Below are 90,961 nucleotides of genomic sequence, written 5' to 3'. Positions count from 1 at the left end.
CATCAGTTGGGTAGGGTTTGCGTGCATTCATCCCCAACATTGACTGAACGCTACTTCCTTAGTTCATAACACGCTCTAGATATCTCGTCAAGTGAAGAGCGAGCTTGCAACGCAAACTTTTTCGCGGCTTCTCCTTGAAGCAGCGCGCCTTTAGCTAAAGCTGCTGCGCGTTCTGGACTCATTCCTGCATTAGTGAGATCTCTATATACGCTTTCTGGAGTACGCATTTTCATATCATATCCCCGTCCTAACGTCACACCTGAGTTTCCTCCAGGCCAATGTGGATGCCTACTGAAATATGGTGACTTAGGATCGTCGTTTCCTTCCGCATCAAAGGTAAGTTGCCCACGGTCGACTTTGAGTGAGTCAAGTTCCGAGGCCCCATTGATATATGCTGCCTTGTGAATATTGGCTCGATTAAAAGTCTGTGTCATTGACGCGGTATCATCTTTATGAAGGACGCTCTCAGTCAAAGCTTCTCCCACATTAGGAGATAAGACATGCTTTTCATTCGTATTTAAATCAATCCGGTCAGTCCCGATCACATCCACATGCAGCCCCTGTATCGTGATCTTCCCATCCGCCTCCATCCGTATCCGGCTTGCCCCCACCTCCAGCACGATCTCCGTCGCCGCCTTCAGCTGGATCAACTCCGTCTGCGACTCCAGCTCAACCCGCTTCTTCACCTTCGTCACCTGAAAGCCGTTCGTCACCGTCGTGCTCTGGTGCGGCCCGTTCACCACCGTAGCCTGCGTGTGCTGCACGGTAGTGACCATGTCCTTCTGCGAATGGATGTTGATCAGCTCCTGACCCTTCTTGTCATGGATCACCATCTCGCAATAGCCGCCCCCGCCCGGCGTCGAGCGGCTCTTGAAGCCCATCACGTGCGCCGCGCCCGGCAATGCATACGGCAGCGGCTGCGCGCTGTTGTACAGTCGCCCGGTGCAGATCGGCCGGTCCGGATCCCCTTCGAGATAATCGATGATCACTTCCTGGCCGATGCGTGGTATCGCAACCGTCCCCCAGCCGGCACCGGCCCATGGCTGTNGCGCCCGGCAATGCATACGGCAGCGGCTGCGCGCTGTTGTACAGCCGTCCGGTGCAGATCGGCCGGTCCGGATCCCCTTCGAGATAATCGATGATCACTTCCTGGCCGATGCGTGGTATCGCAACCGTCCCCCAGCCGGCACCGGCCCATGGCTGTGACACACGGATCCAGCACGAGCTGCGCTCGTCATGCCGGCCATAGCGGTCCCAGGGGAACTGCACCTTGATGCGGCCATACGCATCGGTATGGATTAGGGGCGGTACGGGATCTTGCGGCGGATGCAGCTGAAGCTGTTGGCATATACCGGCGCGCTGCCGCGGTCGGCGAAGGTGTTCCTGGCGTCGATGCTCACCGACACGACGAGAAAGTCGGCATCGGTGTCGTCGTGGGCGTCGAACCAGTGGTGTTCGCTCAGCTTGAAGCTGCGCCCCGGGCTCAGGCTGCGGCAGTCCGAGGCGCCGCCGAACAGCTTGGCCTGCCATTCCAACACTTCCAGCCGCTGCTTCGCTTCGCGTGCGCCCTCGCTTGCATTGCGGTAGGCGAAGGCCGGGTTGCCGTCGAAGATTTCCAGTTGCGGCACGTCACCCTGTCTGGCCAGCGTGGGCTGCTCGACATACTGCGGCGTGGACGGCGCCTTGAAGTCGAAGGTGTTGAGCGCCACGCGCGAGGGCTGCAGGCTGCGCTGGGCCGCGAACTGAGTGATGCCGCCGCGCTGGTGGGTGCGATGGCCGCCGTTGAACTCGACCGTTGCATGATGCTCGTGCGGCGGGCAGAAGGCGGCGTTGCAGGAGTCGTCGCTGATGATCAGGGTATGACCATCGGCGCGGTGCTCGTAGAAATAAAACAGGCCGTAGCGCTCCATCAGGCGGGCGAGGAACTGGGCGTCGGACTCGTGGTACTGGACGATGTAATTCTCCGGCTCGTACTGGCCGCCGAGGCGGAACTGGACATCGGCGATGCCCTGGTAGTCCTCGCGCAGGACGCGGTCGATGACTTGCTCGACAGTCTGATCCTGGAAGATGCGGCAGTTGACACGGGGCGCGAGAAACGACAACCAGGGCAGGACGACGGCGTGGTAGCAGGCGAAGCCGCCGACGGCATGGGAGAAGGCGAAGTGATGGATGTAGCAGTTGAGGTAGATCTCGCTGCCGTCGACCTGCTCGATGCCGATGGTGACGTTCTTGCCGATGAGTTCCTTGAGTTCGATGCCGGCATGGGTGGAGAGCAGCTGCAGGCGGATATGGAAGGCTTCGGACAGCGCGGCATGGGCATGGAGCGTGTCGATGAGGAGCGTCTTGTCGGGCGGCAGCGGGGAATAGAAGCGCAGCAGGCGGTTGGTGTCGGTGAACTGGGGGATGTTGGCGAAGGCGGCCAGGCTTTGCTCGGCGGAGTCGGCCTGTTCGGTAGAGGCGAGGGTGGGGAAGAACGGCGTGGCCGGGGTGGCGAAGTCGCGGATGGCGTGGCCGTGCAGCGGGTGGCCGGCGATGTGCGGGACTTCGGCGGCTTGCTGCGCGAGGCTGGCAGCCTGGGCGGCCTTGGCGAGTTTTGGATTGAGCGGGCCTGCGCTGGCGGCGAGCGCGGACAGTGTGGAAAAGGAAGATGGCGATGACGATGGAACGAATTCCTTGATCGGGTCCTGCGTGGGGTCATCGAATGGTTTGAGCGACATGGGGGTTCTCCTGCGATGTTGCGGTTCTACAGCTGGGCTTGCATGAACATTAAGCAGAACTTGATTAAATTGCAACGAATAAATTGCATAAATGTAAATGCGTTGCTAAACGAAATATGACAATCCCAAGATGGAAAAATGATTGCGGTGCTAGAGCGGTTCCAGCCTGACAGGCTTAATCAAGGCCGGGGCGGACTGTATCTGGGACAAGGCGAGGCGTCTCGACATGGCGACCCGGCGTCCCACGGCAATGGCAAGAAGCCGCAACGCGGTACTAGGGGCAATCTGTCCGGGATCGGCAAGCAGGTCAGGCTGAACCCGCCCTAGTGGATACGCCATGGCAAGGCAGACACGCTGGCCAATGAGGTTGTCGCAGACTACAACGTTGAAGCGGAAGAGGTCGGTGACGCTGCCGAGTGTGTTTGCAGCATGACACCGAACTAAGATATACAGGCGCTCTGTCTTAGTCCCAACTGTGCCAGTTAAGATGAAACAGTTCTAGTGAGGTGAGCAGCAGGTATCAAGCTGCTCTCGCAGCTTGATACCTGCTGGCGCGCCTCAGAGGTCATGCCGCAAGCCGGCTCGCCATCGACATCTTGCATCCATCCAGCAGGAAGGCCAGGCTGATGACCAGCACCAGTTCGCCTTCGGCGGAGCGGGCAGTGCCGTTGACGCCCGGCACCGCCAGTGCGGTCAGGGGCTTGATCACCAGGTCGGCGGTGCCGTCGACCGCGTCGACCGCGAGGATGTAAGGCTGGGGTGCGGCGATGACGATGCCCACCTTTTCGCGGCCCTGCTCATACCCGAGGATGGCGGCCAGGGAACGGACCGCCAAAGGACGGCCCTGGTCGCGCAGCACCGGCGCGCCGCCGACTTCATCGAACGTCTCGGGCAACTCGACCACGCGCTGCACCACGGCCATCGGCATGGCAAGCGCCGCGCCGGATGTGCGCACCAGCATGGTGGGCACGATCGATAGCTCGATCGGCAGGCGGATGGTGAAGCGGGTGCCTTCGCCGAGCACGGAATCGATGCGGATCGCGCCGCGGTGCTTTTCCACCGCCGTCTTCACCACATCCATGCCGACGCCGCGGCCGGACACGCTGGATGCCACTTCCTTGGTCGAAAAACCGGGCAGGAAGATCAGCTGCAAGGCTTCTTCGTTACTCTGCGCCGCGTTTTCGCCGATGAGACCCTTGGCCATGGCCTTGTCGCGCAGCCTTGCCGGGTCCATGCCCTTGCCGTCGTCCGAAATCTCGATCATGACGCTGCTGCCTTCCTGCCAGGCTTTCAGCAGGATGGTGGCCTTGGCAGGCTTGGCGGTCGCCGCGCGTTCGCCGGCTGCTTCGATGCCGTGGTCGAGCGCATTGCGCAGCATGTGCACCAGCGGGTCGTACAGGCTGTCGACCACTACGCGGTCGACTTCGGTTTCGGCGCCCTCGATCACGAGGTCGACATCCTTGCCGAGATCCTTGGCCAGTTCGCGCACAAGGCGCGGGAATTTCTGGAACAGGCGCCCGACCGGCTGCATGCGGGTCGACAGCGTGGCGCGCTGCAGTTCGGTGGAATAGCGCGAGGCGCGGCTCAGGGTTTCCTGCAGCGTCGACATCAGCGCGGCGGCCTGGCCTTCGAACTTGAACTGCGTCAGTTTTTCCAGCAGCACGCTGGCCTGGTTGGCGGCCTGCACCGATTCGCCAGCGACTTCCAGCAGCGCGTCGAGCTTGACGGCATCGATACGGATGGTGTCTTCCTTGACCTGGCTCGTGATGGGCCGCTGATTGTCATCGGCGGCCGGCTTGGCGAGCGGCTTGTCGTCGGCGGGCTTGGCCAGCGGCGTCACGTTGGGCGGCGCGCTTGCGGCCAGCACGGCGGCGGTCGGCGCGTCGGGCAGGGTGCCGGCAGGCACGACGGCGCGATACAGCGCTTCCCAGTCGAGGCCATCCGCGGAGACCACGAACTCTCCCGGGTCTGAGGATGCGGCGGAAACGGCCATTGCCGCTACCGGTTCATCGGCAGCCACGGCGGCGGCCGCAACCGGAGCTGTCGCAGGCGCGGCGGACTTGCCCTCGATCGCGGCGGTCAGGATGTCTTCCAGCGCCGCCGGCATGGCAGGCAGCGAATCGGGCGCCGCGCCGTTGGCCAGCTGCTTGAGCTGATCGCCGACGAAGCCGCTGGCCTGCAGGCCGGCTTCGATCGCCGTCGGCGTCACCGGCACCTGGCCGGTGCGCAGGCCGTCGAACAGGTTCTCCGTCAGGTGGCAGGCCGACACGATGGCCGGCAGATTCATGAAGCCCGCGCCGCCCTTGATGGTATGGAAAGAGCGGAACAGGGCATTGAGCGTATCGGTATCGTCGGGTCTGCGCTCCAGAGAGAGCAGGTGCTCCTCGACGTTCGTCGCGAGGTCGAGCGCCTCGACGACGAATTCCTTGAGCATATCGTCCATTAGAACCCCAGGTCGGCAAGCAAGCTGTCAACATCGTCCTGCGCCATGGCAACGCCAGGCGCGGCGGGACCCTGCATCAGGTCCACCGGCGGCTTGGATTCCGCCATGGCGGCCTTGACTTCGGGCGGCGCGTTATCCCGCAGGAGCTGCGCCAGCTCCTTCTCGGCGGTGCTGGTGATGAGCACGATCTTCTTGATCAGCTGGCCGGTGATGTCCTGGAAGTCCTGGGCCATCATGATGTCAAGCAGGCGCGCCTTCTCCGATTCGGTGGCTTCCTGCACCACGGCCGCGAACTGCTTCGAGTCGCCGGCCAGGGCCTTGAATTCCTCGATGCCGAGCTTGCCTTCGAACAGCTGCGCCCAGCGGTCTTCCATGTCCTTTGCCTGCTTCTGCAGGGCTTCCTGTTCGGGAATGCAGGTGTCGACGGTATTGAGCACCTTGTTGGCGGCTTGTTCGGTCAGCGAGGCGACGTGCTCAAGGCGGCCCTGGGCATCGGTGATCTGGCTGGCGACGTCGGACAGCGAGCGGTCGTAGCCGAGCTGGCGCAGGGAATCGTGCAGCATGCGCACGATGCCGCCGAGGCGCTCGTACATGGACTGGTCTTCCGGATCGGCATGTTCCTCATGCACGGCTTCGGCCGGCTCTGCGCCGGCGGCCGCGAATTCGTTGTCCAGGCTGACGGTTTCCTGCTCCGCCGCAGGTGCGGCGACCGTTTCCGTGCGCTGCGAGGCTACTTCGTCAAACAGGGCTTCAAGATCATCTGCGGCGTCGGTCATGTCGGTGCATCCTTCATTCGTTGTCAGCTTGTGTTGTCAGCTTTTCCATTATGGTCTTGCGGACGGTCGCGGCGCAGCGCGGTCATGGGTCGCATGACCGCGCTGCGACAGAGGCCGTCAGGGTCGAAGCGCATCCGGCCCATTTACTTGGATTATCAGCCACGAATTTCTTCTGCGCAACATGAAGATGAAAGCGCTGGGCGGGACCGGGTGAAAGTGTTGCCCCGCTCGGTGCAAAGTTGCCACTTCGTCTATCAAATTTCCCTGATCAGGGCGACCGCCGCCTGGCAGAGCGCGTGTCCGGGATCGGCGAAGGCATCGCAGATGGTGAGGTGGTTCAGACCGGGCAGCGGCACGTCGGCGCGATGGCCGGCGTTCCATGCTCGCGCGATGAGTTCGGTCTGGCGCCGGAATTCCTCGGATTCGAGCGCGCCGTAGGCGGTGATGAAAGGAACGGGATGGCCCTGCGGCATGAGCGCAGGCGACAGCGGCGCGATATCGGCTTCGGTCAGCTTGAGGTCGGCATTGACAAAATCGGCATGCCGCACCGGTTCCAGGTCATAGAGGCCGGACAGTAGGATGCCGCCCTTGACCAGGTCGGCCGGCAGGTCGGCGCCGAACACCGGCCAATGAGCGGCCATCATCATCGCCGCCAGGTGTGCGCCCGCGGAGTGGCCGGCGACGACGATGCGTTTCGGGTCGAAGTCATAGCGTTCCGCGTTGCGGTACAGCCAGGCAAGGGCATGCACCTGCTGCATCACGATCTCGTTGATGCTGGCATGCGGCGCCAGCGTGTAATTGGTGAGCGCCACGTTGAAGCCGGCGCGGGTGTAGGCAGGCGCGACGAAGGAAAAATCCGACTTGTCCAGCGAGCGCCACCAGCCGCCGTGGATGAAGACCAGCAGCGGCGCATCGCTGCGGCTGGCCGGGAAGAAGTCCAGGCGTTCGGCGGCGGCTTCGCCATAGGCGAGATCGAACAGCGCTGCCTGGGAGCGCCGCACCTGCATCGACTCCTTCAGCCAGCGCGTGAAGATGTAGGGATGGTCGGGAATGGAAGCGCGGGCATTGTATTGCTGGCTGTAGTAGTCGGCTTGGTTCGTCATGGAGCGTGTCTGAGATAACGGGATGGTCGTGGCCGGATGGCTGGAGCGACAGTTTACCGGGCTTGTCCGCAAATGGCTCGGCGATTTGACGGGCCGGGACGGTCGCCGTACACTGCCTGCGTTCTGGTGCCTGCGGATGCGTTCGCGTCCGCGGTTAAACGGGAAGCACAAGGCTTTATCAAGCCCGATGTGCGCTGCCCCCGCAACGGTAAGCAAGCGTCGCTGAAATAGTCCGCCAGTGACAGACGGTCCCCTCGAGCCACTGTGCATGTTCCGCATGGGAAGGCCGGCCGTTCCATCTTGCCAGCCCGGATACCGGCCGGAATGCTCGATCGGCGCAGGCTTGTCCGCGCCGATCGCGTCACGCCATGCGGACGGGGTTTTTCGCATGCCTTTCCGCCAGTTCGTTCCGGATGCATCCGATGTCCCAGCCACGCCATAGCCACACGCACGATCCCATGTCCATTCCCGTCGTCGACTCCACCGCCGATGCCGAACTGTCGGCGCGGCTTGAAGCCGCCGTCAACAACAAGACCAAGCCGCTCGGCAGCCTAGGCATGCTCGAGACGCTGGCCCGCCAGGTCGGCCTAGTCCAGCGCACCGTGCAGCCGCGCATTGTCGCGCCCGCCATTCTTGTATTCGCCGGCGACCATGGCGTGGTCGCGGAAAAGGTGTCGCCCTATCCGCAGGACGTGACATGGCAGATGGTCGAGAACTTTCTCGGCGGCGGCGCGGCGATCAATGTGTTCGCCCGCCAGAACGCTTGCGCGCTGAGGGTGGTCGATGCCGGCGTCAATCATGATTTCGGCGTCCGCGCCGGCCTGCTGGACCGCAAGGTCGCGCATGGCACCCGCAACTTCATGCGCGAAGCGGCAATGACGCGGGAGCAGTGCCTGCTTGCGATTCGATACGGCGTCGAGCTGGTTGATAGCCTGGAAGGGAATGTGCTTGGCTTCGGCGAGATGGGCATCGGCAATACCAGCGCCGCCGCCGCGCTCATGCGCAAGCTCACCGGCGCGCCGCTGGAGGACTGCGTAGGCGCCGGCGCCGGCCTGTCGGAGGAGGGCGTCGCCCACAAGCTGGCGGTGCTTCGGCGGGCTGTCGAATTGCATGCGCAGGCGAGCGAACCGCTGGACATTCTTGCCGCGCTGGGCGGATTCGAAATCGCGATGATGGCCGGCGCGATGCTGGCGGCGGCACGGCGCCGCATGGTGCTGCTGATCGACGGCTTCATCGTCACCAGCGCCTTGCTGGTTGCGGCCAGGCTGCGGCCGGCCGTTCTCGACTACTGCGTGTTCTCGCACTGCTCGGACGAGCGCGGCCACACCGGCATGCTCGCCCATCTCGGCGCGCGCCCCTTGCTTCAGCTCGGACTGCGCCTGGGCGAGGGCAGCGGCTGTGCGCTGGCCCTGCCGCTGCTGCACGCCGCAGTCAACTTCCTCAACGACATGGCCACCTTCGAGTCGGCGCAGGTCAGCGGCAAGGACGGCTGAGCGATGCAGTCTTCCGGTCAGCGACCCGATCCGATCGCAATGCGCTGCGTGCATCAGCTGCGGCTGTTCTTCATCGCGCTGCAATTCTTCACGCGCTTGCCGATACCCCGCTGGGTCGGTTTCGAGCCGGACTGGCTGCAACAAGCGAGCCGTTATTTTCCCGCCGTGGGCATCGTGGTCGGCGCCGCCGCCGCCGCCGTCTACGCTCTGGCGGCATGGATATGGCCGCATCCGGTGGCGGTGCTGCTGTCGACTATTGCCGGCATCTATCTGACTGGCGCCTTCCACGAGGACGGGTTCGCCGATACCTGCGACGGCCTGGGCGGCGGCATGACGCACGAGCGCGTGCTGCAGATCATGAGCGATTCCCGCATCGGCGCCTACGGCGCGATCGGCATCGGCTTGCTGCTGGCACTGAAGTGCGCGACGCTGGCCTTCCTGCCGTTCCATACCCTGATCGCGGGGCTGCTGCTGGCCCATCCGGTGTCGCGCCTGATGGCTGCCGCGTTGATCTGGCGGCTCGACTATGTGAAGGGAGAAGGCAAGGCCAAGCCGCTCGCGCAGCGCATGTCGCATCCCGAATTCCTGATGGCGGCGATGCTGGCACTGCTGCCGGCCATCGTCCTGCTGTGGATGGAATGGCTGACATGGCCGGTTTTGCTTGCCGCGCTGCTGGCAATGGCGCTCTGCGCGCTCTGGCTGGCGCGAAAGTTCGTGCGGCGCATCGGCGGCTATACCGGCGACTGCCTCGGCGCCGTGCAGCAGGCATGTGAAGTCGCCTGCTATCTTGCCTTGCTGGCGGCGGCCGGACGCTTGGCATAGATGGAATAGCGGCATGCGCCTTTACCTGCTCCGCCACGGCAAACCTTCCATCGAGCCCGGGCATTGCTACGGCAGCACCGATCTTGCGGTGCCGATCGGAGAGCAGGAGCGCGTCATCGATGCGATCCTGCCTTTGCTGTCCCGGCTGCCGCCGGGCGTGCCGATCTACACCAGCCCGCTGCGGCGCTGCCGCGAGCTGGCCGCGGCGCTGGCCGGCCGCCTCATGCTGAGGAAGCCGGTCATCGATGCACGACTCGCCGAAATGCACTTCGGCGCATGGGAAATGCAGCCATGGGACCGTATTCCCCGCGCCGAGGTCGACGCCTGGGCGGCCGACTTGACCGGCTATCGGCCCGGCGGTGGCGAACGGGTGCTCGATGTGGCCGCAAGGGTCGGTGCTTTTCTCGCTGATCTGCCGCCCGCCGACGCGGATGGCGATGCGGCCGTCATCGTTGCCCATGCAGGCACGATGCGCTTGCTGAAGGAATGCGTGCGCGGCGGACCGACACGCGACATCGGCTTGCGTGCCGCGCAAAGCCGCCATGACATTGCTTATGGAGAACTGCTCATCCTGGAATGCCGGCCGGGGAGTTCCGCCGGCTGAATTCAGCGCCCTAAGCGTCTTTCGTGTTGTCGCGGGTTACTGCAAGCCTTACAATACGCGGGTTATGGTGCCCGCCTGCATGTTCATGCAGGCAGTTAAACGGGAAACACGAGGCTTCATCAGGCCCAACGTGTGCTGCCCCCGCAACGGTAAGCAAGCGTCGCTGAAATAATTCGTCAGTGACAGACGGCCCCCTCAAGCCACTGTGCATGTTCTGCATGGGAAGGCTGGCCGCTCGACCTTGCCAGCCCGGATACCGGCCAGAACAGGTGGAAGCCCCGGACAGGAAAATTCATCCGTCCGGCGCTTTCGTTCAATCCGGCGTGCGGGGAAGCAGGCCGGTTGTCAATCACTGGACTTTCACATGATCTACTCCGACTCCCTGGGCCGCCCGGCCGCAGGCAAACCGCTCGCCATGGCACTCGCCATCGGTTCCGTCTTCACCATGTCCGCCGCCTTCGCACAAGATAAAAAACTGGAGTCGGTAGTGGTGACCGCCAACCGCACGCCCCAGATTGCCACCGAGGTGCTGAACGACAACGTCGTCATCACTTCCGAGGAAATCGCCAGGTCGGGGCGCAGGTCGCTGGTCGACCTGCTGCAGCGCCAGCGCGGCGTCGAAATCACCCGCACCGGCGGGCCGGGCACCAATTCCTCGGTGTTCCTGCGGGGAACGGACAACAAGCAGAATGTCGTGCTGATCGATGGCGTGCGCGTCGGCTCGGCCACCAGCGGCGGCGCCAACTGGGCGGGCATTCCGCTGTCGCAGATCGACCGCGTCGAGATCGTCTATGGTCCGCTGAGCACCATGTACGGCGCGGATGCAGTCGGCGGCGTGATCCAGATCTTCACCAAGAAAGGCGACGGGCCTGCCGCGCCGACGGTATCGGCGGGCATCGGCACCTACCGCACCTACAACCTGGAAGCCGGCGTCTCCGGTTCCAGCAACGGCTTCCGCTACGCATTGCGGGCGGCCCATGACGAATCCGACGGCTTTTCCGCTACCCGCCGCGGCGCCACCGGCTTCAATGCCGACCGCGACGGCTACGACAACGACAGCGCCAGCGGGCAGTTCAGCCTGGAGCTGGCCAAGGGCCATGAGATTGGGGTCAATTTCCTGCACAGCGACCTGAAATCGCAATTCGACAACAGCGCGACCTTCGACGACCGCATCAAGCAGAAGTTGTCGACCATCGGCGCCTACAGCAAGAACCAGCTCCTGCCCAACTGGACCAGCCAGCTGCAGGTATCGCAGTCGCAGGACGAGGCTGTCACCGACACGCGGACCGGCCGCACGCTGTTCGACACAACGCAGCAGCAAGTCAGCTGGCAGAACAGCTTCACCGTCGCCGGCACCGATGTGCTGCAGCTGATCGCCGAGCACCGCCGCGAGGAAGTTGAATCCACCACCTCGGCGCTCAACCGGTCGCGCTCCACCGATTCGATTGCGGCTGCCTACCAGCTCAAGCGCGGCGCACATCTGGCGGCGGCCAGCATCCGCAATGACGACAATTCGCAGTTCGGCTCCCACACCACCGGCAGCCTGTCCTACGGTTATCGGCTCAGCAGCGCCTTGCGCGCCAGCGCCAGCATCGGCACCAGCTATCGGGCGCCGACCTTCAACGATTTGTATTTCCCAGGCTTCGGCATTGCCAGCAACCAACCGGAGAAGGGCCGCAATGCCGAGGCGGGACTGTATTATGAGGACGGCAGGTCGACCTACAGCGCGGTCTATTACCGCAACCGGCTGAGCGATTTGCTGGTCAGCGCGCCGGTCTGCCCGGTCAATCCGGCAGCCTTTCGGTTCGGCTGCGCGTACAACGTCAATGAAGCGCTGATTTCCGGTCTGACGCTCGGCGCCAGCACCGCCTTCGGCAATTACAATCTGCGCGCCACACTGGATCTGCAGGACCCGAAGGACGAAACCACCGGCCGCCAGCTGGCACGCCGCGCCAAGCGGCACGGCACGCTGGCGCTCGACCGCAGCGCCGGCAAGCTGACCGCCGGCGGCGAAGTCATCTTCTCCGGCGAGCGCTTCGACGACACCAACAATCGCAACCGGCTTGGCGGCTACGGCATCGTCAATCTCTACGCGAGCTACGATGTCGCGACCAACTGGTCGATCTTCGGACGCTGGAACAATGTGCTGGACAAGGATTACGAATTGGCGAGGAATTACAATAACGCCGGGTCCAATCTCTTCGTCGGCATCCGCTACGGCATCCGATGATCCACTGAAAGCCAGGCAACGTGCATAGCACCGTCCTCACACTGCCGTCCTTCCGCGAGCGCCGCCGCGCGCTCGCCGTTTTGTCCATGCTGGGGGCTGCGGGCTGCGCAGCCATCCTGTTCGCCTGTGCGATCGGCTCGGTGCCGCTGTCGGCGGGCGAACTGTTCGGCGCGCTTGGCGAACTGCTGCGCGGCAAGCCGGAATCGCTGGCGGCGACGCTGCTGGAACTGCGCCTCGGCCGCGCGCTGTCGGCTTTCGTCACAGGCGCCACGCTGGCGCTGGCCGGCGTGATGATGCAGGCGCTGCTGCGCAATCCGCTGGCCGATCCCTATGTGCTCGGCGTGTCCGGCGGCGCGGCGGTCGGCGCGCTGGCCGCCATCCTGTTCATGGCGGCCGCATGGGTGGTCGACGTGGCGGCCTTCAGCGGCGCCATCGCTGTGGCCCTGCTCCTGCTGCTGCTGGCCCGGCGCGACTTGCGCGGCAGCGGCGGCGACGGGAATGCCCCGATGCTGCTGCTGACCGGCGTGATCGTAGCCGCAGGCTGCAGCGCGCTGATCACCCTGATGCTGTCGATCGCGCCCGACAACCGCCTGCGCGGCATGGTGTTCTGGCTGATCGGCGACCTGTCGGCCACGCAGTTGCGCTGGCTGCCCTGGATCATCTGGTCCGGCGTGCTGATCTTCGCGATCCGCGTTGCGCGGGCGATCAACGTCATGGCGCTTCATGCCGAAGCCGCGGCCACGCTCGGCATCTCGGTGGCCCGCCTGCGCCAGGGGCTGTTCCTGTGTTCGGCGCTGCTGACCGCCAGCGCCGTCAGCAGCGCCGGCAGCATCGGCTTCGTTGGCCTGATCGTGCCCCATGCCTGCCGCTTCGCATGGGGGCCGGACCACCGGTTGCTGCTGCCGGCGGCGACGCTGGCCGGCGGCAGCTTCCTGGTGCTGGCCGATACTTTGGCGCGCACCGTGATAGCGCCGCAGCAGCTGCCGGTGGGCGTGATCACCGCGCTTATCGGGGTGCCGGTATTCCTGGTGCAGCTGCATCAGCTGCACAGGAGATAAGCGATGCAGACCATCGATCTTTCCCTCGACATCGGCAGCCGCAATCTGGTGCGAAACCTGAACTGGCAGGTCGAAGCCGGGCAGTGCTGGTGCGTGATCGGCCGCAACGGCGCCGGCAAAAGCACGCTGCTGCGCGCGCTGGTCGGACTGCGCCGGCCCGACGGCGGCGAAATCCGCATGCAGGGCAAGGCCCTGTCCGACTGGCCGCTGACCGCGCTCGCCCGCGAACGCGCCTACCTGCCGCAGGGCCGCAACGATGCCTTCGGCTATCGCGCCATCGAAACGGTGCTGGCCGCGCGCCATCCCTACCAGGACGACCGTTACTGGGACGCCGAATCCGATTACCAGGTCGCGCGCGCCTCGCTGCGTGCGCTCGACGTCGAAGCGCTCGCGGAGCGCGACGTGCGAACCCTGTCCGGGGGCGAACGCCAGCGAGTGGCGATTGCAGCGGCACTCGCCCAGGAAGCGCCGCTGCTGCTGCTCGACGAGCCCGCCAGCGCGCTCGACCTGGCGCACCAGGTCAGCGTGATGGAACTACTGGCACGCCTGTGCCGCACACAACGGAAATCCGTGGTGCTGGTCAGCCACGACCTCAACCTTGCGCACGGCGTCGCCACCCATGCGCTGCTGCTGATGGGCGACGGACAATGGCAGGCGGGACCGGTGGACGAAGTGATGAACGCCGGATCGCTGAGCGCCTGCCTCGGTTACCCGATCGATATCGTGCAGCATGGCAGGCGGCGCATCTATCTACCCGCAGAGGACATGAACCATGAGTGAAGAAAACAGCAACGCCGGCAGTGACAATGACGCCGGCAGTGAAGGCATCAATGAACGCCACCGCGCGCGCATGCAGCGCAAGAAGGAAGTGGTGGACCAGAAAATCGAAGCCGCCAAGCGCGACGCCGGCGTGCTGCTGGTCAACACCGGCAACGGCAAGGGCAAGAGCTCCAGCGCCTTCGGCATGGCGATCCGCGCGCTCGGCCACGGCATGAAGGTTGGCGTGGTGCAGTTCATCAAGGGCGCCAAGTCCACCGGCGAGGAATTGTTCCTGCAGCGCTTTCCGGATGAAGTCAGCTTCCATGCGATGGGGGAAGGCTACACCTGGGAAACGCAGAGCCGGGAACGCGACATCGCAGCCGCCGAGCGTGCCTGGGAAAAGGCGAGAAGCTTTCTCGCCGATCCCGCAATCGGCTTCGTCGTGCTCGATGAACTCAACATTGCGTTGAAGTACAAGTATCTCGACGTGAACCGCGTCATCGCGGACCTGCAGTCGCGGCCGGCCATGCAGCATGTGGTGGTCACCGGACGAGCCGCGCCGCCGGAGCTGATCGAGGTGGCCGATACCGTCACCGAGATGCAGCTGGTCAAGCATGCGTTCAAGGCGGGCATCGCGGCCCAGCCGGGCGTGGAGTGGTAGGGCGATGAATGGTTTCGCGCAGGGCGCGCGCATTGTCCTTGTATCGGCGATCGCTTCCGGGCAGGGCAAGACCACCGTCACGGCGGCGCTGGCCCGCAAGCTGGCGCGGCAGGGCAAGCGGGTACGTGTGTTCAAGACCGGCCCGGACTTTCTCGACCCGATGCTGCTCGAGCGCGCCTGCGGCTCTCCCGTGCATTCGCTGGACCTATGGATGGTCGGACTGGAGCGCAGCCGTCGCCTGCTGGCCGAGGCAGCGGCGCAGGCCGACGCAATACTTATCGAAGGCGTAATGGGTTTATACGACGGCACGCCGTCCTCCGCCGATCTCGCCCGTGAATTCGGGGTGCCGGTCCTTGCGGTGCTGGATGCCTCCGCCATGGCGCAGACCGCCGGTGCGGTGGTGCGCGGCCTGCGCGATTACGGCCCGGTGCAGCTGGCGGGCGTGATTGCCAACCGCATCGGCAGCGAGCGCCATGCGCAGATGATCGCTGAAGCGATGCGCGACATTCCCCTGCTCGGCACCTTGCCGCGCCAGGAACGCTCGCTGCCGGAACGGCATCTCGGGCTGGTGCAGCCGGAAGAAGTCGGGGAAATCGACGGCATGCTCGATGCACTGGCCGAACAGCTGAGCTTCAGTGCCGATACATGGAATGCCCTGCCTGCAGCCGCGCTGGGTGAAGCAGCGCAGGAGTCCGCTTTGCCTGCACTGCTGCAACGAAAAACCATCGCCATCTCCCGCGACGCGGCGTTCGCCTTTCTCTATCCCGCAAACCTGGAGTGCCTGCGCGCGCTGGGTGCCGCAATCGTGCATTTCTCGCCGCTGGCCGACGAACCGGTGCCTGCGCAGGCCGATGCCGTCTACCTGCCGGGCGGCTACCCGGAACTGCATGCGGCGGCGCTTGCCGGCGCCGCGCGATGGAAACAATCGATCAGGACGGCGCATGCATCCGGAATGCCGATCTACGCGGAATGCGGCGGCATGATGGCGCTTGCCGACAGTCTCACCGCGATGAACGGGGAAACCCATGCGATGGCCGGACTGTTGCCGGGACGGGTGATCATGCAGAAGCGGCTCGCCGCCCTCGGCGCGCATGCTTGGCGGCGGGAGGACAGCGAACTGCGCGGCCATGCATTCCATTACTCGCGCATGGAGACGGACCTGGAACCGCTGGCCCGCACCGTCAAGCATCCCACCGGACAGGCGGGTGAGGCGATCTACGGCAGAGGTTCGCTCACCGCATCCTATTTCCATGCCTACTTCCCATCCTGTCCGCATGCCGTGGCCAGGCTTTTCCTTGAGGAGGGCGCCGCATGACGATCAGCCTGATTCTCGGAGGCGCGCGATCCGGCAAGAGCGCCCATGCGGAAAAGCTCGCCGCCGACAGTTCGCAAGACGGCGCCAGGGACGTGGTCTATATCGCCACGGCGCAGTCCCGCGATGCCGAAATGGCGGAGCGCATCGGCATCCACCGGCAGCGGCGCGATGCGCGCTGGAGCACCGTGGAAGAGCCGTTGGCCTTGGGCCGGGAGATCCGCCGCTGGAGCGCGCCGGATCGCGTCGTGCTGGTCGACTGCCTGACAGTGTGGCTGTCGAACCTGCTGTTTTCCGAGCAGCGCGACTATCCGGAAGTTGGAAAGATAGTGCCGCCGGAAAGCTATGGACGTGAGAGGCAATCGCTGCTCGACGCGCTGCGCGATGCTGCCGGCGACATCATTCTCGTGTCCAATGAAGTCGGCATGGGCATCGTGCCGCAGGGCGCCATCTCGCGCTGGTTCGTTGACGAGGCCGGCCGTTTGAACCAAGCGGTGGCCGCCTGCAGCGACCGCGCGGTGTTCGTCGTCGCCGGATTGCCGATGATGCTGAAAGGCCAGCCATGCTGAGCGGCCTGACGCTGTCCGCCGTGGCGCTGCTGATGCTGGCGGGCGTGGTGCTCGACTGGCTGCTCGGCGAGCCGCGGCGCTTTCACCCGCTGGTGGGCTTCGGCCGCATTGCCGGCCTGATTGAACAACAATGCAACCGGGGTGGCGCTGGCGTTTCGAGTTATCTGCGTGGCGTCATCGGCTGGGTGCTGGCGGTGCTGCCGCTGGTGGTGCTGACCGGAGCCGCGCTGCATGCCGCAACGCAGGCGCATTCCTTGCTCGGCATGGCGCTGCATGCATTGCTGCTGTACTTCTGCATCGGGCTGCGCAGCCTGCGCGACCACATGCTGCCGATCGCGGCTGCACTCGCCGCCGGACAGCTGGGGCTGGCGCGGGAACTGACTTCGCGCATCGTCAGCCGCGATACCGCGCGCGCCAACGACAGCGACCTCGCCAAGGCGGCGGTGGAATCGACGCTGGAAAACGGCAACGACGCGGTGTTCGGCACGCTGTTCTGGTTCGCCGTCGCCGGCGGCCCGGGCGCCTTGCTGTTCCGCCTCGCCAACACGCTCGATGCAATGTGGGGTTACCGCAATGCGCGCTTCCTGCGGTACGGCTGGATGGCGGCGCGCACCGACGATGCGCTCAACTGGATTCCGGCGCGCCTGACAGCCTTGTCCTACATGCTGCTAGGCGACGGCCGGCGAGCTCGCCAGTGCTGGCGCACGCAGGCCGCCGCCTGGCCCAGCCCGAATGCCGGACCGGTGATGTCTTCCGGCGCCGGCGCTCTCGGCCTGGCGCTCGGCGGCACGGCGGAATACGATGGGGCCGTCGAAACGCGGCCGCCGCTCGGTACAGGCAGGCCGGCCGAAGCGGACGACATCGGACGCGCTTGGCGGCTGGTCGGCCGCACCACGCTGCTGTGGATCGCGGTACTCGGATGCCTCGCCATACTTAACGAAAGGATGCCCCATGCTTGAACACGGCGGCAATCTGCGCGAGGCCGCGTTGCGGCACGGCCGCCCGCTGGCGGACTGGCTGGACCTGTCGACTGGTATCAACCCCGATTTTTACCCGGTGCCGGCCCTCCAGGCAAATGCCTGGCATCGCTTGCCGGAGCCTCATCCCGGTTTCATCGAAGCGGCGCAAGCCTATTACGGCGCGCCGCGCATGATGCCGGTGGCCGGCACGCAAGCCGCGATCCAGGGTTTGCCGCGCCTGCGTCCCGCCGGGCGGGTGGTGGTGTCGGCGCCGTCGTATGCCGAGCATGCCCATTGCTGGCGCCAGGCCGGGCACCAGGTGGAAGAAGTCGCCTACGACGCACTGGGCCGGTATGCGGACGATGCCGACGTGATGGTGGTGTGCAATCCCAACAACCCGACCGGCGCGCTGATCGCGCCCGAACAGCTGCTCGCCTGGGCCGGGCGACTTGCCGCACGCGGCGGCTGGCTGGTGGTGGATGAAGCCTTTGGCGATACCGTGCCGCAGGCCAGCGTCGCCCGCTGGAGCGATAGGCCGGGGCTGATCGTGCTGCGTTCGGTGGGCAAGTTTTTCGGTTTGGCGGGGCTGCGGCTCGGCTTTGTGGCGGCGGAGCAGGGGCTGCTGGATCGGTTGGCGGAATGGCTGGGGCCGTGGTCGGTGAGCGGTCCGGCGCAGGAGATCGGCCTTGCCGCATTGTCCGACAAGACCTGGCAAGAGGAAACCCTCGCCTGGCTGCTGCAGTCGGGCGATCGCCTGCATCGCCTGCTTGCCCATTTCGATATCGAGGCGAGCGGCACGGCGCTGTTCCAGTGGTGGCCCGAACGCCGCCCCGAAGAGTTTGCGCAGCACATGGCGGCGCACGGCATCTGGGTCCGATTGTTTCCGGTGAAGGCGCGCGGCATACGCCTTGGCTTGCCCGGGAATGAAGCAGGGTGGACGCGCTTGCAGGATGCGCTCGGCGCATGGAAGATCAAGGAGAAGCGATGAAGCGGTTTCGTTGGATGATGCTCGGCGCCGCGCTGCTCGGCGGCACTGCCCAGGTGCAGGCTGCAATCACGGTGCAGGACGACGCGGGCGATACGATCACCCTGGAGCAGCCGGCGCGGCGCGTTGTGTCGCTGTCTCCGCATGTGACGGAAATGCTGTTCGCCGCCGGAGGCGGTGACCGCATCGTCGGCACCGTGACGTATAGCGAACACCCGCCGGCGGCGAAAAACATTCCCCGCATCGGCGACAACCGCTCGGTTGACGTGGAGCGGCTGCTCGCGCTCAAGCCCGATCTGCTGGTGGTGTGGCGCCACAATGCCTCGTCGCGGCAGATGGAACAGCTGCGCAAGCTCGGCATTCCACTGTTCTACAGCGAGCCGCACAAGCTTCAGGATATCCCCGAAGCAGTGCTGCGCATGGGCCAACTGTTGGGCACCGAGCAGCAGGCCAGGCAAAGCGCCGGCGACCTGCAGCGCCAGCTCGACCAACTGACGGCGCGCTATCGCAACCGTGCTCCGGTGCGGGTGTTCTACCAGGTCTGGGACCGTCCGCTGTACACCCTGAACGAGCGCCACATCATCAGTGACGCGATCCGCGTCTGCGGCGGTGAAAACATCTTTGCCAAGCTGCCGATGGCCGCGCCCAGCATCACCCAGGAAGCGGTGCTCAAGGAAAACCCGGATGCCATCGTCAGCGGCGACCGGCGCGACCAGAAGGTCAGCGGCATCGAAATCTGGAAGCAGTATCCGTCGATGACGGCGGTCAGGCGCGGCAATCTGTTCGCCATCGACGGCGACCTCATCAACCGCGCCGGTCCTCGCATCATCGCCGGCGCCACCGAACTCTGCGCACGGCTCGACGAGGCGCGCAATCGCAGGAGCGACAAGTGAGGTCTGCAGCGAGAAAGGCCTGGAAACGACACGCATGAACTTTCCCTATCGAACCCTGATGGTGCAGGGCACCACCTCCGATGCCGGCAAGAGCACCGTGGTCGCCGCACTGTGCCGGCTGCTGGCGCGCGACGGCATCCGCGTGGCGCCGTTCAAGCCGCAGAACATGGCGCTCAACAGCGCGGTCACCGTGGACGGCGGCGAGATCGGCAGGGCGCAGGCGCTGCAGGCGCAGGCCGCCGGCGTGCAGCCGCACACCGACATGAATCCCGTTCTGCTCAAGCCGTCGAGCGACACCGGGGCGCAGGTCATCATCCAGGGCCAGGTGCGCGCCGACATGAACGCGCGCGACTACCACCAGTACAAAACGGTGGCGATGGCGGCGGTGCTCGATTCCTACCGCCGGCTGGCTTCGCAGTACGACGCGGTGATCGTCGAAGGCGCCGGCAGCCCGGCCGAGATCAACCTGCGCGAGCGCGACATCGCCAACATGGGTTTCGCCGAGGCGGTCGACTGCCCGGTGATCCTGGTGGCCGACATCGATCGCGGCGGCGTGTTCGCCCACATCGTCGGCACGCTGGCCTGCCTGTCGGATAGCGAGCGCAAGCGCATCGTTGGCTTCGTGATCAACCGTTTCCGCGGCGACATCGCGCTGCTCGAGCCGGGACTGGAGTGGCTGGAAAAGCAGACCGGCAAGCCGGTGCTGGCGGTGCTGCCTTACCTGCAGGGACTCTTTCTCGATGCCGAGGATGCCGTCAAGCCGGAGCAGAACGAGAAAGGCATCTTCCGGGTCGTCGTGCCGGTCATACCGCGCATCAGCAACCACACCGATTTCGATGCATTGCGCGCCCAGCCGGAAGTCGACCTGCGCTTCGTCGGTCCCGGCCAGCCGATACCTGCGGCCGACCTCATCATTCTTCCCGGGAGCAAGAACACGCGCAACGATCTCGCCTGGCTGGAGCAGAACGGCTGGCATGAAGCGGTGCGCCGACATGTGCGCTACGGCGGCAAGGTAATCGGCATCTGCGGCGGCTACCAGATGCTGGGACGCAGCGTCGCCGATCCCCATGGCGTCGAAGGCAAGCCTGGGATTTCGCGCGGCCTCGGCCTGCTCGACATCGATACCGAAATGACCCGGGCCAAGCGGCTGGAACAGGTGAGCGGACGCTGCGCGTTCGCCGACGCCACGGTCAGCGGCTATGAGATCCACATGGGCACGTCCCACGGGCCGGCGATGGAGCGGCCGGCTTTCCACATCGACGGCCGCGCCGAAGGCGCCCGCTCGGAAGACGGATGCATCCTCGGCACCTACCTGCATGGTATCTTTGATACTCCCGACGCCATGGGCGCGCTGCTGCACTGGGCGGGCCTGCGCAATTCCGAACCGGTCGATCTACGGCGCCTGCGGGAGCAGAGCATCGACAGGATGGCGGATGCCACGCAAGGACTGTACCGGGCATTGATGAAGGTGAATGACTGAGCGCCTTTCGCTACCAGACCAATCCTCGGTCCAAGACCCTGCATGGAGGAAAATTCATGACCAAGCTGGTGTTGTACACGAACCCCCAATCCCGCGGCCGCATGGCGCACTGGATGATGGAAGAAATCGGTCTTCCGTATGAAACGGTGTGGCTGGATTTCAAGACGAGCATGAAGAGCCCCGAATACCTGGCGATCAACCCCATGGGCAAGGTGCCTGCGATGAAGCACAACGAAGTGGTCGTGACAGAAACGCCCGCCATCTGCGCTTACCTCGCGGATGCTTTCCCGGAAAAGAATCTCGCGCCGTCGCCTGGCAGTCCGGCGCGCGCCGCCTACTACCGCTGGATGTTCTTCGCCGCCGGTCCGCTGGAAATGGCCGTCACCGGCAAGATGTTCAACTGGCAGGTGCCGGAAGGCAAAAATATCTCGGCCGGCTTCGGCAGCTATGCCGATACCATGGCCGCCTTGGAAAAGGCAGTCGAATCCGGGCCGTACCTCTGCGGCGAGCAATTCACGGCGGCCGACGTCTATTTCGGATCGGCGGTAGGCTGGGGCATGATGTTCGGCAGCGTGGAAAAGCGGCCGGCGCTGGAGGCGTATTTCGGTCGTTTGGCGGCGCGGCCTGCTTTTCAGAATGCGCAGCGGATCAATGAGGAGCGCATAAAGGCCGGGAACGCATAAAGTAGAGTAGGGCTGCGATCCAAGGCTGTTTAGCTAAGGTGAACCGCAACTGACCAAGCTAGCGCATAGAGGCTGTTCTAACCCCTTTTGCCTACGCCAAAAGAGTGCGACGCCAAGCGGATAAAGAAGCGCGGACTGTCTGAGCCGAAGGCGAGTTTCCGCGCTTCCCGCTTGGCGTCGCACTCTTTTGGGAACCCCGAAGGGGCGATGGCATCGGGGTCGTTTTCTTGCCTACTTCTTTGTCGAGACAAAGAAGTAGGTGGCCCGCCGGGGCCAGTCCCGGCTAGAGGACGTCTCTACGGAGAGACCAAGGTATAGGGTAGGCGAAAGCTTTCAGACATTTTTTCATCGATGGAGTTTGACTTCGAAGTTGAATCAGTGTGAGCGCGATGAAGAAAGGAGTAAGGAAGATGGCACGACCCGCTGCGATTTGGCTATCTCCCTCACCCCTGCCCCTCTCCACGAGTTGGCTTGCAAGCCAACTCGGTTACGGCAGCGCAAACCATGGTTTGCGCAACCCTGCCTTCACCCCACCTGCGGGAGAGGGGTTCTGCTCTTCGCATTGACGAAGCCGGATTTCTTTTGGCTAGTCCTTGCGCAGCAGCCGTTCGTGCAGACACGCAAGCCAGTACCGCCCAAGCACCTAGGCCGCCTTTGCAGCCCGCCGCTGCAGCACGAAAATCGGCTGCGCCCACTGCGTGTCCTTCTTCTTCTTGCTGGTAATCAGCGTCAGCTCAGAAGGATCGTAAACATCCGTGTTGTGCGTCAGCGGCGTCGTCATCAGGTACTGCGCATCGGTATTCTTCAGGAACTCGCCGACCAGCTGGATATTGCGAATATCCAGGTGAGCAAACGGCTCGTCGATGAACACGAAGCCGCCCGACCCGTCATCCGACTTCAGCAGTCCGATCAACAGGATCAGCGACTTCATCACCTGCTGCCCGCCGGAAGCCTCGCCGTCGTTCAAGCCTATCGGCCCCTTGCCGTCGAACTTGAAGCGCACCTGCAGGCCGGCCTGCGCCAGCTGCACGTCGTCGTTCTCCAGCCGTACCGGATCGGTGTGCACCTCGATGTTGGCCAGCTCGCCGAGTTCCTTGATGTTGCGGCTGTAGGTCTTGATCGTATAGCGCAGGCGGTCGATGTAGGCGCCGCGCGCATTGTTGGTCGCTTCGATGGCGCGGTTGTTCTGGTAGCGCCGCTCCTCGGTTTCCGCCTGCCGTCCCTGCAGCAGCGCGCTCAGCCGTACATGCTGGTCGACCACGGTGGAATCGGTTTCCCAGTCTTCGCGCGCGAGGTCGCTGGCCAGGTGGCCGATGCGCAGGTTCACCTGGTGCGCGTTCTGGTGCAGCACCGCCAGTTCGAGGCGGCGCGCCGGACGCCGCCAGCCATGCGGCAGGTGGCGCCAGTTCCGGCGCAGTTCGGAAAGCGCCTTCGCATGTGCGGCGCGCTCTTCCTGGTGGCGCTTCTGCGCCAGCTTCAGACCCGACTCGCCGTCGACCAGCGCGCGCTTCGCGTATTGCCAGGCATTGTCGGCCAGCGTGCGTTCCTCGGTGGCTTTCTTGATGAGCGGGAACAGTTCGCCGAGCCGCGTGCCGACTTCGGTGCGCGCCGCCTTCAACGGTGCGGCGCCATGGCCGGCTTCATCGAATTCCGCCTGGCGCGCCACCAGTTCCTTGGCCGCATCGACACCGGCGATGCGTGCCTTCAGGGCGCTCGCTTCGCCAGCCAGCTTGTTGATCCTGATGGTGAGCTGATCTTCCTGCGCTTCCAGTTTCGGCAGCGACTGCTGCAGGGCTGCGATGCGCTGCGCGCGGCCGGCCTGGCCGAAACGGTAGCGGGAAGCCTCGACGAACACCGAACGCCCGCCGCGCCGTTCACGGTGATACGCCTCCGGCGTGATCCATTCCTCGCCGCCGGAAAGCTTCATGCCGGCTTCGGCGGAATCGACCCGTGTCACGCGGCCAAGCTGATCGATCAGCCAGGGCGGGACCTTGGCGCTGAAGCGCACCACCGACAGCAGGCTGCGGTCCTGCACTTCCGGCGCGGTGACGCGCTCGGGCACGATGAAGTGGCCGTAGCGCTCCTTTTCGCCGATGCGGTAAGCGGCGGCCGCATCGCGCGCATGCTCGAGCAGGATCACCGAGGTATAGCCGCGCAGCATGCCTTCCACCGCGCCTTGCCAGCGCGGATCGGTGACTTCGACGATCTCGGGCAGCATGCTGTGCGCAATCCCGGCCTCGCTCAATGCACGGCGCATGGCGCGTACGTTTTCCGGGTCCGGCAGGCCGGTCTTGCTTTCCAGCGCCGCGATCGCCGAGCGGTCGGCGGCGATGCGTGCCGCCAGCTCGTCGCGTGCCTGCCGCTGTCGCAGGTATTCGCTTTCCTTCTGCTCGAGTTCCGCGGCGACATCGGCAATGTCGGCGCCGGCGTCGGCCGCCAGCTTCTGCAGGCGGGATTTCTGTTCGAGCAGGCTCTCCAGCGGCTTGAGCCTGGTATTGATGTCGCCCAGGCGCTTTTCCAGCACCGATTTTTCGTCTTCCAGAGCGGCTTCCTGCCGGTGCGCCGCGCTCAATGCCGATGCGCGCTCGGCGAGGTCGTTGCGCCTGTCGGCGAGCTGCGCATCCTGCACCGCGAGTGACCTCCGCGCATCGCGCAGCGAGTCGCTGGCGAGCTTGGCCTTTTCGCGCAGCTCGTGATACTGCAGCGTAGGCAGCACTTCTTCCTGCAGGTCGCGCTGTTCCTTGTTCAGGCCTTCCCACTGGTGATAATTGGCCGCGCGCAGCCGCAGCCGCTCCTGGTTGGTCTGGGCCGATTCGAGTTCGGCCTCGAAGCGCTGCAGCTCGGTTTCGGTATCGCGCTGGTGGCGCTTGGCTTCATCGTAGGCATCGAGTACTTCCTTGTCGCCGAACACCTGGAACACCAGGTCGAGCAATTGCCGCGGCGCGTACTCGCAGAGCTTGTCGGTCTCGCCCTGTTCGAGCGCCAGCACCTTGGCCATGGCGGGCGACAGGCCGGCATTGGCGAGACGCTTGCGGTAGTTCTCCAGTCCGAGCCAGTCGTTCGCCTCCTGCACCTCCTCGATCTCGACCGCGCCGGGGCGCATCAGGTACTGGCGCTTCCAGTCGCCGCCGTTCTTCTGGATCTGGCAGAACAGCGTGACCTCATCCTCGCTGAAGAAACCTGATGAGCGGAACGGGCGGTTCGACAGCTGGCGTCCGGTGGCGCGGTTGTCGACCACGGCGCGCAGCCACGATGTCTGCTGGCCCGCATGGCGCGCATAGTGCTTGTACGAGCGGCCCATCGAGCAGTCGAGTCCGAACAGCGTGCGCAGCGCATCGAGCAGGGTGGTCTTGCCCGAGCCGTTCTGCCCGGCGATCGTGATGATCTTGGCATCGAGCGGAATGTTCTTGACGCGTTGCCAGTAGTCCCAATGGACCATTTCCAGCGATTTGATATGAAACATGCGAATCCTGTTGCTTATTGTTCCGGGAGCGGCTCGCTCAGTGCATCCGCCTGTGCATCGGCCTGTGCTTCGCCTTGCGCATCGGCCTGCGGAAACGGAATGATTGCGGCTTCCCTCGGCGCGGGACGGTGGAAGATGTCGGCCAGCGCGCCGTTGATGATGCGGTCGCGCAGTGTGTCGGTATCCATCATCAGGTCGAGCAGCGGGCCTTCCAGGATCATGTCGCCGCGCCGCTCGATGAAGCCAAGCTTGTTGAGCTGGCCGAGGTTGATGTCCATGCGGGTCTTGCGGCCGAGCTTGTCGCCGAAGTCGGCGAGCAGGGCGCGGTAGGAAATGCCCATCGATGCGTCTTCCGCACGCGGAAGCGGCTTGTCCTTTCCGAACATGTCTTCCTGGTCTTCCAGCGCATGCTGGTGCGCCTCCTGCCGTTCGCGCTTGGGCAGGATGATCATTGCCCACAGCACTACCAGCAGGGCGACGCCGTCGCGCGCGAGGCCGAGGTTGTTGTTCTGCCAGACTTCGCGCGAACCGAAGATCTTCGGTTCGATTTCCCGCGCCAGCGCCAGCGTCACGTTGTCGGCGTAGACATTGTCGAGGAACTTCAGGCCGCAGGCGGCCAGGCGGGTGTCGATGTCGAGGCGGAAGGCTTCATCGGTCAGCGCGCGCTTGACCAGCTTGTTCTCGCGCGACAGGGTCTGGTGCGTCATCAGTTGCGCGATCAGGATTTGTGCATCGTCAGTCATGCTGTGGTTCCGGTTTGTTGTCCGATGCCGGGGCGAGCGCGAGCGTTGCGTTCGACATCGCCGCCACGTGCGGGTCTTTCAGTTTCACCATGCCTTCCTGCGGCGTGAATTCCAGCGGCAGGCGGGCCATGGTGGCCGTGCCGCCCTGCAGCGAGGCTTCGCTCTCGTCGCCCAGCAGCGGCAGCAGGGAGGCGCGATAGGATGCGACGGCGAAGTTCGCGGGCAGCAGGGTGTCCTGCACCCTGTTGCCGGCGGTCTTGCCGGCATTGTCCGCGGAAGCGGAGGCGGCAAATGCGCCGAGGCGGTTGAGCCAGGCGTCGAGCTCCACCGGCGTGGCGGGAGTGCCGTTGCTTACGATGGATGCATCCTCGCCTTTCGGCAATTCGGCCGGCAGCGTAGTGTTCCTGTCGGCGAACAGCTCGGCCTCGGCGACGTCGATCATTTCCGACGGCGTGATGAACATCGGCGTCACCGGTATCGCGACGGCATTGCTGGCCAGTCCGGCCAGGTCTTCATGCTGCATCAGCCAGGTCTTGATGTCGGTCGTCGACAGGCCGGACTGGCCGAGGTGGACCCGCTGGCGCTCGATCTGATTCAGCGCCCGCGAGAACATGCCCTGCATGTTGAGCAGCGCGCTCTGCGCCCGGCCGATCGCCTGCGCCGCGCGGTGAGTGGCGGCGTCGGCATCCGGATCGTTGGTGATCGCCTGCAGGATCTGAGATCCTTTTTCCACCCAGTCGCAGGCGGTATGCCATTTTTCCTGGGCGGCGCGCAGCCGGAATTCCGAGCCGGAGGCGATGGCATCGCGGAATTCCTCGGTCAGGTCGACCATGCGGCCGAGCAGGTGCTGCAGCTGCTCCACCGTGACGCCGCCGACCGCCTGCGAGCCGGCGACCTGCGACAGCAGGAAACCCATCTCCGCCTCATCGTCGTCCCGTGCCAGCGCCATCAGGCTGTCGATCGCCGACAGGATGTTGCGGGCGAGCGGCGTGACGCGGTAGACGCCTTGACCCGCATCCCAGTTGAGCAACTGGTGCGAACGCAGCCGGTAGAGCACCGTCTCCAGGCTTTCCGCTTCCAGGTAGCCGAGCCTGGCGTTGATGTCGGCGCGGGTCAGGGTCGATGTATCGGGGACGGACGCCAGCTCGTGCAGGACCAGCAGCCGGACCAAGATGGAGTCCGAGCCGCCGTAGAACAGCGCGGTGAAGCCCTGCAGCAGCGGCTGCGCCCGCCGGAGGCGATGGACCTGCTCGATGTCGTCCGGGGAGAGGCCGGGCCTGAAGTACGCTTGAAGGGAAGGCTGCGCCCCTTCGTCCGGCAGCGCGGCCGCAATCGGTGAAGAATTCTGCATGGGCGGTATTTTAAGGCACCGGGGTTCCGTGCAGAAACGGAAAAGGCAGCCTGACTGTAACAGTGTGAAAAAGCCGCATGCTATCCTTGCAACAATGTTGTCCCAAAGGAATGCCAAAATCGGGGACGCCTATCGCCAGGGAGAATGCCATGCCAGTCATCGCCGTCGTCAATCCCAAGGGTGGAGTCGGCAAGAGCACGATCGCCACCAACCTCGCAGGTTATTTCGCCAAGCAGGGACACAAGGTCATGCTCGGCGACATCGATGCGCAGCAAAGCTCGCGCGCCTGGCTGGCCCTGCGGCCCGGCGGGCTCCCGCCCATCCTGCCGTGGGAAACCGACGGCCGCGCGGTGCGGCCGCCGAAGGGCACCACCCATGTCGTGCTCGATACGCCGGCGGGGCTGGCCGGCGCCCGCCTCGACGAGGTGATGCGCCTGGCCGACCGCGTCGTGGTACCGCTGCAGGCTTCCATGTTCGACATCCTGGCAACGCAGACTTTCCTGCAATGGCTGGCCGCCAACCACGGCAAGGCAAGAGTCGGCGTGGTCGGCATGCGTGTCAATGTGCGCACCCGGGCCTTCGACCAGCTGATGCACTACGCCGGCCAGATCGGCCTGCCGGTGCTTGGCTATCTGCGTGATACGCAAAACTATGTGCAGCTGGCGGCGCACGGCGCATGCCTGTGGGATGTGGCGCCTTCGCGGGTAGAGCGTGACATCGAGCAGTGGCAGGCGCTGGTGAAGTGGGTACAGTGAAATGAACAGCAAATGGACTACTGGATCATGACCATTCTCATGGGATAGATTGAGAATCCGTTTGCATTTAGTTTTCAAAATGATAACATCGTCGCCTTTGATTGTTATATTGTTAACTTTGGCGGCGTCATGTATCCCTGCTCTGTCCCCTTTGTCTCGTTCTTCAGCCTTCCGAAATGCGTCGATGAAGTAAAAACCTTCAAGCTACAAGCCCGGCACACTCTGTCGTTAATCACTGCTTCGTTCCAAACACTTGCTATTCGCCTTGCGGCAAGCATTGCAATCTGTATCCCGTTCTCGGGCGCGCAGGCAAGATCGTATATTCCGTCGGAGTGCGGCACCTATGTGCAGTGCCAGCCCGCCCTCCATTCCGATGCACCTCTGAATGGGCAGCAGCAGTGCGTGAATTATGACAAGCCGCATATCAAGGTCATGATCGCCACCTGGAAGAATGATCTCCTGGACGGGTATTTCTGGTGCGGCAATGATGAAGGCGTCAAGCGCATCGAGACAAACTTTCGCCGCGGTGCCATCCATGGCCTGTTCAAGGCCAACTACGGTACTTCGGCAGGGTGGACGTATCAGCAGATGCATAAGGACGGCAAGCCGGAAGGCCTCGGCCGCAGGCAGATGAACAATGACTTTTCGGCGGTGGTCTTTTACAGGGACGGGCAACGCCATGGGTACGAATTGCATCTCGACCCGCAGAACCGCATCCATAAGCTGGGCGACTGTCATGTTGACGAGGGGCAGTCCGCTGGAAGCGTGTGCAGAGATTCCGTTTCCCGGATACGAGGAGGCGTTGCAGGCCTACAAGACAGGCGCAGCGAAAGCCAGGGCACTGGAGCGGAACAGGTCGGTTGAAACCCGACATGCCAATGGGCAGGTCCATCAGCGTTATCGGCTCGTTGATGGCCGGTACGAAGGGCGATATGAGACCTTTTACAGCAATGGCAATCCGGCGGCGCTCGTCCTCTATGACAGGGGACTCAAGCAGGAAGAAACCTTGTATTTTGAGGAAGGACAGGTCAAGCAGGTCAGCCGGTTCAACCAGAAAATCGAATCGAGCCGGATTCAGTTTTACCAGAACGGAAAAACGAAACTGGAATGGAATCGTGTCGAAGCCGACGGCGTGTATCAGAAATACCGGTTCAAGAAATATTTCAGCAATGGTCAGCTGGCGACAGAAGGCGCGACTTACAAACCAGGTTGGGATTCTTCTTACCAGGATTATCTAGATGGGGAGGTGAGGCGCTATCGGGACAACGGAGAATTGCTCGCTCTGGAGTTCTATGAAAAGGGCAAGCGGGCAGGAACGTGGAAATACGTTTCCGATTCATTCGATGTGGAAGATACCTATCGGCAGGGAAAGCTGGCGGCAAGGGTCGTGCTGGATGGGCAATCGAAAAGGAAGCTCAAGCGCTACGAATATATGCCGGACGGTTCCGTCAAATCGGAACACGGATATTAAAGTGTGTTCGGCCTGAATGTACTGACAGGCCGAAAGCTCTCTAACGCAAATCCGTATCAGGACGCCGTCGATTCATCGTCGCGCACCGGATTGCATTCTGATCGCATCCAGCTTGCGGCACAGCATCTCGACGCCGTCGAGAATGCGCGGCCCGGCGCGGTTCAGGAGTTCGCTGTCGATAACGAGCAGATTGTCATTCGCCACCGCCTTCATCCGTGGAAACCGCTTCCAAACGGCCAGCACGTCATCCTCTTCTCCGCTGCTGGCCACGATCACGTCGGGATTCGCCTTGAGCACCGCTTCGATGGTAACGGTCGGCGCCAGCTGCTTCAGGTCGCTGAACACATTGTCGGCCCCGCAGGTGCGCAGGGCGGCCGACACCAGGTGCGACCCGCCCAACGTCATGAGCGGCGTGCGCCATATCTGGTAGAACACGCCTAGCCGGCGGCGCTGGCGATAGGTTTCCCGCAATTGTCCCAGTCGCTCGCGGAATGCGGCGGCGGCGGCGCGGCCTGCCGGTTCCGTGGCGGACAGCCGGGCCAGCCGCTCGAGTGACGAGGCAATGGTCGCGAAATCATAGGGTTCGCTCCTGAACACCGGGATTCCGAGCGATTGCAGCTTGTCGAGCTGCACGCCGGCGTAGCCATTGTTCCAGCCGACGATCAGGTCCGGCTTCATCTGCAGGATGCGTTCCAGGTCAAGGGAGACGCCGCTGCCGACCGAGGGAATGGCCCTTGCCGGCGGAGGATGGTCGCTGAATTCGGTGACGCCTACAATGTAAGGCCCCGCGCCGGCGGCAAACAGCATTTCCGTGGTGTGCGGCGCGAGGCTGACAATGCGGCGCGCCGGCGAGGCAAGCGTGATGGCCTGCCCCGTATCATCTGGCACCGATACGGATGCGAAGCAGGGCACCGAGACCAGCAGGCAGACAAGCCGCATCGAACGGCGCAGGATGCCTGCTTGCATGGCCGGCGTCGTCAGATTTCGAGATTGTCGATCAGGCGGGTGGTGCCGAGCTTCGCCGCGGCGAGCACCACCAGTTGCTCGCCGGTGGCAAGGTCGCCGGCCGATGGCGGCTGCAGGTCGGCGCGCTTGCGGATGGAGATGTAATCCGGTTTCCAGCCGCGCTCCGCGAGCCTTGCCACCGCATTGCGCTCCAGTTCGAAGATGTCCAGGTGTCCGGAACGGACTTCATTGGCAACGTCATTGAGCAGCTGGTACAGCTTCGGCGCCTCGGCGCGTTCTGCCCCCGACAGGTAGCCGTTGCGCGAGGAGAGCGCGAGGCCGTCTTCTGCGCGGTAGGTTTCGGCGGCGATGATCTCGGTCGGCAGTGCGAACTGCTTGGACATGTTGCGGATGATCATCAGCTGCTGGTAGTCCTTCTTGCCAAAGACGGCCACGCGCGGCTGCACGCACGAGAACAGCTTGAGGACCACGGTGGTCACGCCGGTGAAGAAGCCGGGGCGGAATTCGCCTTCCAGTATATTGCCGAGATCGTCGGGAGGACGGACCCGGTATTCCTGCGGCTCGGGGTACAGGTCCTTCTCGGTCGGCGCGAACAGCACATACACGCCTTCCTTTTCCAGTTTCTCGACGTCAGCCTGGAAGGTGCGCGGGTACTTGTCGAAATCTTCGTTCGGTCCGAACTGCAGGCGGTTGACGAAGATGGAGGCGACCACCGGATCGCCATGCTTGCGTGCAAGGCGCATCAGGGACAGATGCCCTTCATGCAGATTGCCCATGGTCGGCACGAACGCGGTCCGTAACTGCCCGCGCAGCTGATCGCGCAATTCATCGATGGAGGAAATGATTTTCATGGTTTTCCGGATGGACTAGAAATGGGTTGCGGCCAATTATGCCGCCTTGCCAACATATCTGCCTCAGGCCCGTGCATACAGGCGCGCCAGGGCGCCGTATCGGCTTATCGGCTTATCGGCGCATAGGTAAAGGCTCAGCTCGGCGAATAGGCCAGCCGCACATAGATCGGCGCGAATGCCTCGGCCTGGGTAATCTCGATCAGGGTTTCCTTGGCCAGCTCAAGCAGCGCGATAAAGTTCACAATCACGACGGGTACGCCCCGGGAAGGATCGAACAAATCGGCGAATTCGACGAACTTCGCCGACTGCAGGCGGCGCAGGATGCCGGTCATGTGCTCGCGCACCGACAGTTCTTCGCGGCTGATCGTGTGATGAGCGGTCAGCTTGGCGCGCTTGAGGATGTCGGCCCAGACGGCTTGCAGTTCAGGCATGCTGACTTCCGGCCAGCGGGTCACGATGCTCTGCTCGATATGGATCTGGGCACGCACGTAGTCGCGGCCGAGCTGAGGCACGGCATCGAGCTGCTGCGCCGCCAGCTTGATCTGTTCATACTCCAGCAGGCGCCTTACCAGTTCGGCGCGCGGATCCTCGGCATCCTCGCCGGTGTCCGCCTTCTTGACGGGCAGCAGCATGCGCGACTTGATTTCAATGAGCATGGCCGCCATCAGCAGGTATTCCGCCGCAAGTTCGAGGTTGCGGACGCGGATCTGGTCGACGTAATCGAGATACTGGCGCGTGACCTGCGCCATCGGAATGTCGAGGATATTGAAGTTCTGCTTGCGGATCAGGTAGAGCAGGAGGTCGAGCGGGCCCTGGAATGCTTCCAGGAACACTTCGAGCGCATCTGGCGGAATGTACAGGTCGGTCGGCAGCTTGAACAGCGGCTCGCCGTACAGTTTCGCGTAAGCCATCCCGTCGACGACATTGGGCGTCGAATCCGGCTGCCCGGCGAGGGCCTGCTCGGGGGCATCGGTCGGCAAATGCGCCAGCAGCGCGTCCTGCTGCGTAGACATCAGGACTTGTTCTGATAGACGTAAGGCTGCTGCCTGACCCGGGACTCCTCCGCGCGCTTGCGCGCATCGAGATCGATAGGCGCCTTGTCCCAGAAGATCGCCCGTCCGGCGCGCTGCTTCTGTTCCAGTTCGGGATCCTTCTGCTTCAGATCCTTGAGGAATTTGGTGAAATCGGATTCGTATTGCTTGAATTTCATGATGGTCGTATCGCAAGATAAAGGCTGGCGCTATTCTAACCTGTCTTCCGTGCAAAACCCTTGTTTCAGCAGGGGGCTGCGCAGAATGAAACATCGGTTTCCAGTTTGCCCGCCAAGCCTGGAGCAAGTTGCGGGAAACCGGCGACTCAGTGCCCGAGCAGGCAGCGCATTACCGTCGGCGACGGTTCGAGCGGATTGGCATGGCTGTATTCAAGCTCAGGCGCAAGTTCGAAGCCAAAGGCTGCGTACAGGTCCAGGAGGCGCTCCTGGTCCGCCCGCACGCCGAGCCGGAGTTCGGTCACGTCGGCCGCCCGCGCCTGATGGATGACCGCTTCGAGCAGATGCTGCGACAGGTGTTCGCCGCGGAACTGCGGCAGAACGCCCATGCGCCGGATTTCCCAGACATCCGGCTCGCTGTCCAAGGGCACCCAGCGCACCGAACCGATCGGCTTGTCTTCCCGCAGGAGGATGAAGGCGCCGCCGTCCTGAAGATCCTGGCGCACGCGCACGGCGGTTTCCCGGTGTCCGCTGGACGTCACGGCGACCTTGCCAGCCCACGCCGCGCGCGTGAGGTCGGCGATCAATTGCGCATCATCCAGCGTTGCTTCGCGAACAACAACGTTCATAGCGGTATTGGTTAAAGGAGCTTGCACTCCGCCTGATAAGATTGGATTTGCCCGGTTTTTCAGTTTAGCCTAGCTCACCCGCATGCCAGGCTCGGCGCCCGGCCACGGATTGAGCACGTAAATGCCGGGATTAGCCTTTTCATCCACTGACGAGGCGGCCAGCACCATGCCTTCCGAAATGCCGAATTTCATTTTTCTCGGAGCAAGATTGGCCACCATGACTGTCAGTTTTCCAATCAGGTCTTCCGGTTGATACGACGACTTGATCCCGGAAAAAACGTTGCGCATGCGTCCTTCGCCTACATCGAGCGTCAGGCGCAGCAGCTTGTCCGATCCTTCCACATGCTCGCAATTGACGATTTTCGCGATGCGCAGATCTATCTTTGCAAAATCGTCGATCTTGATTTCAGGAGCAATTGCTTCAATGCCGCCTTGATCGGCTGCCTTTACCTCCGGCGCCGGCGAACTTGGCGCGGCGGCTGCAGGTGCCGGCATCTCGAACAGAGCATCCAGCATCTTTGGATCGACACGCTGCATCAAATGTTCAAAAGTTCCGATCGCGGACGGGCTGTTCTGCAGGTCGGCCCAGGTCAGATCGCGTTCGATGCCGTACAGCGTGGCCACCTTGCGCGCGAGTGACGGCAGGATCGGCGCCAGGTAGATGGACAGGTTGAAGAAGGCGCGCAGCAAATTGCTGCAGACTTCCTGCAGTTCCTGGTTGTTGGCCGCATCCTTTGCCAGCTCCCACGGCTTCTTGGTATCGACATACTGGTTGACTTCATCGGCCAGTCCCATGACGAGGCGGATGGCCTTGCCGTATTCGCGCGATTCGAAGGCCTCGCGGATCGAGGGTTCCTCGGCGGCAAAGCGCGGGCTCCAGGTGATCTGCGGGCTCAGTTCGCCGCCGAAGCGCTTGGTGATGAAGCCGGCCGCGCGGCTGGCGATGTTGACATACTTGCCGATCAGGTCGGAATTGACGCGGGCGACGAAATCGTCCGGATTAAAATCCACGTCTTCCACCTTGGCATTGAGCTTGGCCGCAATGTAGTAACGCAGCCATTCCGGGTTCATGCCAATATCCAAGTAGCGCAGCGGAGAAATGCCGGTGCCGCGCGACTTCGACATCTTTTCGCCGCTGACAGTGATGAAGCCGTGTACGAAGACATTGGTCGGTACCTTCAGGCCCGAGAACTTCAGCATTGCAGGCCAGAACAGGGTGTGGAAATAGATGATGTCCTTGCCGATGAAGTGGTACTGCTCGGTCGTCGGATCATTCATGAAGGCCACATAATCCCGGCCGGTCTTGTCGAAGTAATTCTTGAGAGAGGCAAGATAGCCGACCGGCGCATCCAGCCAGACATAGAAATACTTGCCCGGGGCATCCGGGATTTCAATGCCGAAGTAGGGCGCATCGCGGCTGATGTCCCAGTCGCCCAGGCCTTCGTCGCCTTCCAGCCATTCCTTGGCCTTGTTGATGACTTCCGGCTGCAGGCGGTTCGGCTCCTGGGTCCATTCGCGCAGGAAATTCACGCATTTCGGGTCCGACAGCTGGAAGAAATAATGCTCCGAGGATTTCAGGATCGGGGTGGCGCCCGACAGCGTGGAATAGGGATTCTTCAGATCGGTCGGCGCATAGACCGCGCTGCATACCTCGCAGGAGTCGCCGTACTGGTCCTTGGCCCCGCATTTCGGGCATTCGCCCTTGATATAGCGGTCCGGCAGGAACATGGTCTTGACCGGGTCGAAGAACTGTTCGATGGTCTTGGTGGTGATCAGCTTGGCATCGTCGCGCAGGCGGCGATAGATGTCCTGAGACAGCTCGTGATTTTCCTTCGCATCGGTGGAGTGCCAGTTGTCGAAGCTGATATGGAAGCCGTCGAGGTACTGCTTGCGGCCGGCCGCGATATTGGCGACGAATTCCTGCGGCGTCACGCCTGCCTTCTCCGCCGCGATCATGATCGGCGCACCGTGCGCATCGTCGGCGCCGACGAAGTGCACCTCGTTGCCTTGCATGCGCTGAAACCTGACCCAGATGTCGGCCTGGATATATTCCATGATGTGGCCGATGTGGAACGCGCCGTTGGCGTACGGCAGGGCGGTGGTGACAAACAGCTTGCGGGGCGGTGTGGTGCTCATTTGGCAATGCTTATCGAAGTAAAACTGGCATTTTAACAGTGCGGAGGCGCTTGCCGCAGCGCGATGGCGCAAAGGAAGGCGGTCCCGGATTGGAAGCCCGTTGTCGACAAGGTAAAATAGCGCATCTTTCATCCATCACGGCTTTGGCGATCCAAGGCCGTTTTTATTTGCCATGACCGTCCGCACCCCTGTCCGCACCCGATTCGCACCCAGCCCGACCGGCTATCTTCACCTTGGCGGCGCGCGCACCGCGCTGTTTTCCTGGGCGTATGCCCGCCATTTCGGCGGCACCTTCATCCTCCGGATCGAAGATACCGACCTTGAGCGCTCAACGCCGGAGGCGGTGCAGGCCATTCTGGACGGCATGAACTGGCTGGGGCTGCATCATGACGAAGGCCCGTTCTACCAGATGAAGCGCATGGACCGCTACCGCGAAGCCGTGGCGCAAATGCTGGAAGCCGGTACTGCCTATCACTGCTATTGCACGCCGGAAGAGGTCGAGGCGATGCGCGAACGCCAGCGGGCGATTGGCGAGAAGCCGCGCTACGATGGCACCTGGCGTCCCGAACCGGGCAAGACCCTGCCGGCCATTCCGGAGGGACGCAAGCCGGTGGTGCGATTCAAGAATCCGCTGGACGGCGAGGTGACCTGGAACGATGTGGTCAAGGGCCCGATCACGATTTCGAACCGCGAGCTGGACGACCTGGTGATCGCGCGGCCGGACGGAACGCCGACCTACAATTTCTGCGTGGCGATCGACGACTGGGACATGAAAATCACCCACGTCATCCGCGGAGACGACCATGTCAACAATACGCCTCGCCAGATCAACATCCTGCGGGCGCTCGGGGCTCCGCTGCCGGAATATGGGCATGTGCCGATGATTCTCGGCGCCGACGGCGAAAAGCTTTCCAAGCGTCACGGGGCGGTGAGCGTGATGGAATATCCCGCCCAGGGTTATCTGCCGGAGGCCATGCTTAATTACCTCGCCCGCCTCGGCTGGAGCCATGGCGACGATGAAATCTTTTCAATGGAGCAGTTCCGCGAGTGGTTCGACCTCGATCATTTGTCGAAATCGCCGGCGCAATTCAATCCGGAAAAGCTGGCATGGCTGAACAACCACTATATCAAGCAGGCGGACAATGCTTGCCTCGAAGGATTGGTGCGGCCGCTGCTGGAAAAGGATGGCGCGAAGTTCGAAGGCAATCCTCCCATGCAATCCGTCATTGCCCTGATGAAGGAGCGCGCCAATACGGTCAACGAAATCGCCGATGCCGCCATGCTGTTCTATCGCGAACCGCAGCCGGATCCTGCGCTCTTAACCCAGCATGTCACCGATGCAGTTAAGCCGGCGCTGGCCCAGTTTGCGGAACAATGCAAGTCTGTCGAATGGAGCAAGGCGGCGCTTGCGGCGGCGATGAAGGAAGTGCTTGCCGCAAACAAGCTCAAGATGCCCCAGCTGGCGATGCCCTTGCGCCTCATCATCACCGGGCAGCTGCAAACACCGGCCATTGATGCGGTCCTCGAATTGTTCGGCCGCGAAGTTGTGCTGTCGCGCTTGCAGAAATTCATCGGCTGATTTCACAAAATTCGCAAAAGGACTTACGGCTGAGAAAAAACTTTGCTATACTCTCGTTTCTTCGCAAGGGGGGTATAGCTCAGCTGGGAGAGCGCTTGCATGGCATGCAAGAGGTCAGCGGTTCGATCCCGCTTACCTCCACCACGCGACACAGTAGTAAAGCGAAGTAAAATAGGCTGCAGTTCGACAGGTTTCTGTCTCCATCGTCTAGAGGCCTAGGACATCACCCTTTCACGGTGAGTACCGGGGTTCGAATCCCCGTGGAGACGCCAGTTAAAACGCCACGCAATTGCGTGGCGTTTTTCTTTCCGCTCGCTGTTTCGGTGTTTGTCCCGAATCCGGTGCCATGATGGCGAATGCGAGCGCACATGGGCTCCCTGATAAGCAAGTCGATTTTTCTCATGGGATTCATGAGTACGGTCAAAACAGCGGCATCGGAATCACCCCATGCAAAAGCCTTTCGATAATACAAATCCTGCATCTCTTGCCTTGTTCTGCAAGGTGGTCGACAACTTCGGCGACATTGGAATCTGCTGGCGTCTTGCCCGGCAGCTGATGCAGGAGTGCGGCATTGCCGTCACTTTATGGGTGGATGACCTCCACAGCTTTCATCGCATTTGCCCCGCCGTGATCATCGATGCCCGGCTCCAGCGGATTGACGGCGTCACGATCCGCCGATGGGATGCGCAGGACGGTGCATTTTCAAAAGACGAGATCGCAGATATCGTCATCGAATTTTTCGCATGCGACATCCCTCCCGGTTACATCGCCGCAATGGCCGAATGCGATCCGCGTCCGGTCTGGATCAACCTGGAAGGCTTGAGCGCCGAAGAATGGGTGGAGGGCTGCCATACGCTGCCGTCGCCGCATCCGCGCCTGCCGTTGACAAAATACTTCTTCTTCCCGGGCTTTACGGGCAAGACTGGCGGACTGCTGCATGAATCCGCATTGGAGGAGCAGCGCCAGCGTTTCCAGACCAATCCGGCCATCACGTCCGATTTTCTCGCAAGGCTTGGACTTGCATCGGAGGAGATCGGTGCGTTGAAGGCAACCCTGTTCTGCTATCCGCATGCGCCGGTGCCGCAACTGTTCGATGCTTGGCGAAGCGGTGATGCACCCATTACCTGCCTGGTGCCCGAAGGTGTTGCGATCGAAGCCGTCGAGAACTTCCTTGGCGGCCCGGCCAAGCCCGGAACTGCATCCACGCGCGATGCGCTCACCATACGCATCCTGCCTTTCCTTCCCCAGTCCGATTACGACAAGCTGTTGTGGGCCTGCGATCTCAACTTCGTACGCGGAGAAGATTCCTTCGTGCGCGCGCAATGGGCGGGCAGGCCGTTTGTATGGCACATCTATCCCCAGGACAAAAATTTGCATCACAAGAAGCTGCGCGCCTTCCTGCAGCGGTATGAGCCTGGTATCGGCGCCGACAGTCTGTCCGAATTCGCATTGCGCTGGAACGACGCGTGGATTGCGGACGGCGGCGGCACGGAAGACTGGTCCCGATTGTGGCAAAGATTCAAGGATGACATGCCGGCGATTGTTCGCAACGCCGGTGACTGGCGGCAGGCCATGCTTGCGCATGGAGATCTCGCATCAAACCTGATGAAGTTCGTGCGCTCCATTAAGTCGGTCGCAGAACAAAAGAAGGTATAATGCGCGGTTGATTTAGGGCCTGTCGGAACGTTTGTTTTTTAATGTGCGTCTGACACGCTTGCTGAAGCTGAAGGAAGGTGCCGTTGGCCCCATGAGGCCGCAGATGGTTTTTATGCAATTTATTTTTTACGTATATTCTCTATGAAACCTGCAAAAGAAGTTCGTGTTGGCAATATCATCATGGTGGACGGCAAGCCTTTCATCGTACTGCGTTCCGACGTCAATGGTTCGAGCCGCACAGGCTTCACCTACAAGTGGAAGATGAAGAATCTTCTGACCAATGCACCGCTGGAAAACGTCTTCCGCGGCGACGACAAGTTCGACGTCGTCGTCCTCGACAAGAAGCCGGTCACCTATTCGTATTTCGCCGATCCCCTGTATGTCTTCATGGATGAAGAGTACAACCAGTACGAGATCGAAGAGGAAAACCTGGGCGACGCACTGAACTACCTGAAAGACGGCATGGAATGCGAAGCCGTGTTCTATGACGGCAAGGCGATCTCGGTTGAACTGCCGATCACCATCGCACGCGAAATCGTGTATTCGGAGCCGGCGGTCAAGGGCAACACATCGGGCAACGTGCTGAAGGATGCACAGATCGAAAACGCGATCGAAGCCAAGCGCTTCACCATCCAGGTGCCGCTGTTCGTCAGCCAGGGTGACGTGATCGAGATCGACACCCGCACCAACGAGTACAAGCGCGTGGTCCGCAACTAAGCTGATGCGACCGCAGCCGGCTTGACTTTGCGTCCGGAGCACAAAACGCCGCACGATCTAGTGCGGCGTTTTTTTTTGCCCGGGCAGCGCTTTACCCATGTCGGACTTCGAGGTATAAACAGTCGTTTCCAATCAACGAGATGCATCCATGAAGCATTCCTTGCCGATCCTGTCTCTGGTTGCCGCAGTCGCACTGACCGGCTTGACCGGTTGCTCTTCCTTTTCCTCTTCTTCCGTGAAGGACGCGTCTCAGACGGCATCAGAGCCATCGGCAAAGTCCAGCAGCCGGCATGCGGGCCAGGCCGCCAATGGAAACCGGGTACAGGTGCAGGATGATGCCGGCACGGTCGTGGTGGAAAAGGTTGAATTCAAGTCGGGTATTTCTTCCGCAACGGTAGAGCGGCTCGCGAGAGAGCACGGCTGTGTCGGCAGCGGAGGCGCGGGCCTGATGACTGAAAAAGGCCCGGTCGAGGTCTATCGCATGCAGTGCGAGAACGGCAAGGCTTTCCTGGCCAGATGCGAACTGCGCCAGTGCCGTCCAATGCGCTGACCCCATGAAAAAAGCCCTTCCAGTTGACGAAAGGGCTTCTTCGAAACAGGAAACGAAGGAACGGACTGATTGAATGGGCCGATTATTCCTCGTCGGCGACCTGCAGAATGAGTTTCCCGAAGTTTTTGCCTTCGAACAGCATCAGCAGGGCCTCAGGAAATTTGTCGAGTCCTGTCACGATGTCCTCGCGCGTCTTGAACGTGCCTTCCTTCATCCATTTGCCCATCTCCGCAACCGCGAGATGATAGCGGTCCGCATAGTCGAAGACCACCATGCCTTCCATGCGAGCGCGATTCACCAGCAGCGACATATAGTTGGCGGGGCCCTTGACCGGCGTCGTGTTGTTGTATTGGGAAATCGCTCCGCAGATGACGATGCGGGCCCGCATTGCAAGCTTGGCCAGCACATGGTCGAGGATTTCGCCGCCGACATTGTCGAAATAGACGTCGACGCCGGATGGGCAATGGGCTTTCAGGCCTTCGCGAACCGAGTCGTTCTTGTAGTCGATGCAGGCGTCGAAGCCCAGTTCGTTGACGACGAAGTCGCATTTGTCCTTGCCGCCCGCGATGCCGACGACACGGCAGCCCTTGTGCTTAGCGACCTGTCCCACTGTCTGGCCGACCGCGCCGGCTGCACCTGACACAACGACGGTCTGACCGGACTTCGGCTGCCCGACGTCGAGCAGGCCGAAGTAGGCGGTCATGCCCGGCATGCCGAGTGCATTCAGATACTTGGGCAGCGGCGCCATGGCCGGATCGACCTTGTGAAAGGCGCCAGCCTTGTCGTCCGCCGCGCCGATCCAGTACTGCTGCACGCCGACCGTGCCGGAGACGTAATCGCCCACCGAGAATTTCGGGGACTTGGATGCAATGACCTTGCCAATGCCGCCCGCGCGCATCACTTCATCGATGGCCACCGGTCGGATATACGATTTGCCTTCGTTCATCCAGCCTCGCATCGCAGGGTCGAGCGATAGGTAGATGTTTTTAACGAGGATCTCGCCGTCTGCAAGCTCGCGCACGGGTTCCGAAACGGATTTCCAGTCGGTCGGTTTCGGCATGCCCACAGGACGGGCGGCAAGGCGGATCTGCTGGTTGACGAGGGCAGTCGTGGTCATGATGTCTCCTTTGATTGACAGGGTGGCAGTACTATAACTCGAAATGAACGGTCGTTCTTTTTTATAAAGTGTAACAGACGAAATTGGTTTTGAACTTTCCCGTTAGCATGAGGACCAAGTGAGGAGCCGCAACATTGCTGCGGTTCAAGAGGTGGGGAGGTGGAGTCAAGGGCTCTTTTTCCTTAGCGCCTACGCAAGATTAGTGTTGCCTCATTCACGACGCGATGGGAATGCCATGGCGTTCCCCGAGATCGCAACCCTCACGTTCTAACCATACAGATTTTTTAGGAGTTCACATGCTTCGTTCCGAAACGCTCTTTGGCAAACGCGATGCCAACACTGGAAACTCTCCCCTGAACACGGCCAGTGGCATCGTCCCGACCGGCACATCGGGCCTCAGCAAGACCGTTTCCACCGTCAGCGGCACCTCGGCTTCCACCACGTCCGAAGTCGACAACGTTTCCAGCAGCACCAATGAAGGCGGTAGCAAACTGATCGTCGGCCCGAATATCAAGCTCAAGGGCGTTGAAATCACCGATTGCGACACGCTCGTCGTCGAAGGCCGCGTTGAAGCCACCATCGATTCCCGCGTGATCCAGATCGCCGAGCGCGGCGCGTTCAAAGGTTCGGCCGAGATCGATATCGCTGAAATCCACGGCGAATTCGACGGCGACCTGACCGTGCGCCAGAAGCTGGTGATCTACGCGACAGGCAAGGTGACCGGCAAGGTCCGTTACGGCAAGGTTGTCATCGAAGAAGGCGGCCAGCTGTCGGGCGACATCCAGGTTGGCGCTGCCGCTGCAGCCAAGAACCTGAGCGTTGCCAAGGTAGGCTAAGAGAAGCATCGCAAGAGCGCTTTCGACTGTAGGCCGGCAGGCCGGCAGATGAAGGGCAAGCCGCCACTGCTAGGAGTACCCGCGCTGGCGAATCAGTTTGCCCAACCAGATTGAACGCAGCAACGACCGGCATGCCACAGGTATCCGGTTGCAGTGACGAAGCCGACAGGCTTCAATCAGACATGACCCGGATACGCAGCGCGTTCCGGGTTTTTGTTTTTGCGTCACCGCCGGAATTGCCGTGACTTTTTGCCTCTCGTCTATTCCGGTACGCAGCACATTCTCTGCGCCACCCGGCACGGTGCCGCATTGCATTTCGCAAAGCCGTGCGACAATAGCGGACTTCGTTTGTCCGCATTATCAAAACTCCATCATGACGCATCCGGAATACATTCTTACCTTGTCCTGCCCGGACCATCGCGGCATCGTGCACCGCGTATCCGGCTTTCTGGCCGAGCATGGCTGCAACATCATCGACTCCGCACAGTTCGGCGATGCGCAGTCGCGGTTGTTCTTCATGCGCGTTCATTTCGCCGCTGAGGATGCGTCGGTCGGCGATGCCAAGCTGCGCGCCGACTTTGCCGTCGTGGCGGAAGAACTGAACATGAATGCCCAGCTTCATGACGCCCGCAAGAAGCCGCGCATGATGCTGATGGTATCGAAGATCGGACATTGCCTGAACGATCTGCTGTTCCGCTACAAGAGCGGCCTGCTGCCGGTGGAAATCCCGGCGATCGTCTCCAATCACACCGACTTCTACCAGCTTTCCGCCAGCTACAACATTCCATTTCACCACCTGCCGCTGGCAGCCGGCGCATCTCCCGACGCCAAGCGGGCGCAGGAAGAAAAAATTCTGGACATCGTCCGCGCCAACGACATCGACCTGGTCGTCCTGGCGCGGTACATGCAGATCCTGTCGCCGCAAATGTGCGAAGCATTGCGGGGCAGGGCGATCAATATCCATCACTCGTTCCTGCCCAGCTTCAAGGGCGCAAAGCCCTATTACCAGGCGCACGAGCGAGGCGTGAAGCTGATCGGCGCAACCGCGCATTTTGTCACCAGCGACCTCGATGAAGGCCCGATCATCGAGCAGGATGTCGAGCGCGTCGACCACTCAATGGAGCCGGACACGCTGACCGCAATTGGAAGGGATGTCGAGTGCGTCGTGCTGGCGCGCGCGGTGAAATGTTTCGTCGAGCACCGCATCCTGCTGAACGGACACAAGACGGTCGTGTTCAAATAAACACGCGAACCGGCGCCGCGGTTCCTTGATCGGCGGCACGCAATGACGGCGGACCCGCATGCCATGCGGGTCCGCCGTTTTTACATGCAAGGCATCAGCCGAGTATGCGCTTGAACCATGCGCTGATATCGTCTATCTCTTCCTGGCATACCGAGTGCGGCATCATGTAGTCGTGCCATTCCACGTTATAGCCTAGCGATATAAGAATATCGCGCGACTTTTGCGCGAGGGCGATCGGAATCACCGGATCGCTGCGGCCGTGGACCAGGAAAATGGGCGTGTCATGGTTGGTGCTGTGGCGCTCGTCGGGTACCGATTGATGCAGGGGCAGGTATCCCGACAGGCATAGCAGGCCGGCAAGCTTCTCCGGATGACGCAGCCCGGTTTGCAGGGTCATTGCGCAGCCCTGCGAAAATCCGGCAAGGATAATGCGGTGGGCAGGAATGCCGCGCGCCTTTTCATTTGCAATCAGTGCCTCGACCAGCGCCTGGGACTTGCGCAGGCCGGCCATGTCTTCTCGCTGACCGAGATCGAGCCCGAGGATGTCATACCAGGCGCGCATCACATAACCGTTGTTGATCGTGACCGGCATGGTCGGCGCATGCGGAAAGACGAACCGGATCGCCGGGCAGCCGTCCAGGTCGAGTTCGCGGACGATGGGCACGAAGTCGTTGCCGTCCGCACCCAGGCCATGCAGCCAGATCACGGAAACGGAAGGGTTTGGCGCTGTTTCAATTTCTATGGTTTCGAGTCGGGGATCACTCATGCGCTTGCCTTGATGATTTTACGGTTGCGGCTGCCGTTCTCGACGGCGGCTGCATTCATTTCTGCCGGATTGCGGATTTCGGGCGGAATGCCTTGCAGACGCCCTCGTCGGTCTCGATGTACGGGCCGCCGATGAGGTCGATGCAATAAGGAACCGCGGCAAAGATGCCCGGCACGATTTGCTTGCCGTCAGCGTCCTTGAGGCCTTCCAGTGTCTCCCTGATGGACTTCGGCTGTCCTGGTAGGTTCATGATGAGCGCCGCATGGTCCGCCGTTTCTCGAATCACGGCCACCTGCCTGGAAAGGATGGCCGTCGGCACGAAGCGCAGGCTGATCTGGCGCATCTGTTCGCCGAACCCCGGCATTTCCTTGGTTGCCACCGCCAGCGTCGCTTCCGGAGTAACGTCGCGCCGCGCCGGGCCGGTGCCGCCGGTCGTCAATACGAGGTCGCAGCCAGCCTTGTCGACCAGCTCCACGAGCGCCTGCTCGATCTGTGCGCGCTCATCAGGAATCAGCCGGGTCTCCATCCGCCAGGGACTCGTCAGAGCGGAAGAGAACCAGTCGCGCAATGCCGGAATTCCCTGGTCTTCATAGACGCCGCTGGAGGCCCGGTCGGACACCGATACCAGTCCGATCAGAAGCTCGTCGGGATTACTCTTCTTCGGTGTCGTCATCATCGCTCTCGTCAGCGGAAGCGGCGGCCGCCTTGGAGGGGCTCTGCAGTTGCTTGAGGATCTGGAAAATTTCGCGATAGGCCTTGGGCGGCTTGCTTTCCGCCTGCTCCTTGCGGGCATTGCGGATCAAGGTGCGCAACTGCTGCACATCGATCTGCGGATACTGTTCCTTCAGCTCCGTCAGGGCCTTGTCGTCGGCCAGCAGCTTGTCGCGCCGTTTTTCCAGCGCATGCATGGCGGCGGTTTCCGCCTTGGAGGCGCCTTTCCAGCTATCGATGACCTTCTGTATCGCCGCGATCTCATCTTCCTCGAGCGTGCGCATTTTCTTGCCGACGAATTGCATCTGGCGGCGGCGCCCTTCGTGATCCTTGATCTTCTGGCATTCAAGGATCACTTCGCGCACGTCTTCAGGCATCGGAACCCGCATCACGCGTTCCTTGGGCTGGGAAACCAGCTCTTCGCCAAGTTGCTGAAGGGCGGTCGACTCGCGCTTGAGCTGGGATTTGGATGGGCGATCGTACTGCTGTTCGAATTCGCTCGACTTGAAGCCGACCGCACCGCGATTGGGATTGACCATGATGAATTGGAGCCATTCTATAAACGACTGCTATGATAACTGTTTTAAAACGAACTCCAAAAAAACCAGCCTATGAGCACCTCCAGCACTTCCGACTTTACTCACAGCCATGATCAGCTGAAGCAGCTTGCCGAAGACGTACTGCGTTTCGCAAGGGAAAAAGGTGCTTCGGACGCGGTGGTGGAGATCAGCGAAGGCAGCGGCCTGTCGGTTTCCGTGCGCAAGGGCAATATCGAGACCATTGAGCAGAACAAGGACAAGGGCATCGGCGTGACGGTCTATCTCGGCGATGCAGGGCATGTACGCCGCGGCAACGCCAGCACCTCCGACTTTTCGCCGCAATCGCTCAGGGATACGGTCGATGCGGCATACAACATTGCACGCTTCACCGCCGAAGACGACTGCGCCGGACTGCCGGAAGAAGACACACTGGAGATGCAGCCGCGCGACCTGCAGCTGTTCTACCCGTGGAACATCGGCACCGAGGAAGCCGTGGAACTGGCCAAGCGTTGCGAAGCGGCGGCATTTGCGGTCGACAAGCGCATCACCAACAGCGAGGGCGCAAGCGTGTACGCGCAGCAGTCGCATTTCATCTCGGCCAATACGCGCGGTTTCATGGGCGGCTATCCTTATTCCCGCCATACGTTTTCGGTTGCCCCGATTGCCGGTAAAGGCGCCAACATGCAGCGCGACGACTGGTATTCCTCGTCGCGCGACCCGGCCAAGCTGGCCCGGCCCGAGGATATCGGGCGCTATGCGGCCGAACGCGCGCTTGCCCGCCTGAACGCACGCAAGCTCGATACCCGCAAATGCCCGGTGCTGTTCGAGGCGCCGCTGGCGGCTGGCCTGGTCGGCGCATTCGTGCAAGCGGTGTCCGGCGGAGCACTGTACCGGAAGTCCAGCTTCCTGCTGGACTCGATAGGGCAGCGCGTATTCGCGCCGCATATCCAGATGCTGGAAGATCCTCATGTGCTCGGCGCGGTCGGATCATCTCCGTTCGACGAGGAAGGCGTCAAGACCGTACGGCGCGAGGTCGTCGCTGACGGAGTCGTGCAGGGGTATTTCCTGTCCACGTATTCCGCCCGTAAGCTGGGGATGAAAACGACCGGCAATTCCGGCGGTTCGCACAATCTGTATTTCACATCCTCCCTGACGGCGCCGGGCGACGATTTCAATGCCATGCTGCGCAAGCTGGATACGGGGCTGCTGGTGACGGAACTGATGGGGCAGGGAGTCAATTACGTTACCGGTGATTATTCCCGGGGAGCGTCGGGCTACTGGGTGGAGAACGGCGTGATCCAGTATCCGGTCGAGGAAATCACGATCGCGGGCAATCTGAAGGAAATGTTCCAGCAGATCGTGGCGGTGGGTGCGGATACGCTGGTGCGCGGCACCAGGGAAACCGGTTCCATCCTGATCGCCAACATGACCATCGCAGGCAGCTAATCCGCATCGAGCGGCTTCGGGCGCACAAGAAAAAGCCATTGGCAGCAACCGTTGCCAATGGCTTTTTTCACCTTTTCATTTTTTCGATTTCACCAGACGCTGTCTGGTATGGCATGGCGAAGTGCTGAATCGCACATCGCAAACGTGCTGGAATTCCTTTTTGTTACATGGTCCTTGCAATTGTGGATGTTCCGCATGTTCAGCAGGTGCAAAGAGCGCGCAGCGGAGCTCGGAAGCATTGGATCTGCCATGTCCGCCGTAAAGGTAAAAGATGCGGACATGAAAAATACGCGGGCTTCCCTTCCAAAATATTCACGTCCTGGCCTGACGCAGTGTAAGCTGCGGCCCCTCCAGCAATAGCGCGGCTTCCCGGCAGTTCTTCCTCTGCCCCCAGTGTTTCTCAGTATTACTACTTAAGCGCAGATACTTCCATGTGGGTTTAGTATTGCAGCCAGCGTAATTAATGGCCTAGAATCGCCAGGCTCGCAGCCCGGCTATCCGCCAGGCAAGGAACGCAATGTGGCAGTACCCGAGTATTCCATCCAAACAGGAGACTAAATGGAACGTCGTTCGTTTATAAAAAAAGCCGCTGTCGGCGCATCCGTCGGTGCGGTAGCCGCGCCAGCGCTGGCACAATCCCAGCCCACCATCAACTGGCGTCTGGCATCCAGCTTCCCTAAATCGCTCGATACGATCTACGGCGCTGCCGAAACCTTTTCGAAGCGCGTAGCGCAGCTGACCGGCGGCAAATTCAACATCCGCGTTTTCGCCGGCGGCGAGATCGTTCCGGCGCTGCAGGTCATGGACGCGGTCCAGGCCGGCACCGTGGAAATCGGCCATAGCGCTTCCTACTACTACTTCGGCAAGGATCCGACATTCGCGTTCGACGGCGTGGTGCCCTTCGGCCTTAACTCCCGCCAGCAGACGGCATGGTGGGACCAGGGCGGCGGCCGCGACCTGACCCGTGAATTCTTCAAGGATTACGGCATCATCAACTTCATGGGCGGCAACACCGGCGCGCAGATGGGCGGCTGGTTCCGCAAGGAAGTCAAGACCGTGCAGGATCTGAACGGCCTGAAGATGCGCATCGGCGGTTTCGCCGGCCGCGTCATGCAGCGACTCGGTCTCGTGCCGCAGCAGATCGCCGGCGGCGACATCTATCCCGCGCTTGAAAAAGGCACCATCGACGCAGCCGAGTGGATCGGCCCGTACGACGATGAAAAGCTGGGCTTCAACAAGGTTGCGCCGTTCTACTACACGCCGGGCTGGTGGGAAGCCGGCCTGCAGGTTTCGTTCTATGTCGGCATCAAGGAATGGGAAAAGCTGCCGAAGGAATACCAGGCGGCTGTCGAAGCTGCTTCCTACGAAGCGCATGTCACCATGCAGGCCGAGTACGACGCTCGCAATCCGGCCGCGCTGGCCCGCCTCCTGAAGAACGGTGTGAAGCTGCGCCAGTTCTCCAAGGAGATCATGGAAGCCTGCTACAAGGCGACCAATGAAGTCATGGAAGAAGAAGCCGCCAAGAACGCCAAGTTCAAGAAGATCTATGAGCCTTGGAAACGCTTCCGCCAGGACCAGAACCAGTGGTTCTCGGTGGCTGAAGTGCCGCTGCAGAACTTCATGATCACGCGCAAATAATCACGCAGGATCTGGCAGACAGTAAGAACCGCCACGGGCAATGCCCTTGGCTAGCCCGTGGCATTCATGCTGCGGGCTTTTTTATTTGAAAATCTTGTATTTCAGTAAGTCTGGCCGCAGCCTAAACAAGCTTTTTATGGCATGCTTCGGAGTGGCTTGGTACGAACAGTACCAGCGAGAAATTCCGTAGCGGCGCCATGCATTTGTCCGTCTACGTCATGTTTTGAAGCATCATCCAATAGGAGACAACATGGAACGTCGTTCCTTTCTAAAAAAAGCAGCGGTAGGCGCCTCCGTCGGCGCCATGGCAGCACCGGCACTCGCCCAGTCGCAGCCGACCATCAACTGGCGTCTGGCTTCCAGCTTCCCCAAGTCGCTCGATACCCTGTTCGGCACGGCTGAAGTCTTCAGCAAGCGCGTCGCGCAGCTCACCGGCGGCAAGATGAACATTCGCGTGTTCGCCGGCGGCGAAATCGTTCCGGCGCTGCAGGTCGTCGATGCGGTGCAGAACGGCACCGTGGAAATGGGTCACACCGCGCCTTACTACTACTTCGGCAAGGATCCGACATTCGCCTTCGACTGCGCTGTCCCGTTCGGCATGAATTCCCGCCAGCAGACCGCATGGTTCGACCAGGGCGGCGGCCGCGACCTGCTGCGCGAGTTCTACAAGGACTACGGCGTCATCAACTTCCTCGGCGGCAACACCGGTGCCCAGATGGGCGGCTGGTTCCGCAAGGAGATCAAGACCCTGAACGACATCAAGGGCTTGAAGATGCGCATCAGCGCGTTTGCAGGCAAGGTCATGGCGCCGCTGGGCCTGGTGCCGCAGCAGCTGGCCGGTGCCGACATCTATCCGGCGCTTGAAAAGGGCACGCTGGACGCGGTCGAATGGACCACGCCCTACGATGACGAGAAACTGGGTTTCTACAAGGTCGCTCCGTTCTACTATGCTCCGGGCTGGTGGGAAGCCGGCGCGCAGCTGTCCTTCTATATCGGCATCAAGGAATGGGAAAAGCTGCCGAAGGAATACCAGTACGCGATCGAAGCCGCTTCCTACGAGGCGCATGTCACGATGCAGGCCGAGTACGATGCCAAGAACCCCGCTGCCCTGGCCCGCCTGATCAAGAACGGCGCCAAGCTGCGCTTCTTCTCCAAGGAAATCATGGAAGCCTCCTACAAGGCCGCAATGACCACGATGGAAGAGGAAGCATCCAAGAACGCCAAGTTCAACAAGATCTGGGAACCCTACAAGCGCTTCCAGCGCGATCAGAACCAGTGGTTCTCGGTGGCCGAAGTGCCGCTGCAGAACTTCATGGTCAGCCGCAAGTAAGCTTATTGCCGGACTTGCGGCCGTTTGCCGCAAGCCGGGTTTCAAGTGTCTTTAGCGGGCTTCAGCCGCTTTCATGTTCATGCATGAAAGCGGCTTTTATTTTGTCCGTCTCATGGCGGTCCATGAGCGGAGCCTACCGCTGTATCGCGGCAGGGACTTCATAGGCGAATTGGCTGCAAGCTGTCATGGCTAGAGCGCTTTCGGTTTGACCTGCCTGATGATCCCGGCTGCTTTGCCGGCGACACTGCGTTGTGTGGGGACGCCGAGTCCTCCTTGCCATGGCCCGGGGGCGCCGAGCCCGCCATGTCGCGTCACNTAGAGCGCTTTCGGTTTGACCTGCCTGACGATCCCGGCTGCTTTGCCAGCGACACTGCGTTGTGTGGGGACGCCGAGTCCTCCTTGCCATGGCCCGGGGGCGCCGAGCCCGCCATGTCGCGTCACCACGCCTTGTTTCGCCGGCAAACCACCTCGGCCTTGCCTAGGCCGATCAAACCGAAAGCGCTCTAATAAAAAACCCCGCAGGGCGAACCGTGCGGGGCTGTGAAGCGGGGTGCGGACCGGATTACTTATTCTCGGTATCCGTCGAGAAGTTCAGCTGCGGTTCTTCGCTGCTGCTGCCCTCATTGTTTTCCTCGGTCGAGAAGTTCAGGTTGGGCTCGCCGCTCTCCGCACCGCTTTCCGGCATCGGGATGTCGATCTTCAGTTCGATCTGTTCCTTCATGTCGGTCTTTTCGGAGATCGACACGACATCCGGGAAGGCAATGATCAGGGCCACCATGATGATCTGGATGACCACGAACGGCACGGCGCCCCAATAAATGTCGGTGGTCTTCACCTCTTTCGGCGCCACTGAGCGCAAATAGAAGAGGGCGAAACCGAACGGCGGATGCATGAACGAGGTTTGCATGTTCACGCCCAGCAGCACGCCGAACCAGATCAGGTCGATGCCCAGCTTCTCTGCCACCGGGCCTACCAGCGGCACCAGGATGAAGGCCAGCTCGAAGAAGTCGAGGAAGAAGGCCAGCAGGAAGAACATGATGTTCACGACAATCAGGAAGCCCATCGTTCCGCCCGGCAGCGAAGTCAGCAGATGCTCGACCCAGAGGTCGCCGTTGACAGCGCGGAAGGTCAGGCCGAACACGCTGGAACCGATCAGGATGAACACTACGAAACAGGACAGCCGCGTGGTGGAGTCCATCGCCTGCTTCATCAGCGACAAGGACAGGCGGCGGTTCATCATTGCCAGTACAAGTGCGCCGAATGCGCCCATGCCGCCGCCTTCGGTTGGGGTGGCGATGCCGACGAAGATCGTGCCCAGTACCAGGAAGATCAGCGCCAGGGGCGGGATCAGCACGAACACGACCTTTTCGGCCATGCGCGAGAGCAGGCCAAGCTTCATGTAACGGTTGGCCAGTGCGAGGACGAAGGCGACTGCGATGCCCACGGCCGCGGAATAAATGCCCACTTCGTCACTTGCCGCATTCGGATGATTCCCGCCGTACCATGCGGCGAAGCCGAAGGATACGCCGATGGCGACGACAAGCAGAGCCAGCAGGGAAACCACGCCGCTGTCCCCGTTCGGCTCGCGCAGGTTGCGCGCCTCGGGCGGCAAGGCGGGCACCGCATGCGGCTTGAAGATGGATACCGCGGCAACATAACCCGCATACATCGCCGTCAGCAGCAGGCCCGGAACGAATGCAGCCTTGTACATGTCGCCGACCGAACGGCCGAGCTGGTCGGCCATCACGATCAAGACCAGCGACGGCGGGATGATCTGCGCCAGCGTGCCGGATGCGGCGATGACGCCGGTGGCAATGCGCTTGTCATAGCCATAGCGCAGCATCACCGGCAGCGAAATCAGGCCCATGGAAATCACGGATGCGGCGACCACGCCGGTGGTCGCTGCGAGCAGCGCGCCGACGAAGATGACCGCATAGGCGACGCCGCCGCGGATCGGGCCGAACAGCTGGCCGATGGTATCGAGCAAGTCCTCCGCCATGCCTGAGCGTTCGAGGATGAGGCCCATGAAGGTGAAGAACGGGATCGCCAGCAGCGTATCGTTGGCCATGATGCCGAAGATGCGGTTCGGCAGCGCCTGCATCAGCTCGGGCTTGAGCAGGCCGAGTTCGATGCCGAGCAAGCCGAAGAAGAGGCCGTTGGCGGCGAGTGCGAAAGCTACCGGGAAACCCGATAGCAGGAATACCACCAGGGCACCGAACATGATCGGCGCCATGTTTGCTATAAGAAACTGCTCCATTTGAATGTCTCCGACGATCAGTTAAGGTTGTTTGCGGCTTTGATCGCCTGGATTTCTTCTTCCGGCGTGGCTACCTGCTTCTCGAACGCGCTGGCGGGGACCACGCCGCGCAGGAAGCCGATGCGCTTGATGAGTTCGGAGATGCCTTGAAGCGTCAGCTGCAGGAAGCCGATCGGGATCAGCAGTTTCGCGGGCCAGATGATCAGGCCGCCGGCATTGCTGGAGACTTCCTGGTTCTGGATCGAGATCCATGTGTAGGGAATCGCGTAGTAGAGAATGATGAGCGTCATCGGCAGCAGGAACAGCAGGAAGCCGAAGATGTCGATCCAGACCTGCGTGCGCTTGGAGAAGCGGCCGACCACCACGTCGATGCGGACGTGCTCGTTGCGGCGCAGCGTGTACGAGCTTGCAAGCAGGAAGATGGCTGCGAACAGATACCACTGGATTTCCAGCCAGGCATTCGAGCTGTAATTGATCGCATAACGGACTATTGCATTGCCGGTGCAAATCAGTACCGATACGAGTAGGGCCCAACTGATGAGGCTCCCTATTTTTTCATTGAGGGTATCAATGAATCTCGATAACGAGAGTAAAAAAGACATGGTTTTGTCTCCGTGAATGAAAAATCATGGCTGCCGGCCGCATGGTTTTTATTGGTGCGATCCGTGGCGTGAGAATGTGTGATTTGTAGCTAATCGTAAGGCTGTTTTTGGGCTCGGGCAGTATATGTCATTTCAACTTGCAAACGAACACTTATGGACCGCAAGAGCGTTGATTTTTATGCTCTTTTACGGAAGCAGCCTGGGTTTTTGACGTTTCAAGTAGAAGTGCCTACGTGGTACTACTTAAGTCGCGGCGGAAGGTGTGGAGGGGTGTGACGAAGGTTTCGGAGGGAGCGGCCGGAACGGCTTTAATGTGATTGGAAGCTTACACCGATTTGCAGCTGAAGCATCATTCCATGCCATGTACAGGATGGCAATTGCAGCGTGCCAGCAACAAGGTACAGCCTTGCCGATGCCGGCGGTGCGGCGCGGATCATGCATTGCGCAGGGCACCGCCGGAAGCATTTGATCGGATCAGCCGAGCTGCTCGCGGATGTAGGCGATCGCGGCGCGCACTTGCGCGGGCGCCGTGCCGCCGATATGGTTGCGCGCGGCCACCGAGCCTTCAAGCGTCAGCACGCCGAACACATCGGCTTCGATCAGGCTGGAGAATGCGCGCAGTTCCTCGAGGCTCAGGTCGGTGAGGTCGCAGCCGCGCTGTTCGCAGGCGCGCACCGCATGGGCCACCGCTTCATGCGCATCGCGGAAAGGCAGGCCTTTCTTCACCAGGTAATCGGCGAGGTCGGTCGCCGTCGCATAGCCCTGCAGCGCGGCGGCGCGCATCGCTTCCGGCTTGACCGTGATGCCGCGCGCCATGTCGGCGAAGATGCGCAGCGTGTCGGTGAGCGTGTCGACGGTATCGAACAGCGGTTCCTTGTCTTCCTGGTTGTCCTTGTTATACGCCAGCGGCTGGCCCTTCATCAGCGTTAGCAGGCCGATCAGGTGGCCGTTGACGCGTCCGGTCTTGCCGCGGGCGAGTTCGGGCACGTCCGGGTTTTTCTTTTGCGGCATGATCGAAGATCCGGTGCAAAAGCGGTCGGCGATATCGATGAAGCCGACACGCGGACTCATCCAGATCACCAGTTCTTCGGACATGCGCGAGATGTGTGTCATGACAAGCGCGGCGGCCGCGCAGAATTCGATGGCGAAGTCGCGGTCCGAGACCGCATCCAGCGAATTGCGGCAGACGTCGTCGAAGCCCAGCGTTTTCGCCACGCGTTCGCGGTCGATCGGGAAGGTGGTGCCTGCCAGCGCCGCGGCGCCTAGCGGCAGCCGGTTGACGCGCTTGCGGCAGTCAGCCATGCGCTCGGCATCGCGGTTGAACATTTCCACGTAGGCCAGCATATGGTGGCCGAATGTGATCGGCTGGGCCACCTGCATGTGGGTGAAACCTGGCAGGATGGTGTCGGCATGCTGTTCGGCCAGGTCCACGAGCGCCAGGCGCAGGTCGCGCAGGAGGGCGGCGATGTCGTCGATCGCGGAGCGCAGGTAGAGGCGGATGTCGGTCGCCACCTGATCGTTGCGCGAGCGGCCGGTGTGCAGCCGCTTGCCGGCATCGCCGACCAGTTCGGTCAGGCGCTTCTCGATGTTCAGGTGGACGTCTTCGAGATCGAGCAGCCATTCGAACTGGCCGGAAGCAATTTCGGACTGGATCTGCGCCATGCCGCGCTGGATCGCCGCGTAATCCTCGGCGCTGATGATGCCCTGGTGCGACAGCATTTCCGCGTGCGCGAGCGAACCCTGGATATCGGCGTCGGCCATGCGTTTGTCGAAGAATACCGATGCGGTGTAGCGTTTGACCAGGTCGGAGACCGGTTCGGAAAAGCGCGCGGACCAGGCCTCGCCTTTTTTGGAAAGTTGTGCTGTCATGATGTGGGTTCCGGTGAATCCGTGATTATAAAACAAGCGCTTGCGCCCATGCCGTTCCCGGGGCGGCCGTAGCCGCCCCGGGATGGGTAACGGGCAGGTCAGCCCGTATTGCGCAGGCCGGCCGCGATCCCGTTGATCGACAGGTGGATGCCGCGGCGCACGCGCTCGTCCGTGTTGCGGCCGTCGGCTGCCGCCGCGCGGTGCCGTTTGATCAGTTCCACCTGCAAATGATTCAGCGGATCAAGATAGGCGAAGCGGTTCTTGATGGAACGCGCCAGCAGCGGGTTGCCGGCAAGACGTTCCTTGACGCCGGTGATGGCGCCCAGGCAGGCGCCGGTGCGCTCATGCTCCTCGACGATGCGCTTGAAAATGCTGTTGCGCAGCCGCTTGTCGCTGACCAGTTCGGCATAGCGCGAGGCAAGCGCGAGGTCGGTCTTGGCCAGCACCATGTCCATGTTCGAGAGCAGGGTGGCGAAGAAGGGCCATTCCTTGAACATGGTGCGCAGCAGGTTGATGCGCCGCTTCTGCTCCTTGCCGTCTCCGCTGTCGTTGAGCCAGGCATCCACGGCACTGCCGAAGCCGTACCAGCCGGGCAGCAGCAGCCGGCATTGTCCCCAGGAGAAGCCCCAGGGAATCGCCCGCAGGTCTTCGATGCGGCGGCTGGCCTTGCGCGACGCCGGGCGCGAGCCGATGTTCAGTTCGGCGATCTCGGCGATCGGTGTGGCGGCAAAAAAGTAATCGGTAAAACCGGGAGTGTCGTAGACGAGGTTGCGGTATGCGCGATAGGCGCGGGCCGACAATTCTTCCATCACTTCCTCGAACACCGCCTGCTTGCGCGCCTGCCTGCCGGCGAATTCATTCGGCATCAGGCTGGCTTCCAGCGTCGCCGCCACCAGCAATTCCAGGTTGCGGCGGCCGATCTCGGCATTGGAGAACTTGGATGCGATGATCTCGCCCTGTTCTGTGAGGCGGATCTGGCCGTTGACCGTGCCCGCGGGTTGCGCCAGGATCGCTTCATAGCTGGGGCCGCCGCCTCGTCCGACGGTGCCGCCGCGGCCATGGAAGAGCCGCAGCTTGACGCCAGCCTTGTCGAACAGTTCGATAAGCCTTGTCTCCGCCTTGTACAGCTCCCAGTTGGAAGTCAGGAAACCGCCGTCCTTGTTCGAATCCGAGTAGCCCAGCATGACTTCCTGCAGTTCTCCCTGCTGCGCTATCAACCCGCGCACCCTGGGGATGGCCATGAAGCGCTCCATGATGTCCGCGGCGCAGCGCAGGTCGGGAATGGTTTCGAACAGCGGGATCACCATCAATTCCATCCAGGGAGCCGCACCGTTGCCGGTGGCGCTTTCCCAGGCTCCGTGCAAAAGGCCGGTTTCCTTCTGAAGCAGCAGCACCTCCAGCAGGTCGGAAACCGTTTCGGTATGGGAGATGATGTAGTTGCGGATGGCTCGCCGGCCATAGCGTTCGCGCACTTCGCGCGCCGCGCGCAGAACGCCGAGTTCGGATACGGTTTCGTCGCTGTAGGCGAGATACGGGGAGTGCAGCAGGCGCGGCTTGCCGAGTTCATCCAGCAGCAGTTCCACCTTGGCGTCTTCCGAAAGGCCTGCATAATCCGGCGCTACCTGCGCGCAGGCAAACAATTCCGAAAGCACGCGTTCATGCACGTCGGAGCTTTGCCGCAGGTCGAGCGTGGCAAGATGAAAGCCGAAGATTTCGGAGGCGCGCCTGAGCGCCGCCAGCCTGGGCTTGATCAGCGCACCGCCGTGATGTGTGCGTAGCGAATCGGCGATCACCTGCAGGTCAGCCGTGAACTCGGCCGGCGACGAATAGGGCGCCGCAACGCCGACCTCTTGGCGCAGGACATGCGCCGCGCCGAGCGTGCGCGCGGTCGCCGCCAGGCGGGCGTACAGGCCTATCAATGCGCGCCGATAGGGCTCGTCCATCCGGTGCGATGACTGGTCGGGCGACTTGCCGGCCAATTCCTGCAACTCGTCGCTGACCCCGACCAGGAGGGTCGATACAGACAGCTCCGCGCCCAGCGCATGGACTTCATCCAGGTAGAAATCGAAGATGGCGGTCGACTGGCGCACCAGTGCATGCTGCATCGTGCCGGCGTTCACATTCGGGTTGCCGTCGCGGTCGCCGCCGATCCAGCTGCCCATCTGCAAGAAGGCCGGCAGTTCGCGGTCGCCGGCATGGCGCTGCGGGAACTGGGCCGCGATTTCCGCTTCGATATCGTCGTACAGCGCGGGCAGCTCGCGCAGGAAGGTGATCCGGTAATAGGACAGAGCGTTTTCGATTTCATCGGCAACGGTCAGCTTGGTATAGCGCAGCATTCTTGTCTGCCACAACGTCGCCACGCGGGCGTGCAACAGCTGGGTGTTGCGCGCGAGTTCGCGCGCGGTCAGCGGCTGGTCGCGCTCGGCCAGCAGGCGGGCGATTTCGCGTTCCGCATCGAGAATGCTCTTGCGCTGCACTTCGGTGGGGTGGGCGGTCAGCACCGGCGAAATCAGCGCTTCCTTGAAGAATTTGCGCACGGCGGAGCCGGGTATGCCGGCATCGTCCAGCCGCGACAGCGCCCAGGCAATGCTGCCGCGCTGCGGCGCCGAGCCGGCCAACAGGTGGGCCCGGCGCCGGCGGTTATGGTGCTGGTCCTCGGCAATATTGGCCAGGTGGGAGAAGTAGGAGAAGGCGCGCACCACGGAAACGGTCTGGTCGCGGGTCAGCTTTTTCAGCATGCGGTTCAGTTCGGTGCCGGACTGCGGGTCCGATTCGCGCCTGAAGCGCACCGCGGTCTGCCGCACCGTCTCGACCACCTGGAAGACTTCGTCGCCTTCCTGCTCGCGCAGCACGTTGCCGAGAAGACGGCCGAGCAGGCGGATGTCTTCCTTCAACGGTGCGTCCTTGTCATTCGCCTGCTTTGCCGGGCTCGCCGGAATATTCGCTTGTCTTGCCATGATGAATGCTTAGTTGAGAGAACGAAAAAGCCTGTCGGCCGGGCGAGCCGCCTTCACGCGCTTTGCCAATTCGAGTCTGGGTCATTGCTTGACTTCGCGTCCTTTCCCGCCTGGCGCCGTTGCGCCTTCGGCAAAAAACCGGCCGTGGACCCCTTCGCGCCCTGCCAGCCCCAAAAAGCCATCAGCCTTGTTTGTCACGTCATGACTTGGGATTGGGTTAAAATCTGCGCGCTGGCGAAGCCGGCGCCCATGAAATGAAAGAGCCCGTCGTGAAAGTTTCCCCTCCGTCCAAGTTAGTAATCGCCTCCCGCGAAAGCCGTCTCGCCATGTGGCAGGCAGAATATGTCAAAGCAAAACTGTCGGCATTATATCCGCAGTGCAGCATCGAAATTCTGGGCATGACCACCAAGGGAGACCAGATTCTGGATCGCACCCTGTCCAAGGTCGGCGGCAAGGGCCTGTTCGTCAAGGAGCTTGAAGTGGCGATGGAAGAGCGGCGTGCCGACCTGGCCGTCCACTCGCTCAAGGACGTGCCGATGGAGCTGCCGGAGGGTTTCGTGCTGGCCGCTTTCCTTGAACGGGAGGATCCGCGCGACGCCTTCGTTTCGAACGATTTTGCGTCACTCGACGAATTGCCCGACGGCGCCGTGGTCGGCACCAGCAGCCTGCGCCGCCAGGCATTGATCGCTGCCCGTTACCCCAGGCTCGAGATCCGGCCATTGCGAGGCAACCTCGATACCCGCCTAGGCAAGCTCGACCGGGGCGAATATGCCGCAATCATCCTTGCCGCGGCCGGCTTGAAGCGCTTGGGCCTGCCGCAGCGCATCCGTACCCTGATCGAACCCGAGCAGAGCCTTCCGGCGCCGGGGCAGGGCGCGATGGCGATCGAAGTGCTCGCCGGCCGCGATGACTTGATGGAGCTGCTGGCCCCGCTCAACCACGAGGCGACCGCCCACGCGGTCCGCGCGGAGCGCATGGTGTCGCGCGTCTTCGGCGGCAGCTGCCAGATTCCGCTTGCCGCTTTCGCCACGGTCGATGCGCAAGGCGAAATGCATCTGCGTGCGATGGTCGGCACCCCCGACGGCAGGCGCATGGCCAATGCGGAGGTGCGGGGCAACAGCGCGCTACCGGAAAATGTCGGGCGCCAGGTTGCCGACGCGCTCGCAGCGAAGGGCGCGGAAGAGATTCTTGCCGCATGCAGGGCGATGGACGCCGGCTGAAATACCCCTTTTCGAAGGAATATGCCCATGCGCGCGGCTGCATCGCATCCGGATGGCTTTGCCCTCCAACCCGGGACCCACAAGCCATGATCGACTCGCGGCTTCCTCCTGTCATCGTCACGCGGCCGCTGGCGCAGGCCGAGCCGCTTGCGCAGCGCATTGCCGGGGCCGGCCGCCGCGCAGTGGTCTTTCCCTTGCTGGAAATTCATCCGCTCGGCGACGAGACGACGTTGCGCAAGACGCTGCGCGCGCTCGGAGACTATGCGATGGTGGCGTTCGTGAGCCCCAATGCCATCCACGCGGCCATGCGCCATATCGAAGAATGGCCGGCGCAAGTGGCCATTGCCGTGGTGGGGGAGGGCAGCAAGGCGGCGCTCGCCGCTCACGGCATCACGCCCGCCAACTTCACGATCTTCAGTCCAAGGGATGCGCACCGCACGGATTCCCAGACTCTGCTCGAAGCGCTCGATGCCGAGTCCATGCGTGGCAGGCGCGTACTGATCGTGCGCGGCGAGACCGGCCGCGAACTGCTCGCCGATGCGCTGCGCGCCCACGGTGCGGAGGTCGAACAGCTCGCCGCGTACCGGCGCATCGCACCCCGTCTCGATGACGCGGCGAAGGCGCAGCTGCAGTCGCTGGCGGCGCAGCCGGCCGACTGGCTGATCACCAGCTCGGAAGCCTTGCGCATTTTGCTTCAGCTCGTCCGCGAGGTGATAGGGGAAGAAGGAGTGGTTAAAATGCAACAGCAAAACATCTACGTGCCCCATGTTCGCATCGCCGAAACCGCGAACGCGATGGGTTTTCTTCATGTCGTCGAGACAGGTTCCGGCGACGATCAGCTGATAGCCGCGTTACAATTCCGAGCATGAACGAACTGCCATCCTCCGATAGCGGCGCATCCGCATCGACGAATTCATCTGCGCGACCAGACATGATCCCGCAGCATGCGCCCACGCGCGGCGATACCGCCGCCAGGGTAGAGTACGTCCGCAAGCTCGTCTTCGCCGGCCTCGGCGCCCTGGCGCTTCTGCTGCTCGCCGAATGGTGGGCCACCCAGCGCGAGATCGGCGGCCTGCGCGAGGAACTGGCGCTGCGCCTGAAGACCGGCGACAGTCTCGCCACCGAGACCCGCGTGATCGCCAAATCCGCGCAGGACACGATCAAGGAACTGCAGGCCAAGGTCAATGTCCTGGAAAGCCGGCAGACCGAGTCGCATAGCCAGCAGCTGGCGCTCGAACAGCTGTATCAGGAATTGAACCGCAACCGCGACGACTGGGCGCTGGCCGAGATCGAGCAGGTATTGTCGACGGCCAGCCAGCAATTGCAGCTGGCCGGGAACGTGCAGGGCGCGGTGATCGCCCTGCAGAATGCCGATAACCGCCTGTCGCTGTCGGACAAGCCGCAATTCATCGTGATCCGGCGCGCCGTCGCGAAGGATCTGGAGCAGCTCAAGGCCCTACCGGTGGTCGACCTGACCGGTATCGCGCTGCGCCTCGACAGCATCATCGGCCAGATCGACGCCATGCCCCTCCTGTCGGACGAAAAGCCCGTGGTCGGCGCGACCCAGCCCAAGACTTCGCGTCGTGCCCCGCAGGCCGCCGGAGGACAAGAGCTCAAGGACGGCGGTTCTGACTGGATCGCCGGCCTTGAAAACGCCTGGCATAGCTGGACCAGCGAAATGTGGACCGAGGTCCGCCAGCTGATCCAGGTGCGCCATGTCGAAACGCCCGACGCACTGCTGCTGTCGCCGGCGCAGTCCTACTACGCCCGAGAAAACCTGAAGCTGCGCCTGCTCAACGCGCGTCTGGCCCTCCTGACGCGCAATGAAGCGGCCTTCCGCAGCGACCTGATCGCTGCGCAGGATGCCATCGGCAGGTTCTTCGATACCCGCGCCAGGCAAACCCAGACCACGCAAGCCCTGCTGCGCCAGGTACAGGCGACCAATGTTTCAATCGAAATGCCAACGCTGGCGGAAAGCCTGAACGCAGTGCGCAACTACAAGGCCAAACCATAACAATGCGCATCTTCATCACCATCGTCATCCTGTTCGCCGTCGCCATCGGACTGGCTGTCGGCGCCCGGTTCAATCCCGGCAATGTGGTGTTTTTCTATCCGCCGTACCGCATCGATATGTCGCTGAACCTGTTCCTGGCGCTGGCGCTGGCATTGTTCGTGGTGCTTTACATGATCATGAATGCCATCCGCAGTACCCAGCAGATGCCTCAGCGGGTTGCCGCGTACCGCCGCGAAAAACGCGAACGCGAAGGCAATCGCGCACTGCGCGATGCGCTCAAGTCCCTGTTCGAAGGACGCTTTGGCCATGCCGAAAAGGCTGCTATGCGCGCCTCCGAATCCAATGAGAACGCGGGCCTTTCCGCATTGATCGCGGCGCGTGCGGCGCACCGCATGAGCCAGGTCGACCGGCGCGATGCATGGCTATCGAAGGTGCAGGATCCGTCGCTGAAAACAGCTCGCCTGATGACGGCGATCGAACTGTCGACCGACGAGCATGATCCAGCTTCCGCGCTGGAATCGGTGCGCGAACTCAATTCCAGCGGCACGCGGCATATTCACGCGTTGCGGCTTGCCCTGAAAGCCAACCAGCGCGCGAAAGACTGGCCGGAGGTTTTGCGTCTCGTGCGCCTGCTCGACAAGCGCAATGCGCTGCATCCGGCGCTGTCGCGTCGGCTGCGCGAACTGGCGTATGAAGACCTGCTGTCGACGCAGGCGCACGATTCCGAATCGATTCGCCGGGTCTGGTCTACGATCCCTGCGGAGGACCGAGTGCAGCCGTATGTCGCGGTCCGCGCCGCCAAGGCATTCAATGCCACGGGCCTGCATGACGAGGCGCGCAGCGTGGTCGAGAAAGCACTGGCCGTGGACTGGGACGAGCGCCTGGTGCGCGCCTACGGCGAATCGGCCGCGGCCGAAGGCTCGGCTGCCTTGCTGGCGCAGATCGAGCACTGCGAACAGTGGGCGAAGGCGCATCCCACCGATCCCGAACTGGCGCTGACGCTCGGCACGCTATGCCTGCGCCAGAAGTTATGGGGCAAGGCGCAGCGCCACCTGGAACAGGCGCTCTCGCAGGCCGGCGACATGGAGTCCGTGCGCCAGGCCCATCTCAAGCTGGCGCAATTGCACGAAGCCCTGAACCAGCCCGACGATGCCGCCTCCCATTACCGCCAGTGCGCACTGGCGACGATGCTCTGACGCAAGCTCCAGCCGCGGGCCGCGCCGGCGCGGCCCGCGGCTGGAGCTTGGGTCAGAGCATCGTCGCCCGGGCGCCCGGGCGACGATGCTCTGACGCAAGCTCCAGCCGCGGGCCGCGACGTCGCGGCATTCAGCCCGGTGTAAGCTGGAACCGGTACGCTTGCGGCCTTTGATTCCGCACAGGAAGTTCCCCTGGTCGTGCGCTGGCGGGCGATGAAATCGCTATAATTCGCGGATTCCAGATTTTTTACCCTTTTTGAGAGTGCAACATGAGCTTGAAGCAAGTACCTGCCGGCCGCAGTCTGCCGGACGACTTCAATGTCGTCATCGAAATCCCCATGAATGCAGATCCGATCAAATACGAGGTGGACAAGGATACCGGCGCAATTTTCGTCGACCGCTTCATGGGCACGGCGATGCATTACCCGTGCAACTACGGCTATATCCCGCAAACCATTTCCGATGACGGCGACCCGGTCGACGTGCTCGTCATCACGCCTTTCCCGTTGATCCCCGGCGTCGTCGTGCGCTGCCGTCCGGTCGGCGTGCTGAAGATGGAAGACGAGGGCGGCGGCGATGCCAAGGTCCTCGCCGTCCCGGTCGACAAGGTGCTTCCCATCTATACCCACTGGCAGAAGCCGGAAGACATCAACGACCTGCGCCTGCAGCAGATTCAGCATTTCTTCGAACACTACAAGGATCTGGAAAAGGGCAAGTGGGTCAAGATCGACGGCTGGTACGGGCCGGAAGAAGCAAAGAAGGAAATCCTGAACTCCGCCGCGGCTTACGAAAAGCTCAAGAAAGACGAGTAAGGACGAGTAATTTCGTTCGACCCGAGGTTGGACGAGCGAATTGCTCCCGATGGAAAGCGCACTTGCCGGTGCGCTTTTTTATTTGGCGAAACCGAATCTGGCAGCAAAGCGTGCGCCAAACTGGTTCAGCGCCAATCCGCAGATGACGAGCGCACCGGCAAGAATCTTCCACCATTGCAGAGCCTCTCCGAGCACGAGCGCCGCGCTGAACATGGCGACCACCGGCACCAGCAGCGTGAACGGCGCGACGGTGGCGGCCGGATATTTGCGCATCAGCAGCGACCAGATGCCGAAGCCCAGGATCGTCGTCGGATAGGCCTGGAACAATACCGCTCCGGCGGAAAGCCAGGTCAGATGCGAGAGGGCTGCCGTCACCGCGCCCGGTCCCTCGGCCAGCAGCGACACCGCCAGCAGCGGCGGCGCGGCCAGCAGCGATCCCCATGCCACCAGAGCCAGGGTGTCGACTTTGCCCATGCGCTTGGTGAAGATGTTGCCGATCCCCCAGGAAAACGCTGCCGCGATCACCAGCATGAATCCAAGAACGGTGGCGCCGGCATCGAGCTGCGACGCCACCAGCGCCATGCCGGAAAACGCGATCGCTGCTCCAGCCACCTGCATTTTCAGGGGACGCTCGCCGAGCACCGCGACAGCAAGTCCGATCGTGAAGAATGCCTGCAGCTGGATCACCAGCGATGTCAGGCCGGGCGGGAAGCCAAGTTTCATCCCGCAGAACAGCAGGCTGAACTGGATTGCGAACTGGAAGGCAGCGTAGCCGGCGAGCAGTCGCCAGGATACCGATGGGCGCTTCAGGAAAAATACCAGCGGCAGCGCGGCAAAGAGGAAGCGTAGCGCCGTGAACAGGATCGGTGGCAGGCCCTGCAGACCAAGCTCGATCACCACGAAATTGATGCCCCAGATCAGGACGACGAGCAGGGCGAGGCAGATATCGGAAGGCTTCATGGACTGAACCAGACGTGAATGATCCTTGCATTCTATTGTTTCCAGATGTTGATTAAAGTAGGCTTTGGAAAAAGATTATTTTCATGCGGAAAAAATGTTTGATCTCCAGCGCCTGGCCGTATTCTCTGCGGTAGCCGATACGATGAGTTTTTCCCTTGCCGCAGCGCGCCTTGGCGTGTCGACTTCCCACGTCAGCAAGCAGATCGGCGCACTGGAGCAGGAGCTCCATGCGAAGCTTTTGCACCGGACCACCCGCAGCATCAGCCTGACGGAGGCGGGGCACATTTTCCATCAGCGCTGCAAGGCGATCCTGTCCGATATCGCCTCGGCCGAACAGGAAGTGCTGCGCCAGCATGATTCTCCCCAGGGGATGCTGCGCGTCACCGCGCCGCCCAATCTCGCCAATACCCGCCTCGGCGATATCGTCCAGGACTTCATGGCACGCTACCCCGACATCCAGCTCGAACTGATCCTGTCCAACCGGTTCTTCGATCTGGCGGAAGAGTCGATCGATATCGCTCTGCGGGTAGTCGATGAGATTCCGATGAATGTTTACGCGCGACGCCTGTGCCGTGTCGGCTGGAGCCTGGTCGGCAGCCCGGAGTACCTGAAGCGGCGCAAGCTGAGCGAGATCGACGACCTTTCGAAGCTGGATTGTCTTTTCGACACCGCGATGTCGCCGCGCGACATGTGGCTGTTCATGCGGGACGGACGGACAAGGGAAGTGCATGTCACGCCGCGCGTCCGCTGCGGCAACAGCGAATGGCTGCGCCAGTGCGCGCTGCGCAGGATGGGCGTGGCGCTCCTGCCCGATTTCATGATCGCGGACGACCTTGCCCAAAAGCGACTGGCCCGGATACTTCCCGACTACCAGCCCCTGCCTCAGAAATGGCTGTACGGCATCTATCTCCCCAATCGTTATCTTGCTTCGAAGGTCAGGCTGTTTCTGGACGCGGTGGAGCAGGGATTGCAGCATTCCGCGTGAGTCCCGGGACGGTCTCAACTTTATGGAGAAACCGTCGATAACGAGGATGGAACTGTTGTGCCCGCGTTCAACTCGACATCGACTTTTCCAGGGCTATGGGTCATCATAGGTTCATCGGCGTACGCAACCTCAGGAGCCTCAAGTGGTTTTCCAAAATACGGTACAGGGACGCTCCGACCTTGCCGCGCAGGGCAGTCAGCACGACGACACGGCGCTGATCGCACGGGACCGCCTGCTGAAGAAAATCAGCGACGACGCGGATCTGCCGGCGCTCGGCAGCTCCGTGTCGAAGGTTGTGCAGATGACATCGTCGGATGACGAGGCGGTGCGCAACCTTGCCAATTTCATCCTTTCCGACGCCGCGCTTACCCAGAAAGTCCTGCGTATCGCCAACACGGTGTCTTACCGCACCGCTTCGGGCGCCAACGTGACCACGGTGTCCAAGGCAATCTTCCTGCTCGGTTTCGATGTCGTGAAAACCAGCGCGCTTGCCATGGTGCTGGTGGACGGCATGTCGTCCAAGCATGCGAAGGATGTCCGCATCGAGCTCAATCATGCATTGTGCGCCAGCATCGTCGGCAGGGAAATGGCCAAGCGCAGCCAGTACAAGGATCCCGAGGAAGCGGCCATCGCATCGCTGTTCAAGAACATCGGCCGCCTGCTGGTCGCCGCTCATGATCACCGGCTTTACAGCGATATCGCCAAGCTGGTGGAAAGCGGCAAGTTCACCCCGGCGCAAGCTTCGCTGCAGATACTTGGCTGCAGTTTCGATCTTCTGGGCGAATCGGTACTGCGCGAATGGAATATTCCCGATTCCATCGTGCATGCGCTGAACTCTCCGCCCGCCGGCGTCCTGAAGCCGGCCAGGGCGCGGCAGGAATGGCTGCAGCAGGTCGCCGCCTTCAGTTCCGCATCGGCCCGCCTGATCCCGGCCATGAACGATCCCGGGCAGGAAGCGGCCGGCAAGGCGGTGCTGACGCGCTTCGGCCAGGCTCTCAATCTCGATCATCCCAAGCTGATGCAGCTGTTCGCGAGCGTCGCCGAGCAGACGCGCATGCTCGCCAGTAATGCGGAACTCCCCATGCAGTCCGAAGACGAACGGGGCAGTGCGGATTCGGCGGGCGGCGTGGGCGATGCTCCGACGGATGACGGCAGCGCGGGCTTGCCGGAAGAATTCCTGCTGGAGGCTGCCGGCGATGCGCCGCTGCCGCAGACCGTTCAGCGCCATGCCAGCGGCAAGCCGTTCAATGCGCGCGATCTGCTGCTGGCCGGCGTCCAGGATGTCGTCCAGATGATGGCTTCCGGTCGATGCAAGGTCAACGACCTGATGCTGCTGGTGCTCGAAACCTTGTACGGCAGCATGGGTTTCCGGTTTGCGACGATCTGTCTGCGCGATGCGCAGACCGGTCAATACCGCGCGCGCATATCCATGGGCGACAACCATGAAGTCCGTCAGGCCGGCTTTGTCTTCGCCTGCGCTTCAGCGCGCGACCTGTTCCATCTCGCCATGGAAAACGATGCGGATCTGATGATTTCCGATTCCAGCGTCCCCAAGATACGCAATCTGCTGCCTGAATGGCACCGCAGCCTGCTGCCGGATGCGCGCAGCTTCATCGTGCTGCCCCTGGTAGTGAACAAGAAGCAGATCGGACTGTTCTACGCGGACCGCGAACAGCCCGCGCCGGAAGGTGTGCCGGCGGATGAAACGGCATTGATCAAGACATTGAAGGGACAGGTCCTCACCGCGCTGCAGCCGCGATGACAGACTGCATGAAGTGCTCCGGGAATATTCAGTGTTCAGGCAGCCCGGGCACTCCAGGCGGTTCATGCAGTTCGCACGGGTTCAGCGCAGCAGGAGTAGTCCGGCTGCGGTCATCATGCACACCGCGGCGATGGCAGCAACAGCAATAGCCATGCCGCGCATGCGGACGCCATGCGCGGAGATACCTTGGTCCGACGGCGCTTCGTCGAGAACAAGCGGCTCCCGGCTACGCTGTCGCGCACGCTTCTCCTTCAAAAGATAACGCTTGATGTCGAGTGCCATCTCGCCGGCATCGTGATAGCGCTTTTCGGGCCGTTTGTGCATCGCTTTTTCGACGATCACGGCCAGGCCTTCAGGCACGCGTGAATCGATGTCGCGCGGTGACGGTGCCGCCTTGTAGATGATCTGCTGCAGCAGCTTGTCGGTGCGTTCGGATTGGAAAGGCGTCCGGCCGGTCAGCAGTTCGAACATGACCGTACCCAGCGAATAGATGTCGGTGCGGTGGTCCACCGGTTTTCCGGCCGATTGTTCCGGCGACATGTAGTGCGGCGTCCCCAGCAGCTGGTTGTCGCGCACCATCGTATAAGGTTCGTACTGCGGCGACAGGCGGTCGGCAAGACGGTTGGGCGCCCTTGCGATGCCGAAGTCGATCAGCTTCGGCTGGTCTTCGTCGGCAAGAAATATGTTGGACGGTTTGATATCGCGATGGATCACGCCGCGCTGATGAGCATGGTGGAGGGCGGAAGCGAGTTTCCAAGCAATGGTCGCGGTTTCGTCGGCGCTGAAGCGACGGCCGTTGGCAAGCGCGCGGTGCAGCTCCTTGCCTTCGATATATTCCATCGCGAGATAAGTCACACCGCCCTCGCTGGAAGCCTCGTGGATCGTGACGATATGCGGATGCGAGAGACGACCGGCCGCGCGGGCCTCATTGATGAAGTGCTGCTCGAACCGTGCCTTCTCCGCCAGGCTGAGGCGGGGGTTGAACGTCTTGATTGCGACGTCGCGGTCGATAACCGGGTCGTGCGCAAGATAGACGCAGCCTGCCGTACCCCGACCGAGCTCGCGGATGATGCTGAATCTGCCGATCCGGCTGTTGGCGGGCAGGCTTGAGGCAAATGCGGCAGGAGAGGGCGTCGGCATGAGGCGAAAGCATGCCGCGAAGCGCGGTTTTTCGCAAGCGCAACGCATGCGGCGTCTCGCTCCCGATAGCTCAGGACTGCCTGAACGGGTTGTGTTCGTTCAATTCATCGATATAGTCATCGATGCCATCGGCCTCCTGGGCGAGAAAGCGCGCGATCGCATCCGAGAAAGCCGGGTGGGCGAGCCAATGCGCGGACCAGGTTTTCTGCGGCAGGAAACCGCGCGCCATTTTGTGCTCACCTTGAGCGCCGCCTTCGAAGCATGCAATCCGGTTGGCGATGCAGAACTCGAGGGGCTGGTAATACGCCGTTTCGAAGTGCAGGCAGGGCAGGTGTTCGATGCATCCCCAGTAGCGGCCGTATAAGGCCCTGTCGTCATGGATCAGTAACGAAGATGCGATTGGCCTGCCATCGCGCTCGGCCTGGACCAGCAGGATATTGCGCGGCATGCCGTCGCCGATGCGGCGAAAGAAATCGAGATTGAGATAAGGCGTGGAGTAATGCTCCGCATAGGTATGGTCGTAGCAGCGCTTGAAAAAGCGCCAGTCGGCATCCGTGGCCTGCGCACCCGGAATGTGACGGAAGCGCACGCCGGCCTCTTCGACCTTGCGGCGCTCGGCGCGGATGTTCTTGCGTTTCTTGCGGTCCAGCGTCGAGAGAAATTCTTCAAAGTTGCCATATCCCTGGTTCAGCCAGTGGAACTGCACGCCGGAACGCAGCATGAATCCTGCAGCCTGCAGCGCATTGGCCTGATGCTCCGGCGGAAACAGGATATGCGTCGACGACATGGCATTCGACTGCTGCACCTCAAGCAGTGCCTTCAGCAGCGCCGCGCCGGCTTCCGGCGTGCGCGCCATGAGGCGGCTGCCGGATACCGGAGTAAAGGGAATGGCCGACAGGAGCTTGGGATAGTAGGACAGGCCATTGCGACGGTAGGCGTCGGCCCATGCCCAGTCGAACACATACTCTCCATAGGAATGCGACTTCACGTAGAGCGGCAGCGCGGCTTCAAGCCGGCCTTCGTTCTGAAGGAGAAGGAACTGCGGCTGCCAGCCCGATTTGGCCGATGCCGAGCCCGATTCATGCAAGGCATCCAGGAATGCGAAAGAAAGAAAAGGATTGGCGTGCTCCTGGCTTGCCACCAGGTCATCCCAGGCCTCCCGTCCTATTTCCGAAAGAGAAGAAACAATTTGCGTGCGATAATTCACTATGAAAATTTCAATTTTTCGATCATGAGGAGCATGTTCCTGCCCGGCCAATTCAACGCCGGAAGGAAGGGCCCGAATGGACGATGAGATTGTGCTGCCAGGATAGCAATACGGTTAAGCCCGGTTCATTGTACGCAAAAAGCATCAGGCAGTTTTGGGGCCAAGGCGGACGGGTCCGGTTCACTGCGCATCCGGCCTTTCCGGCAGGCGCTGCTGCGGCGCCGGATTTGCAGGAATCAAGGACACCGGGCCGTCTCTCGTGTATCGTCGCTGGAAAGACGCTACGCTGCAGGAACGGATGCGGCGTTGCCGCGTCGGCGGCGACGCCCGACGTAAATCGATTTATTCATGAAGGAGCTGTTATGAAGCTGGTTACTGCAGTCATCAAACCTTTCAAGCTGGATGAAGTGCGCGAGGCACTGGGCGAAATCGGCGTCACGGGCCTGACGGTTACGGAGGTCAAGGGCTTCGGGCGGCAGAAAGGGCACACCGAGCTGTATCGCGGTGCCGAATATGTCGTTGATTTCCTGCCGAAGGTGAAAATTGAAGCCGTGATCGACGACAAGCAGGTCGATCAGGCGGTCGACGCCATCATCAAGGCCGCGCGTACCGGCAAGATCGGCGACGGCAAGATATTCGTGCGCGACGTCGAACAGGTCATCCGCATCCGCACCGGCGAAACCGGTCCCGACGCCGTTTGAGCATTCGCTCAAGCGTTCATTGAAGCATCTGTACGAAAGCCGTCTGCAAGCCCTTGAATGAGGGCAGCAGTAGCGGGCACCTTTTCCCGCAATTCCAGGGTTCGGTTCTCTGGCCGGTGCGGCGGATCATTCCAGCCGCACGCCCCGGTGCCAGGTCACAATTCGCGCGATCGAGATCGCCATCGCGCTCGTCCACAGTGAAAAGTCTGGCGGAATGCCAACCTTCTGCATCAGCAGGTACATCCAGCATCCCGCGAACGAGCAGATCGCATAAGGCCTGCCGTCCCTCAGTACCATCGGGATCTCATTGCACACCACGTCACGCAGGATGCCGCCGAAGATACCGGTGATAACTCCCATCATCGAAGCAATGAAGATCGGCATGCCGGCCTCCAGTGCCTGCGACACACCGACGATAGAGAACAGGCCGAGACCGAGCGCGTCGGCGACGATGATGAGCCGTTCCGAGATCACCCTGCGCAGGGTGCGTATCGCCGGCGCGGAAATGAGTGCGAGTACGAAGATCAGGATTGCGTACTCCTGGTGCGTCACCCAGAACAGGGGCCGCTGGTCGAGCAGGATGTCGCGCAGCGTGCCGCCGCCGAACGCGGTGATGAAGGCGATGGTGAAAATCCCGACCACGTCCATGCGTTTCCGGCGCGCTTCGATGAAGCCGGAGAACGCGCCCACCAGGATGGCGAGGATTTCAAGTGCCTTGATCAGTGACATGCGCGCAATCCGAAGTAAGCGATGTCGGCATGATAATGGCCCGCCAGGGGAATGCAAACAGGAAAAACACCGAGGCCGGCAATCGCACGGCGGGTTAATTCTGGATATTGCTTACGGATGTCGGCCAAGGCCGGCGTCACGCCTTGAGCAATACCACCAGCGCGCCGGCACCGCCGTCGGCGGCGCGTGCCTGGCAGAAGGCAATCACTTCTTCCTTCTGGATCAGCCAGTTGCGCACCTTGTTCTTCAGCACGGGTTCCTTGTTGACCGAGCCCAGGCCCTTGCCGTGGATGATGCGCACGCAGCGTATGCCGCGCTTGACGGCCTGGCGCAGGAATTCCGCCAGTGCTTCACGCGCTTCTTCCCGACGCATGCCGTGAAGGTCTAGCTGCGACTGGATCACCCATTGTCCGCGCCGAAGCTTGCTCAAGGTGTCGCGCCCGATGTTGCTGCGCGTGTAACTGAGCGCTTCGTCGGTATCGAGCAGGGTGTCGACGTTGAATTCATCGGACCAGGATTCTTCGAGCGCTGCCTGCTCGTCGGCGAGGTGCTGGTTCGCGATCGGCAACGGCCGCGGCGGGGCGATTTCGGCTTTGTCGGATTGCGGAAGAAGTGCGACGTCACCAATTGCGCGGCGGAACATTTCGGCATCGCGGCGGCTTTCCTTTTCCCGGCGCAGGCGTTCTTCTTCCGCCGCCTTGCGGGCTTCTTCCTGGGCCTTGATTTGTGCGCGCAGCGTTTTCAGCGCCGCGAAATCCTTGATCGGTCCAGCCATGATGGGTATTTCCTTGTCCGTTTCCAGTCTTTCGAGTGCGCGAGCCTGCAATTGTTGCAAGGCGCTGCATGGATACGGGATTTGCTGCCTGCTGCCGAGGCCTTTCATGTTCCGCAGGCGGGCCGCGGAACATGAAAAGGGAGGGGCAAGGGGGAAGGGAATTACGCTTCCAGGCTTTCCAGATAGCGCTGGGCGTCAAGCGCCGCCATGCATCCCGTGCCGGCGCTGGTGATGGCCTGGCGGTAGACATGGTCCTGCACGTCGCCCGCCGCGAACACGCCGGGGATGCTGGTCGCCGTCGCCATGCCCTCGAGGCCGGTCTTTGTCTTGATATAGCCGTTATGCATATCGAGCTGACCCTCGAAGATGCCGGTGTTGGGCTTATGGCCGATGGCGATGAACAGGCCGTGCACATTGACCTTGCTGAGGCTGCCATCCTTGGTCGACTTGATGCTGATGCCAGTCACGCCGCTGTTGTCGCCGAGCACTTCTTCAAGCGTGTGATCCCATTTGACCTCGATCTTGCCTTCCGCGACCTTGGCCATCAGGCGGTCGATCAGGATCGGTTCCGCGCGGAACTTGTTGCGGCGGTGGATGACCGTCACCTTGGTTGCGATGTTCGACAGGTACAGCGCTTCCTCGACCGCGGTATTGCCGCCGCCGACCACGGCGACTTCCTGGCCCTTGTAGAAGAAACCGTCGCAGGTCGCGCAGGCGGACACGCCCTTGCCCATGAAGAGTTCTTCCGACGGCAGGCCGAGATACTGCGCCGACGCGCCTGTGGCAATGATCAGCGAGTCGCAGGTGTACTCGCCGGAGTCGCCGATCAGCCGCATGGGCTTCTCGTTCAGCTTCGCGGTGTGGATGTAATCGAAAATGATTTCGGTATTGAACTTCTCGGCATGCTGCAGCAGGCGCTGCATCAGCTCGGGACCCTGCACGCCCATCGGATCGCCTGGCCAGTTCTCGACATCGGTCGTGGTCATCAGCTGACCGCCCTGTTCGACGCCGGTGATGAGCACCGGTTTCAGGTTGGCGCGGGCGGCATAAACGGCGGCGCTGTAGCCGGCAGGGCCGGAGCCGATAATCAGTACATGGGCATGTTTGGTGGTGGCCATAGCAATGTGCAGAATGTGCAGGATAAGGGATTGACAAACGAGCTTCGAGAAGCGCGTGCTGGTGCCGGCGCCGGCCAAGAGACGTCGCCGGGCCGCTCATGGCACGGATATGTCGCCAAAAGGCAAAATTTCAATGGCGTATCAGTATTGCACCCGAAAAACTGGTTAAGATTATAGACGAACCCGCCCCGCGGGTCCGAGCGTCGACCGATTCCGCGCCTCCCCGCCCAGACGGCATTCCAGAATAATTCCGTGTTATGACTCGAACAAGCCAAGCCTATACCCGCAACACCAAGCCACCGGAAACCAATCCCATGCCCAACCGGCTGGTGCGGCTGCTGTCCGAAGCGCGCTGGTTCCTGCTGACCGTGGTCACTGCCTACCTGATCATTATCTTCCTGACGTATTCGAAGGCCGATCCGGGCTGGTCGCAGGCCAATGTCGTCCCGCATCTCAATAACTGGGGCGGGCGCATCGGCGCCTGGCTGGCCGATCTGATGCTGTTCATCTTCGGCATCTCCGCCTGGTGGTGCTGCGTATTCCTCCTGCGCTCGGTCTGGAAGGGCTATCGCCGGCTGTCGCAGCGCTTCCTGCTGCAGATCGAGCCCGAGCCGGAGCATCATCATGAAGTCTGGGTGCGTGCGATCGGCTTCGTCCTGATGTTGCTCGGCAGCGTGGCGATCGAGCATCTGCGCATGTATTCCCTGAAGGCCCAGCTGCCTCGTGCGCCGGGCGGCGTCCTGGGCGAACTTCTTGGCGGCGCGGCGCAGGCCGCGTTCGGGTTCACCGGCGCGACTTTGTTCATGCTGCTGCTGTTTGGCGTGGGATTCAGCCTGTTTTTCCAGATTTCCTGGCTTAATGTCGCCGAGCGTATCGGCGCGGCCATCGAGATTGCAGTCATTCGCATGCAGACCCTCTATTCGGCGCGGGAAGACCGCAAGGCGGGCCAGGCGGCCGCCGAAAAGCGGGAAGAGGTGGTCGTGCAGGAGCGCGCCAAGATCGTCGAGGCGCCGCCGATCCGCATCGAGCCGCAGGTGGTTGCCGTGCCGAAGTCGGAGCGGGTGGAAAAGGAAAGGCAGGTGTCGCTGTTTGCCGATTTGCCCGATACCAACCTGCCGCCACTGTCGCTGCTGGACGAGCCGCCGGCGGCGCAGGAGACGGTCAGCGTCGAGACGCTGGAATTTACCAGTCGCCTGATCGAGAAAAAACTGTCCGACTTCGGCGTGGAAGCCAAGGTGGTCGCCGCCTATCCCGGCCCGGTGATCACCCGCTACGAAATCGAACCGGCCACCGGCGTCAAGGGCAGCCAGATCGTCAACCTGGCGCGAGACCTCGCGCGCTCGCTGTCACTGACATCGATCCGCGTGGTCGAAACCATTCCCGGCAAGAATTACATGGGACTGGAGCTGCCTAATCCCAAGCGCCAGATCGTGCGCCTGACGGAAATCCTGGGTTCCAAGGTCTACAACGACAGCGCGTCCAGCCTGACGGTCGCGCTCGGCAAGGACATCGCCGGCCATCCCGTGGTGGCGGACCTTGCGAAGATGCCGCACCTGCTGGTGGCCGGCACTACCGGTTCCGGCAAGTCGGTGGGCATCAACGCGACCATCCTGTCGCTGCTGTACAAGTCCGACCCGAATAATGTGCGCATGATCCTGATCGACCCGAAGATGCTGGAGATGTCAGTGTACGAAGGCATTCCGCACCTGCTGGCGCCGGTGGTCACCGACATGCGGCAGGCAGGCCATGCGCTGAACTGGGCGGTCGCCGAGATGGAGCGCCGCTACAAGCTGATGTCCAAGCTCGGCGTTCGCAACCTGGCGGGCTATAACAACAAGATCGCCGAAGCGGAAAAGTCCGAGCAGAAGATACCGAATCCGTTCAGCCTGACGCCTGACGCCCCCGAGCCGCTGGAGAAACTGCCGACCATCGTCATCATCATCGACGAACTCGCCGACCTCATGATGGTGGTCGGCAAGAAGGTGGAGGAACTGATCGCCCGCATTGCGCAGAAGGCGCGTGCGGCGGGCATTCACCTGATCCTGGCGACGCAGCGTCCTTCGGTCGACGTCATTACCGGCCTGATCAAGGCCAACATCCCCACGCGCATCGCCTTCCAGGTCAGCAGCAAGATCGACTCGCGTACCATCCTCGACCAGATGGGCGCCGAGGCCCTGCTGGGCATGGGCGACATGCTGTACATGCCGCCGGGTACCGGCCTGCCGGTGCGGGTGCATGGCGCGTTCGTCTCCGACGATGAAGTGCATCGGGTCGTCGAGCACCTCAAGGCCCAGGGGGAACCGAATTACATAGAGGGAATCCTAGAAGGAGGCACGCTTGAAGAAGGCGGAGACGCAGCCCCTGGTGGCGAAGGAGCGGCTGCCGGCGGTACGGAATCCGACAATCTGTACGACCAGGCCGTAGCTGTGGTGCTCAAGAACCGCCGCGCTTCGATCTCGCTGGTCCAGCGGCATCTGCGCATCGGCTACAATCGCGCTGCGCGCCTGCTGGAACAAATGGAGCAGAGCGGCCTGGTTTCCTCGATGCAATCCAACGGCAACCGCGAAATTCTCGTGCCGGCGGGGGCAGCCCAGGAATGAAGGTTCAGGACCACCACAAGGACAACACCATTGAATAGATCCGCAACATCGTCATCCCGCCAGCTGACAAAGGCCGCCCGCCTGCTGGCGGCTTTTGCTTTTGCGCTTCCGGCGTTCGTTCATGCCGCCGCGCTCGACCAGTTCAAGTCCTTTGTCGGCACGACGAAATCGGCGAAAGGTGAATTCGTGCAGCGCCAGGTCAAGATGGCCGACGGCAGCGCGAAAGTGTCGAATGAATCCAGCGGCACCTTCATGTTCGCGCGCCCGGGCCGCTTCATCTGGACTTACCAGAAACCATACGAACAGCTGCTGCAGGCCGACGGAGAAAAGCTCTACATCTACGACAAGGACCTGAACCAGGTGACCATCAGGGCGCTGGGCGATGCGCTCGGTTCCTCTCCCGCAGCCATCCTGTTCGGCAGCAATGACCTGGAAAAGAATTTCACCCTGAAGGAAGCCGGCACCAAGGATGGCCTGGAGTGGCTGGAAGCCACGCCGAAGTCCAAGGACACCACCTTCGAACGCATCGGCATCGGCCTCAAGAACGGGGTGCCGATGGCGATGGAACTGCGAGACAGTTTCGGCCAGATCTCTCTGCTGTCGTTCAGGAAATTTGAAAAAAATCCGCCGATGGCGGCGGATCAGTTCCGGTTCACGACGCCCAAGGGAGCTGACGTTTTCCAGCAGTGACTTGCTTAACGCCGGCAGCCGGCGGCTGCCTTTGACAAGAAGAAAGGCGGGCTCTACCCGTCCATCCAAATGAACAATATTCCCCTCGCCGAACGGCTCCGGCCTCGGACGCTCGATGACGTGATCGGCCAGCAGCACCTGCTCGGGCCGGGCAAGCCCCTGCGCGTCGCGTTCGAGTCGGGCGAGCCGCATTCGATGATCCTGTGGGGACCTCCAGGCGTGGGCAAGACCACGCTGGCCCGACTGATGGCCGACAGCTTCCAGGCCGAATTCATCGCCCTGTCCGCGGTGCTGTCCGGGGTGAAGGATATCCGCGAAGCGGTCGAGCGGGCCCAGGTTTTCCGTGCCAACTCGGGCCGCCGCACCATCCTCTTCGTCGACGAGGTGCATCGCTTCAACAAGAGCCAGCAGGACGCGTTTCTGCCCCACGTGGAAAGCGGACTGTTCACCTTCATCGGGGCGACGACGGAAAATCCGTCGTTCGAGGTCAACGGCGCGCTGCTTTCGCGCGCGGCCGTCTATGTGCTGAAGTCCCTGAGCGACGAGGATCTTGACGCGCTGGTGGACCGTGCCTGCATCCAGGAACTTGAAGGGCTCGACTTCGCTCCCGAAGCCAAGGCGACGCTGATCGCCAGCGCCGACGGCGACGGCCGCAAGCTGCTGAACAACCTGGAAATCGTTGCCCGCGCCGCCGCCGCCGGCGGCCGGCAGGAAGTCGACGAAGCGCTGCTGGCGACCGCGCTGGCGGAAAATCTGCGCCGCTTCGACAAGGGCGGCGATGCCTTCTACGACCAGATATCGGCATTGCACAAGTCGGTGCGGGGCTCCAATCCAGACGCTTCCCTGTACTGGTTTGTACGCATGCTCGACGGCGGCGCCGATCCGCGCTACCTCGCGCGCCGCATCATCCGCATGGCTGCCGAAGACATCGGTCTCGCCGATCCGCGCGCGCTGCGCCTGTCGCTCGACGCCGCCGAAACCTATGAGCGCCTCGGCTCGCCGGAAGGCGAGCTGGCGCTGGCCGAGGCCGTCGTCTATCTGGCCTGCGCCGCCAAGTCGAACGCCGTCTACAACGCCTACAATGCGGCCCGTGCCTTCGTTGCCAAGGACAAGTCGCGGCCGGTGCCGGAACACCTGCGAAATGCGCCGACCAAGCTGATGAAGGAGCTCGGCTACGGCAAGCTCTACCGCTATGCGCATGACGAACCTGACGCCTATGCGGCCGGTGAAACCTATCTGCCGGACGGCATGCGCGAGCCGAACTGGTATCAGCCGACGCCGCGAGGGCTGGAAGGCAAGATCGGTGAAAAGTTGAGCTATCTGCGCGCGCTGGACCGGGACGCGAGGAAGAACGAGAAGAAGTAGAGCGGAAGAGTCGGCTTCGCTTGGCGAAGCTCAATGCCGGGGACTGGCCAATCCGGCGGGAAAAGCTTGCACGCTTGGTACAATGGCGTTTTTCGCATCCAGACCCCCGCATTTCCCATGATCGATATCCAACTCCTGCGCAAAGACATCGACAACGTCGCCGCCCGTCTTGCCGCTCGCAAATTCCAGCTCGATATAGCTGCCTTCAATGCGATGGAAGCAGAACGCAAGCAGATACAGACCCGTACCGAAGAACTCCAGGGCAAGCGCAATTCGCTGTCCAAGCAGATTGGCATGCTCAAGGGCAAGGGTGAGGATGCATCGTCGGTGATGGCCGAGGTCGCCGGCATCGGCGATGAATTGAAGGCATCCGCCGAACGCCTCGACGCCATTCAGGCGAAAATGGGCGAATTCATTCTCGCCGTGCCGAACCTGCCGCACGAATCGGTGCCGGCGGGCCAGGATGAAAGCGGCAACGTGGAAGTCCGCAAGGTCGGCACGCCGCGCCAGTTCGATTTCGAAGTGAAGGACCATGTCGATGTCGGCGCCGGCCTTGGCCTGGATTTCGATGTCGCCGCCAAGCTGACCGGCTCGCGCTTCGCCGTGATGCGGGGCGGCATCGCGCGCCTGCACCGGGCGCTTGCCCAGTTCATGCTCGACACGCATACCGGCGAACATGGCTATACCGAATGCTATACCCCGTACATCGTCAATGCCGATTCGCTGCGCGGCACCGGCCAGCTGCCGAAGTTTGAGGCCGACCTGTTCGCCGTAAAAAAGGGCGGGCAGGAGGGCGAGGGCGAAGCACTCTATCTGATCCCCACTTCGGAAGTGCCGCTGACCAACATGGTCCGCGATGAAATCCTTGCGGCCGATGCGCTGCCGCTCAAGATGACCGCCCATACGCCATGCTTCCGTTCCGAGGCAGGCAGCTACGGCCGCGACACGCGCGGCATGATCCGCCAGCATCAATTCGACAAGGTCGAGATGGTGCAGGTAGTCCATCCGGAGAAATCCTATGAAGCGCTCGAGGAGATGGTCGGGCATGCCGAAAACATCCTGAAGAAGCTGGGCCTGCCATACCGCGTGATCACGCTCTGTACCGGCGATATGGGCTTCGGCGCCGCCAAGACCTATGACCTCGAAGTCTGGCTGCCCGCGCAGAATACCTATCGCGAGATATCGTCGGTATCCAATTGCGAAGCGTTCCAGGCGCGCCGCATGCAGGCGCGTTTCCGCAACGCTCAAGGCAAGCCGGAACTGGTACATACCTTAAATGGTTCCGGTCTCGCGGTCGGCCGCACGCTGGTGGCCATTCTTGAAAATTACCAGCAGGCCGACGGCAGCATCGAGATTCCAGAAGCCCTGCAATCCTACATGGGCGGCATCAAGCGACTGAGCCGCGCCGGCTGATCTGGCAGCGTTGGCCGGGTCCAGTTCGATCCAGCCAGCGATCCGTCACCCCGTGACCCCGCCATCCCGCCGCAAAGCAACGCGGAGAAACAGGGCGTCCGGATTCAGGCTTCCAATGCCAATCCCTGGCGCCGTTCGATGAACAGGCTGTTGCCAGGGATTTTTTTCGCCTGCTTTTTTGCATCCGCGGCTGCGGCCGCAATGCGGTGATGCGACAGGAAGTTGCCGGGTTCGACTTTCACCGCGCCCAGCGATAGGCTGATCAGCGGATGAAAAACCTTTCGGCCGCGCCTGTCTTCGCTGATATAGCCGCCATTTTCCCGGTCGGTCCGGCTGTAATGCTCGATGACCGCGGCGCTGAAACATGACAGCATGCGCCGGCAGCGCTCTTCCCAATCCTCGCTCTGGAACAGAATGATGAAGTCATCGCCTCCGATGTGGCCGATGAAATCGCGGTTGGGGTCGCAGTGCTCCGCCAGGATGCGGCCGGTCAGCTGGATCACATCGTCACCCTTGCGGTAGCCGTAGACATCGTTGAACGGCTTGAAGTGATCAAGATCCGCATAGCATGCGTGGAAGCGCGCACCGCTCTGCAGCAATCTGTCGATGTGTTCGTTGATGGGCACATTGCCCGGCAGGAGCGTCAGGGGATTGGCATAGCGCGCCGCGTTGATCTGCATCTGCGTGATCTCGCGCATCAGGTCCTGCCCGGTGCCCATGCCGATATAGCGGCCTTCACCGGTAATGATGAAGCCGTTGGACAGGTGATGATGATCCGCTTCCACCATCATGCGGCTCAGCTCCTGCAGGCTGGTGTCCCTGTCGATGATCAGCGGATGCGGGTCCATGAAAGTCGTACATGGCTTCTTGCCATATACGTCGCGCGAGAAAAGACGGGCGAAGCGATCGATCAGATTTGCGCGGATAATCAGCCCCACCGGGATGCCGTCCTGCACCACCGGCACCGTCTGCAGATCCGGCGCGCCGATGAACATGTCGTAGACCTCGGTATTGGTCATCGCGGGAGTCGCGATGGGAACGAGGCGCAGCAGCTTCATGGCGGTGACGACGTTGTATCCGAAGGCGCCCTTGTGCGGATAGACGGCCACGCCGTTGCGATGCAGCGCCGAGGCCACTTCATTCGGGATGTCCATGCCCGGGTGCGGATTGGGCCGGGCAATATGGTAGCCCTGGCCATAGGCGATCCCGAGATCGCGCAGCAGCAGCAGTTCGGCCTGGGTCTCGATGCCCTCGGCAATGGTGATGCTGCCGGATTCCTGCGCAATCTCCTGGATGGAACGCACGAACTGCAGCTTGACCGGATCCTGGTTGATTCCCTGCACGAAGTGCATGTCGATCTTGACGTATTCCGGACGCAGCTCCGACCATAGACGCAGGCTGGAAAAACCTTCGCCCAGGTCGTCGATGGCAATCTCGAATCCCATGCCCCGGTAATGCATCACCGCTTCACGCAGCAGATCGTAATCATAGGTGGGCTGGTTCTCCGTCAACTCGATGATGACCTTGTCCGGATTGATGCCGAGTTCATCGATGTAGCTGAGCGTCTCGCCATGGCGCGCCTGCGGCAGCAGCAGCATTTCCGGACTAACGTTAAGAAACAGCTTTCCCGGCAGGCCGAGTTCCGCGAAACGCTCGAGCACGATACGGCGGCACATATGCTCGACCTCGACGCTCAGATTGTTGGCGCGTGCCACCTTGAAGAGATTCATCGGCGAATGCAGCGGGCTGTCCGAGGGCCCGCGGATCAGGCCTTCATAACCGACGATGATCCCGCGCCGCATGTCGATGATGGGCTGGAAAAGCGCCGTCAACTGGCGTTGACTGAGAATTTCATTCAAGCGTGATAACAGCATGGCGTCCCTGTTTTCCAACTGTTTGCCTGCTTCGTCGCCGCGGTTGTTGGCGGTTTGGCGCTGGATGTGCAGCGGTGCGGCTCCATTGATGAGCGGCGCGGCACCGACAATCTCGGATACGAGAGCTGTCATGGTCGGATATCCCTGTCCCATTGCGTCACTCGGCGCAAAGGCGTTTGAAAGCATGCTCAAAACAGTCTTTCTATTTCTTTGATCGTAAAGAGGTTTTCTTGCTGACCGAATAGTAGGATCAATTTATGACAAGACGATGATTAAGAGAAATATGGCGGGAATGAAAACAAGGGAGGGGCAGTTAGTCGCCCCGGTGAAAATTCCTGTGTGCACGTAAAAACTATTCCGCCTGCAAAAAGTGTCTGTTATAATTTCGTGCTTCGCGGCGCTGACTCGCTGCAAGACGACCCAAAACGGAAAGGTGGCAGAGTGGTCGAATGTACCTGACTCGAAATCAGGCGTACGGTATCCCCGTACCGAGGGTTCGAATCCCTCCCTTTCCGCCAGTAGCATGTTTTAAGAAGTTCAGGAACATCCAATAGACCCGCGAGAATCCTTGAGATTACGCGGGTTTTTTGTTTATCAAGCATTCGTAAAGTCGATCGGCATCCTGATACCGTAGGGATACCTGTTGGGGTAAGAGCAAACTGCCCGAGTGCGTCGTTCCGTTCTCAGGACTAGCCGGAGTGATGGCGCAAGCCATCAATGAAGCATCAGCATGGAATTTCGTATCGGACGCGCCTGTTCGATCGCAGGCGTCCCTTCACCTTGACTGTCATGGATAACTACATCTGGTATGTCCAGCCATCCGTGAAGGACTTGCAGCAGATCCGTCTTACCTCAGCCGGATTTTTCCATGTAAGCGTTGACCGAATTCCTGTACCGAGGTGCCGCCACTGCCTTTCCGCGTAACCTTCGAATTAAGTTGGCTTTTAAAGCTGTTGAATTGAATCCTTATCGATAGCCACGAAGTTGATTGTATTTGGCGACCTGTTTTGCGGTTAAAACTTCGGTCATCTTCAGGTGGTAGTTCAGATGGGCCGTCCGCAATTCAGCATGCGCCAGCGCAGCTTTCGCCGCAAGCTGTTGAACAGATTCAAGGGTGGCTTTTCTATCCTTGAAAAGCCGGTCAAGCTCATATTCTTGGGTGATCAGCTGCTCGCCCAATCTCTTGGCTTCCATCTGCATCTGTGCGAATAATTCCTGGATTTTGATCTTCTGTTCCTCGCTTAAGTCCAGTGCATCAGCCAGTTCAAGGGCATGCAAAGGTCCGGGATAGCCGTTCAGTTCTGCGGGCAGCGCGAGTGACATTCCTTTACCGGCACGGATGTCATCGATTTGTTGCTTTGAGAGAGCTTTAATGGCGCGGTTTTCCATGCCGGCGTAGACCGAGGAGCCATGCTGATGCTGTGCATGGCCTTGTGCACCGTGAGGTGCGCTCTGGTGGAAATGTTGTGCAAAAGCGGGAGCGGCAAGTAAAAGGCTAACGGCAAGGAGTGAAGCATTCATTTCGGGTGTCTCCAATGGTTTGTCGTTTGTCAGTACGCGGCATTATTGTCGTCGTCACGTCATACTCATATGATTGCAATCATATGACCAGAAAAACCCTTTCTTCCCCATGTTCACAGTCAGGACCGATGAACGCTTTGTTTCCTCAGATTGCCGGGGTAGTGCCCACCGCTCGCAAGCTTGCTGCCGGCACCATTTTGTTCCGGCAAGGCGACAAAACGCTCGGCATCTTTCGCTTGATGTCCGGACGAATCGCTCTTAACCGCGTTACTTCGGCGGGCACGGAAGTGGTTATGCATACTGTCCGTTCTGGGGAGCTCTTTGCTGAAGCCTCCATTTTTTCAGCGCATTATCACTGTGATGCCGTTGCGATCCAAGACAGCGAGGTGTTGTTCTATCCAAAGGTTGAGCTTGCTTGCCAGCTCAAGGGGAACGCGGAGGAACTGTGGGCATTTACGGCGGAATTGGCACACCGGGTCCAAGGCTTGCGGGCAAGGTTGGAGATACGGCAAATTCGCTCGGCACCGGAGCGGGTCTTGCAGGCGGTGCGGCTACGCTGTGATTCAAGCGGTGTCTGGAAGGTGGACGGAACGCTCAAACAGTTTGCTGAAGAAATTGGCCTGACTCATGAGGCTCTGTATCGCGCCTTGGCGACATTGGAACGTGAAAGGGCCATCGTGAGAAACGGTAACGAAATCCGAATCGGCTTCTAGAAAGTGGGGCGAGGTTGAGCGATTTTCTGTATTTGCGAGCGGCCGTCAGCCTGGAGCATTTTCGCCCTGACCTGCTTGTCGATCCCGGGCGGATTGCCTCTGGTAACCGCGTTGTGCCTCCTTGCCATGGCACGGGGGCGCCGAGCTCGCCATGTCGCGTTGCCACGCCTTGTCCCATAAGCAATCCGCCTCAGCCTTGCCTAAGCCGGTCAGGGCGAAAACGCTCTAGCAACCTGCCCGCGAAAGCGCTTCGAGCTTATGCATTGGTTGGGTGTCAGGAAGATAGCCGAGCTGGATCAAGCACCTGGCAATGGCCGTGTTCCAACTCACCCCGCTAGCACATGGTGAAAACGGTATCGCACCAGCTATTTTCAGTAGTGTAGACCTTGCCGCCGGACGAAGGTCAAACAAATATGGTGAGTGTGTTTTAACCTGGTGCAATCCTTGGCTTGGGTTTCTCTCATTTTCCGCCAGATAGATCACGATTTTAATCATTGAAAAAAGCCGCAATGTGCGGCTTTTTATTTGGGTTTTTTAGTCGGCTCTTTAGTCAAATCCCGACTGCATCGTCGTTTGCATGCCGCCTGGCATGAATTTCTAACGGGGCGGCAGCAGCCCGATCTTTCCCAGTCGCCTGGCATTGGCCGTGGCGCGAGAATGCACCGGCTTGAGCCCATGCTGCGCCACTTCAGCCAGGGATTTTGAAGCGCGTGACCAGTTAGCCCAAGGATTGCCGAAGAGGGCAGCCATCTGGCCGGCCTGTCCGTTAACGGAAGCTGCCAGTGCCGGATTCAATGCGAACCGCCAGAACCAGCCCGCGCTCGCCGCCATCTGTTCGAGCATGGCGATGCCCATCCGCGATTGCATGGCGAACATGCGCATCGACATTGCCGCGGCTGACTCCTGTACTGCCTCCAGTTTTTCCTGTCCCATTAAGGTGAATTCCTTGCGATCCCGGGCATTGGGCATCGGTCCGGCCATGGCCATGCGGCTGGTGCGGTGGCCGATAACCTGGGCCGAAGCAAACAGCATCTCGCTGCCTTTCAGTGCTACTTGGGACCAGACGAGGAAGGGATTGGCGCTCGGGTAGCTTAATCGGCGTACAGACATGCATGGACCTTTTCTGGGAAAGAGTGGAAAGAGCTGGCAAGAAATCCGGAAAACCCGGCTGAAAGCGGAATTTCACCCAGATTGCGCTTTTGAGCCGGAACAAGTCCGTGAAGTTCGTTAAAATTCTGCCATGATGCCGAGTTCCGGAACAGACAATGCCATTCGGTTGTCGGATCGAGACCGGGCACATCAACGGCGGGCGGCAATGTCATGGCAGCGTCATATTCCACGAATATCGTCTTGCAGCTTTTATGCATTGCACACCACGCGATTCCAGAACGCAGTTCAGAAAAGGAATAAGAAATGTTTGCTGCGGTAGATCTCGGCTCCAACAGCTTCCGGCTGCATATCGGCAAGCATGACGGTGGATCGATACGCATACTTAAGACCGCGCGCGATCCCATCCGCCTCGGCGCCGGCCTGGATAGCAGCGGCAATCTCACGCCGCAAGCCATGCAGACGGCACTTACCTGCCTTCGCAATTTCCGGACCATCCTCGCGGAGTTCTCTCTCGATGCAGTGCGTGTCGTTGCGACCAACACCCTGCGTATTGCGAAAAACGCCGCCGAATTCCTGCCCCATGCCGAGGAGGCCATCGGCTATCCGATTGAAATCATCTCCGGCGAGGAAGAGGGGCGGCTGATTTACATGGGAGTGGCGAGTACGCTGGCAAGCAACGAGCGGCGTCTCGTGATCGACATCGGGGGCGGCTCGACCGAATTGATCCTCGGTCACGGCGCCGAGATCTTGCATGTCGATTCCTATGGCGTGGGAACCGTGCGGCAGAGCGAAACCTTTTTCCCCGACGGCCGTATCGATGCCGCCGCCTACGACGCCGCCATCCTGGCGGCCCGCACTTATTTTGAAGACGCCGCCACGCCGTATCATCCGAAGCACTGGCATGCCGCCTACGGTTCCTCCGGGACCATGCGCGCGATTTCGGACGTGATTGCAAAGAATGGTATCGGCGACGGGCGCATGTCCCTGCACAATCTGGAAATACTCAAGAACATGCTGATCGGCTACGGCCATGTCAGCAGGATCGGCCTGCTCGGCATCAAGCCCGAGCGGGTGATCGTGATGATCGGCGGCCTGTCGGTGCTGATCGGCGTCATGCAGGAAATCGGTGTTCCTGCGATGACCGCCGTCGATGCCGGCCTGCGCATGGGCGTGCTGTGGGATCTGGAGCTTCGAGCCACGCGGCGTGACCGGCGCGATCAGTCCGCGCATGAATTCATGCGGCGTTTCCAAGCGGATGAAGGGCGTGCCATTCGCGTGGCCAATACCGCCGCCACGCTGTTCCAGCAGCTCAAGCCCGAATCCGATGTGTACGCGCGGTACCTGTACTGGAGTTCGCTGCTGCATGAGATCGGACTGACGGTCTCCCACACCGGCTTCCACAAGCATTCCGCGTACATGGTCGAAAACGCCGATCTTCCCGGGTTCACGACGCGCGAACAAAGTTTCATGAGCATGCTCATCCTCGCGCAGAAAGGTAATTTGAAGAAAATCGGCGATGCCCTGCAGGATGCCGATTTCGCCAAAGCCGTTCTGGCGCTCAGGCTTGCCGCGATGCTGATGCATTCCCGTATTGATGCCGATGTGAGCCACCTGCGCGTGAAGATGAAGCATCGTATCGAACTCGAAATCGACAACGCCTGGCTCTCGGAACATAGAACGCTTTCCTACTGGCTCGACAAGGAGCGGGGCGCCTGGAATGAAGTCGGCCTTGAGTTCAATGTCAGGGTCAACGGCTGACCCGATCACTGCCCGCTGATTATTTGCCCGTGTCCACAGCTGTTTCCGGAATACCGGAACAGTTGCGTAAAAGGTATAAACGGTATAAATTATTTACACCGTTAAACAACCAAGGGAAAACAATGACAAAAAAAGCAGCCTCCACTTCCGCACCGACCGTCAAGCCGCTGGCAAGCGGCTCGGCGAAAAGCAAGGCCGAACTGATCAAGAAGCCGGCGGGCGCATTGCTGGCAATACCTGCGAACAGCGGCGACGCCGCGGCATCCAAACCGGCCAAACCCACTAAGGCAATCGCAAAGCCGGTCTCCAAGGAGCCCGCCGTCAAGGAAGCGGCCGCCAAGCCTGAAGACAAGGAAAAGCCGAAAAAGCCCAAACTGGTCCGGGACAGCTTCACCATGCCCGAGGCGGAATATGCGGTACTCGGCCAGGTCAAGAAGGACTTCCTTAAAGCAGGCTTCGAAGTCAAAAAGAGCGAATTGCTGCGCGTGGGCGTTGCGTTGATTCGCCAGCTCGACACGACCAAGCTGAAGGAAGTCCTGGATACGCTTCCCGCACTGAAGTCCGGACGCCCCAAGAAAGCGAAGTGACGGCAGCACGGCAGGGCACTGCGGCCAACTGGGTGTCGCAGCGGCCGCCGTGCGGCAACCCGGTCCAGTGCGTTGCCGCCTGTTGTCAAAGATGAACCAATCCGTTGCAGCGATGCTCGAATTCAAAGATTCGGCTGGGGCATTGCATCAATGACAGAAATAGAACAGGCACAACAGTTATCCAAAACGCGTCGGCTGGCGACCGGCCTTCTTTTTGCGATGGCTGCGCTGTTCGTCCTGTCGCGCCTGTTTCAGCCTCGATATCCCTTTCTCTCCTTCGTCTCCGCTTTTGCCGAAGCCGCGATGGTCGGCGCACTCGCCGACTGGTTCGCCGTCACGGCATTGTTCCGCTCGCCGCTGAACCTGCCGATTCCTCATACTGCGATCATTCCACGCAATAAAGACAGGATAGGCGACAGTCTGTCGAACTTCCTCGAACACAATTTCATTACGCAGGAGATTATCCGCGAGGAATTGCGGCCGATGGATTTCGCCGGTGCGGCCGCCAGCTGGCTGTCGAAGCCGGAAAACAGCCAGGCCGTTTCGCGGCAGATCGTCCGCAGCGTGCCGTCATTGCTGAAGCTGATCGAAGACGATGATGTCCGGCATTTCATGCAGAGCCGGCTTGCCTCCGCGCTGGAACGGACCGAGATCGCGCCCCTGCTGGCGGAACTGCTTTCATCCCTGGTCGCGCGCGGCCATCATCGCGCCCTGTTTCATCACCTCATCGGCATGGCCAGCGCGGCGATGGAGAATAACAAGCCTTACATCCGCTGGAAGATCCACGAGAGCAGCCCGCGCTGGATGCCCAAGGCGGTCGATGAAAAAGTCTATGAACGGCTGCTGGAAGCCATCCAGAGCACGCTGGATGAAATGCGCGACGACGACAGCGAATGGCAGACCCGGTTCCAGCGGGTTGCCGACGACTTCATCGCCAAGCTGCGGACGTCGCCGGAATACGAGAAGAAGATCGATGCCGTGCTGGGCGATGTCCTCGGACACCCGCTGGTGCGCGACTACGCGGTACAGGTCTGGCACGACATCAAGGCTAAGCTGGTCGCCGATGCGGCCTCGCCCGAGTCGGCTCTGGCCGCGAAGCTGGAGCAGGCGGTCGGCGCATTCGGCACCGAGCTGCTGGGCGACCAGAAGGTTCAGAAGAAACTCAATCAGTGGATCCGCATTTTCGCTACCGAAACAATCGTCGGACGCCGGCAAGATATCGCCGACCTCGTGGCGCGCGTCATTCGTAAATGGGATGCGGAAACCATGTCGCGCAAGCTGGAACTGCATGTCGGACGCGACCTGCAATACATCCGGATCAACGGCACGATCGTGGGCGGCCTGGTAGGGCTGATCCTGCATGCGGTCACGCTGCTGCTGTGGCAGAGCGGCGCCTGATCAAGCGGCTTCACACAGTACTGCAAAGATTCATATGCGATGCCGGCCGCCGATTCATTTTCCCGCCAGGTCAGCCCCGAGGATGGCCTTGATGTAAGTGGCGTCGATTTCATCATCCGCCTTCTGCGCGATCCAGCAGATGCTTCCCTTGCGCATGGTCCAGTCCTGTGCGGCGCCTTGCAGGAGAAGGGTGATCACATGTCCCAGGGTAGGCTGGTGGCCGACGATGAGCACCGGCTCTTTGCTGTTCGGCCAGTTCGCTGCCTCGAGAATGGCTTCCGCGGTCGAGTCGGTCGCAAGGGAGACATGGGTCTTGAACTTGCGGCGCAGCGCCTCGGCGGTCTGCACCGTGCGCACCGCCGGGCTGGATATTACCCGGCAGTTGTCTGGCAGATGGCGGTCCAGCCATTCGCCCATCCTTACCGCCTGCTTCCTGCCCTTGGGTGTCAAGGCGCGTTCGGAATCGGGCTTGGGTGCTTCATGCGGCTCGGCTTCGGCGTGCCGCCACAGAATGAGTTCCATGTTCGCTCCTTGGTCAATGACGAAGCTCCGGCGTGCCCAGCAGTTGCGCCAGGTACTGCTGGGCGCAGAAGGCATGCTGCTTTCCGCGCGGCTTGCGCCTGTGATACTTGCCATCGGCGGCGAGTTCCCAGGCATTGAGGTTGTCCTTCAGATAGGGATTGAGCCCTTGTGCTATCACCTGCTTCTTCAGCGTCTTGTCCAGCACCGGAAAGGCCACTTCCACCCGCCTGAACAGGTTGCGGTTCATCCAGTCCGCGCTGGCAAGATAAACATCGTGCGCAAGATTATTGCGGAAATAATAGATGCGGCTGTGTTCGAGAAAACGTCCGATGATCGAGCGCACCCGGATATTGTCCGACAGGCCCGGGACGCCGGGCCGCAGCGCACAGGCGCCCCTGACGATCAGGTCGATCTTGACCCCGTCCGCGGAGGCCGCATAAAGTGCGCGGATCACGGATTCATCGAGAAGCGCGTTCATCTTGGCGATGATGCGCGCCGGCTTGCCTTGCTTGGCAATCTCGGCCTCATTGCGGATGGCGCGGATGATCTCCTTCTGCAGATCAAACGGCGCCAGCCACAGGTGCTGAAGCTTCTTCGGCTTGGTCAGGCTGGTCAGGTGAATGAAGACTTCATTGACTTCGGCGGTCAGCGCCGGATGCGCGGTGAGCAGGCCGAAGTCGGTATAGTGCTTGGTTGTGGTCGGATGGTAGTTGCCGGTGCCGAGATGCGCAAAGCGGCGTAGTTCATTGCCTTCGCGTCGCAGAACCAGCGCCAGTTTTGCATGCGTCTTCAGGCCAACCACGCCGTACACGACCTGCGCGCCGGCGCGTTCCAGTTTTTCCGCCCAGTTGATGTTGGCTTCTTCGTCGAAGCGCGCCATCAATTCCACGATCACGGTCACTTCCTTGCCTCGATGGGCTGCCGCGATCAGCGATTCCATCAGGTCCGAGTTCATGCCGGTGCGGTAAATGGTTTGCTTGATCGCCACAACGCTCGGGTCCAGCGCCGCGGTACGGATGAATTCAACCACCGGCTGAAAGGACTGGAAAGGGTGGTGCAGCAGCACATCCTGTTGCCTGAGCGCACTGAATATGTCGCCGTCGGCCAAGCGCGGCAGATTTCCGGGGTGGAAAGGCGGGAAATGCAGGCTAGGCTGACGTACGCCGTTGATCAGCTCGAGCAGCCGCACCATGTTCACCGGGCCGTCGACCGCGTACAGGCGGCTTCTCGGAATGGAGAATTGATCGAGCAGAAAGTCGGCGAGGTGGCCAGGGCAATTGCGGGCGACTTCCAGGCGCACGGCAAACCCGAATTGCCGGCTATGCAATTCGCTTTGCAAGGCCTGGCGAAGGTTTTTCACTTCTTCTTCATCCACCCAAAGATCGCTGTTGCGCGTCACCCGGAATTGAGAATATGCAACCACTTCGCGTCCGGTGAACAGGTCGGCAATATGCGCATGGATGACGGACGACAAAAGGCAGAACGAGGCGGCGCCCTTCTTGGACAGGTGGTCGGGCAGTCGAATGACGCGCGGAAGCACACGCGGTGCCTTCAGGATGGCAATGCCGGTGCCCCGTCCGAAGGCGTCCTTGCCCGACAGTTCTACAATGAAATTCAGGCTCTTGTTAACTACCTGCGGAAACGGATGCGCCGGGTCCAGTCCGATCGGCGTTAGCAGGGGACGCACTTCTCGGTCGAAATATTCCTTGACCCAGGCCCGCTGTTCCTCGTTGCGTTCGGTATGCCGCAGCAGGTAGATTCCCGCTTCGGCCAGCTGGGGCAAGATTTCATTGTTCAACAGATTATATTGGCGCTCGATGATGGCATGGCACTCGTGGCCGGTCCGTTCCATCGCGGCCGCCAGCGCAGGCGGTTCGGTCAGCGCGCCCTGCATCCGGTTGTGGGCAAGCAGGCTCGCGATGCGTACCTCGAAGAACTCATCCAGGTTGCTGCTGACGATGCATAGATAGCGGAGGCGTTCAAGCAGCGGGATGGTCTTGTCTTCCGCCTGGGCCAGCACGCGCCTATTGAAGGCCAGCTGGGAGAGTTCACGGTTCAGATAAATGCTTTCGGGAACTTCCGTCGTGCTTGCTTTCGGTTTGGGCATTTCACGGTGCGTCTTCTTATTCATTAGCGGTATACCGTTCCATGATTCAATTTTGCGGCAGTGTAGTCGTGCAATATTACAAGTTGATGACAGTATTACAGCTTTCACCGCCATTTATGACATAGCTTTTTGGTACTGTCATAAAGCTGTCACAATTGTTGGCTACAGTTCGCCCTGTCTGATTTTGACAAATCTCATGGAGCAGATATGCGACTGAATAAATTCATCACCACGTTGATGATCGCGGCGGGCAGCGCCGTCATGTTTGGCGGTGCAAATGCAGCTGACATCACCGGGGCGGGCGCGACATTCCCCTATCCGATCTATGCTGCCTGGGCGCAGGAATACAAGAAGGCCACCGGCACCGGCCTGAACTATCAGTCCATCGGCTCCGGCGGCGGCATCAAGCAGATCAAGGCCAAGACAGTAGACTTCGGCGCTTCCGACATGCCGCTCAAGGCAGCAGACTTGGAAGCCGACGGCCTGATGCAGTTTCCCGCCATCATGGGCGGTGTGGTACCCATCGTCAATATCGAAGGCATCACCCCCGGCCAGATGAAGCTGACCGGTGAGGTGGTTGCAGATATCNAGCCGACGGCCTGATGCAGTTTCCCGCCATCATGGGCGGTGTGGTACCCATCGTCAATATCGAAGGCATCACCCCCGGCCAGATGAAGCTGACCGGTCCGGTGGTTGCAGATATCTACCTCGGCAAGATCACGAAGTGGAACGCGCCTGAAATCGCCGCGCTCAACCCCGGCGTCAAGCTGCCGGCCGACGAGATCACCGTGATCCACCGTGCCGACGGCTCCGGCACTACCTTCCTGTTCACCGATTACCTGTCCAAGACCAGCCCCGACTTCAAGTCGAAAGTCGGCGCGGGCACCGCGGTCAAGTGGCCGGCGGGCGTGGGCGGCAAGGGTAACGAAGGTGTCGCGGCCAACGTGCAGCGCATCAAGAACTCGATCGGTTACGTCGAGTACGCCTATGCGAAGAAGAACAAGATGTCGCATACCCAGCTGAAGAACCGTGACGGCCAGTTCGTGCAGCCCGATGATGAAACCTTCAAGGCTGCCGCTGCCGGTGCCGAGTGGTCGAAGACGCCGGGCTTCGCCGTGGTGCTGACCGACCAGGCCGGCAAGAGCAGCTGGCCGATCACTGGCGCGTCCTTCATCCTGATGCACAAGAACCAGGTGGATTCGGCCAAGGGCAAGGAAGTGCTGAAGTTCTTCGACTGGGCCTACAAGAACGGCGGCGCAATGGCCACCGAGCTCGACTATGTCGCCATGCCCGCACCGGTGGTGAAGCTGGTGCAAGACGCGTGGAAGGGCCAAGTCAAGGATGCTTCCGGCAAGGCAATCTGGTAACAAAACCGAGCCAGGCTAGTTGAGCTGGCGCGCTGAACCGCTGCGTCCACGCCTGCCTGCCCGGGCATTCTGGACGCAGCCCCAATTGCCAAGAAGGCACACGGCATTATGAATGCACACCTCCCCACGATTGCTTCGTCAGGCGCCAACACGGTGCAGATGACGAAAGAGCAGGAAGCCGCTTCCCAGGCCATGGCATCAACCATGCGCCGGCAACGGCTTCAGGATTTTCTGTTTCATAAACTGACGCTGACGTTTGCGTTGAGCGTCCTGATCGTTCTGGTCGGCATCATCATCTCTCTGATTATCGGCGCCTGGCCGGCGCTCAAGGAATTCGGCCCGGCCTTCGTCACCACCGTCGAATGGGATCCGGTCAACGACCAGT

The 90,961-nt window shown here is 61.4% G+C and carries 76 protein-coding genes, 3 tRNA genes, 5 pseudogenes and 2 riboswitches; of the genes and pseudogenes, 48 read left to right on the top strand and 36 right to left on the bottom strand.

Annotated elements, in window-relative coordinates; all coding sequences use genetic code 11:
• Positions 1-50: 50 nt before the first annotated feature.
• The 7 genes and pseudogenes from RY831_RS23830 to RY831_RS23800 form a co-directional block, all read right to left on the bottom strand.
• Positions 51-989, bottom strand: coding sequence for a DUF8812 domain-containing protein (locus RY831_RS23830; protein ID WP_326508870.1), 939 nt, complete (start codon positions 987-989; stop codon positions 51-53).
• Positions 990-1,064 (bottom strand): annotated as a pseudogene (locus tag RY831_RS23825) (hypothetical protein); the annotation flags it as partial.
• Positions 1,051-1,299, bottom strand: a pseudogene (gene vgrG, locus RY831_RS23820) (type VI secretion system tip protein VgrG); the annotation flags it as partial. The pseudogenes RY831_RS23825 and vgrG, both read right to left, overlap by 14 nt.
• The gene (locus RY831_RS23815) at positions 1,299-2,717 is read right to left on the bottom strand and encodes a type VI secretion system Vgr family protein (RefSeq protein ID WP_326508863.1); all 1,419 of its coding nucleotides are present in this window, start codon (positions 2,715-2,717) and stop codon (positions 1,299-1,301) included. The pseudogene vgrG and the gene RY831_RS23815, both read right to left, overlap by 1 nt.
• A 565-nt stretch (positions 2,718-3,282) precedes the next feature.
• A complete protein-coding gene (locus RY831_RS23810; RefSeq protein WP_326508862.1) occupies positions 3,283-5,160 on the bottom strand; it encodes a chemotaxis protein CheA in 1,878 nt (625 codons plus the stop codon).
• Positions 5,160-5,936 (bottom strand): protein phosphatase CheZ, encoded by a 777-nt coding sequence (locus RY831_RS23805; protein WP_326508861.1) that lies wholly within the window; start codon positions 5,934-5,936, stop codon positions 5,160-5,162. Before RY831_RS23805 ends, RY831_RS23810 begins: the two co-directional genes overlap by 1 nt.
• Before the next feature lie 254 nt (positions 5,937-6,190).
• A complete protein-coding gene (locus RY831_RS23800; protein ID WP_326508860.1) occupies positions 6,191-7,039 on the bottom strand; it encodes an alpha/beta hydrolase in 849 nt (282 codons plus the stop codon).
• A gap of 107 nt (positions 7,040-7,146) precedes the next feature.
• Positions 7,147-7,377: riboswitch (cobalamin riboswitch) on the top strand.
• 120 nt (positions 7,378-7,497) lie between these two features.
• Between RY831_RS23800 and cobT the strand changes: the two genes are divergently transcribed.
• The 14 genes from cobT to RY831_RS23730 all read left to right on the top strand — a co-directional run bounded on the left by cobT (position 7,498) and on the right by RY831_RS23730 (position 21,547).
• Positions 7,498-8,532, top strand: a complete 1,035-nt coding sequence (gene cobT / locus RY831_RS23795; protein ID WP_326508859.1) for a nicotinate-nucleotide--dimethylbenzimidazole phosphoribosyltransferase — start codon at positions 7,498-7,500, stop codon at positions 8,530-8,532.
• Positions 8,533-8,535: 3 nt separating this feature from the next.
• Positions 8,536-9,354: an adenosylcobinamide-GDP ribazoletransferase gene (locus tag RY831_RS23790; protein WP_326508858.1), complete on the top strand. Its 819-nt coding sequence runs from the start codon at positions 8,536-8,538 to the stop codon at positions 9,352-9,354.
• 13 nt (positions 9,355-9,367) lie between these two features.
• The gene (locus tag RY831_RS23785) at positions 9,368-9,958 is read left to right on the top strand and encodes a histidine phosphatase family protein (protein ID WP_326508857.1); all 591 of its coding nucleotides are present in this window, start codon (positions 9,368-9,370) and stop codon (positions 9,956-9,958) included.
• Positions 9,959-10,006: 48 nt separating this feature from the next.
• A riboswitch (cobalamin riboswitch) is annotated at positions 10,007-10,237 on the top strand.
• An 85-nt stretch (positions 10,238-10,322) separates the two neighbouring features.
• A complete protein-coding gene (locus RY831_RS23780; protein WP_326508856.1) occupies positions 10,323-12,188 on the top strand; it encodes a TonB-dependent receptor domain-containing protein in 1,866 nt (621 codons plus the stop codon).
• 86 nt (positions 12,189-12,274) lie between these two features.
• Positions 12,275-13,246, top strand: coding sequence for a FecCD family ABC transporter permease (locus RY831_RS23775; RefSeq protein WP_326508869.1), 972 nt, complete (start codon positions 12,275-12,277; stop codon positions 13,244-13,246).
• Positions 13,247-13,249: 3 nt separating this feature from the next.
• The gene (locus tag RY831_RS23770) at positions 13,250-14,026 is read left to right on the top strand and encodes an ABC transporter ATP-binding protein (protein ID WP_326508855.1); all 777 of its coding nucleotides are present in this window, start codon (positions 13,250-13,252) and stop codon (positions 14,024-14,026) included.
• Positions 14,019-14,666 carry a cob(I)yrinic acid a,c-diamide adenosyltransferase gene (gene cobO, locus RY831_RS23765; protein WP_326508854.1) on the top strand — a complete coding sequence of 216 codons (648 nt, stop codon included), beginning with the start codon at positions 14,019-14,021 and terminating at the stop codon, positions 14,664-14,666. Before RY831_RS23770 ends, cobO begins: the two co-directional genes overlap by 8 nt.
• Positions 14,667-14,670: 4 nt before the next feature.
• Positions 14,671-15,981, top strand: coding sequence for a cobyrinic acid a,c-diamide synthase CobB (locus RY831_RS23760; protein WP_326508853.1), 1,311 nt, complete (start codon positions 14,671-14,673; stop codon positions 15,979-15,981).
• Positions 15,978-16,547, top strand: coding sequence for a bifunctional adenosylcobinamide kinase/adenosylcobinamide-phosphate guanylyltransferase (cobU, locus tag RY831_RS23755; protein WP_326508852.1), 570 nt, complete (start codon positions 15,978-15,980; stop codon positions 16,545-16,547). Before RY831_RS23760 ends, cobU begins: the two co-directional genes overlap by 4 nt.
• Positions 16,541-17,506 carry an adenosylcobinamide-phosphate synthase CbiB gene (gene cbiB / locus RY831_RS23750; protein WP_326508851.1) on the top strand — a complete coding sequence of 322 codons (966 nt, stop codon included), beginning with the start codon at positions 16,541-16,543 and terminating at the stop codon, positions 17,504-17,506. Before cobU ends, cbiB begins: the two co-directional genes overlap by 7 nt.
• On the top strand, positions 17,499-18,494 hold the full coding sequence (gene cobD, locus RY831_RS23745; RefSeq protein WP_326508850.1) for a threonine-phosphate decarboxylase CobD: 996 nt from the start codon (positions 17,499-17,501) through the stop codon (positions 18,492-18,494). The genes cbiB and cobD overlap by 8 nt, the downstream gene beginning before the upstream one ends.
• Positions 18,491-19,384, top strand: a complete 894-nt coding sequence (locus RY831_RS23740; protein ID WP_326508849.1) for a cobalamin-binding protein — start codon at positions 18,491-18,493, stop codon at positions 19,382-19,384. Before cobD ends, RY831_RS23740 begins: the two co-directional genes overlap by 4 nt.
• Before the next feature lie 34 nt (positions 19,385-19,418).
• Positions 19,419-20,864: a cobyric acid synthase gene (locus RY831_RS23735; RefSeq protein WP_326508848.1), complete on the top strand. Its 1,446-nt coding sequence runs from the start codon at positions 19,419-19,421 to the stop codon at positions 20,862-20,864.
• 56 nt (positions 20,865-20,920) lie between these two features.
• A complete protein-coding gene (locus RY831_RS23730; RefSeq protein ID WP_326508847.1) occupies positions 20,921-21,547 on the top strand; it encodes a glutathione S-transferase family protein in 627 nt (208 codons plus the stop codon).
• A 643-nt stretch (positions 21,548-22,190) separates the two neighbouring features.
• Here RY831_RS23730 and RY831_RS23725 read toward each other — a convergent pair.
• The 3 genes from RY831_RS23725 to RY831_RS23715 are packed head-to-tail and all read right to left on the bottom strand — an operon-like array spanning position 22,191 to position 27,104.
• On the bottom strand, positions 22,191-25,010 hold the full coding sequence (locus RY831_RS23725; protein WP_326508846.1) for an ATP-binding protein: 2,820 nt from the start codon (positions 25,008-25,010) through the stop codon (positions 22,191-22,193).
• 14 nt (positions 25,011-25,024) lie between these two features.
• On the bottom strand, positions 25,025-25,753 hold the full coding sequence (locus RY831_RS23720) for a hypothetical protein (protein WP_326508845.1): 729 nt from the start codon (positions 25,751-25,753) through the stop codon (positions 25,025-25,027).
• Positions 25,746-27,104 carry a hypothetical protein gene (locus RY831_RS23715; RefSeq protein WP_326508844.1) on the bottom strand — a complete coding sequence of 453 codons (1,359 nt, stop codon included), beginning with the start codon at positions 27,102-27,104 and terminating at the stop codon, positions 25,746-25,748. Before RY831_RS23715 ends, RY831_RS23720 begins: the two co-directional genes overlap by 8 nt.
• A 149-nt stretch (positions 27,105-27,253) precedes the next feature.
• Here RY831_RS23715 and RY831_RS23710 point away from each other — a divergent pair, with 149 nt between their 5' ends.
• From RY831_RS23710 to RY831_RS23700, 3 genes are all read left to right on the top strand, one after another.
• The gene (locus RY831_RS23710; protein ID WP_326508843.1) at positions 27,254-27,859 is read left to right on the top strand and encodes a ParA family protein; all 606 of its coding nucleotides are present in this window, start codon (positions 27,254-27,256) and stop codon (positions 27,857-27,859) included.
• Positions 27,860-27,988: 129 nt separating this feature from the next.
• Positions 27,989-28,723 carry a toxin-antitoxin system YwqK family antitoxin gene (locus RY831_RS23705; RefSeq protein ID WP_326508842.1) on the top strand — a complete coding sequence of 245 codons (735 nt, stop codon included), beginning with the start codon at positions 27,989-27,991 and terminating at the stop codon, positions 28,721-28,723.
• The gene (locus RY831_RS23700) at positions 28,662-29,330 is read left to right on the top strand and encodes a toxin-antitoxin system YwqK family antitoxin (protein ID WP_326508841.1); all 669 of its coding nucleotides are present in this window, start codon (positions 28,662-28,664) and stop codon (positions 29,328-29,330) included. Before RY831_RS23705 ends, RY831_RS23700 begins: the two co-directional genes overlap by 62 nt.
• Before the next feature lie 72 nt (positions 29,331-29,402).
• Here RY831_RS23700 and RY831_RS23695 read toward each other — a convergent pair whose 3' ends face one another.
• From RY831_RS23695 to metG, 6 genes are all read right to left on the bottom strand, one after another.
• Positions 29,403-30,296, bottom strand: a complete 894-nt coding sequence (locus RY831_RS23695; protein ID WP_326508840.1) for a cobalamin-binding protein — start codon at positions 30,294-30,296, stop codon at positions 29,403-29,405.
• 11 nt (positions 30,297-30,307) lie between these two features.
• Complete coding sequence (gene panC / locus RY831_RS23690) at positions 30,308-31,147, bottom strand: pantoate--beta-alanine ligase (protein ID WP_326508839.1); 840 nt, start codon at positions 31,145-31,147, stop codon at positions 30,308-30,310.
• A gap of 134 nt (positions 31,148-31,281) precedes the next feature.
• On the bottom strand, positions 31,282-32,160 hold the full coding sequence (locus RY831_RS23685) for a segregation and condensation protein A (protein WP_326508838.1): 879 nt from the start codon (positions 32,158-32,160) through the stop codon (positions 31,282-31,284).
• Entirely contained in the window at positions 32,160-32,357 is a 198-nt protein-coding gene (locus RY831_RS23680; protein WP_326508837.1) for a DUF3460 family protein, read from the bottom strand. The genes RY831_RS23685 and RY831_RS23680 overlap by 1 nt, the downstream gene beginning before the upstream one ends.
• A gap of 146 nt (positions 32,358-32,503) precedes the next feature.
• Positions 32,504-32,983 (bottom strand): GNAT family N-acetyltransferase, encoded by a 480-nt coding sequence (locus RY831_RS23675; RefSeq protein WP_326508836.1) that lies wholly within the window; start codon positions 32,981-32,983, stop codon positions 32,504-32,506.
• Positions 32,984-33,052: 69 nt separating this feature from the next.
• On the bottom strand, positions 33,053-35,119 hold the full coding sequence (gene metG / locus RY831_RS23670; protein ID WP_437126321.1) for a methionine--tRNA ligase: 2,067 nt from the start codon (positions 35,117-35,119) through the stop codon (positions 33,053-33,055).
• Positions 35,120-35,291: 172 nt separating this feature from the next.
• On the opposite strand from metG, the gene gltX reads away from it, so the two are divergent.
• The 6 genes from gltX to RY831_RS23640 all read left to right on the top strand — a co-directional run bounded on the left by gltX (position 35,292) and on the right by RY831_RS23640 (position 39,621).
• Positions 35,292-36,698, top strand: coding sequence for a glutamate--tRNA ligase (gene gltX / locus RY831_RS23665; RefSeq protein WP_326508835.1), 1,407 nt, complete (start codon positions 35,292-35,294; stop codon positions 36,696-36,698).
• Between the two features lie 68 nt (positions 36,699-36,766).
• Positions 36,767-36,842 (top strand) — tRNA-Ala (locus RY831_RS23660).
• A gap of 52 nt (positions 36,843-36,894) precedes the next feature.
• A tRNA-Glu gene (locus RY831_RS23655) sits at positions 36,895-36,970 on the top strand.
• Positions 36,971-37,145: 175 nt separating this feature from the next.
• Entirely contained in the window at positions 37,146-38,354 is a 1,209-nt protein-coding gene (earP, locus tag RY831_RS23650; protein ID WP_326508834.1) for an elongation factor P maturation arginine rhamnosyltransferase EarP, read from the top strand.
• A gap of 141 nt (positions 38,355-38,495) precedes the next feature.
• Positions 38,496-39,071, top strand: a complete 576-nt coding sequence (locus RY831_RS23645) for an elongation factor P (protein WP_326508833.1) — start codon at positions 38,496-38,498, stop codon at positions 39,069-39,071.
• A gap of 148 nt (positions 39,072-39,219) precedes the next feature.
• On the top strand, positions 39,220-39,621 hold the full coding sequence (locus RY831_RS23640) for a hypothetical protein (RefSeq protein ID WP_326508832.1): 402 nt from the start codon (positions 39,220-39,222) through the stop codon (positions 39,619-39,621).
• 82 nt (positions 39,622-39,703) lie between these two features.
• Here the strand turns inward: RY831_RS23640 and RY831_RS23635 are convergent, their stop codons facing one another.
• Positions 39,704-40,738, bottom strand: a complete 1,035-nt coding sequence (locus RY831_RS23635; RefSeq protein WP_326508831.1) for an NADP-dependent oxidoreductase — start codon at positions 40,736-40,738, stop codon at positions 39,704-39,706.
• A 296-nt stretch (positions 40,739-41,034) separates the two neighbouring features.
• Here RY831_RS23635 and RY831_RS23630 point away from each other — a divergent pair, with 296 nt between their 5' ends.
• Positions 41,035-41,574, top strand: a complete 540-nt coding sequence (locus tag RY831_RS23630; RefSeq protein WP_326508830.1) for a bactofilin family protein — start codon at positions 41,035-41,037, stop codon at positions 41,572-41,574.
• A 373-nt stretch (positions 41,575-41,947) separates the two neighbouring features.
• Positions 41,948-42,817: a formyltetrahydrofolate deformylase gene (purU, locus tag RY831_RS23625; protein WP_326508829.1), complete on the top strand. Its 870-nt coding sequence runs from the start codon at positions 41,948-41,950 to the stop codon at positions 42,815-42,817.
• A 94-nt stretch (positions 42,818-42,911) separates the two neighbouring features.
• Here the strand turns inward: purU and RY831_RS23620 are convergent, their stop codons facing one another.
• The 3 genes from RY831_RS23620 to yjgA are packed head-to-tail and all read right to left on the bottom strand — an operon-like array spanning position 42,912 to position 44,833.
• Positions 42,912-43,583: an alpha/beta hydrolase gene (locus RY831_RS23620; protein WP_326508828.1), complete on the bottom strand. Its 672-nt coding sequence runs from the start codon at positions 43,581-43,583 to the stop codon at positions 42,912-42,914.
• 55 nt (positions 43,584-43,638) lie between these two features.
• Entirely contained in the window at positions 43,639-44,256 is a 618-nt protein-coding gene (mog, locus tag RY831_RS23615) for a molybdopterin adenylyltransferase (RefSeq protein ID WP_326508867.1), read from the bottom strand.
• Complete coding sequence (gene yjgA, locus RY831_RS23610) at positions 44,234-44,833, bottom strand: ribosome biogenesis factor YjgA (RefSeq protein ID WP_326508827.1); 600 nt, start codon at positions 44,831-44,833, stop codon at positions 44,234-44,236. The genes mog and yjgA overlap by 23 nt, the downstream gene beginning before the upstream one ends.
• A gap of 72 nt (positions 44,834-44,905) precedes the next feature.
• Here yjgA and pmbA point away from each other — a divergent pair, with 72 nt between their 5' ends.
• From pmbA to RY831_RS23595, 3 genes are all read left to right on the top strand, one after another.
• Positions 44,906-46,279, top strand: a complete 1,374-nt coding sequence (gene pmbA / locus RY831_RS23605) for a metalloprotease PmbA (RefSeq protein WP_326508826.1) — start codon at positions 44,906-44,908, stop codon at positions 46,277-46,279.
• Between the two features lie 558 nt (positions 46,280-46,837).
• Positions 46,838-47,917: a TRAP transporter substrate-binding protein gene (locus RY831_RS23600; RefSeq protein ID WP_326508825.1), complete on the top strand. Its 1,080-nt coding sequence runs from the start codon at positions 46,838-46,840 to the stop codon at positions 47,915-47,917.
• A gap of 250 nt (positions 47,918-48,167) precedes the next feature.
• The gene (locus RY831_RS23595; RefSeq protein ID WP_326508824.1) at positions 48,168-49,247 is read left to right on the top strand and encodes a TRAP transporter substrate-binding protein; all 1,080 of its coding nucleotides are present in this window, start codon (positions 48,168-48,170) and stop codon (positions 49,245-49,247) included.
• Positions 49,248-49,809: 562 nt separating this feature from the next.
• On the opposite strand, the gene RY831_RS23590 is transcribed toward RY831_RS23595, so the two are convergent.
• The 4 genes from RY831_RS23590 to ppc all read right to left on the bottom strand — a co-directional run bounded on the left by RY831_RS23590 (position 49,810) and on the right by ppc (position 56,932).
• Positions 49,810-51,504 carry a TRAP transporter large permease gene (locus tag RY831_RS23590; protein WP_326508823.1) on the bottom strand — a complete coding sequence of 565 codons (1,695 nt, stop codon included), beginning with the start codon at positions 51,502-51,504 and terminating at the stop codon, positions 49,810-49,812.
• 17 nt (positions 51,505-51,521) lie between these two features.
• Positions 51,522-52,106 carry a TRAP transporter small permease subunit gene (locus tag RY831_RS23585; protein WP_326508822.1) on the bottom strand — a complete coding sequence of 195 codons (585 nt, stop codon included), beginning with the start codon at positions 52,104-52,106 and terminating at the stop codon, positions 51,522-51,524.
• Between the two features lie 474 nt (positions 52,107-52,580).
• Complete coding sequence (argH, locus tag RY831_RS23580; RefSeq protein WP_326508821.1) at positions 52,581-53,975, bottom strand: argininosuccinate lyase; 1,395 nt, start codon at positions 53,973-53,975, stop codon at positions 52,581-52,583.
• A gap of 98 nt (positions 53,976-54,073) precedes the next feature.
• The gene (gene ppc / locus RY831_RS23575) at positions 54,074-56,932 is read right to left on the bottom strand and encodes a phosphoenolpyruvate carboxylase (RefSeq protein ID WP_326508820.1); all 2,859 of its coding nucleotides are present in this window, start codon (positions 56,930-56,932) and stop codon (positions 54,074-54,076) included.
• Positions 56,933-57,201: 269 nt separating this feature from the next.
• Here ppc and hemC point away from each other — a divergent pair, with 269 nt between their 5' ends.
• From hemC to ppa, 5 genes are all read left to right on the top strand, one after another.
• Positions 57,202-58,152, top strand: a complete 951-nt coding sequence (hemC, locus tag RY831_RS23570; protein WP_326508819.1) for a hydroxymethylbilane synthase — start codon at positions 57,202-57,204, stop codon at positions 58,150-58,152.
• Between the two features lie 86 nt (positions 58,153-58,238).
• Positions 58,239-59,021, top strand: coding sequence for a uroporphyrinogen-III synthase (locus RY831_RS23565; RefSeq protein ID WP_326508818.1), 783 nt, complete (start codon positions 58,239-58,241; stop codon positions 59,019-59,021).
• A complete protein-coding gene (locus tag RY831_RS23560; RefSeq protein WP_326508817.1) occupies positions 59,018-60,166 on the top strand; it encodes a uroporphyrinogen-III C-methyltransferase in 1,149 nt (382 codons plus the stop codon). The genes RY831_RS23565 and RY831_RS23560 overlap by 4 nt, the downstream gene beginning before the upstream one ends.
• A 2-nt stretch (positions 60,167-60,168) precedes the next feature.
• Positions 60,169-61,362 carry a heme biosynthesis protein HemY gene (locus RY831_RS23555; protein WP_326508816.1) on the top strand — a complete coding sequence of 398 codons (1,194 nt, stop codon included), beginning with the start codon at positions 60,169-60,171 and terminating at the stop codon, positions 61,360-61,362.
• A gap of 269 nt (positions 61,363-61,631) precedes the next feature.
• A complete protein-coding gene (ppa, locus tag RY831_RS23550) occupies positions 61,632-62,174 on the top strand; it encodes an inorganic diphosphatase (RefSeq protein ID WP_326508815.1) in 543 nt (180 codons plus the stop codon).
• Positions 62,175-62,252: 78 nt separating this feature from the next.
• On the opposite strand, the gene RY831_RS23545 is transcribed toward ppa, so the two are convergent.
• Complete coding sequence (locus RY831_RS23545; RefSeq protein ID WP_326508814.1) at positions 62,253-63,134, bottom strand: EamA family transporter; 882 nt, start codon at positions 63,132-63,134, stop codon at positions 62,253-62,255.
• Between the two features lie 94 nt (positions 63,135-63,228).
• Here RY831_RS23545 and RY831_RS23540 point away from each other — a divergent pair, with 94 nt between their 5' ends.
• Positions 63,229-64,119, top strand: a complete 891-nt coding sequence (locus RY831_RS23540) for a LysR family transcriptional regulator (protein ID WP_326508813.1) — start codon at positions 63,229-63,231, stop codon at positions 64,117-64,119.
• A 142-nt stretch (positions 64,120-64,261) separates the two neighbouring features.
• Positions 64,262-65,881 carry an HDOD domain-containing protein gene (locus RY831_RS23535; RefSeq protein ID WP_326508812.1) on the top strand — a complete coding sequence of 540 codons (1,620 nt, stop codon included), beginning with the start codon at positions 64,262-64,264 and terminating at the stop codon, positions 65,879-65,881.
• Between the two features lie 81 nt (positions 65,882-65,962).
• Here RY831_RS23535 and RY831_RS23530 read toward each other — a convergent pair whose 3' ends face one another.
• Both RY831_RS23530 and RY831_RS23525 read right to left on the bottom strand, forming a co-directional pair.
• On the bottom strand, positions 65,963-67,021 hold the full coding sequence (locus tag RY831_RS23530) for a serine/threonine-protein kinase (protein ID WP_326508811.1): 1,059 nt from the start codon (positions 67,019-67,021) through the stop codon (positions 65,963-65,965).
• 70 nt (positions 67,022-67,091) lie between these two features.
• Positions 67,092-68,279, bottom strand: a complete 1,188-nt coding sequence (locus tag RY831_RS23525) for a GNAT family N-acetyltransferase (RefSeq protein ID WP_437126320.1) — start codon at positions 68,277-68,279, stop codon at positions 67,092-67,094.
• Between the two features lie 311 nt (positions 68,280-68,590).
• On the opposite strand from RY831_RS23525, the gene RY831_RS23520 reads away from it, so the two are divergent.
• Positions 68,591-68,929, top strand: a complete 339-nt coding sequence (locus tag RY831_RS23520) for a P-II family nitrogen regulator (RefSeq protein WP_151634272.1) — start codon at positions 68,591-68,593, stop codon at positions 68,927-68,929.
• 126 nt (positions 68,930-69,055) lie between these two features.
• On the opposite strand, the gene RY831_RS23515 is transcribed toward RY831_RS23520, so the two are convergent.
• From RY831_RS23515 to trxB, 3 genes are all read right to left on the bottom strand, one after another.
• Entirely contained in the window at positions 69,056-69,658 is a 603-nt protein-coding gene (locus RY831_RS23515) for a trimeric intracellular cation channel family protein (protein ID WP_326508809.1), read from the bottom strand.
• A gap of 136 nt (positions 69,659-69,794) precedes the next feature.
• Complete coding sequence (locus RY831_RS23510) at positions 69,795-70,433, bottom strand: Smr/MutS family protein (protein WP_326508808.1); 639 nt, start codon at positions 70,431-70,433, stop codon at positions 69,795-69,797.
• A 161-nt stretch (positions 70,434-70,594) separates the two neighbouring features.
• Positions 70,595-71,551 (bottom strand): thioredoxin-disulfide reductase, encoded by a 957-nt coding sequence (trxB, locus tag RY831_RS23505; RefSeq protein ID WP_326508807.1) that lies wholly within the window; start codon positions 71,549-71,551, stop codon positions 70,595-70,597.
• Positions 71,552-71,808: 257 nt separating this feature from the next.
• Between trxB and RY831_RS23500 the strand changes: the two genes are divergently transcribed.
• The 4 genes from RY831_RS23500 to serS all read left to right on the top strand — a co-directional run bounded on the left by RY831_RS23500 (position 71,809) and on the right by serS (position 77,619).
• The gene (locus RY831_RS23500) at positions 71,809-74,151 is read left to right on the top strand and encodes a DNA translocase FtsK (protein ID WP_326508806.1); all 2,343 of its coding nucleotides are present in this window, start codon (positions 71,809-71,811) and stop codon (positions 74,149-74,151) included.
• A 30-nt stretch (positions 74,152-74,181) separates the two neighbouring features.
• A complete protein-coding gene (lolA, locus tag RY831_RS23495) occupies positions 74,182-74,841 on the top strand; it encodes an outer membrane lipoprotein chaperone LolA (RefSeq protein ID WP_437126319.1) in 660 nt (219 codons plus the stop codon).
• A gap of 69 nt (positions 74,842-74,910) precedes the next feature.
• Positions 74,911-76,206: a replication-associated recombination protein A gene (locus tag RY831_RS23490; protein WP_326508805.1), complete on the top strand. Its 1,296-nt coding sequence runs from the start codon at positions 74,911-74,913 to the stop codon at positions 76,204-76,206.
• 117 nt (positions 76,207-76,323) lie between these two features.
• The gene (gene serS, locus RY831_RS23485; RefSeq protein ID WP_326508804.1) at positions 76,324-77,619 is read left to right on the top strand and encodes a serine--tRNA ligase; all 1,296 of its coding nucleotides are present in this window, start codon (positions 76,324-76,326) and stop codon (positions 77,617-77,619) included.
• A 104-nt stretch (positions 77,620-77,723) separates the two neighbouring features.
• Here the strand turns inward: serS and RY831_RS23480 are convergent, their stop codons facing one another.
• On the bottom strand, positions 77,724-79,493 hold the full coding sequence (locus tag RY831_RS23480) for a GGDEF domain-containing protein (protein ID WP_326508865.1): 1,770 nt from the start codon (positions 79,491-79,493) through the stop codon (positions 77,724-77,726).
• Between the two features lie 427 nt (positions 79,494-79,920).
• Here RY831_RS23480 and RY831_RS23475 point away from each other — a divergent pair.
• Positions 79,921-80,011: transfer RNA gene (locus RY831_RS23475), tRNA-Ser, on the top strand.
• A 448-nt stretch (positions 80,012-80,459) separates the two neighbouring features.
• Here the strand turns inward: RY831_RS23475 and RY831_RS23470 are convergent.
• Positions 80,460-81,014, bottom strand: a complete 555-nt coding sequence (locus RY831_RS23470; RefSeq protein WP_326508803.1) for a Spy/CpxP family protein refolding chaperone — start codon at positions 81,012-81,014, stop codon at positions 80,460-80,462.
• A 128-nt stretch (positions 81,015-81,142) separates the two neighbouring features.
• Here RY831_RS23470 and RY831_RS23465 point away from each other — a divergent pair, with 128 nt between their 5' ends.
• Positions 81,143-81,727 (top strand): Crp/Fnr family transcriptional regulator, encoded by a 585-nt coding sequence (locus tag RY831_RS23465; protein ID WP_326508802.1) that lies wholly within the window; start codon positions 81,143-81,145, stop codon positions 81,725-81,727.
• A gap of 597 nt (positions 81,728-82,324) precedes the next feature.
• Here RY831_RS23465 and RY831_RS23460 read toward each other — a convergent pair.
• Positions 82,325-82,837, bottom strand: a complete 513-nt coding sequence (locus RY831_RS23460; RefSeq protein ID WP_326508801.1) for a polyhydroxyalkanoate granule-associated phasin — start codon at positions 82,835-82,837, stop codon at positions 82,325-82,327.
• A complete protein-coding gene (locus tag RY831_RS23455; protein WP_326508800.1) occupies positions 82,819-83,067 on the bottom strand; it encodes a hypothetical protein in 249 nt (82 codons plus the stop codon). The genes RY831_RS23460 and RY831_RS23455 overlap by 19 nt, the downstream gene beginning before the upstream one ends.
• A gap of 73 nt (positions 83,068-83,140) precedes the next feature.
• Here RY831_RS23455 and RY831_RS23450 point away from each other — a divergent pair, with 73 nt between their 5' ends.
• The 3 genes from RY831_RS23450 to RY831_RS23440 all read left to right on the top strand — a co-directional run bounded on the left by RY831_RS23450 (position 83,141) and on the right by RY831_RS23440 (position 86,580).
• Entirely contained in the window at positions 83,141-84,595 is a 1,455-nt protein-coding gene (locus RY831_RS23450; RefSeq protein WP_326508799.1) for a Ppx/GppA phosphatase family protein, read from the top strand.
• Positions 84,596-84,717: 122 nt separating this feature from the next.
• Entirely contained in the window at positions 84,718-85,182 is a 465-nt protein-coding gene (locus tag RY831_RS23445; RefSeq protein WP_326508798.1) for a hypothetical protein, read from the top strand.
• A 150-nt stretch (positions 85,183-85,332) separates the two neighbouring features.
• Positions 85,333-86,580: a DUF445 domain-containing protein gene (locus RY831_RS23440; protein WP_326508797.1), complete on the top strand. Its 1,248-nt coding sequence runs from the start codon at positions 85,333-85,335 to the stop codon at positions 86,578-86,580.
• Between the two features lie 54 nt (positions 86,581-86,634).
• Here the strand turns inward: RY831_RS23440 and RY831_RS23435 are convergent, their stop codons facing one another.
• Together RY831_RS23435 and ppk1 are read right to left on the bottom strand one after the other, a co-directional pair.
• Entirely contained in the window at positions 86,635-87,102 is a 468-nt protein-coding gene (locus RY831_RS23435; RefSeq protein ID WP_326508796.1) for a SixA phosphatase family protein, read from the bottom strand.
• A gap of 13 nt (positions 87,103-87,115) precedes the next feature.
• Positions 87,116-89,233, bottom strand: coding sequence for a polyphosphate kinase 1 (gene ppk1 / locus RY831_RS23430; RefSeq protein WP_437126318.1), 2,118 nt, complete (start codon positions 89,231-89,233; stop codon positions 87,116-87,118).
• A 213-nt stretch (positions 89,234-89,446) separates the two neighbouring features.
• Here ppk1 and RY831_RS23425 point away from each other — a divergent pair.
• The 3 pseudogenes from RY831_RS23425 to RY831_RS23415 form a co-directional block, all read left to right on the top strand.
• Positions 89,447-89,785 (top strand): annotated as a pseudogene (locus RY831_RS23425) (substrate-binding domain-containing protein); the annotation flags it as partial.
• Between the two features lie 14 nt (positions 89,786-89,799).
• A pseudogene (pstS, locus tag RY831_RS23420) lies at positions 89,800-90,576 on the top strand (phosphate ABC transporter substrate-binding protein PstS); the annotation flags it as partial.
• A gap of 159 nt (positions 90,577-90,735) precedes the next feature.
• A pseudogene (locus tag RY831_RS23415) lies at positions 90,736-90,961 on the top strand (phosphate ABC transporter permease subunit PstC); the annotation flags it as partial.

The sequence above is a fragment of the Noviherbaspirillum album genome, from assembly GCF_035916955.1.
Taxonomy (GTDB): Bacteria; Pseudomonadota; Gammaproteobacteria; order Burkholderiales; family Burkholderiaceae_D; genus Noviherbaspirillum; species Noviherbaspirillum album.
Note: the sequence above shows the minus strand (reverse complement) of the source record. Positions and strands in the feature narration are given on the sequence as shown.

Coding starts and splice junctions, on each gene's coding strand:
- RY831_RS23815 (WP_326508863.1), bottom strand. CDS start 2,717: ATGTCGCTCAAACCATTCGATGACCCCACGCAGGACCCGATCAAGGAA.
- RY831_RS23810 (WP_326508862.1), bottom strand. CDS start 5,160: ATGGACGATATGCTCAAGGAATTCGTCGTCGAGGCGCTCGACCTCGCG.
- RY831_RS23805 (WP_326508861.1), bottom strand. CDS start 5,936: ATGACCGACGCCGCAGATGATCTTGAAGCCCTGTTTGACGAAGTAGCC.
- RY831_RS23800 (WP_326508860.1), bottom strand. CDS start 7,039: ATGACGAACCAAGCCGACTACTACAGCCAGCAATACAATGCCCGCGCT.
- cobT (WP_326508859.1), top strand. CDS start 7,498: ATGTCCATTCCCGTCGTCGACTCCACCGCCGATGCCGAACTGTCGGCG.
- RY831_RS23790 (WP_326508858.1), top strand. CDS start 8,536: ATGCAGTCTTCCGGTCAGCGACCCGATCCGATCGCAATGCGCTGCGTG.
- RY831_RS23785 (WP_326508857.1), top strand. CDS start 9,368: ATGCGCCTTTACCTGCTCCGCCACGGCAAACCTTCCATCGAGCCCGGG.
- RY831_RS23780 (WP_326508856.1), top strand. CDS start 10,323: ATGATCTACTCCGACTCCCTGGGCCGCCCGGCCGCAGGCAAACCGCTC.
- RY831_RS23775 (WP_326508869.1), top strand. CDS start 12,275: ATGCTGGGGGCTGCGGGCTGCGCAGCCATCCTGTTCGCCTGTGCGATC.
- RY831_RS23770 (WP_326508855.1), top strand. CDS start 13,250: ATGCAGACCATCGATCTTTCCCTCGACATCGGCAGCCGCAATCTGGTG.
- cobO (WP_326508854.1), top strand. CDS start 14,019: ATGAGTGAAGAAAACAGCAACGCCGGCAGTGACAATGACGCCGGCAGT.
- RY831_RS23760 (WP_326508853.1), top strand. CDS start 14,671: ATGAATGGTTTCGCGCAGGGCGCGCGCATTGTCCTTGTATCGGCGATC.
- cobU (WP_326508852.1), top strand. CDS start 15,978: ATGACGATCAGCCTGATTCTCGGAGGCGCGCGATCCGGCAAGAGCGCC.
- cbiB (WP_326508851.1), top strand. CDS start 16,541: ATGCTGAGCGGCCTGACGCTGTCCGCCGTGGCGCTGCTGATGCTGGCG.
- cobD (WP_326508850.1), top strand. CDS start 17,499: ATGCTTGAACACGGCGGCAATCTGCGCGAGGCCGCGTTGCGGCACGGC.
- RY831_RS23740 (WP_326508849.1), top strand. CDS start 18,491: ATGAAGCGGTTTCGTTGGATGATGCTCGGCGCCGCGCTGCTCGGCGGC.
- RY831_RS23735 (WP_326508848.1), top strand. CDS start 19,419: ATGAACTTTCCCTATCGAACCCTGATGGTGCAGGGCACCACCTCCGAT.
- RY831_RS23730 (WP_326508847.1), top strand. CDS start 20,921: ATGACCAAGCTGGTGTTGTACACGAACCCCCAATCCCGCGGCCGCATG.
- RY831_RS23725 (WP_326508846.1), bottom strand. CDS start 25,010: ATGTTTCATATCAAATCGCTGGAAATGGTCCATTGGGACTACTGGCAA.
- RY831_RS23720 (WP_326508845.1), bottom strand. CDS start 25,753: ATGACTGACGATGCACAAATCCTGATCGCGCAACTGATGACGCACCAG.
- RY831_RS23715 (WP_326508844.1), bottom strand. CDS start 27,104: ATGCAGAATTCTTCACCGATTGCGGCCGCGCTGCCGGACGAAGGGGCG.
- RY831_RS23710 (WP_326508843.1), top strand. CDS start 27,254: ATGCCAGTCATCGCCGTCGTCAATCCCAAGGGTGGAGTCGGCAAGAGC.
- RY831_RS23705 (WP_326508842.1), top strand. CDS start 27,989: ATGTATCCCTGCTCTGTCCCCTTTGTCTCGTTCTTCAGCCTTCCGAAA.
- RY831_RS23695 (WP_326508840.1), bottom strand. CDS start 30,296: ATGCAAGCAGGCATCCTGCGCCGTTCGATGCGGCTTGTCTGCCTGCTG.
- panC (WP_326508839.1), bottom strand. CDS start 31,147: ATGAAAATCATTTCCTCCATCGATGAATTGCGCGATCAGCTGCGCGGG.
- RY831_RS23685 (WP_326508838.1), bottom strand. CDS start 32,160: ATGTCTACGCAGCAGGACGCGCTGCTGGCGCATTTGCCGACCGATGCC.
- RY831_RS23680 (WP_326508837.1), bottom strand. CDS start 32,357: ATGAAATTCAAGCAATACGAATCCGATTTCACCAAATTCCTCAAGGAT.
- RY831_RS23675 (WP_326508836.1), bottom strand. CDS start 32,983: ATGAACGTTGTTGTTCGCGAAGCAACGCTGGATGATGCGCAATTGATC.
- metG (WP_437126321.1), bottom strand. CDS start 35,119: ATGAGCACCACACCGCCCCGCAAGCTGTTTGTCACCACCGCCCTGCCG.
- gltX (WP_326508835.1), top strand. CDS start 35,292: ATGACCGTCCGCACCCCTGTCCGCACCCGATTCGCACCCAGCCCGACC.
- earP (WP_326508834.1), top strand. CDS start 37,146: ATGCAAAAGCCTTTCGATAATACAAATCCTGCATCTCTTGCCTTGTTC.
- RY831_RS23645 (WP_326508833.1), top strand. CDS start 38,496: ATGAAACCTGCAAAAGAAGTTCGTGTTGGCAATATCATCATGGTGGAC.
- RY831_RS23640 (WP_326508832.1), top strand. CDS start 39,220: ATGAAGCATTCCTTGCCGATCCTGTCTCTGGTTGCCGCAGTCGCACTG.
- RY831_RS23635 (WP_326508831.1), bottom strand. CDS start 40,738: ATGACCACGACTGCCCTCGTCAACCAGCAGATCCGCCTTGCCGCCCGT.
- RY831_RS23630 (WP_326508830.1), top strand. CDS start 41,035: ATGCTTCGTTCCGAAACGCTCTTTGGCAAACGCGATGCCAACACTGGA.
- purU (WP_326508829.1), top strand. CDS start 41,948: ATGACGCATCCGGAATACATTCTTACCTTGTCCTGCCCGGACCATCGC.
- RY831_RS23620 (WP_326508828.1), bottom strand. CDS start 43,583: ATGAGTGATCCCCGACTCGAAACCATAGAAATTGAAACAGCGCCAAAC.
- mog (WP_326508867.1), bottom strand. CDS start 44,256: ATGACGACACCGAAGAAGAGTAATCCCGACGAGCTTCTGATCGGACTG.
- yjgA (WP_326508827.1), bottom strand. CDS start 44,833: ATGGTCAATCCCAATCGCGGTGCGGTCGGCTTCAAGTCGAGCGAATTC.
- pmbA (WP_326508826.1), top strand. CDS start 44,906: ATGAGCACCTCCAGCACTTCCGACTTTACTCACAGCCATGATCAGCTG.
- RY831_RS23600 (WP_326508825.1), top strand. CDS start 46,838: ATGGAACGTCGTTCGTTTATAAAAAAAGCCGCTGTCGGCGCATCCGTC.
- RY831_RS23595 (WP_326508824.1), top strand. CDS start 48,168: ATGGAACGTCGTTCCTTTCTAAAAAAAGCAGCGGTAGGCGCCTCCGTC.
- RY831_RS23590 (WP_326508823.1), bottom strand. CDS start 51,504: ATGGAGCAGTTTCTTATAGCAAACATGGCGCCGATCATGTTCGGTGCC.
- RY831_RS23585 (WP_326508822.1), bottom strand. CDS start 52,106: ATGTCTTTTTTACTCTCGTTATCGAGATTCATTGATACCCTCAATGAA.
- argH (WP_326508821.1), bottom strand. CDS start 53,975: ATGACAGCACAACTTTCCAAAAAAGGCGAGGCCTGGTCCGCGCGCTTT.
- ppc (WP_326508820.1), bottom strand. CDS start 56,932: ATGGCAAGACAAGCGAATATTCCGGCGAGCCCGGCAAAGCAGGCGAAT.
- RY831_RS23565 (WP_326508818.1), top strand. CDS start 58,239: ATGATCGACTCGCGGCTTCCTCCTGTCATCGTCACGCGGCCGCTGGCG.
- RY831_RS23560 (WP_326508817.1), top strand. CDS start 59,018: ATGAACGAACTGCCATCCTCCGATAGCGGCGCATCCGCATCGACGAAT.
- RY831_RS23555 (WP_326508816.1), top strand. CDS start 60,169: ATGCGCATCTTCATCACCATCGTCATCCTGTTCGCCGTCGCCATCGGA.
- ppa (WP_326508815.1), top strand. CDS start 61,632: ATGAGCTTGAAGCAAGTACCTGCCGGCCGCAGTCTGCCGGACGACTTC.
- RY831_RS23545 (WP_326508814.1), bottom strand. CDS start 63,134: ATGAAGCCTTCCGATATCTGCCTCGCCCTGCTCGTCGTCCTGATCTGG.
- RY831_RS23540 (WP_326508813.1), top strand. CDS start 63,229: ATGTTTGATCTCCAGCGCCTGGCCGTATTCTCTGCGGTAGCCGATACG.
- RY831_RS23530 (WP_326508811.1), bottom strand. CDS start 67,021: ATGCCGACGCCCTCTCCTGCCGCATTTGCCTCAAGCCTGCCCGCCAAC.
- RY831_RS23520 (WP_151634272.1), top strand. CDS start 68,591: ATGAAGCTGGTTACTGCAGTCATCAAACCTTTCAAGCTGGATGAAGTG.
- RY831_RS23515 (WP_326508809.1), bottom strand. CDS start 69,658: ATGTCACTGATCAAGGCACTTGAAATCCTCGCCATCCTGGTGGGCGCG.
- RY831_RS23510 (WP_326508808.1), bottom strand. CDS start 70,433: ATGGCTGGACCGATCAAGGATTTCGCGGCGCTGAAAACGCTGCGCGCA.
- trxB (WP_326508807.1), bottom strand. CDS start 71,551: ATGGCCACCACCAAACATGCCCATGTACTGATTATCGGCTCCGGCCCT.
- RY831_RS23500 (WP_326508806.1), top strand. CDS start 71,809: ATGACTCGAACAAGCCAAGCCTATACCCGCAACACCAAGCCACCGGAA.
- RY831_RS23490 (WP_326508805.1), top strand. CDS start 74,911: ATGAACAATATTCCCCTCGCCGAACGGCTCCGGCCTCGGACGCTCGAT.
- serS (WP_326508804.1), top strand. CDS start 76,324: ATGATCGATATCCAACTCCTGCGCAAAGACATCGACAACGTCGCCGCC.
- RY831_RS23480 (WP_326508865.1), bottom strand. CDS start 79,493: ATGCTGTTATCACGCTTGAATGAAATTCTCAGTCAACGCCAGTTGACG.
- RY831_RS23470 (WP_326508803.1), bottom strand. CDS start 81,014: ATGAATGCTTCACTCCTTGCCGTTAGCCTTTTACTTGCCGCTCCCGCT.
- RY831_RS23465 (WP_326508802.1), top strand. CDS start 81,143: ATGAACGCTTTGTTTCCTCAGATTGCCGGGGTAGTGCCCACCGCTCGC.
- RY831_RS23460 (WP_326508801.1), bottom strand. CDS start 82,837: ATGTCTGTACGCCGATTAAGCTACCCGAGCGCCAATCCCTTCCTCGTC.
- RY831_RS23450 (WP_326508799.1), top strand. CDS start 83,141: ATGTTTGCTGCGGTAGATCTCGGCTCCAACAGCTTCCGGCTGCATATC.
- RY831_RS23445 (WP_326508798.1), top strand. CDS start 84,718: ATGACAAAAAAAGCAGCCTCCACTTCCGCACCGACCGTCAAGCCGCTG.
- RY831_RS23440 (WP_326508797.1), top strand. CDS start 85,333: ATGACAGAAATAGAACAGGCACAACAGTTATCCAAAACGCGTCGGCTG.
- RY831_RS23435 (WP_326508796.1), bottom strand. CDS start 87,102: ATGGAACTCATTCTGTGGCGGCACGCCGAAGCCGAGCCGCATGAAGCA.
- ppk1 (WP_437126318.1), bottom strand. CDS start 89,233: ATGAATAAGAAGACGCACCGTGAAATGCCCAAACCGAAAGCAAGCACG.